The sequence below is a fragment of the Frigoribacterium sp. CFBP 13712 genome, assembly GCF_014842255.1.
GTDB lineage: Bacteria > Actinomycetota > Actinomycetes > Actinomycetales > Microbacteriaceae > Frigoribacterium.
The window spans coordinates 113,704-229,046 of the sequence record NZ_JACYVH010000003.1; the positions used below are offsets into that span (position 1 = coordinate 113,704).

Annotated in this window: 106 protein-coding genes and 2 tRNA genes (2 of these 108 only partly in view); 76 read left to right on the forward strand and 32 right to left on the reverse strand. The window is 69.6% G+C overall.

Going from position 1 to position 115,343, the window contains the following annotated elements; genetic code table 11:
* From nusB to IFT51_RS06860, 30 genes are all read left to right on the forward strand, one after another.
* Positions 1 to 103 carry the 3' end of a transcription antitermination factor NusB gene (nusB, locus tag IFT51_RS06720; protein ID WP_192060312.1) on the forward strand. The gene continues 308 nt to the left of window position 1, outside the view, so 103 of the gene's 411 nt are visible here — the last part of the coding sequence; its start codon lies beyond the left edge, outside the window; the stop codon is at positions 101 to 103.
* Positions 104 to 224: 121 nt separating this feature from the next.
* Positions 225 to 797, forward strand: coding sequence for a bifunctional pyr operon transcriptional regulator/uracil phosphoribosyltransferase PyrR (gene pyrR / locus IFT51_RS06725; RefSeq protein WP_192060313.1), 573 nt, complete (start codon positions 225 to 227; stop codon positions 795 to 797).
* On the forward strand, positions 794 to 1,750 hold the full coding sequence (locus IFT51_RS06730; RefSeq protein WP_192060314.1) for an aspartate carbamoyltransferase catalytic subunit: 957 nt from the start codon (positions 794 to 796) through the stop codon (positions 1,748 to 1,750). Before pyrR ends, IFT51_RS06730 begins: the two co-directional genes overlap by 4 nt.
* Positions 1,747 to 3,120, forward strand: a complete 1,374-nt coding sequence (locus tag IFT51_RS06735; protein WP_192060315.1) for a dihydroorotase — start codon at positions 1,747 to 1,749, stop codon at positions 3,118 to 3,120. The genes IFT51_RS06730 and IFT51_RS06735 overlap by 4 nt, the downstream gene beginning before the upstream one ends.
* Positions 3,117 to 3,635 carry a hypothetical protein gene (locus IFT51_RS06740; RefSeq protein ID WP_192060316.1) on the forward strand — a complete coding sequence of 173 codons (519 nt, stop codon included), beginning with the start codon at positions 3,117 to 3,119 and terminating at the stop codon, positions 3,633 to 3,635. Before IFT51_RS06735 ends, IFT51_RS06740 begins: the two co-directional genes overlap by 4 nt.
* Positions 3,632 to 4,801, forward strand: a complete 1,170-nt coding sequence (carA, locus tag IFT51_RS06745) for a glutamine-hydrolyzing carbamoyl-phosphate synthase small subunit (protein ID WP_192060317.1) — start codon at positions 3,632 to 3,634, stop codon at positions 4,799 to 4,801. Before IFT51_RS06740 ends, carA begins: the two co-directional genes overlap by 4 nt.
* Positions 4,801 to 8,076: a carbamoyl-phosphate synthase large subunit gene (carB, locus tag IFT51_RS06750; RefSeq protein WP_192060318.1), complete on the forward strand. Its 3,276-nt coding sequence runs from the start codon at positions 4,801 to 4,803 to the stop codon at positions 8,074 to 8,076. Before carA ends, carB begins: the two co-directional genes overlap by 1 nt.
* A complete protein-coding gene (gene pyrF, locus IFT51_RS06755) occupies positions 8,073 to 8,945 on the forward strand; it encodes an orotidine-5'-phosphate decarboxylase (RefSeq protein WP_192060319.1) in 873 nt (290 codons plus the stop codon). Before carB ends, pyrF begins: the two co-directional genes overlap by 4 nt.
* Positions 8,933 to 9,847 carry a guanylate kinase gene (gene gmk, locus IFT51_RS06760; protein ID WP_192060320.1) on the forward strand — a complete coding sequence of 305 codons (915 nt, stop codon included), beginning with the start codon at positions 8,933 to 8,935 and terminating at the stop codon, positions 9,845 to 9,847. The genes pyrF and gmk overlap by 13 nt, the downstream gene beginning before the upstream one ends.
* Positions 9,848 to 9,920: 73 nt before the next feature.
* A complete protein-coding gene (rpoZ, locus tag IFT51_RS06765) occupies positions 9,921 to 10,187 on the forward strand; it encodes a DNA-directed RNA polymerase subunit omega (RefSeq protein ID WP_192060321.1) in 267 nt (88 codons plus the stop codon).
* Positions 10,188 to 10,345: 158 nt separating this feature from the next.
* A complete protein-coding gene (gene metK, locus IFT51_RS06770; RefSeq protein ID WP_192060322.1) occupies positions 10,346 to 11,575 on the forward strand; it encodes a methionine adenosyltransferase in 1,230 nt (409 codons plus the stop codon).
* A 35-nt stretch (positions 11,576 to 11,610) separates the two neighbouring features.
* Entirely contained in the window at positions 11,611 to 13,626 is a 2,016-nt protein-coding gene (locus IFT51_RS06775; RefSeq protein WP_371740723.1) for a primosomal protein N', read from the forward strand.
* Between the two features lie 14 nt (positions 13,627 to 13,640).
* Positions 13,641 to 14,648: a methionyl-tRNA formyltransferase gene (gene fmt / locus IFT51_RS06780; protein WP_192060323.1), complete on the forward strand. Its 1,008-nt coding sequence runs from the start codon at positions 13,641 to 13,643 to the stop codon at positions 14,646 to 14,648.
* Positions 14,645 to 16,021, forward strand: coding sequence for an RsmB/NOP family class I SAM-dependent RNA methyltransferase (locus IFT51_RS06785; RefSeq protein WP_192060324.1), 1,377 nt, complete (start codon positions 14,645 to 14,647; stop codon positions 16,019 to 16,021). Before fmt ends, IFT51_RS06785 begins: the two co-directional genes overlap by 4 nt.
* A gap of 63 nt (positions 16,022 to 16,084) precedes the next feature.
* On the forward strand, positions 16,085 to 16,750 hold the full coding sequence (gene rpe / locus IFT51_RS06790; protein WP_192060325.1) for a ribulose-phosphate 3-epimerase: 666 nt from the start codon (positions 16,085 to 16,087) through the stop codon (positions 16,748 to 16,750).
* Positions 16,747 to 17,010 carry a phosphoribosyl-ATP diphosphatase gene (locus IFT51_RS06795; protein ID WP_192060326.1) on the forward strand — a complete coding sequence of 88 codons (264 nt, stop codon included), beginning with the start codon at positions 16,747 to 16,749 and terminating at the stop codon, positions 17,008 to 17,010. Before rpe ends, IFT51_RS06795 begins: the two co-directional genes overlap by 4 nt.
* Positions 17,011 to 17,101: 91 nt before the next feature.
* A complete protein-coding gene (hisG, locus tag IFT51_RS06800) occupies positions 17,102 to 17,941 on the forward strand; it encodes an ATP phosphoribosyltransferase (RefSeq protein WP_192060327.1) in 840 nt (279 codons plus the stop codon).
* Between the two features lies 1 nt (position 17,942).
* The gene (gene hisF, locus IFT51_RS06805; RefSeq protein WP_192060328.1) at positions 17,943 to 18,737 is read left to right on the forward strand and encodes an imidazole glycerol phosphate synthase subunit HisF; all 795 of its coding nucleotides are present in this window, start codon (positions 17,943 to 17,945) and stop codon (positions 18,735 to 18,737) included.
* Positions 18,734 to 19,126: a phosphoribosyl-AMP cyclohydrolase gene (gene hisI, locus IFT51_RS06810; protein ID WP_192060329.1), complete on the forward strand. Its 393-nt coding sequence runs from the start codon at positions 18,734 to 18,736 to the stop codon at positions 19,124 to 19,126. The genes hisF and hisI overlap by 4 nt, the downstream gene beginning before the upstream one ends.
* Positions 19,113 to 20,642 carry an anthranilate synthase component I gene (locus IFT51_RS06815; protein ID WP_192060586.1) on the forward strand — a complete coding sequence of 510 codons (1,530 nt, stop codon included), beginning with the start codon at positions 19,113 to 19,115 and terminating at the stop codon, positions 20,640 to 20,642. Before hisI ends, IFT51_RS06815 begins: the two co-directional genes overlap by 14 nt.
* Positions 20,642 to 21,256 (forward strand): Trp biosynthesis-associated membrane protein, encoded by a 615-nt coding sequence (locus IFT51_RS06820; RefSeq protein ID WP_192060330.1) that lies wholly within the window; start codon positions 20,642 to 20,644, stop codon positions 21,254 to 21,256. Before IFT51_RS06815 ends, IFT51_RS06820 begins: the two co-directional genes overlap by 1 nt.
* A 40-nt stretch (positions 21,257 to 21,296) precedes the next feature.
* The gene (locus tag IFT51_RS06825; RefSeq protein WP_192060587.1) at positions 21,297 to 21,551 is read left to right on the forward strand and encodes a DUF6704 family protein; all 255 of its coding nucleotides are present in this window, start codon (positions 21,297 to 21,299) and stop codon (positions 21,549 to 21,551) included.
* Positions 21,552 to 22,325: an indole-3-glycerol phosphate synthase TrpC gene (gene trpC, locus IFT51_RS06830; protein ID WP_192060331.1), complete on the forward strand. Its 774-nt coding sequence runs from the start codon at positions 21,552 to 21,554 to the stop codon at positions 22,323 to 22,325.
* Entirely contained in the window at positions 22,325 to 23,533 is a 1,209-nt protein-coding gene (trpB, locus tag IFT51_RS15075; protein ID WP_243213402.1) for a tryptophan synthase subunit beta, read from the forward strand. The genes trpC and trpB overlap by 1 nt, the downstream gene beginning before the upstream one ends.
* Positions 23,530 to 24,342 (forward strand): tryptophan synthase subunit alpha, encoded by an 813-nt coding sequence (trpA, locus tag IFT51_RS15080; protein WP_371740724.1) that lies wholly within the window; start codon positions 23,530 to 23,532, stop codon positions 24,340 to 24,342. Before trpB ends, trpA begins: the two co-directional genes overlap by 4 nt.
* 74 nt (positions 24,343 to 24,416) lie before the next feature.
* Entirely contained in the window at positions 24,417 to 25,418 is a 1,002-nt protein-coding gene (gene lgt / locus IFT51_RS06840) for a prolipoprotein diacylglyceryl transferase (protein ID WP_371740725.1), read from the forward strand.
* A gap of 272 nt (positions 25,419 to 25,690) precedes the next feature.
* Positions 25,691 to 30,268, forward strand: a complete 4,578-nt coding sequence (gene gltB / locus IFT51_RS06845) for a glutamate synthase large subunit (protein WP_192060332.1) — start codon at positions 25,691 to 25,693, stop codon at positions 30,266 to 30,268.
* On the forward strand, positions 30,261 to 31,718 hold the full coding sequence (locus IFT51_RS06850) for a glutamate synthase small subunit (protein ID WP_192060333.1): 1,458 nt from the start codon (positions 30,261 to 30,263) through the stop codon (positions 31,716 to 31,718). Before gltB ends, IFT51_RS06850 begins: the two co-directional genes overlap by 8 nt.
* 75 nt (positions 31,719 to 31,793) lie before the next feature.
* Entirely contained in the window at positions 31,794 to 33,242 is a 1,449-nt protein-coding gene (gene pyk, locus IFT51_RS06855) for a pyruvate kinase (protein ID WP_192060334.1), read from the forward strand.
* A gap of 83 nt (positions 33,243 to 33,325) precedes the next feature.
* A complete protein-coding gene (locus tag IFT51_RS06860) occupies positions 33,326 to 33,883 on the forward strand; it encodes a hypothetical protein (RefSeq protein WP_192060335.1) in 558 nt (185 codons plus the stop codon).
* A gap of 112 nt (positions 33,884 to 33,995) precedes the next feature.
* Here the strand turns inward: IFT51_RS06860 and IFT51_RS06865 are convergent, their stop codons facing one another.
* Together IFT51_RS06865 and IFT51_RS06870 are read right to left on the reverse strand one after the other, a co-directional pair.
* Positions 33,996 to 34,199: a cold-shock protein gene (locus IFT51_RS06865; RefSeq protein WP_055797427.1), complete on the reverse strand. Its 204-nt coding sequence runs from the start codon at positions 34,197 to 34,199 to the stop codon at positions 33,996 to 33,998.
* Between the two features lie 245 nt (positions 34,200 to 34,444).
* Positions 34,445 to 34,527: transfer RNA gene (locus IFT51_RS06870), tRNA-Leu, on the reverse strand.
* 39 nt (positions 34,528 to 34,566) lie between these two features.
* Between IFT51_RS06870 and IFT51_RS06875 the strand changes: the two genes are divergently transcribed.
* Positions 34,567 to 35,172, forward strand: a complete 606-nt coding sequence (locus IFT51_RS06875; RefSeq protein ID WP_192060336.1) for an ANTAR domain-containing response regulator — start codon at positions 34,567 to 34,569, stop codon at positions 35,170 to 35,172.
* Between the two features lie 81 nt (positions 35,173 to 35,253).
* Here IFT51_RS06875 and IFT51_RS06880 read toward each other — a convergent pair whose 3' ends face one another.
* Positions 35,254 to 35,742 (reverse strand): PaaI family thioesterase, encoded by a 489-nt coding sequence (locus IFT51_RS06880; protein WP_192060337.1) that lies wholly within the window; start codon positions 35,740 to 35,742, stop codon positions 35,254 to 35,256.
* 72 nt (positions 35,743 to 35,814) lie between these two features.
* Between IFT51_RS06880 and polA the strand changes: the two genes are divergently transcribed.
* The 20 genes from polA (at position 35,815) to IFT51_RS06980 (ending at position 60,141) form a co-directional block, all read left to right on the forward strand.
* On the forward strand, positions 35,815 to 38,481 hold the full coding sequence (polA, locus tag IFT51_RS06885) for a DNA polymerase I (protein ID WP_192060338.1): 2,667 nt from the start codon (positions 35,815 to 35,817) through the stop codon (positions 38,479 to 38,481).
* 300 nt (positions 38,482 to 38,781) lie between these two features.
* Positions 38,782 to 39,543, forward strand: a complete 762-nt coding sequence (locus IFT51_RS06890; protein WP_192060339.1) for a DeoR/GlpR family DNA-binding transcription regulator — start codon at positions 38,782 to 38,784, stop codon at positions 39,541 to 39,543.
* A gap of 89 nt (positions 39,544 to 39,632) precedes the next feature.
* Positions 39,633 to 40,832, forward strand: a complete 1,200-nt coding sequence (locus IFT51_RS06895; protein WP_192060340.1) for a PTS mannitol transporter subunit IICB — start codon at positions 39,633 to 39,635, stop codon at positions 40,830 to 40,832.
* A 61-nt stretch (positions 40,833 to 40,893) separates the two neighbouring features.
* Complete coding sequence (locus IFT51_RS06900; protein ID WP_192060341.1) at positions 40,894 to 41,202, forward strand: PTS lactose transporter subunit IIB; 309 nt, start codon at positions 40,894 to 40,896, stop codon at positions 41,200 to 41,202.
* Positions 41,203 to 41,204: 2 nt separating this feature from the next.
* Positions 41,205 to 41,666, forward strand: coding sequence for a PTS sugar transporter subunit IIA (locus IFT51_RS06905; RefSeq protein WP_192060342.1), 462 nt, complete (start codon positions 41,205 to 41,207; stop codon positions 41,664 to 41,666).
* A 100-nt stretch (positions 41,667 to 41,766) separates the two neighbouring features.
* Entirely contained in the window at positions 41,767 to 42,036 is a 270-nt protein-coding gene (locus tag IFT51_RS06910; RefSeq protein ID WP_192060343.1) for an HPr family phosphocarrier protein, read from the forward strand.
* Positions 42,037 to 42,154: 118 nt separating this feature from the next.
* The gene (locus tag IFT51_RS06915; protein ID WP_192060344.1) at positions 42,155 to 43,849 is read left to right on the forward strand and encodes a DUF885 domain-containing protein; all 1,695 of its coding nucleotides are present in this window, start codon (positions 42,155 to 42,157) and stop codon (positions 43,847 to 43,849) included.
* Positions 43,850 to 44,029: 180 nt separating this feature from the next.
* Positions 44,030 to 45,478, forward strand: a complete 1,449-nt coding sequence (gene rpsA, locus IFT51_RS06920; RefSeq protein WP_055797456.1) for a 30S ribosomal protein S1 — start codon at positions 44,030 to 44,032, stop codon at positions 45,476 to 45,478.
* Between the two features lie 146 nt (positions 45,479 to 45,624).
* Complete coding sequence (gene coaE, locus IFT51_RS06925; RefSeq protein ID WP_192060345.1) at positions 45,625 to 46,275, forward strand: dephospho-CoA kinase; 651 nt, start codon at positions 45,625 to 45,627, stop codon at positions 46,273 to 46,275.
* Positions 46,276 to 46,285: 10 nt separating this feature from the next.
* On the forward strand, positions 46,286 to 48,352 hold the full coding sequence (gene uvrB, locus IFT51_RS06930) for an excinuclease ABC subunit UvrB (protein WP_192060346.1): 2,067 nt from the start codon (positions 46,286 to 46,288) through the stop codon (positions 48,350 to 48,352).
* Positions 48,342 to 49,244: an SDR family NAD(P)-dependent oxidoreductase gene (locus tag IFT51_RS06935; protein WP_192060347.1), complete on the forward strand. Its 903-nt coding sequence runs from the start codon at positions 48,342 to 48,344 to the stop codon at positions 49,242 to 49,244. Before uvrB ends, IFT51_RS06935 begins: the two co-directional genes overlap by 11 nt.
* 39 nt (positions 49,245 to 49,283) lie before the next feature.
* Positions 49,284 to 52,238 carry an excinuclease ABC subunit UvrA gene (gene uvrA / locus IFT51_RS06940; RefSeq protein WP_192060348.1) on the forward strand — a complete coding sequence of 985 codons (2,955 nt, stop codon included), beginning with the start codon at positions 49,284 to 49,286 and terminating at the stop codon, positions 52,236 to 52,238.
* The gene (gene uvrC / locus IFT51_RS06945) at positions 52,235 to 54,187 is read left to right on the forward strand and encodes an excinuclease ABC subunit UvrC (protein WP_192060349.1); all 1,953 of its coding nucleotides are present in this window, start codon (positions 52,235 to 52,237) and stop codon (positions 54,185 to 54,187) included. Before uvrA ends, uvrC begins: the two co-directional genes overlap by 4 nt.
* Before the next feature lie 43 nt (positions 54,188 to 54,230).
* Entirely contained in the window at positions 54,231 to 55,112 is an 882-nt protein-coding gene (rapZ, locus tag IFT51_RS06950; RefSeq protein WP_192060350.1) for an RNase adapter RapZ, read from the forward strand.
* A gap of 58 nt (positions 55,113 to 55,170) precedes the next feature.
* A complete protein-coding gene (whiA, locus tag IFT51_RS06955) occupies positions 55,171 to 56,151 on the forward strand; it encodes a DNA-binding protein WhiA (RefSeq protein ID WP_192060351.1) in 981 nt (326 codons plus the stop codon).
* A 186-nt stretch (positions 56,152 to 56,337) separates the two neighbouring features.
* Positions 56,338 to 57,342: a type I glyceraldehyde-3-phosphate dehydrogenase gene (gene gap, locus IFT51_RS06960; RefSeq protein ID WP_055797479.1), complete on the forward strand. Its 1,005-nt coding sequence runs from the start codon at positions 56,338 to 56,340 to the stop codon at positions 57,340 to 57,342.
* An 82-nt stretch (positions 57,343 to 57,424) separates the two neighbouring features.
* Positions 57,425 to 58,636, forward strand: coding sequence for a phosphoglycerate kinase (pgk, locus tag IFT51_RS06965; protein ID WP_192060352.1), 1,212 nt, complete (start codon positions 57,425 to 57,427; stop codon positions 58,634 to 58,636).
* Entirely contained in the window at positions 58,630 to 59,418 is a 789-nt protein-coding gene (gene tpiA / locus IFT51_RS06970) for a triose-phosphate isomerase (protein WP_192060353.1), read from the forward strand. Before pgk ends, tpiA begins: the two co-directional genes overlap by 7 nt.
* A gap of 115 nt (positions 59,419 to 59,533) precedes the next feature.
* Complete coding sequence (gene secG / locus IFT51_RS06975) at positions 59,534 to 59,785, forward strand: preprotein translocase subunit SecG (protein ID WP_055797488.1); 252 nt, start codon at positions 59,534 to 59,536, stop codon at positions 59,783 to 59,785.
* A complete protein-coding gene (locus tag IFT51_RS06980; RefSeq protein WP_055797491.1) occupies positions 59,785 to 60,141 on the forward strand; it encodes an RNA polymerase-binding protein RbpA in 357 nt (118 codons plus the stop codon). Before secG ends, IFT51_RS06980 begins: the two co-directional genes overlap by 1 nt.
* Positions 60,142 to 60,233: 92 nt before the next feature.
* Here IFT51_RS06980 and pgl read toward each other — a convergent pair whose 3' ends face one another.
* The 6 genes from pgl to tkt all read right to left on the reverse strand — a co-directional run bounded on the left by pgl (position 60,234) and on the right by tkt (position 68,441).
* Positions 60,234 to 61,004 (reverse strand): 6-phosphogluconolactonase, encoded by a 771-nt coding sequence (pgl, locus tag IFT51_RS06985; RefSeq protein ID WP_192060354.1) that lies wholly within the window; start codon positions 61,002 to 61,004, stop codon positions 60,234 to 60,236.
* A 14-nt stretch (positions 61,005 to 61,018) separates the two neighbouring features.
* Positions 61,019 to 61,969 carry a glucose-6-phosphate dehydrogenase assembly protein OpcA gene (locus tag IFT51_RS06990; RefSeq protein ID WP_192060355.1) on the reverse strand — a complete coding sequence of 317 codons (951 nt, stop codon included), beginning with the start codon at positions 61,967 to 61,969 and terminating at the stop codon, positions 61,019 to 61,021.
* The gene (gene zwf, locus IFT51_RS06995) at positions 61,966 to 63,501 is read right to left on the reverse strand and encodes a glucose-6-phosphate dehydrogenase (protein WP_192060356.1); all 1,536 of its coding nucleotides are present in this window, start codon (positions 63,499 to 63,501) and stop codon (positions 61,966 to 61,968) included. The genes IFT51_RS06990 and zwf overlap by 4 nt, the downstream gene beginning before the upstream one ends.
* 97 nt (positions 63,502 to 63,598) lie before the next feature.
* On the reverse strand, positions 63,599 to 65,194 hold the full coding sequence (locus IFT51_RS07000; RefSeq protein ID WP_192060357.1) for a glucose-6-phosphate isomerase: 1,596 nt from the start codon (positions 65,192 to 65,194) through the stop codon (positions 63,599 to 63,601).
* Positions 65,191 to 66,318: a transaldolase gene (tal, locus tag IFT51_RS07005; protein WP_192060358.1), complete on the reverse strand. Its 1,128-nt coding sequence runs from the start codon at positions 66,316 to 66,318 to the stop codon at positions 65,191 to 65,193. The genes IFT51_RS07000 and tal overlap by 4 nt, the downstream gene beginning before the upstream one ends.
* A 29-nt stretch (positions 66,319 to 66,347) precedes the next feature.
* On the reverse strand, positions 66,348 to 68,441 hold the full coding sequence (tkt, locus tag IFT51_RS07010) for a transketolase (RefSeq protein WP_192060359.1): 2,094 nt from the start codon (positions 68,439 to 68,441) through the stop codon (positions 66,348 to 66,350).
* Positions 68,442 to 68,738: 297 nt separating this feature from the next.
* Between tkt and IFT51_RS07015 the strand changes: the two genes are divergently transcribed.
* The gene (locus IFT51_RS07015; protein WP_192060360.1) at positions 68,739 to 69,662 is read left to right on the forward strand and encodes a heme o synthase; all 924 of its coding nucleotides are present in this window, start codon (positions 68,739 to 68,741) and stop codon (positions 69,660 to 69,662) included.
* Positions 69,663 to 69,679: 17 nt separating this feature from the next.
* Here the strand turns inward: IFT51_RS07015 and IFT51_RS07020 are convergent, their stop codons facing one another.
* On the reverse strand, positions 69,680 to 70,648 hold the full coding sequence (locus tag IFT51_RS07020) for a heme A synthase (protein WP_243213428.1): 969 nt from the start codon (positions 70,646 to 70,648) through the stop codon (positions 69,680 to 69,682).
* Positions 70,649 to 70,993: 345 nt separating this feature from the next.
* On the opposite strand from IFT51_RS07020, the gene sufB reads away from it, so the two are divergent.
* From sufB to IFT51_RS07045, 5 genes are read left to right on the forward strand one after another with little or no spacing between them, the layout of a single operon-like run.
* Entirely contained in the window at positions 70,994 to 72,412 is a 1,419-nt protein-coding gene (gene sufB, locus IFT51_RS07025; protein ID WP_192060362.1) for a Fe-S cluster assembly protein SufB, read from the forward strand.
* Complete coding sequence (gene sufD / locus IFT51_RS07030) at positions 72,413 to 73,633, forward strand: Fe-S cluster assembly protein SufD (protein ID WP_192060363.1); 1,221 nt, start codon at positions 72,413 to 72,415, stop codon at positions 73,631 to 73,633.
* Entirely contained in the window at positions 73,630 to 73,968 is a 339-nt protein-coding gene (locus IFT51_RS07035) for a non-heme iron oxygenase ferredoxin subunit (protein ID WP_192060364.1), read from the forward strand. The genes sufD and IFT51_RS07035 overlap by 4 nt, the downstream gene beginning before the upstream one ends.
* Before the next feature lie 12 nt (positions 73,969 to 73,980).
* Positions 73,981 to 74,763, forward strand: a complete 783-nt coding sequence (sufC, locus tag IFT51_RS07040; RefSeq protein WP_192060365.1) for a Fe-S cluster assembly ATPase SufC — start codon at positions 73,981 to 73,983, stop codon at positions 74,761 to 74,763.
* 2 nt (positions 74,764 to 74,765) lie between these two features.
* A complete protein-coding gene (locus IFT51_RS07045; protein ID WP_192060366.1) occupies positions 74,766 to 75,098 on the forward strand; it encodes a metal-sulfur cluster assembly factor in 333 nt (110 codons plus the stop codon).
* 115 nt (positions 75,099 to 75,213) lie between these two features.
* Here IFT51_RS07045 and IFT51_RS07050 read toward each other — a convergent pair whose 3' ends face one another.
* Positions 75,214 to 75,819: a biotin transporter BioY gene (locus tag IFT51_RS07050; protein ID WP_192060367.1), complete on the reverse strand. Its 606-nt coding sequence runs from the start codon at positions 75,817 to 75,819 to the stop codon at positions 75,214 to 75,216.
* A gap of 148 nt (positions 75,820 to 75,967) precedes the next feature.
* On the opposite strand from IFT51_RS07050, the gene IFT51_RS07055 reads away from it, so the two are divergent.
* Entirely contained in the window at positions 75,968 to 77,566 is a 1,599-nt protein-coding gene (locus IFT51_RS07055; RefSeq protein ID WP_192060368.1) for an ABC-F family ATP-binding cassette domain-containing protein, read from the forward strand.
* A gap of 31 nt (positions 77,567 to 77,597) precedes the next feature.
* Here IFT51_RS07055 and IFT51_RS07060 read toward each other — a convergent pair whose 3' ends face one another.
* From IFT51_RS07060 to IFT51_RS07070, 3 genes are read right to left on the reverse strand one after another with little or no spacing between them, the layout of a single operon-like run.
* A complete protein-coding gene (locus IFT51_RS07060; protein ID WP_192060369.1) occupies positions 77,598 to 78,464 on the reverse strand; it encodes an SURF1 family protein in 867 nt (288 codons plus the stop codon).
* Positions 78,461 to 78,703, reverse strand: coding sequence for a hypothetical protein (locus tag IFT51_RS07065; protein WP_192060370.1), 243 nt, complete (start codon positions 78,701 to 78,703; stop codon positions 78,461 to 78,463). Before IFT51_RS07065 ends, IFT51_RS07060 begins: the two co-directional genes overlap by 4 nt.
* Positions 78,703 to 79,071: a DUF3099 domain-containing protein gene (locus IFT51_RS07070; RefSeq protein WP_308196137.1), complete on the reverse strand. Its 369-nt coding sequence runs from the start codon at positions 79,069 to 79,071 to the stop codon at positions 78,703 to 78,705. Before IFT51_RS07070 ends, IFT51_RS07065 begins: the two co-directional genes overlap by 1 nt.
* A 130-nt stretch (positions 79,072 to 79,201) precedes the next feature.
* Between IFT51_RS07070 and fabG the strand changes: the two genes are divergently transcribed.
* On the forward strand, positions 79,202 to 79,912 hold the full coding sequence (gene fabG, locus IFT51_RS07075; RefSeq protein WP_192060371.1) for a 3-oxoacyl-ACP reductase FabG: 711 nt from the start codon (positions 79,202 to 79,204) through the stop codon (positions 79,910 to 79,912).
* A 58-nt stretch (positions 79,913 to 79,970) separates the two neighbouring features.
* Here the strand turns inward: fabG and serB are convergent, their stop codons facing one another.
* On the reverse strand, positions 79,971 to 80,612 hold the full coding sequence (gene serB, locus IFT51_RS07080; RefSeq protein WP_192060372.1) for a phosphoserine phosphatase SerB: 642 nt from the start codon (positions 80,610 to 80,612) through the stop codon (positions 79,971 to 79,973).
* A gap of 37 nt (positions 80,613 to 80,649) precedes the next feature.
* Positions 80,650 to 81,891, reverse strand: coding sequence for a glucose-1-phosphate adenylyltransferase (locus IFT51_RS07085; protein WP_192060373.1), 1,242 nt, complete (start codon positions 81,889 to 81,891; stop codon positions 80,650 to 80,652).
* A 47-nt stretch (positions 81,892 to 81,938) separates the two neighbouring features.
* On the opposite strand from IFT51_RS07085, the gene glgA reads away from it, so the two are divergent.
* From glgA to IFT51_RS07100, 3 genes are all read left to right on the forward strand, one after another.
* Positions 81,939 to 83,123 (forward strand): glycogen synthase, encoded by a 1,185-nt coding sequence (gene glgA, locus IFT51_RS07090; RefSeq protein ID WP_192060374.1) that lies wholly within the window; start codon positions 81,939 to 81,941, stop codon positions 83,121 to 83,123.
* 9 nt (positions 83,124 to 83,132) lie between these two features.
* Positions 83,133 to 83,918 (forward strand): ABC transporter ATP-binding protein, encoded by a 786-nt coding sequence (locus IFT51_RS07095; RefSeq protein WP_192060375.1) that lies wholly within the window; start codon positions 83,133 to 83,135, stop codon positions 83,916 to 83,918.
* A 133-nt stretch (positions 83,919 to 84,051) separates the two neighbouring features.
* Positions 84,052 to 84,300: a type B 50S ribosomal protein L31 gene (locus IFT51_RS07100; protein ID WP_192060376.1), complete on the forward strand. Its 249-nt coding sequence runs from the start codon at positions 84,052 to 84,054 to the stop codon at positions 84,298 to 84,300.
* 135 nt (positions 84,301 to 84,435) lie between these two features.
* Here IFT51_RS07100 and IFT51_RS07105 read toward each other — a convergent pair whose 3' ends face one another.
* Positions 84,436 to 85,146: an exonuclease domain-containing protein gene (locus IFT51_RS07105; RefSeq protein ID WP_192060591.1), complete on the reverse strand. Its 711-nt coding sequence runs from the start codon at positions 85,144 to 85,146 to the stop codon at positions 84,436 to 84,438.
* A 99-nt stretch (positions 85,147 to 85,245) separates the two neighbouring features.
* On the reverse strand, positions 85,246 to 86,985 hold the full coding sequence (treS, locus tag IFT51_RS07110; RefSeq protein WP_192060377.1) for a maltose alpha-D-glucosyltransferase: 1,740 nt from the start codon (positions 86,983 to 86,985) through the stop codon (positions 85,246 to 85,248).
* 70 nt (positions 86,986 to 87,055) lie between these two features.
* Between treS and IFT51_RS07115 the strand changes: the two genes are divergently transcribed.
* The gene (locus IFT51_RS07115; RefSeq protein ID WP_243213447.1) at positions 87,056 to 87,961 is read left to right on the forward strand and encodes an alpha/beta fold hydrolase; all 906 of its coding nucleotides are present in this window, start codon (positions 87,056 to 87,058) and stop codon (positions 87,959 to 87,961) included.
* Positions 87,958 to 89,037: a glycosyltransferase family 1 protein gene (locus IFT51_RS07120; RefSeq protein WP_192060378.1), complete on the forward strand. Its 1,080-nt coding sequence runs from the start codon at positions 87,958 to 87,960 to the stop codon at positions 89,035 to 89,037. Before IFT51_RS07115 ends, IFT51_RS07120 begins: the two co-directional genes overlap by 4 nt.
* Before the next feature lie 21 nt (positions 89,038 to 89,058).
* Here IFT51_RS07120 and IFT51_RS07125 read toward each other — a convergent pair whose 3' ends face one another.
* Both IFT51_RS07125 and IFT51_RS07130 read right to left on the reverse strand, forming a co-directional pair.
* Positions 89,059 to 89,703 (reverse strand): histidine phosphatase family protein, encoded by a 645-nt coding sequence (locus IFT51_RS07125; protein WP_192060379.1) that lies wholly within the window; start codon positions 89,701 to 89,703, stop codon positions 89,059 to 89,061.
* Positions 89,704 to 89,733: 30 nt separating this feature from the next.
* Positions 89,734 to 90,600: an NAD-dependent protein deacetylase gene (locus IFT51_RS07130; protein WP_192060380.1), complete on the reverse strand. Its 867-nt coding sequence runs from the start codon at positions 90,598 to 90,600 to the stop codon at positions 89,734 to 89,736.
* A gap of 101 nt (positions 90,601 to 90,701) precedes the next feature.
* Between IFT51_RS07130 and IFT51_RS07135 the strand changes: the two genes are divergently transcribed.
* Complete coding sequence (locus tag IFT51_RS07135; RefSeq protein ID WP_192060381.1) at positions 90,702 to 91,526, forward strand: RNA methyltransferase; 825 nt, start codon at positions 90,702 to 90,704, stop codon at positions 91,524 to 91,526.
* Positions 91,523 to 92,761 carry a D-alanyl-D-alanine carboxypeptidase family protein gene (locus tag IFT51_RS07140; RefSeq protein WP_192060382.1) on the forward strand — a complete coding sequence of 413 codons (1,239 nt, stop codon included), beginning with the start codon at positions 91,523 to 91,525 and terminating at the stop codon, positions 92,759 to 92,761. The genes IFT51_RS07135 and IFT51_RS07140 overlap by 4 nt, the downstream gene beginning before the upstream one ends.
* A 51-nt stretch (positions 92,762 to 92,812) precedes the next feature.
* Here the strand turns inward: IFT51_RS07140 and IFT51_RS07145 are convergent, their stop codons facing one another.
* The gene (locus IFT51_RS07145; protein WP_192060383.1) at positions 92,813 to 93,601 is read right to left on the reverse strand and encodes an SGNH/GDSL hydrolase family protein; all 789 of its coding nucleotides are present in this window, start codon (positions 93,599 to 93,601) and stop codon (positions 92,813 to 92,815) included.
* Between the two features lie 39 nt (positions 93,602 to 93,640).
* Here IFT51_RS07145 and IFT51_RS07150 point away from each other — a divergent pair, with 39 nt between their 5' ends.
* The 4 genes from IFT51_RS07150 to IFT51_RS07165 all read left to right on the forward strand — a co-directional run bounded on the left by IFT51_RS07150 (position 93,641) and on the right by IFT51_RS07165 (position 98,394).
* On the forward strand, positions 93,641 to 94,834 hold the full coding sequence (locus IFT51_RS07150; RefSeq protein ID WP_320478906.1) for an acyl-CoA dehydrogenase family protein: 1,194 nt from the start codon (positions 93,641 to 93,643) through the stop codon (positions 94,832 to 94,834).
* Between the two features lie 36 nt (positions 94,835 to 94,870).
* Positions 94,871 to 96,199: a DNA polymerase IV gene (dinB, locus tag IFT51_RS07155; RefSeq protein ID WP_192060385.1), complete on the forward strand. Its 1,329-nt coding sequence runs from the start codon at positions 94,871 to 94,873 to the stop codon at positions 96,197 to 96,199.
* Between the two features lie 62 nt (positions 96,200 to 96,261).
* Positions 96,262 to 98,055, forward strand: coding sequence for a DEAD/DEAH box helicase (locus IFT51_RS07160; RefSeq protein ID WP_192060593.1), 1,794 nt, complete (start codon positions 96,262 to 96,264; stop codon positions 98,053 to 98,055).
* Positions 98,056 to 98,139: 84 nt separating this feature from the next.
* Positions 98,140 to 98,394, forward strand: coding sequence for a hypothetical protein (locus IFT51_RS07165; RefSeq protein ID WP_192060386.1), 255 nt, complete (start codon positions 98,140 to 98,142; stop codon positions 98,392 to 98,394).
* Here IFT51_RS07165 and IFT51_RS07170 read toward each other — a convergent pair.
* The 7 genes from IFT51_RS07170 to IFT51_RS07200 all read right to left on the reverse strand — a co-directional run bounded on the left by IFT51_RS07170 (position 98,343) and on the right by IFT51_RS07200 (position 104,955).
* Positions 98,343 to 98,873 (reverse strand): hypothetical protein, encoded by a 531-nt coding sequence (locus IFT51_RS07170; protein ID WP_192060387.1) that lies wholly within the window; start codon positions 98,871 to 98,873, stop codon positions 98,343 to 98,345. The genes IFT51_RS07165 and IFT51_RS07170 overlap by 52 nt on opposite strands.
* A gap of 92 nt (positions 98,874 to 98,965) precedes the next feature.
* Positions 98,966 to 100,015, reverse strand: a complete 1,050-nt coding sequence (locus IFT51_RS07175; protein ID WP_192060388.1) for a glycine betaine ABC transporter substrate-binding protein — start codon at positions 100,013 to 100,015, stop codon at positions 98,966 to 98,968.
* A 3-nt stretch (positions 100,016 to 100,018) separates the two neighbouring features.
* Complete coding sequence (locus IFT51_RS07180; protein ID WP_371740726.1) at positions 100,019 to 100,789, reverse strand: ABC transporter permease; 771 nt, start codon at positions 100,787 to 100,789, stop codon at positions 100,019 to 100,021.
* On the reverse strand, positions 100,786 to 102,096 hold the full coding sequence (locus IFT51_RS07185) for an ABC transporter ATP-binding protein (RefSeq protein ID WP_192060389.1): 1,311 nt from the start codon (positions 102,094 to 102,096) through the stop codon (positions 100,786 to 100,788). The genes IFT51_RS07180 and IFT51_RS07185 overlap by 4 nt, the downstream gene beginning before the upstream one ends.
* On the reverse strand, positions 102,083 to 102,733 hold the full coding sequence (locus IFT51_RS07190; RefSeq protein WP_197981868.1) for an ABC transporter permease: 651 nt from the start codon (positions 102,731 to 102,733) through the stop codon (positions 102,083 to 102,085). The genes IFT51_RS07185 and IFT51_RS07190 overlap by 14 nt, the downstream gene beginning before the upstream one ends.
* A gap of 121 nt (positions 102,734 to 102,854) precedes the next feature.
* The gene (locus IFT51_RS07195) at positions 102,855 to 104,243 is read right to left on the reverse strand and encodes an LLM class flavin-dependent oxidoreductase (protein ID WP_192060390.1); all 1,389 of its coding nucleotides are present in this window, start codon (positions 104,241 to 104,243) and stop codon (positions 102,855 to 102,857) included.
* A gap of 79 nt (positions 104,244 to 104,322) precedes the next feature.
* Positions 104,323 to 104,955 (reverse strand): helix-turn-helix domain-containing protein, encoded by a 633-nt coding sequence (locus IFT51_RS07200; RefSeq protein ID WP_371740727.1) that lies wholly within the window; start codon positions 104,953 to 104,955, stop codon positions 104,323 to 104,325.
* Between the two features lie 145 nt (positions 104,956 to 105,100).
* Here IFT51_RS07200 and IFT51_RS07205 point away from each other — a divergent pair, with 145 nt between their 5' ends.
* From IFT51_RS07205 to IFT51_RS07215, 3 genes are read left to right on the forward strand one after another with little or no spacing between them, the layout of a single operon-like run.
* Positions 105,101 to 106,681, forward strand: a complete 1,581-nt coding sequence (locus IFT51_RS07205; protein WP_371740728.1) for an NCS1 family nucleobase:cation symporter-1 — start codon at positions 105,101 to 105,103, stop codon at positions 106,679 to 106,681.
* Between the two features lie 13 nt (positions 106,682 to 106,694).
* A complete protein-coding gene (locus IFT51_RS07210; RefSeq protein WP_192060391.1) occupies positions 106,695 to 107,438 on the forward strand; it encodes an aspartate/glutamate racemase family protein in 744 nt (247 codons plus the stop codon).
* 27 nt (positions 107,439 to 107,465) lie between these two features.
* Positions 107,466 to 108,713, forward strand: a complete 1,248-nt coding sequence (locus IFT51_RS07215; protein ID WP_192060392.1) for an MFS transporter — start codon at positions 107,466 to 107,468, stop codon at positions 108,711 to 108,713.
* A 15-nt stretch (positions 108,714 to 108,728) separates the two neighbouring features.
* Here the strand turns inward: IFT51_RS07215 and IFT51_RS07220 are convergent, their stop codons facing one another.
* From IFT51_RS07220 to IFT51_RS07235, 4 genes are all read right to left on the reverse strand, one after another.
* Complete coding sequence (locus IFT51_RS07220) at positions 108,729 to 110,078, reverse strand: NAD(P)/FAD-dependent oxidoreductase (RefSeq protein WP_192060393.1); 1,350 nt, start codon at positions 110,076 to 110,078, stop codon at positions 108,729 to 108,731.
* 129 nt (positions 110,079 to 110,207) lie between these two features.
* Positions 110,208 to 110,438 carry a hypothetical protein gene (locus IFT51_RS07225; protein ID WP_192060394.1) on the reverse strand — a complete coding sequence of 77 codons (231 nt, stop codon included), beginning with the start codon at positions 110,436 to 110,438 and terminating at the stop codon, positions 110,208 to 110,210.
* Between the two features lie 79 nt (positions 110,439 to 110,517).
* Entirely contained in the window at positions 110,518 to 111,495 is a 978-nt protein-coding gene (locus tag IFT51_RS07230) for an aldo/keto reductase (RefSeq protein WP_192060395.1), read from the reverse strand.
* A gap of 151 nt (positions 111,496 to 111,646) precedes the next feature.
* Positions 111,647 to 111,731, reverse strand: a tRNA-Leu gene (locus IFT51_RS07235).
* A gap of 132 nt (positions 111,732 to 111,863) precedes the next feature.
* Here IFT51_RS07235 and IFT51_RS07240 point away from each other — a divergent pair.
* The 3 genes in view from IFT51_RS07240 to mshC are tightly spaced (at most 24 nt apart) and all read left to right on the forward strand, a layout consistent with a single transcriptional unit that may run on beyond the window.
* The gene (locus IFT51_RS07240; protein WP_192060396.1) at positions 111,864 to 113,213 is read left to right on the forward strand and encodes a M20/M25/M40 family metallo-hydrolase; all 1,350 of its coding nucleotides are present in this window, start codon (positions 111,864 to 111,866) and stop codon (positions 113,211 to 113,213) included.
* A 24-nt stretch (positions 113,214 to 113,237) separates the two neighbouring features.
* Entirely contained in the window at positions 113,238 to 114,080 is an 843-nt protein-coding gene (locus IFT51_RS07245) for an undecaprenyl-diphosphate phosphatase (RefSeq protein WP_192060397.1), read from the forward strand.
* Positions 114,077 to 115,343 carry the 5' portion of a cysteine--1-D-myo-inosityl 2-amino-2-deoxy-alpha-D-glucopyranoside ligase gene (gene mshC, locus IFT51_RS07250; protein WP_192060398.1) on the forward strand. It continues 74 nt past the right edge of the window, so only the first 1,267 of its 1,341 coding nucleotides appear in the window; the start codon lies at positions 114,077 to 114,079; its stop codon lies off the right edge, out of view. The genes IFT51_RS07245 and mshC overlap by 4 nt, the downstream gene beginning before the upstream one ends.

Below are 115,343 nucleotides of genomic sequence, written 5' to 3' on the forward strand. Positions count from 1 at the left end.
CGTCGCCATCAGCGAGGCCGTCGAGCTGGCTCAGTCGCTCAGCACCGACGACTCCGCCGTCTTCGTCAACGGTCTGCTCGGTCGCATCGCCGCCAGCAGCTAGGCTGGTCCGAACCGAGGGGCCGTAGGGCGACCGCACGGTTGCCGGGCCTCTCCGCAGCTCCACGATCCCGACATCCGACATCCTTTAAGTTCCGTCCAGAGAGGCGGGGAAGGGGGTCCGATTGAGCACCCGTACCGTGCTGAGTCAGGCTGACATCGCGCGCGCTCTGACGCGCATCTCCCACGAGATCCTCGAGTCGAACCGGGGCGCCTCCGGCCTCGTCGTCCTCGGCATCCCGACCCGCGGCGTCGTCCTCGCCGAACGCATCGCCGAGTCGCTGGCGACGATCTCGGGCGAGCCGATCCCGGTCGGGTCGGTCGACGTGACCATGTACCGCGATGACCTCCGCAGCCAGCCGACCCGCGCCTCCCGGCCCACGTCGCTGCCCGTCGGCGGCATCGACGGCAAGACCGTCGTCCTGGTCGACGACGTCCTGTACTCAGGGCGGACGATCCGGGCGGCGCTCGACGCCCTGAGCTCGCTCGGCCGGCCGCGTGCGGTCCGCCTCGCCGTCCTCGTCGACCGGGGCCACCGCGAGCTGCCGATCCGGGCCGACTTCGTGGGCAAGAACCTGCCGACCTCGACCGCGGAGCGGATCTACGTCCGGCTCGCCGGCGTCGATGCGGACGAGCTGGTCGCCATCGAAGGAGGCGCGGCGACAGAGGGTGCCGTCGGCGCGGGTGCTCACGCATGAGGCACCTGCTCAGCACCTCCGACCTCGGACTCGACGATGCGCTGCGCATCCTCGACATCTCGGAGGACATGGCCGACGTCAGCACCCGCGAGGTCCGCAAGCTGCCAACGCTGCGCGGGACGACCGTCGTCAACCTCTTCTACGAAGACAGCACACGCACGCGCATCTCCTTCGAGGCCGCGGCGAAGCGACTCAGCGCCGACGTCATCAACTTCGCGGCGAAGGGCTCGAGCGTGTCGAAGGGCGAATCCCTGAAGGACACGGCGCAGACGCTCGCCGCGATGGGCGCCGACGGCATCGTGATCCGGCACCCGTCCTCCGGGGCTCCCCGGGTGCTCGCCGACAGTGGCTGGGTGGACGCGGGCATCGTCAACGCCGGCGACGGCACGCACGAGCACCCGACCCAGGCGCTGCTCGACGCGTTCACCATGCGACGCCGGGTCCACGGCGCCGCGAGTCGGGGTCGCGACCTCGACGGTCTGCGGGTCGTCATCGTCGGCGACATCCTGCATTCGCGGGTGGCCCGGTCGAACGCCTGGCTGCTGCGGACGCTCGGCGCCCAGGTCACCGTGGTCGCGCCTCCCACGCTCCTGCCCGTCGACGTCAGCCGGTTCGGCGTCGACGTCCACTACGACCTCGACGAGGCCCTGTTCCAGGTGCGACCCGACGTGGTCATGATGCTGCGCATCCAGCAGGAGCGGATGAACGAGGCGTTCTTCCCGAACGCCCGCGAGTACGCCCGCGCCTGGGGGCTGAGCGCCGCACGGTTCCGTGCGCTGCCGCCGGAGACCGTCGTGATGCACCCCGGGCCGATGAACCGCGGTCTCGAGATCAGCGACGAGGCCGCCGACTCGCCGCGATCGACCGTCCGCGAGCAGGTCGCCAACGGCGTCGCCGTGCGCATGGCCGTGCTCTACCTCACACTCGCCGGCGACCGGGAGGACTCCCTGTGACCACCACCCAGATCATCCGCGCCGTCGAGACCGTCGACGGCGACCGCACCGACGTCCTCGTCCGAGACGGCGTGGTCGTCGAGCTCGGCACGCGTCTCAGCGCCGTCGGGGCCACCGTGGTCGACGCCGACGGGCTCCTCGTCCTGCCGGGTCTCGTCGACCTCCACACGCACCTCCGGGAGCCGGGCGGCGAGGGCAGCGAGACCGTTCTGACCGGCTCGCGTGCCGCCGCCGCGGGGGGCTTCACCGCGGTCAACGCGATGGCGAACTCGTCGCCGGTGGCCGACACCGCGGGGGTCGTCGAGCAGGTGCAGGCGCTCGGCGACCGGGCCGGGTACGTGACCGTCAGACCGATCGGCGCCGTGTCGCGGGGTCTCGAGGGGACGCACCTCTCCGAGATCGGCGCCATGGCCCGATCCCGCGCCGCCGTCCGGGTGTTCTCCGACGACGGCCACTGCGTGAGCGACCCCCTGCTGATGCGTCGCGCGCTCGAGTACGTCAAGGGCTTCGGGGGAGTCGTCGCGCAGCACGCCCAAGAACCACGACTGACCATCGGCGCCCAGATGAACGAGGGGGCGCTCTCGGCCGAGCTGGGTCTCGCCGGGTGGCCCGCTGTCGCGGAGGAGGCGATCATCGCGCGCGACGTGCTCCTCGCCGACCACGTCGGTGCCCGGCTGCACGTCTGCCACGTCTCGACGGCCGGCAGCGTCGAGGTGATCCGCTGGGCGAAGTCCCGGGGCATCGACGTCACGGCCGAGGTCACGCCGCACCACCTGCTGCTCACCGAAGACCTGGTGGCCGGGTACGACTCGCGGTACAAGGTCAACCCCCCGCTTCGCGGGAAGGACGACGTGCAGGCCCTCCGCTCGGCCCTCGCGGACGGCACCATCGACATCGTGGCCACGGATCACGCGCCGCACACCTCCGAGGCGAAGTGCTGCGAGTGGGACGCCGCGGCGAACGGCATGGTCGGCCTCGAGACGGCCCTGCCCGTCGTCCAGCACACGATGGTCGACACGGGGCTCATCGGCTGGGGCGACGTCGCGCGCATCATGTCGACGACCCCGGCCGTCATCGGTCGGGTCTCGGGGCAGGGGCGACCCCTCGCCGTCGGAGAGCCCGCCGAGCTGACCCTCTACGATCAGAGCGTGACGCGCACCTTCTCCGCCGAGCACCTCGCGGGCAAGAGCACCAACTCGCCGTTCATCGACCGCGTCCTGCCGGGCCGCGTCGAGGCCACCTTCCATCAGGGCTACGCCACCGTCGAAGGCGGCGCGGTGGTCGAGACCGAGACGATCGCGCGTGCCGCCGCGGCCGTGGCGGCGCACCGGGTGTCGGTCGAGGCCACAGCCGGGGCGGAGGCCCGATGACCTACTGGTGGATCGGCCTCGGAGTCCTCGTCCTCCTCGCGGCTCTGCTCTGGCAGATGGCGCGATCGTGGCGTGCCCGCGGCCGACGTCAATCCGACATCGCCCTCCCCGAGATCGCTCCCGACGGCCTCGGCACGCCGAGCATCGAGACCGACGGCTTCTACGTGGCCACGAGTCGAGCGGGCGATCCGCTCGACCGCATCGTCATCGGCGGGCTCGGCTTCCGCGGACGCGCAGGCGTCTCGGTCCATGTCGAGGGCGTCCGCCTCGAGATCGCGGGCGAACCGGCGAAGCTGATCCGCGCCTCCTCGATCCGCGACGTCGGCCGGGCCACATGGACGATCGACCGCGTCGTCGAAGAGGGCGGGCTCGTCCTCATCGCCTGGACCCTCGGCGAGACCGACGTCGACACCTACCTGCGCATCGTCGACGACCCCACCGCGGTCGTCGACGGCATCCGCGGAATCATCCCCACGGCCCCCCGGGCCGGAACCAGCACTGGAGAGAACCTGTGAGTGAAAAAGCCGTCCTCATCCTCGAAGACGGGTCGCGGTACGTCGGGCTCGCTTACGGCGCCGTCGGCCGCACCCTCGGCGAGGTGGTCTTCTCGACCGGCATGACCGGCTACCAGGAGACCCTGACCGACCCCTCGTACGCCGGGCAGATCGTCGTCATGACGGCCCCGCACATCGGCAACACCGGGGTTAACGACGAAGACCCCGAGTCGCGTCGCATCTGGGTGGCCGGCTACGTGGTCCGCGACGCCAGCCGCGTCGTGTCGAACCACCGGGCACAGGGCAGCCTCGACGACCAGCTCGTCGCCGACGGCGTCGTGGGCATCCGCGGCATCGACACCCGTGCCGTCACGCGGCGCCTCCGCGACGTCGGCTCGATGAAGGGCGGCGTCTTCAGCGGTGCCGACGCCGAGCTCGACCCGGCCGAGCAGCTCGCCCTCGTCGCTGCGGGCAGCGACATGCGCGGTCTCAACCTCTCGAGCCAGGTGTCCACGCTCGAGCCCTACGTCGTCCAGCCGGAGGGCGAGCGCATCGGCTCGGTCGCCGTCCTCGACCTGGGCGTCAAGACCTCGACCCTGCGCTACCTGGCCCAGCGCGGCTTCGAGGTGCACGTGCTGCCGCAGTCGACGACGCTCGACGAGCTGCGCGCACTCGCCCCCGACGCGCTCTTCTACTCGAACGGCCCGGGCGACCCGGCCGCGAGCGACACGCAGGTCGAGCTGCTGCAGGGCGCTCTCCGCGACGGTCTGCCCTACTTCGGCATCTGCTTCGGCAACCAGCTGTTCGGCCGGGCGCTCGGCTTCGGCACGTACAAGCTGCCGTTCGGCCACCGGGGCATCAACCAGCCCGTCCTCGACAAGACGACCAACCGCGTCGAGATCACCAGTCAGAACCACGGCTTCGCGGTCGACGCGCCCATCGACGGCGTGCTCGACTCGCCCGCGGGCTTCGGCCGCGTCGAGGTCAGCCACTACAGCCTCAACGACCAGGTCGTCGAGGGTCTGCGGGCCCTCGACATCCCCGCGTTCTCGGTCCAGTACCACCCCGAGGCGGCCGCCGGCCCGCACGACAGCAACCACCTCTTCGACCGCTTCCGCGAGGCGGTCGTCGCCCGCTCGCACGGCAAGTCCGTCGACTTCGGCTCCGACATCGAAAGCAGCATCTGATGCCCAAGCGCCCCGACATCAACTCCGTCCTCGTGATCGGCTCCGGGCCGATCGTCATCGGCCAGGCGGCCGAGTTCGACTACTCGGGAACGCAGGCCTGCCGCGTCCTCCGCGAAGAGGGGGTGCGCGTCATCCTGGTCAACCCGAACCCGGCCACGATCATGACCGACCCCGACTTCGCCGACGCCACGTACATCGAGCCGATCACCTCCGAGGTGCTCGAGGCGATCATCGTGAAGGAGCGCCCCGACGCGATCCTCCCGACCCTCGGCGGGCAGACCGCCCTGAACGCGGCCATCAAGCTCGACGAGGAGGGCATCCTCGCCAAGCACGGCGTCGAGCTGATCGGCGCGAAGGTTGAGGCGATCCAGAAGGGGGAGGATCGCCAGCTCTTCAAGGACCTCGTGCTCGAGTCGGGCGCCGACGTGGCCAAGTCGTACATCGCTCGCACCGTCGACCAGGCGGTCGAGTACGCCGAAGACCTCGGCTACCCTCTCGTGATCCGCCCCTCGTACACGATGGGCGGCCTCGGCTCCGGCTTCGCCTACACGCGCGACGAGCTCGTCCGCATGGTGACCGACGGTCTGCACCAGAGCCCCACCACCGAGGTCCTGCTCGAAGAGAGCATCCTCGGCTGGAAGGAGTACGAGCTCGAGATGATGCGCGACACGGCCGACAACACGGTCGTCGTCTGCTCCATCGAGAACGTCGACCCGGTCGGAGTCCACACCGGCGACTCGATCACCGTCGCACCGGCCCTCACCCTGACCGACCGCGAGTACCAGAACCTCCGCGACATCAGCATCGACATCATCCGTCGGGTGGGCGTCGACACCGGCGGCTGCAACATCCAGTTCGCCATCGACCCGTCGAACGGCCGCGTCATCGTCATCGAGATGAACCCCCGCGTCTCGCGCTCCAGCGCGCTGGCGTCGAAGGCCACCGGGTTCCCGATCGCCAAGATCGCCGCGAAGCTGGCCCTCGGGTACCGGCTCGACGAGATCCCGAACGACATCACCAAGGTGACCCCCGCCTCCTTCGAGCCCACGCTCGACTACGTCGTCGTCAAGGTGCCGCGGTTCGCGTTCGAGAAGTTCCCCGCGGCCGACACGACGCTCAGCACGACCATGAAGAGCGTCGGCGAGGCGATGGCCCTCGGCCGCAACTTCACGCAGGCGCTGCAGAAGGCGCTGCGCTCGCTCGAGAAGCGCGGATCGAGCTTCCACTGGCAGGGCGCCCCCGGAGACAAGGAGGCGCTGCTCGCGTTGGCCGCGACGCCGACCGACGGTCGCATCGTCACCGTGCAGCAGGCCCTCCGCGCCGGTGCGACGGCGGACGAGGTCTTCGAGTCCACGAAGATCGACCCCTGGTTCATCGACCAGATCGTGCTGATCAACGAGGTCGCCGAGACGGTGGCCGCGACCGAGTCCCTCGACGCCGAGATGATCGCCTTCGCGAAGGACCACGGCTTCAGCGACGCCCAGCTGGGGCAGCTGCGCGGTCTGCCCGAGCAGCAGGTCCGTGACGAGCGGCACGCCCTCGGCGTCCGGCCCGTGTTCAAGACCGTCGACACCTGCGCGGGGGAGTTCCCGGCCCTCACGCCGTACCACTACTCGAGCTACGACTTCGAGACGGAGGTGGTCGCGAGCGACCGCCGCAAGGTGATCATCCTCGGCTCGGGTCCGAACCGGATCGGGCAGGGCGTCGAGTTCGACTACTCGTGCGTGCACGCCAGCTTCGCGCTGAGCGACGCGGGCTTCGAGACGATCATGATCAACTGCAACCCCGAGACCGTGTCCACCGACTACGACACGAGCGACCGCCTGTACTTCGAACCGCTCACCCTGGAGGACGTCCTCGAGGTGGTCCACGCCGAGAGCGCCAGCGGCGAGCTCGTCGGCGTCGTCGTCCAGCTCGGCGGTCAGACCGCGCTCGGTCTCGCCAAGGGCCTCGAGGCCGCCGGCGTCCCGATCCTGGGGACGAGCCCCGACGCCATCGACTCCGCCGAGGAGCGCGGGCTCTTCCAGGGCATCCTCGACGCCGCCGGGCTGCACGCCCCGAAGAACGGCACGGCCACCGACTACGAGACCGCCGTCGCGGTCGCGGAGGAGATCGGCTACCCCGTCCTCGTCCGCCCGTCGTACGTCCTCGGCGGTCGCGGCATGGAGATCGTCTACGACAGCCCCTCGCTGGCCGACTACTTCGTCCGGGTCGAAGACCAGGCCATCATCGGCCCCGATGCGCCGCTGCTGGTCGATCGGTTCCTGGACGACGCGGTCGAGATCGACGTCGACGCCCTCTACGACGGCACCGAGCTCTACGTCGGCGGCATCATGGAGCACATCGAGGAGGCCGGCATCCACTCGGGCGACTCGAGTTGCACGCTCCCTCCCGTGACGCTCGGCAAGGGCGAGATCGACCGGGTCCGTGCCGCCACCCTCGAGATCGCGCGCGGCATCGGCGTCTCCGGTCTGCTGAACGTCCAGTTCGCCATCGCCGCCGGCGTGCTCTACGTCATCGAGGCGAACCCCCGTGCGAGCCGCACGGTGCCCTTCGTCTCGAAGGCGCTCGGGATCCCGCTGGCCAAGGCCGCGTCGCTGGTCATGGTCGGACGCAGCATCCGCGAGCTCGTCGAGGTCGGGCTGCTGCCGGCGAGAGACGGCTCGGACGTCCCGCTTGACTCGCCCATCTCCGTCAAGGAGGCCGTGCTGCCCTTCAAGCGCTTCCGCACGAAGGACGGCCAGATCGTCGACAGCGTGCTGAGTCCCGAGATGCGTTCGACGGGCGAGGTCATGGGGATCGACCGCGACTTCCCGCGGGCCTTCGCCAAGAGCCAGACCGCGGCCTACGGCGGCCTGCCCACCTCGGGCACCGTCTTCGTGAGCGTCGCCGATCGCGACAAGCGGGCGATCGTCCTGCCGGTGCTGCGCCTCCAGCAGCTCGGTTTCACGATCCTCGCCACCGAGGGCACCGCGACCGTGCTGGTGCGCAACGGCATCGAGGCGGACACCGTCGCGAAGTTCAGCGCGGGCGGCCACTCGGTCGTCGATCTGATCAACGCCGACGAGGTCGACATCGTGATCAACACGCCGAGCGGTTCGAGCGCCCGTGCCGACGGCTACGAGATCCGTGCGGCGACCGTCGCCGCCGACAAGGCGCTCTTCACGACCATCGCCCAGCTCGGTGCCGCGGTCGCGTCGATCGAGGCCGTCCAGACCGAGCTCGAGGTCACGAGCCTGCAAGACTACGGACTCGCGCGGGCGGCCCGACTGTGACGGCCGGGGCCTCGGCTCCGGCCTTCGGCGAGCGGCTCGGCGAGGTCTTCGACCGTCTCGGCCCGCTCTGCGTCGGCATCGATCCGCACCCGTACCTGCTCGACGCCTGGCGTCTGCCGGGCGGGGCGGCCGGGGCGCGCGACTTCGGTCTGCGGGTGGTCGACGCGGCGCACCGAGGAGGCGCGGGGATCGTGAAACCGCAGGTCGCCTTCTACGAGCGGTGGGGTTCGGCCGGCTTCGCCGCCCTCGAAGAGGTCCTGCACGCCGCGCGTCAGGCGGGGCTGCTGGTCATCGGCGATGCCAAACGCGGCGACATCGGCAGCACCATGGACGCCTACGGGGACGCCTGGTTCGATCCGGAATCGAGCCTCCGGGTCGACGCGCTGACGGTGTCTCCGTACCTCGGTCTCGGCTCCATGACCGGTCTGGTCGCACGAGCCCGTCGCGCGGGTGCGGGCGTGTTCGTGCTCGGCGCCACCTCCAATCCGGAGGCGCGGGTCACGCAGACGGCGCGGCGCACCGACGACGACGGCACGGTCTCGACCGTCGCGGGCGGTATCGTCGACGACGTGCTGCACGACAACCAGATCGCCGGAGAACCCCGGTTCGGCTCCGTGGGGCTGGTGCTCGGCGCGACGGTCGACCTCGTAGCCGCCGGCGTCGACCCCGACCGCTTGACCGCCACGCCCGTCCTCGCGCCCGGGTTCGGGCACCAGGGCGCGCTCTACCGCGACATCCCCGCCCTCTTCGGCGCTGCGGGCCGTTCGGTCGTCGTCTCGACCTCCCGGGCGCTGCTCGAGCACGGTCCGTCCGACCTCGCCGACGCGATCCGTCGCGACTCCGACGAGATCCGCCGATGCCTCGTCTGACGCCGCCGCCCGTCGACCGCGCGGCCGCGGCCCGCGCCGCCGTCGCCGCCCGTCGGGGCCGGGCCGCCGTGAAGTCCGCGATCGCCGAGAGACGACGTCAGGCGCTCGACGTCGCCGAGACGGCGTGGGCCGGTGAGGCCACGGCACCCGAGGCCACCCTCCGCGTCCGCGAGCTGCTCACGAGCATCCCGGGGATCGGCCCGACCCGGGCGGCGCGCATCATGACCGATCTGGGCATCGCCGAGTCCAAGCGGGTCGGCGGTCTCGGAGTCCGGCAGCGACGCACGCTCGGAGACTGGCTGGCACATCGCGAGGCGCGCGGGCGGCTCCGATCGCGTCTGGTCGTCCTGGCCGGTCCGACGGCCGTCGGCAAGGGCACGGTATCGGCTCACATCCGCGACAACTACCCCGACGTCCACCTGTCGATCTCGGCGACGACGCGGGCTCCGAGACCGGGGGAGGTCGACGGCGTGCACTACTACTTCGTCGACGACGCCGAGTTCGACCGGATGATCCGCGAGCGGGAGCTCCTCGAGTACGCGACCGTCCACAACTCGTACCGGTACGGCACGCCGCGCCCTCCGATCGACGCGGCGCTCCGCGACGGCCGCAGCGTGCTGCTCGAGATCGATCTGCAGGGGGCGCGTCTCGTCCGTGCGGCGATGCCCGAGGCCGTGCTCGTGTTCCTGCTCCCCCCCACCTGGGACGAACTGGTCCGTCGACTCATCGGCCGCGGCACGGAGGACGCCGCCGAGCAGCAGCGACGACTCGAGACCGCGAAGGTCGAGCTGGCCGCCCAAGACGAGTTCGACGTCAAGGTCGTCAACCACGACGTGGCCGAAGCGGCCCGAGAGGTCGTAGAATTGATGACTGCGTCCGACGACGCGCGACAGCGCGACTGATCGACGCCACGACTTCCCCCTCAGCCTGCCCGGTCGGCACGCCGAGACAACGCACCACGAACGAGGAGTAACCATGGCCGACAAGAACAAGGGCATCATCGATCCGCCCATCGACGAGCTGCTCTCGAAGGTCGAGTCGAAGTACGCGCTCGTCATCTTCGCGTCCAAGCGAGCCCGTCAGATCAACGACTACTACGCCGACCTCCACGAGGGCAGCCTGTTCGACAACGTCGGCCCGCTCGTCGACAGCACCATCGACGACAAGCCGCTCTCGGTCGCCATGCACGAGATCAACGAAGACCGGCTCGAGGTCAAGCCGCTCGCCGTCACAGCCGACTAGGCATCCGCCGCCCACAGGCGGCACGTCACGGGACGACCAGCTGTCAGGGGTCGGTCCTAGACTCTGACGAGGCCCCCGGGAGACCATCCCGCGGGGCCTCGTCACGTCCCACGGCACGATGCATCCGTCGAGCCGACCATGAGCCACGAGGGGTCCCCTTGACCACGACCGACACCACCAGCACGAGCCGTACGACTCCGACGGGCCTCCGTCTCTTCACCTCCGAGTCCGTGACCGAGGGCCACCCCGACAAGATCTGCGACCAGATCTCCGACGGCATCCTCGACGCTCTGCTGGCCGTCGACCCCGCCAGCCGGGTCGCCGTCGAGACCATGGTCACGACGGGTCTCGTGCACGTCGCCGGCGAGGTCACCACCAAGGGCTACGTCGACATCCCGACGATCGTCCGCGATCTCATCGTCGGCATCGGCTACGACTCGTCGGCGGTCAGCTTCGACGGCCGCACCTGCGGCGTCGAGGTCTCGATCGGCTCGCAGTCGCCCGACATCGCGCAGGGCGTCGACTCGGCGCTCGAGGCGCGGGGCGGCGACGACGACGTCCTCAACCGCCAGGGTGCGGGCGATCAGGGCATCATGTTCGGCTACGCCACGAACGAGACGCCCCAGTACATGCCGCTGCCCGTCTGGCTCGCCCACCGTCTCGCCGAGCGACTCGCCTCGGTCCGCAAGACGGGCGAGCTCGACTACCTCCGACCCGACGGCAAGACCCAGGTCACGGTCGGCTACGACGGCGTCGTGCCCGTCACGGTCGACACCGTCGTGCTCTCGACGCAGCACTCGCCGAGCGTCTCGAGTGCTCAGCTCGAGAGCGATGTGATCGAGCACGTCATCCGTCCCGTGCTCGCCGAGGCGGGGCTCGACTCGAGCGGCACGCGATTCATCATCAACCCCACCGGGCGCTTCGAGATCGGCGGGCCCCAGGGCGATGCAGGGCTCACCGGCCGCAAGATCATCGTCGACACCTACGGCGGCGCGAGCAGGCACGGCGGCGGGGCGTTCTCGGGCAAGGACCCGTCGAAGGTCGACCGGTCCGCCGCCTACGCCATGCGGTGGGTCGCGAAGAACGCCGTCGCAGCAGGTCTCGCCGACCGCCTCGAACTGCAGATCGCCTACGCCATCGGACGCGCGGCCCCGGTCGGTCTCTACGTCGAGACGTTCGGCACGGGTCACGTCTCCGACCAGGTGATCATCGACGCCATCGGCGAGGTCTTCGACCTCCGCCCGGCGGCCATCATCCGCGACCTCGACCTGCTGCGCCCGATCTACGCGGCGACGTCGACCTACGGCCACTTCGGCCGCGACCTGCCCGACTTCACGTGGGAGGCCCTCGACCGCGTCGACGCGCTGCGGGCCGCCGCCGGGCTCTGATCATCGGTGACCCCGCCACGCCGTCCGAGAACCCCGTGAGCGCGACGTCCGCCGGGACCCCCGGTCGGCCCGTCGCCCGTGTGCTCGTCGACTCGCCGCTGCCGCAGCTGGATCGTCTCTTCGACTACCGCGTCCCCGCGCGTCTGGTCGGACAGGTCGTCCCGGGCATCCGGGTCAAAGTACCGCTGCGATCCGCCGGCCGTATCGCCGACGGATTCGTGGTCGACGTCGTCGACGGATCCGACCATGCGGGCGAGCTCAGCGAAGTCGACGACATCGTGTCCGAGGTGCCCGTGCTGGCCCCCGAGGTCTGGCGGCTCGCCCGGGCGGTGGCCGACCGCGCCGGCGGCTCCGCGAGCGATGTCCTGCGCCTCGCCGTGCCTCCTCGGCAGGTGCGGGTCGAGAAGGCCTGGGCCGCCGCGCGCCTCGCGGCGGAGGGTGCCGACGAGCCGGTCACGGCGCCCGAGCCCGTCGTCGCCCAGGCCGTCACCGCGTACCGGGCCGACTCGCTCCACGATCTCGTCCCCGCGAGGGGCCGGGCCGCCGTCGACGCCGTCCCCCTGCTGGTCGAACTGGCCGACGACGGCGCGTGGGTCGGCCACTGGGCCGTCACCGCCGCTCAGCTGGCCACGGTGGCGCTGGCGGCGGGCGACAACGCGATCATCGCCGTCCCCGACTACCGAGACGAAGATCACGTCCTGCGGGCCCTCGCCGCGGTCGTCCCGTCCGAGGCGATCGTCCGTCTCGACTCCCGGCAGTCGAACGCCGACCGGTACCGGGCGCTCCTCCATGCCCGCGGCGACGACCCCGTCGTCATCGTCGGCAACCGCTCGGTCCTCCTCGCGCCGTCGGCTCGTCTCGGCGTCATCGTCGTCTTCGACGACGGCGACCCTCTCTTCTCCGAGCCGCTCAGCCCCTACGTGCACGCCCGCGACACCGCGCTCGTCCGCCAGGCGCAGCAGGACACGGCCCTGGTCTTCCTGGGCCACGCCCGGAGCACCGACGTCCAGCGCCTGGTCGAGCTGGGCTTCCTCGCCGAGGTCCGCCCCGATCCGCGGTACCAGCCCAAGGTGATCCCGACGTCTCAGCAGTCCGCGCACGACGGCTTCGCCGCGCGGGCACGGATCCCCTCCACGGCCTGGACGGAGGCCCGAGCCGCCGTCGAGCACGGACCGGTCCTCGTCCAGGTGGCTCACCCGGGTTACTCTCCACGGCTCGCCTGCACCGAATGCGGCGACACCGCGCGCTGCCTGCGCTGCAACGGTCCGGTCGTCCAGCGTGAGCAGGGCGCCCAGCCCGCCTGCTCCTGGTGCGGAGCACTCGCGGTCGGCTGGCACTGCAAGACCTGCGAGGGCACGGCGATGAAGGCCGTCGGCACCGGTGCGTCCCGCACCGCCGACGAGCTCGGCAAGGCCTTCCCGGGGGTCCGCGTCATCGTGGCCGACGGCACGCGACCGATCACCCACGTCGACGACGCCCCCGCGCTGGTCGTCGCCACGCGCGGTGCCGAGCCCGTCGCCCCCGGCGGCTACCGGGCGGTCCTCCTCCTGGACGGGGAGCGCATGCTGGCGAGAGAGAGTCTCCGAGTCGCCGAAGACTGTCTCCGCTGGTGGGCCAATGCGACGGCTCTCGCGTCTCGACGCGCACCCGTCGTGCTCGTCGGGGTCGGGGGAGCCCTGGCCTCCGCGCTGGCCACCTGGGAGCTCGCCCGCTTCGCCTCCTCCGAGCTCGCCGACCGTCGGCAGCTGCGCTTCCCGCCGGCCGTCCGCGTCGCGACGGTAACGGGCACCGTCGACACCGTCGCCCGAGCCCTCGGCGAGCTCCCCGACGAGGTGCGGGCCGAGACACTCGGCCCCGTCGACGTGCCCGAGGCCGGGGTGCGGGCCATCGTCCGCTTCGACGTGCGGCGCGGCGGCGAGGTGGCGCAGATCCTCAGGTCGCAGGTGATCCGGGCGGCCACCGAGCGTCGCAAGGCCATCGGTCAGAAGCGCGGTCGTGCCGTCCCTACACTCAGAGTGCGGTTCGACGACGTCGAGCCGTTCACCGATTGAGTTCAGGAACCCCCGTGCGTCTCGTCTTCGCCGGCAGCCCCGCCGCCGCCCTCCCGTCCCTCCGCGCCCTCGCCGAGAGCGAGCATGAGATCGTGGCGGTGCTGACCCGCAGCGACACCCCTCAGGGCCGCAAGCGCGTGCTGACGCAGACGCCGGTCGCCGTCGAGGCCGAGCGTCTCGGTCTGCCCGTGGTCAAGGCGCGTCGGATCACCGACGACGTGACCGAGCACCTCCGGGCACTCGACGCCGACCTCGGCGTCATCGTCGCCTTCGGGGCGCTGCTGCGCGAGCCCGTGCTCTCGCTGCCTCGACTCGGCTGGGTCAATCTCCACTTCTCGCTCCTCCCGCGGTGGCGCGGGGCGGCACCCGTCCAACGCGCCCTCATGGCCGGCGACGAGGTCACGGGGGCCGTCGTGTTCCAGCTCGTCCCCGAGCTCGACGCCGGCGACGTCTACGGCGTCGTCGAGCAGCGTCTCGGCGGCGCCGAGACCGCGGGCGGCCTGCTCGACGACCTCTCGGTCTCCGGTGCGGAGCTGCTCGAGCGCACGGTCGCCGACCTCGCCTCGGGCACGGCCGTGGGCGTCGCGCAGAACGGCACGGTGACGCTGGCCCCCAAACTGACCCTCGACGACGGGGCGCTCGATCTCGGGCGGCCCGCCAGCGAGGTCCTCGACCGGTGGCGGGGGGTCACGCCCGAGCCAGGGGCGCACGTCCCCTTCGAGGGCGCCCGCCTCAAGATCCTCGAGCTGCGCGCCGTCGAGTCGCCCGATCTCGCCGTCGACCCGGCACCCGGCGCCCTCTCGCTGTCCGGACGCCGCCTCCTCGTCGGCACGGCCACCGCGCCCCTCGAGCTGGTGCGGGTCCAGCCCGCCGGCAAGAAGGCCATGGCGGCGACCGACTGGTTCCGCGGGCTGTCCGGCGATGACGCCCCGCGCCTCCTCGTGACCGCGAGCGACTCGGCACCCGACCCGGGCGGACCCGGCCGCCCCTCCGACCCCCTCGACGAAGGAGACCGCTCATGAGCCGTGTCCAGCCCGCCCGTCGGGTCGCCCTCGACGTCCTCCGCGCCGTCTCCGACGACGACGCCTACTCGAACCTGCTTCTCCCGTCGCGCATTGCCCGTGCCCGTCTCGACGCCGCCGACGCGGGTCTCGCGACCGAGCTCACCTACGGCACGCTGCGCCTCCAGGGGTACTACGACCTCGTCATCGCGATCGCCGCCCGACGGCCCGTGTCGAAGATCGACCCGGCTCTCCTCGACGTCCTGCGGCTGGGCGTCCATCAGCTGCTCTCGACGAGGGTCGCCACGCACGCCGCGGTCGACGAGTCGGTCGAGCTCGCCCGCGAGGTCGGCAGTCGATCGGGCACCGGCTTCGTGAACGGGGTCCTCCGCACCGTCTCCCGCACCGACCCCGGGGTCTGGCGCGAACGCGTCCTCGAGGGCGCCCGGGGTGCCGACGAGGCGCTGGCCGCCGAGTGGTCGCACCCGGCGTGGGTCGTGCGGGCCTTCCGTCAGGCGCTCACCGCCGAGGGGCGGGGCGACGAGCTCGTCGAGCTGCTCGAGGCCGACAACAGGGCCCCGCGGGTGAGTCTCGTGGCGTTGCCGGGGCTGGCCGAGGTCTCCGAACTGGGAGGCGCGGGTGGCGTCCTCTCGCCCGTCGCGGCGACCAGCGGCGGCGGAGATCCGGCGAGCCACCCCGCCGTCCGCGACGGACGCGCCCGGGTTCAAGACGAGGGATCGCAGATGGCGGCTCTGCTGCTGAGCCGCCACCGCCCGATCGCGGACGGCGAGCGGTGGCTCGACATGTGCGCCGGGCCGGGCGGCAAGGCGGCGCTGCTCGGTGCGGAGGCGGCCGGAGGCGGCGCGCGGCTCCTGGCCAACGAGCTCGTCCCGGCGCGGGCGGGACTCGTCCGTCAGGCGCTCGAGCCCGTCCCCGGCGGCGTGCAGGTGGTCGAGGGCGACGCGACGCGCTTCGGCGCGGAGCAGCCCGAGTCGTTCGACCGCATCCTTCTCGACGCGCCCTGCACGGGGCTCGGCGCCCTCCGCCGCCGTCCCGAGGCCCGCTGGCGCAAGCAGCCCCGCGACGTCGGCGAGCTGACCGCCCTGCAGGCCCGCCTGTTCGCCGCCGCGATCGACGCCCTGGCACCCGGGGGAGTCCTCGCCTACGTGACGTGCTCACCTCACGTCGCCGAGACACGGGCCATCGTGGAGACCGGCGTGCGGGGTCGCGACGACGTCACCGTGGTCGACGCGACCGCCTCCGCGGAGACGATCGTGGGCGCCCCCGTCGACCTCGGCTCGGCGCCGTACGTCCAGCTCTGGCCGCATCGACACGGGACGGACGCGATGTTCGTCGCACTCGTCGAGAAGCGGCGCCAGCCCTCGGCCTCCTGACGCGGCGCCGATCGTCGCCGTCGCGACGCGGCGCCGGACGGGTGGCCCCGCTAGGCTCGTCGGGTGTCCGTCCGCATCAGCCCCAGCATCCTCTCGGCCGACTTCGCCAACCTCGAGCGCGACCTCCATCGCATCGGCGACGCCGATCTCGTCCACGTCGACGTCATGGACGGCCACTTCGTGCCGAACCTGACGCTCGGGCTCCCGGTGGTCGAGCGCCTCCAGCAGGTCAGTCCGCTGCCTCTCGACGTGCATCTGATGGTCGACGACGCCGACCGCTGGGCTCCTCGGTACGCCGAGCTCGGTGCGTTCTCCGTGACGTTCTCGGCCGAGGCCGCCGCCGATCCCGTCGCCACGGCGCGCGCGATCCGCAGCACGGGGGCTCGCGCCTCCGTCGCCGTGAAGCCCGGCACCGACATCGCGCCGTACCTCGAGACGCTCGACGAGTTCGACATGATCCTCGTCATGACGGTCGAGCCCGGTTTCGGCGGCCAGTCGTTCATGACCGAGACCATGCCCAAGCTGGCCCGCGCGCGTGAGGCGGTCGACCGGTCCGGGCTCGACGTCTGGCTCGAGGTCGACGGCGGCATCGACGTCACGACGATCGTCACGGCGGTCGCGAACGGGGCCGATACGGTCGTCGCCGGCTCGGCCGTCTACGGCGGCGAGCCGTCGGAGCGCATCGCGGCTCTCCGTGCCGCTGCCGCGACGGTAGCCTTGACCTCGTGAAGACCTTCGACGAACTGTTCGCAGAGCTCAGCGACAAGGTCCGCGACCGCCCCCAGGGGTCGGGAACGGTGGCTGAGTTCGATGCGGGCGTGCACCAGATCGGCAAGAAGATCGTGGAAGAGGCCGCCGAGGTGTGGATGGCCGCCGAGTACGAGGGCGACACGGCGACCGCCGAAGAGATCTCGCAGCTGCTGTACCACCTGCAGGTGCTGATGCTCGCCAAGGGGCTGACCCCCGCCGACGTGTACCGACATCTCTGATCCGTCTCCGCAGCCCCGCGAGACCGTCGTCCACCGGCGGTCCGACGTCATCCGGCCCCGACGGGCCGACCAGAGAGAACAGAGTCATCACATGCTCCGCGTAGCAGTGCCCAACAAGGGCTCCCTCAGCGAGACCGCGACAGCCATGCTCGGCGAGGCCGGGTACTCGGGTCGCCGCGACACCCGCACGCTCCACGTCGAGGACCCTCGTAACGGCGTCGAGTTCTTCTACCTCCGTCCGCGCGACATCGCGACCTACGTCGGCTCGGGTGCGCTCGACGTCGGCATCACGGGCCGCGACCTCCTCCTCGATTCGCACTCGCCCGCGCACGAGGTCGCCCCTCTCGACTTCGGCGGCTCGACCTTCCGCTTCGCCGGTCCTCCCGGGCGCTTCACCGACCTGCGTGAGCTGCAGGGCACCCGGGTCGCCACGAGCTACGCGGGTCTCGTCGGCTCGTTCCTGGCCTCGCACGGGGTGACCGCGAACCTCGTCGGTCTCGACGGTGCGGTCGAGAGCGCCGTCCGCCTCGGTGTCGCCGACGCCGTGGCCGACGTCGTGTCGACCGGCGGTACCCTCCGGGCGGCGGGCCTCGAGATCTTCGGCCCCGTCATCCTCGAGTCGACGGCCGTGCTCATCGCCTCCGACGAGAGCGTCGACGGGCTGGCCGTGCTGCACCGCCGTCTGCAGGGCGTGCTCGTGGCGAGGCAGTACGTGATGATGGATTACGACATCCCGGTCTCCAAGCTCGACGCCGCGACGGCGATCGCGCCGGGCATGGAGTCCCCGACGGTCGCGCCCCTCCATGACGCCGAGTGGGCGGCCGTACGGGTGATGGTGAAGCGGACCGACACGAACCAGGTGATGGACGCCCTCTACGACCTCGGCGCCCGAGCCATCCTCGTCAGCCCGATCCACGCCGCGAGGCTCTGAGATGACCGCCGCCGACCCGACGCTGGCCGTCCGGGTCATCCCGTGCCTCGACGTGGCGGCCGGTCGCGTCGTCAAGGGCGTCAACTTCCTCGACCTCCGAGACGCGGGCGACCCCGTCGAGCTCGCGCGCACCTACTACGAGCAGGGTGCCGACGAGATCACCTTCCTCGACGTCACCGCGACGGTCGACGAGCGCGCGACCATGTACGACGTGGTCCGCGCCACGGCCGAGCAGGTCTTCATCCCGCTCACGGTCGGGGGCGGGGTCCGCTCGACCGACGACGTCTCGCGTCTGCAGGCCGCGGGTGCCGACAAGATCGGCATCAACAGCGCGGCGATCGGCCGACCGTCCCTCGTCGGCGAGATCGCCGACCGCTTCGGCGCCCAGGCCGTGGTGCTCTCGCTCGACGTGAAGCGCTCCCCGCGAACCCCGTCCGGCTTCGTGGTGACGACCCACGGCGGCCGCACCGAGACCGATCTCGACGCGCTGGTCTGGGCACGAGAGGCGGTCGAGCGCGGTGCCGGCGAGCTCCTCGTCAACTCGATCGACGCCGACGGCACCCGTGAGGGCTTCGACCTCGAGCTGGTCGCATCGATGCGCGCCGTCAGCCGTGTCCCCGTCGTCGCTTCAGGAGGCGCGGGTGCGGTCGAGCACTTCGCCCCCGCCATCCAGGCGGGCGCCGACGCGGTGCTCGCCGCCTCCGTCTTCCACACCGGTCAGCTGACCGTCGACGACGTCAAGCGCGAGCTGGCGGCGTCCGGCATCCTGGTCCGTCGATCGCAGGAGCACTCATGACCGCCCCCCTCACCCGCGAGTCCGCCGCGCCCATCGTCGCTCGTGCGCGCTTCGACTCGGCCGGGCTGCTGCCCGCCATCATCCAGGAGGAGTCCTCCCGAGACGTCCTCATGATGGGCTGGATGGACGCCGAGGCGTTGATCCGCACGCTGACCGAGGGCCGGGTCACCTTCTGGTCGCGGTCCCGTCAGGAGTACTGGCGGAAGGGCGACACCTCGGGTCACGCGCAGTTCGTCCGCTCGGCGGCGCTCGACTGCGACGACGACGTCCTGCTCGTCACCGTCGAGCAGATCGGGGCTGCCTGTCACACCGGCGCGCACTCCTGCTTCGAGGTCGGCCCGTTGTCGCCGGTCACGGCCACGTCGATCGACGGAGATCCTCGTGTCTGACCGGGGCACCACCTCCCGGGCCGACTTCGACGCGGCCCTGTCCGGCCACCGCGTCGTCCCGGTCGTCCGCGACCTCTTCGGCGACGGCGAGACGCCGGTGGGCGTCTACCGGAAGCTCGCGGCGGGGCGACCCGGCACGTTCCTGCTGGAGTCCGCCGAGCAGGGCGGCATCTGGTCGCGCTGGTCGTTCGTCGGTGTGTCCTCCTTCGGAGTGCTCACCACCCGCGGAGACGACGTCGAATGGATCGACTACGGCATGAGCCGCGAGCGTGCGCTGGGCGATGCGACCGGGCGACCCCTCGAGGTGCTCTCCGCGCTCTTCGAACGCTGGCAGACGCCGCGCCTCCGCGAGCTGCCGCCCCTGACCGGTGGGCTCGTCGGCTTCATCGGCTGGGAGGCCGTCCGCGAGCTCGAGTCGCTGCCCGACGCGCCGCCCGCCGAGTTCGAGGTCCCGTCCCAGGCCCTCAGCTTCGTGAGCGAGCTGGTGGCGCTCGATCACCGCACCGGCGCCGTCATGCTGATCGCCACGGTGCTGAACGACGAGACCGACACCTCCGACGCCCTGTGGGCCGACGCGCAGTCGCGCCTCGACGGTCTGCAGAGTCGTCTGGCCGAGCCCAGCGAGGCGTTCCTCTCCGACGTCGATCTCACGATCGCCCCCGACCCGGTCCGACGCACGAGCGACGCCGAGTACGGGGCGGCCATCGAGCGGTCGAAGCAGTACATCCGCGACGGCGACGTCTTCCAGGTGGTCGTGTCGCAGCGGTTCGACCACGAGCTCACGGCCGATCCGCTCGACGTGTACCGCGTCCTCCGCACTCTCAACCCGAGCCCGTACATGTACCTCGTGAGCCTCGACGACGTCGACGGTCGGCCCTACTCGATCGTCGGATCGTCGCCCGAGGCCCTGGTCAAGGTCGACGGACGGCGCGCCTACACGCACCCCATCGCCGGTTCGAAGCCGCGTGGCGGCAACCCCGAGGAGGATCAGCTGCTCGCCGACCAGCTGGCCTCCGACCAGAAGGAGCGAGCCGAGCACCTGATGCTCGTCGATCTCGCCCGCAACGACCTGCTCAAGGTCTGCACCCCGGGTTCCGTCGAGGTGACCGAGTTCATGCAGGTCGAGCGCTTCAGCCACATCATGCACCTCGTGTCGAGCGTCGAGGGGGATCTCGCTCCGGGGCGCAACGCCATCGACGCCTTCCGGGCCACGTTCCCCGCAGGCACCCTGTCGGGCGCGCCCAAGCCCCGCGCCCTCGAGATCATCGACGAGCTCGAACCGGCGCAGCGGGGGGTCTACGGCGGGGTCGTGGGCTACTTCGACTTCGCCGGTTCGGCCGACGTCGCGATCGCCATCCGCACCGTGCTCCTGCAGGGCGGCACGGCGCGGGTCCAGGCCGGCGCCGGTCTCGTCGCCGACAGCGATCCCGTCGCGGAGAACGAGGAGGCGCGCAACAAGGCCGCGGCCCCCTTGCGTGCCGTGGCCGTGGCCAACGCCATGACGAGGCTCGTCTGATGAGCGCCCGCCGCATCAAGCTCACCACCATCCTGCTCGGGATCCTTCTGGCTGCCGTGGTGCTCCTCGCCTGGACGCAGCCGTGGTTCGAGCTCGCGATCAGCCTGCCCCAGGGCGGCTCCGACCGCGTGACGGCCAGCGGAGACGTCGCCGGCGGCGCCCTGTCGGCGCTCTCGCTCGCGAGCCTCGCCCTGTTCGCCGCGCTGACCATCGCGGGTCGCGTCTTCCGCATCGTGCTCGGCGTGCTGCAGACCCTGCTCGGCGTCTGCGTCGCCCTCGGGGCCGGAACATCCCTGGCCGACCCGATCGGCGCCTCCGGAACCCCCATCACCACGGCGACCGGCGTCGAGGGGGCCGAGTCGCTCGTGTCGCTCGTCGACTCCGTCTCGGCCACGCCCTGGCCGTGGGTGGCGCTGGTGACCGGCATCGTCTCGGCGCTGCTCGGCGTCGCCGTCGTCGTCCTCTCGGGGATGTGGCCCCAGGCCACCCGGAAGTACTCGGCGACCCGGCTCGTGGCCGCCGATCCCGCGACCGACCCGGCCGCCGCCTGGGACACCCTCTCGAGCGGGGACGACCCCACCGAGAGTCCCGACGAGACGGCCCGCAGCCGGTAGACTCGTCGCGTCCCATCTTGATCCAAGGAGCACCGTGAGCATTCAGACGAAGCCCGACGACCGCCACGAGGCCGCCGAAGACCTCGGTCACGGCAACTCGCCCGCCGCGTGGACGGCTGTGATCATCATGCTGGTCGCTTTCTCCATCGGCACCGTCGCCTTCTTCCTCGCCATCCCGTGGATCGTCTGGGCCTCCGCCGGGCTCGTGATCGTCGGGCTCGTCGTCGGGCTCGTGCTCAAGCGCGTCGGGTACGGCGTCGGCGGTCACCGCTATGTCCCGAAGGCGCACAACTAAGTGCTGGAAGACCTCTACGCCGGCTCCCTGGCCGATGCCGAGGCCCGGCGTGAGCTGGTGCCGTTCGCGTCGGTCGAGGCGGCCGCCCTCGAACGTCCTGCGGCACTCGACGCCCTGGCCGCGCTCCGACCCGACGAACGCGTCAAGATCATCGCCGAGGTGAAGCGGGCCAGCCCGTCCCGCGGCGATCTGTCCGACATCGCCGATCCCGCCTCCCTCGCCGTCTCGTACGCGACGGGTGGGGCCAGCGCGATCAGCGTCCTCACCGAGGGTCGCCGATTCAAGGGCACCCTCGCCGATCTCGAGGCCGTCCGACAGGTCGTCGACGTCCCCGTGCTCCGCAAGGACTTCATCGCCGACCCGTACCAGGTCTTCGAGGCGCGTGCCGCAGGCGCCGATCTGGTCCTCCTCATCGTCGCCGGCCTCTCGCAGCCCAGACTCGTCGAGCTGCACGAGCTCGTGCGGTCGCTCGGTATGACCGCGCTGATCGAGACCCACTCGGCCGACGAGGTCCGACGCGGTCTCGACGCCGGCGCCGAGCTGCTCGGCGTGAACGCCCGCGACCTCTCGACGTTCGAACTCGACCGCGATCTGTTCGGTCGACTCGCCGACGGCATCCCGTCCGGTGTCGTCCGCGTCGCCGAATCCGCCGTCGCGTCACCCGACGACGTCGCCCACTACCGTCGCGCCGGCGCCGATGTCGTGCTCGTGGGCGAGGCCCTCGTCACGCACGGCGACCCGGTCGACGCACTCACCCGCTTCCTGGAGGTCTGATGGCACTGCGCGACGAGACGGGGCCCTACTTCGGCTCCTTCGGGGGGCGCTTCGTCCCCGAATCCCTGGTGGCCGCACTCGACGAACTCGACTCGGCCTACAAGGCCGCGGCGGTCGATCCCGAGTTCCAGGCGGAGCTCCGTGCCCTGCACGCGACGTACACGGGTCGACCCTCGATCATCACCGAGGTCCCGCGCTTCGCCGAGCACGCCGGCGGGGCGCGCGTCATCCTGAAGCGCGAAGACCTGAACCACACGGGTTCGCACAAGATCAACAACGTGCTCGGACAGGCGCTGCTCGCCCGCAAGCTGGGCAAGACCCGGCTGATCGCCGAGACGGGCGCCGGGCAGCACGGTGTGGCGACCGCCACCGCGGCCGCCCTGTTCGGCATGTCCTGCGTCGTGTACATGGGCCAGGTCGACACCGAACGTCAGGCCCTCAACGTGGCCCGCATGCGCCTCCTCGGGGCCGAGGTCGTCTCGGTCACGACCGGGTCGCGCACGCTGAAGGACGCCATCAACGACGCGATGCGCGACTGGGTCGCCAGCGTCGACACCACGCACTACGTCCTCGGCACGGTCGCCGGTCCGCACCCCTTCCCGGCGATGGTGCGCGACTTCCACAAGATCATCGGCGAAGAGGCTCGCGAGCAGGTCCTGGCGCTCACCGGGTCGCTCCCGGACGCCGTCACGGCGTGCGTCGGCGGCGGGTCGAACGCCATGGGCATCTTCCACGCGTTCCTCGACGACCCCTCGGTCGAGCTCTGGGGCTACGAGGCCGGGGGAGACGGCGTGGAGACCGGTCGTCACGCTGCGTCGATCACCCTGGGTCGGATCGGCAACCTGCAGGGCACCAAGTCGTACCTCATGCAAGACGAAGACGGGCAGACGCTCGAGAGCCACTCGATCTCGGCCGGCCTCGACTACCCGAGCGTCGGGCCCGAGCACGCCTGGCTCGCCGAGAGCGGACGGGCCCACTACGAGCCCGTGACCGACGCCGAGGCGATGGCCGCGTTCAAGCTCCTCACTCAGACCGAGGGCATCCTGCCCGCGATCGAGACGGCGCACGCCCTCGCCGGCACGATCAAGCTCGGTCAGCGTCACCCCGACTGGACGATCCTGGTCTCGATGAGCGGGCGAGGCGACAAAGACGTGGCGACTGCCAGCCGCTACTTCGGCGTCCTCGACGAGCAGGCGCAGCAGCTGTGAGCGGCGCCGACGCCCCCACGGGCAGCAAGGTGGCGGCGGCCATCCGAGCTCGTCGCGAAGCCGGGTCCGGCGCCGTGATCGGATACCTCCCCGTGGGGTTCCCCGATCTGGCGACGAGCATCGAGGCCGCCGTGACGCTCGCCGAGAACGGCATCGACGTCATCGAGCTGGGCATGCCGTACTCCGATCCCGTCATGGACGGACCGGTCATCCAGGCCGCCACGCAGAAGGCACTCGCCGAGGGCTTCCGAGTCCGCGACGTCTTCACGGCCGTCCGCGAGATCACCTCCCGTGTCGACACCCCGGTCGTCGTCATGACGTACTGGAACCCGGTCGAGCAGTACGGCGTCCAGCGCTTCGCCGACGACCTCGCCGCTGCGGGCGGTGCCGGTCTCATCACCCCCGACCTCATCCCCGACGAGGGCTCCGCGTGGATCGCCGCCGCCGAGGCCGCCGACCTCGATCGGGTCTTCCTCGCCGCGCCGTCCTCCAGCGAGGCTCGACTCCGCCAGTCGGTGGAGGCCAGCCGCGGATTCGTCTACACCGTGTCGACGATGGGCATCACCGGCACCCGCACCGACGTCGATTCCGCGGCGCACACCCTCGTCGACCGCCTTCGTGAGGCAGGTGTCGAGTACGCGTGCGTCGGTCTGGGCATCTCGACCGCCACCCAGGTGCGTGAGGTCCTCGCCTACGCCGACGGGGCGATCATCGGCTCGGCCTTCGTGCGCGCCCTCGCCGAAGGCGGCCTCGACTCCCTGGCCGAGGTCGCAGCCGATCTGTCGTCGGGCGCCACCGTCTCACGCTGACTCCTGCTCGCGCTAGAGTCTTCCCGCGTCGGCCCGCCGACACCCCGTGTTCCCCGTGAAAGGCGTTTCCGCCCGTGTTCGTTCCCCTGAGCATCCCGAGTCCGTCCGCCGAATGGCAGTACTTCGACGTGACGGCCTGGATCAACGAGACCTTCGGTGCCTCGGTGCCGGGTTCGCTGCGCATCCACGCCTACGCCCTCTGCATCCTGGCCGGCATCGTCATCGCCGGCATCATCACGAACCAGCGTCTGAAGCGCCGCGGGGCCGAGAGCGGCGTCGTGATCGACGTCATGCTGTTCGCCGTTCCGCTCGGCATCATCGGCGGTCGCTTCTTCCACGTCATCACGCACCCGGGCGACTACTTCTCGTCGCCCGACCAGTTCGTCCACGTGTTCTTCATCTGGGAGGGCGGTCTCGCGATCTACGGCGCCCTCCTGTTCGGCGCCCTCGGCGTCTGGCTGGGCTGCCGGTACTCGGGTCTGCGCTTCTGGACCTTCGCCGACGCCCTGGCCCCCGGGCTTCTCGTGGCTCAGGCCTGCGGTCGACTGGGCAACTGGTTCAACAACGAGCTCTTCGGCATGCCGACCGACCTGCCCTGGGGTCTCGAGATCCAGTCGAGCAACCCGGCGTACCCCACCGGGCTCCCCGAGGGCACGCTGTTCCACCCGACGTTCCTCTACGAGATCGTGTGGATGCTCGCGGGTGTCGCGATCCTGCTGCTGATCGAGCGCAAGACCACTCTCGAATGGGGCAAGGCGCTGTCGTTCTACCTCGTCTGGTACGGCATCGGCCGGGCCTGGTTCGAGTCGATCCGCACCGACCCCAGCCTGCTCTTCTTCGGCATCCGCACCAACGTCTGGATGAGCTTCGCCGCCATCCTCCTGGGCATCGTCATCTACGTCGTCGCCACGCGACGGCACCCCGGTCGGGTGCCCAGCGCCTACGCCCCGGGGCGGTCCCCGATCGATCGCGACACTGAGCTAGACTCGCGACGCACGGAAGCGGACGACGACGACCCCGAACTCGTCGCCGTCGGAGCATCGGACGACACCGCCGATACGACACCGCGGTCCTAGGGCACACAGCCCCGGTACCACCGCACCAGGCCAGGGATCCCACGACTCGACCGAGTCACGGCCTCCCTCCAGCCGGAGCCGCTCCCGCATCGAGAACCACCTCACGACCGCCACAAGCTGTCAGGGCAACTCCGCTGAGCCGAAGCACCACCGGACAACCGATCCACCGTCCGGTCGGCGACCGACGTCAGCCGCACTTCCGCGGCGACGTCCAGTGACACGGGCCGACGACGTCCCGACTCCTACAGGATCTCTTCGTGAGGACGGATTCCATGGCCCCCACGCCAGCCCATCAGCAGTTCAGCACGGTCCCCTCCGCGGTCGGTCTCTACGACCCCCGCAATGAGAAGGACGCCTGCGGTCTCGCCATGGTCGCGACCCTCCGGGGCACCGCCGGGCACGACATCATCGACGCGGCCCTCGGCGCCCTGCGCAATCTCGAGCACCGCGGTGCCATCGGATCGGACGCCGGCACCGGCGACGGAGCCGGCATCCTCTGCCAGATCCCCGACGCGTTCTTCCGCGACGAGGTCGACTTCGAGCTGCCCGAGGCGGGGGAGTACGCGGTCGGCATCGCCTACCTGCCCCTCGACGAGCAGGAGCGCGCCGAGCTGAAGACCGGCATCGAGCGCATCGCCGATCTGGAGCACCTCGACGTGCTCGGGTGGCGCGACGTGCCCGTGCGCCCGGACGAACTCGGGACCTTGGCGCGCAACGCCATGCCCGCCTTCGAGCAGCTCTTCCTGGCGAGCCGTCAGAGAGGCGCCGACGGTCGGCGCCTGTCGGGCGTCGAGCTCGACCGCCGCGCCTTCCGTCTGCGGAAGCGCGCCGAGCGCAAGCTCTCCGCCTACTTCACCTCCCTCGGCAGTCGCACCATGGTCTACAAGGGCATGGTGACGACACTCCAGCTGGAGCCGTTCTACCCCGACCTCAGCGACGAGCGCTTCGCCTCGAAGCTGGCCATCGTCCACTCGCGGTACTCGACGAACACGTTCCCGTCGTGGCCTCTCGCCCAGCCGTTCCGCATGATCGCGCACAACGGCGAGATCAACACGGTCCGCGGCAACCGCAACTGGATGCGCGCGAGGCAGTCGCAGCTCGAGTCCGAGCTGATCGGCGACCTCAAGCCGCTCCTGCCGATCGTCAGCCCGGGTGCCAGCGACTCCGCCTCGTTCGACGAAGTGGTCGAGCTGCTCAGCCTGACCGGCCGGTCGCTCCCTCACGCGATCATGATGATGGTCCCCGAGGCGTGGGAGAACCAGGTCGACATCGACCCCGAGCTGCGCGACTTCTACGAGTACCACTCGATGCTCATGGAGGCGTGGGACGGCCCCGCCGCCATCACCTTCACCGACGGCTCCGTCGTCGGGGCGACGCTCGACCGCAACGGTCTCCGTCCGGGCCGCTACCTGGTCACCGACGACGGGCTCGTCGTGCTCGCCAGCGAGATCGGCGTCCTCGACATCGACCCCGCCAAGGTCGTCCGCAAGGGGCGCCTGCGCCCCGGCAAGATGTTCCTGGTCGACACCGAGGCCGGGCGACTCATCGAGGACGACGAGATCAAGCGCGACCTCGCGGCGGAGGCTCCGTACGGCGACTGGCTGGCCGAGGGGCGCATCCACCTCTCCGACCTCCCCGACCGCGAGCACATCGTCCACACCCCCGCGTCGGTGACGCGGCGCCAGCGGACCTTCGGATACACCGAAGAAGAGGTGCGCATCCTCCTCGCCCCGATGGCGAAGACCGGCGCCGAGCCCCTCGGGGCCATGGGCAGCGACACGCCCATCGCCGTCCTGTCCGAGCGCCCGCGCCTCCTGTTCGACTACTTCACGCAGCAGTTCGCCCAGGTGACGAACCCGCCGCTCGACTCGATCCGCGAGCAGGTCGTGACCTCGCTGAAGCTCGGCCTCGGCCCCGAGCGCAACCTTCTCGCGGCCACACCCGAGCATGCGCGCCAGGTCATCCTGGACTTCCCGGTCATCGACAACGACGAGCTGGCGAAGATCCAGCACATCGACCCGAGCCCCGGCTCGCGCGCCACGTCGACCATCCGGGGTCTCTACCGCTCCGACAAGGGACCTCGTGCGCTCGAGAAGCGCATCGCGGCGATGTGCAACGAGGTCGACGACGCGATCGAGGCCGGGGCGCGCTTCATCGTCCTCTCCGACCGCGACTCGAACCAGGACTTCGCGCCGGTGCCCTCGCTTCTGATGATCGCCGCCGTGCATCATCACCTGATCCGCACCGAGAACCGGATGAAGGTCGGGCTGATCGTCGAGGCCGGCGACGTGCGCGAGGTCCACCACGTCGCCACCCTGATCGGCTACGGCGCGTCGGCGGTGAACCCGTACCTCGCGATGGAGACCAGCGAGAACCTAGTCCGGTCGGGCATGATCACGGGTCTGTCGCCCGAAGACGCCGTGCACAACCTCATCAAGGCGCTCGGCAAGGGCGTGCTGAAGATCATGTCGAAGATGGGCATCTCGACCGTCTCGAGCTACGCGGCGGCGCAGGCCTTCGAGGCCGTGGGCCTCAGCCGCGAGTTCGTCGACACCTACTTCACGGGCACCTCGACGATGCTGGGCGGCATCGGCATCGACGTCATCGCGGCCGAGAACAAGGAGCGTCACCTCAGCGCCTACCCGGCCGACGGCTCCGTCGTCGCCCACGAGCGTCTGGCGACGGGCGGTGAGTACCAGTGGCGTCGCGAGGGGCCCAAGCACCTCTTCAACCCCGACACGGTCTTCCGTCTGCAGCACGCGACGCGCACCCGCCGCTACGACATCTTCCGCGAGTACACGAAGCTCGTCGACGACCAGGCCGAAGACCTCATGACCCTCCGCGGCATGTTCGCCTTCAAGCACGGCGTCCGTCCGTCGATCCCGCTCGACGAGGTCGAGCCGATCGAGGCCATCGTCAAGCGCTTCTCCACGGGTGCGATGAGCTACGGGTCGATCTCGAAGGAGGCGCACGAGACTCTCGCGATCGCCATGAACCGTCTGGGCGGCAAGTCCAACACGGGTGAGGGCGGAGAAGACGTCGAGCGTCTGCTCGACCCCGAACGCCGCAGCGCCGTGAAGCAGGTCGCATCCGGACGCTTCGGCGTCACGAGCATGTACCTGACCCATGCGACCGACATCCAGCTGAAGATGGCGCAGGGCGCCAAGCCCGGCGAGGGCGGCCAGCTGCCGCCGACCAAGGTCTACCCCTGGGTCGCCCGGACTCGTCACGCGACCCCCGGCGTCGGTCTCATCTCGCCGCCGCCGCACCACGACATCTACTCGATCGAAGACCTCAAGCAGCTGATCTTCGACGTCAAGCGGGCGAATCCGACCGCTCGGGTCCATGTGAAGCTCGTCAGCCAGTCGGGCATCGGCGCGGTCGCCGCGGGGGTCACCAAGGCCCTCGCCGACGTCGTCCTCGTCTCGGGGCACGACGGCGGAACGGGTGCCAGCCCGTTGAACTCGCTGAAGCACGCGGGCACCCCCTGGGAGATCGGCCTCGCCGAGACGCAGCAGACGCTCATGCTGAACGGCATGCGCGACCGAGTCGTCGTCCAGGTGGACGGCCAGATGAAGACGGGTCGCGACGTGATGATCGCGGCGCTGCTCGGCGGCGAGGAGTTCGGCTTCGCGACGGCCCCGCTGATCGTCGAGGGCTGCATCATGATGCGCGTCTGCCATCTCGACACCTGCCCGGTGGGCGTCGCGACGCAGAACCCCGAGCTCCGCGCCCGGTTCTCGGGCAAGCCCGAGTTCGTCGTCAACTTCTTCGAGTTCCTGGCCCAGGAGGTGCGCGAGTACCTGGCCGAGCTGGGATTCCGCTCCCTCGACGAGGCGATCGGCCGCACCGACGTGCTCGACGTCGACCGGGCCATCGACCACTGGAAGGCCTCCGGTCTCGACCTCGCGCCGGTGCTCGTCGGTCCGGCGTTCGCCGACGACGAGCCTCGACGCAACCACCGCCCGCAGGAGCACGAGCTCGAGAAGCACTTCGACGTCGGACTCATCGAGCAGAGCATGTCCGTGCTCGAGAACGGCGGGCGGGTCGAACTCCGACTCCCCATCCGCAACACCGAACGCGCGGTCGGCACGATGCTCGGTCACGAGGTCACCGTGCGGTACGGCGAGAACGGACTCCCCGAGGGCAGCATCGACGTCACCCTCACGGGCTCGGCGGGTCAGTCGCTGGGGGCGTTCCTCCCCGCGGGCATCACCCTCCGACTCGAGGGCGACAGCAACGACTACGTCGGGAAGGGTCTCTCCGGCGGCGACATCGTCGTCCGTCCCGACCGCTCGAGCACCTTCACGGCCGAGGCCAACGTGATCGCGGGCAACGTCATCGGCTACGGAGCCACCCGGGGGAGCATGTTCATCCGGGGCATCGTGGGCGAGCGCTTCCTGGTCCGCAACTCGGGTGCCAGCGCCGTCGTCGAGGGCGTCGGCGACCACGCGCTCGAGTACATGACGGGTGGTCTCGCGGTCATCCTCGGCGACACCGGCCGGAACCTCGGTGCGGGCATGTCCGGAGGCACGGCCTACGTGCACCGTCTGCGGACGGAGCGGGTCAACTCCGACGCGCTCGCCTCCGGCGAGCTGCAGCTCCACCCGCTCGGCAGCGCCGACGCCGAGATCCTGACCGATCTGCTCTCCCGGCACCTCGCCGAGACCGGGTCGCCCGTGGCCGAGAGACTCCTCGCCGACCTCGAGACGACCGTCTCGGAGTTCGTCAAGGTCCTCCCGCGGGACTACGCCGCCGTCCTCGCCACCCGGCAGACGGCCGTCGACGAGGGTCTCGACCCCGATGGCGACGAAGCTTGGAAGCGAATCCTGGAGGTGACCGGTGGCTGATCCCAAGGGATTCCTGAAGACGCAGAAGCGTGAGCTCCCGAAGCGGCGTCCCGTGTCGGTGCGGCTCATGGACTGGAAAGAGGTCTACGAGCAGCAGGAGTCGGGCGAGCTCCGCCGGCAGGCCGGCCGCTGCATGGACTGCGGCGTGCCCTTCTGCCATCAGGGCTGCCCGCTCGGCAACCTGATCCCCGAGTGGAACGACCTCATGTGGCGCGGCGAGGGCCGACAGGCCATCGAGCGCCTGCACGCGACCAACAACTTCCCCGAGTTCACCGGTCGCCTCTGCCCCGCCCCCTGCGAATCGTCGTGCGTGCTGGGCATCAACCAGCCGCCCGTGACCATCAAGCAGGTCGAGGTCTCGATCATCGACCAGGCGTTCCAGAACGGCTGGGTCACCCCCCACCCGCCCGAGCGTCTGACCGGCAAGACCGTCGCCGTCGTGGGGTCCGGCCCTGCCGGGCTCGCGGCTGCGCAGCAGCTGACCCGCGCCGGTCACACCGTCGCCGTCTACGAGCGCGACGACCGCATCGGCGGCCTGCTGCGCTACGGCATCCCGGACTTCAAGATGGAGAAGAAGCAGATCGAGCTCCGTCTCGCGCAGATGCAGGCCGAGGGCACCCGCTTCCGAGCGGGCGTCGAGATCGGTCGCGACATCGCCTGGGACGACCTCCGGGCGCGGTACGACGCCGTCGTGGTGGCCACCGGGGCCACGGTGCCCCGCGATCTGCCGATCCCGGGCCGTGATCTGTCGGGCATCCACTTCGCGATGGAGTACCTCGTCCAGCAGAACCGGGTCGGTGCAGGCGACACCGTCGTCGACCAGATCTCCGCTGAGGGCAAGCACGTCGTGGTCCTCGGGGGCGGCGACACCGGCGCGGACTGCATCGGCACGGCGCACCGTCAGGGCGCTCTCTCGGTCACGAACCTCGCCATCGGTCAACAGCCTCCGGAGGAGCGGCCCGAGACCCAGCCGTGGCCCATGTTCCCGACGGTGTTCGAGGTCTCGAGCGCCCACGAGGAGGGTGGCGAGCGGATGTTCCTCGCGTCGACGGTGGAGTTCCTCCGCAACGACGTCGGCGAGGTGCGGGCGATCCGCGTGGCCGAGACCGAGTACCTCGACGGCCGCCGGGTGCCCAAGGCCGGCACCGAGCGGGAGATCCCCGCCGACCTCGTCCTCCTGGCGCTCGGCTTCACGGGTCCCGAGCGGAACGAACTCGAACAGCAGCTGCGACTGCCCTTCGACGGGCGCGGCGCTCTGGTCCGCGACAAGACCTACGAGACGAGCGAGGCCGGCGTGTTCGTCACCGGCGACGCGGGTCGGGGTCAGTCGCTGATCGTGTGGGCGATCGCCGAGGGGCGGGCGGCCGCATCGTCGGTGGACGCCTATCTCGAGGGTCAGACGACTCTGCCGTTCCCGGTCGCACCCACCGATCGCTCCATTTCGGTCTGATCGTCCGCCCGGGCGGGAATAAGCTAATACGGCGGGCCTGAGTCGTCCGACACCATCCCAAGACGTTAGGAACACATGAGACGCGCAAAGATCGTCGCCACCCTCGGGCCGGCGACATCGAGCTACGACGACATCCGAGCGATCATCGACGCGGGTGTCGACGTGGCCCGGATGAACCTCAGCCACGGCAGCTACGACGTCCACGAGAGCGTGTACAAGAACGTCCGTCAGGCGGCGGACGACGCCGGGCGTCCCGTCGCGGTCCTCGTCGATCTCCAGGGGCCGAAGATCCGGCTCGGCAAGTTCTCCGACGGCCCGCACGATCTCGCCGTGGGCGACGTCTTCAAGATCACGACCGAGGACATCCTCGGCACGAGAGACATCTGCGGCACGACGTTCAAGGGCCTGCCCGCCGACGTCAGCGCCGGCGATCCTCTGCTCATCGACGACGGTCGCGTCAAGCTCCGCGTGCTCGAGTCCGACGGCACGACCGTCACGACCGAGGTCGTCGTCGCCGGCACCGTCTCGAACAACAAGGGGATCAACCTCCCCGGCGTCGCGGTGAACGTGCCCGCGCTGTCCGAGAAGGACGAAGCCGATCTGCGGTGGGGGCTGACCCTGGGTGCCGACCTCATCGCCCTGTCGTTCGTGCGGGATGCGGACGACGTCGACCGCGTGCACGAGATCATGGCGGAGGAGGGCCGGAAGGTCCCGGTCATCGCGAAGATCGAGAAGCCCCAGGCTGTCGACAACCTCGAGGCCATCATCGACGCGTTCGACGGCATCATGGTCGCCCGCGGCGACCTCGGGGTCGAGCTGCCCCTCGAGGCCGTGCCGATCGTGCAGAAGCACGCGGTCGAGCTGTCCCGTCGCATGGCGAAGCCCGTCATCGTCGCCACGCAGATGCTCGAGTCGATGATCTCGAGCCCCATCCCCACGCGAGCCGAGACGTCCGACGTCGCCAACGCCGTCCTCGATGGTACGGACGCCGTGATGCTGAGCGGCGAGACCAGCGTGGGGGAGTACCCCGTCATCACGGTCCAGACCATGGCCCGCATCGTGCAGTCCACCGAAGAGCACGGACTCGAGCGCATCCCGCCCCTCGGTACCAAGCCGCGCACGCAGGGTGGCGCGATCACCCTCGCCGCCGCCGACGTCGCCGACTTCGTCCAGGCTAAGTTCCTCTGCGTGTTCACGGAGTCCGGTGACTCCGTCCGTCGGATGTCGCGCCTCCGCCACTCCATCCCGATCCTCGCCTTCACCCCGAACGAGGCGACCCGTCGCCGGATGGCCCTCAGCTGGGGCGTCCAGTCGCACCTGGTCGAGAACGTCACCCACACCGACGCCATGTTCGCGCAGGTCGACGACATCCTGCTCGGCAAGAAGCTGGCCGACGTCGGCGACAAGGTGATCGTCATCGCCGGCACCCCTCCGGGAATCGCCGGGTCGACGAACGACCTCCGCGTGCACCGGGTCGGCGACGCGCACGGCGAGGCGGCTCCGGCCTACGCCGAGCTCGCCTAGCCGGACACACCAGCACCGCACCGGCGCCGCCGGGTCCTCGACGGACTCGGCGGCGTCGTGTGCTCGGGGCGTACCCTGTGGCCATGTCGGTCGGCCCCTCTCACCCAGCGTGCTTCGTCTTCGACGGACGCCTGTACGTCGTCCCGAGCGGATCCGATCTCAGCGTGTCCGAATCGGCGCGAGCCCTGCGTTCCCGATCCGCCATCGAGCTCTCCGGTCCGACGCCCCCGGGAGGCGCGGCTCACTGGATCGTGACAGGAGCCGTCGGCGGCGGGGTCGCCTTCGCCGTGATCGCCGCCGCGGGCGGCTGGCATGTCACCGCGCTCCTCTCGCTCCTGCTGTGCTTCACGATGGGCGCGCTCGTCGGGGCCCTCCTCGCAGCGGGGACGCATTCGCTCGTCGGGGCGGCGACCGGCGAAGGGCAGGCGGCTCCCCGGGCTTCGCACGCCATCGAGGTCCCGGAGGACGTCGCATCGTCGGCTCCTGACGACTCGACCGGTGACGAGCTCGTTCTCTGGTCGACGCTCGTGTCGCGGTACCGGCGAGCGGACGCGACGGCCTCGGGAGCAGAGCATCTCGAAGCGGCTCGGGACTACGAGACGGTCGCGCGCCTCCTCGGTCTCCCACCAGGCCGCGAATGAGGCGAGACGTCGGCGACACAGAAGAAAGCCCCGACCCACCGGAGTGGATCGGGGCTTTCTCGTCGATATCGGGCGGACCCGAGATCACCGGCGCCTCGAGGACGCCGCCGAGTCAGATGACGCGGATGTTCTCGGCCTGGAGGCCCTTGTTGCCCTGAGCGGTGTCGAATTCGACCTTCTGGTTCTCCTCCAGGTTGCGGTAGCCGTCGCCGGCGATCGCGGAGAAGTGCGCGAAGACGTCAGTGGATCCGTCGTCGGGGGTGATGAAGCCGAAGCCCTTTTCGGAGTTGAACCACTTAACGGTACCTGTAGCCATTTTTCTTGTTCCTTATATTTTCAGAGTTGTCATTCCCGATTTCGAGAACGCTCGTCGCGGTGCCTTTTTGTCCGCTCCCTCTGAGAACGACGCCACCTGACCCGACTTCCGGAGAAGTCCGACCTGGAACGTCGCGAGATACAAATGCGTAACACAACAACCAGTGATGCAACTGTAGTGCACAAGACCGGCCCGCACGCCACTTCATCGACGGAGATGTCGGAAAAAGTCGCTGGCCGCGTTCGTGCCGGATGTGGGACTCGAACCCACACGCCCTCTCGGACAGAGCATTTTGAGTGCTCCGCGTCTGCCATTCCGCCAATCCGGCTCACGACGACCGAGGCAAGAATACCGTAGGCTCTGCTTCGTGAGTGACCAGGAAGCAACCCCAGCAGCACCCCGTCGCGTCGTCGTGGCCGAAGATGAGTCCCTCATCCGGCTCGACATCGTCGAGATCCTCCGCGACAACGGCTACGAGGTCGTCGGCGAGGCCGGAGACGGCGAGACCGCCGTCGCCCTCGCCACCGAGCTCCGGCCCGATCTCGTGATCATGGACGTCAAGATGCCGAAGCTCGACGGCATCAGCGCGGCCGAGACGCTGAGCAAGAACCACATCGCGCCCGTCGTCCTCCTGACGGCCTTCAGCCAGAAGGAGCTCGTCGAACGGGCGAGCGAGGCCGGCGCCCTGGCCTACGTCGTCAAGCCGTTCACACCGAACGACCTCCTGCCGGCGATCGAGATCGCCTTGTCGCGCTACACGCAGATCATCACGCTCGAGGCCGAGGTCGCCGACCTCGTCGAGCGCTTCGAGACCCGCAAGCTCGTCGACCGGGCCAAGGGCCTGCTGAACGAGAAGATGGGGCTGACCGAGCCCGAGGCCTTCCGCTGGATCCAGAAGGCGTCGATGGACCGCCGACTCACGATGCACGACGTCGCACAGGCGATCATCGAGCAGCTCAGCGCCAAGAAGTAGACCCGAGTCGCGCGACGAGGCCGTCACCCCACGGGGTGGCGGCCTCGATCCGTCTGTCGCGTCGTCCGCTGCGGCTCCCGATCAGGAGCGCGCGTCCGTCAGGAAGTTCGTGATGCGGACGGTGGAGAGGAGCCGCCCTGCCTCGTCCGTCATCACGATCTGATGCGTCGCCAGCGTCCGGCCCAGGTGGATCGCGGTGCAGGTGCCGATGACCCAGCCGGTCGAGATCGAGCCACTGTGACTCGCGTTGAGCTCGATCCCCATGGCCAGCCGCCCCGGGCCAGCGTGGACCGTCGACGCGATGGAGCCGAGGGTCTCCGCGAGGACGACGTGCGCCCCGCCGTGCAGGATGCCGACCGGCTGCGTGTTGCCGGCGACGGGCATCCGCGCCACGGCGCGCTCGGCGCTCATCTCGAGGATCTCGATCCCCATCTTCTCGGCGAGGTCGCCGACTCCACGACGACCGAAGAGCTCGGACGCCGCGTCACTGAGCTCGGGGCGCACGGCACCGGATCCGCCGACCTGATGGGCGGCGCCCTCGGAGGAGGCGGCGGGGGAGTGGGAGGTCATTGCGCTCCGTGGGGCCGTGGTCCGGTGGATCTCCCCGACGGCCGTGTCGGAGGTGCCCGCTAGGCTGACGGGGTGTCGGACGAAGCAAAGCCTACCCTCCTGGTCATCGACGGTCATTCGCTGGCCTTCCGCGCGTTCTACGCCCTACCGGTCGACAGTTTCGTCAACCGCGAGGGCCAGCACACCAACGCGATCCACGGCTTCATCTCGATGCTGCTGAGTCTTCTCAAAGCCGAGAAGCCCACGCACCTGGCCGTCGCGTTCGACATCTCGCGATTCTCCTTCCGCACCCGCGAGTACCCCGAGTACAAGGGCACGCGCTCCGAGACCCCGCCCGAGTTCGTCGGTCAGATCCCCCTCTTGGAGGAGGCCCTTCACGCGATGGGCATCACGACCATCACCAAAGAGGACTTCGAGGCGGACGACATCCTCGCGACCCTCGCGACGCGCGGTCGAGACGAGGGCTTCCGAGTGCTCGTCGTCTCCGGCGACAGAGACGCCATCCAGATGGTGAACGACGACGTCACCCTCCTCTACCCCTCGGCTCGGGGCGTCAGCGAACTGACCCGCTACGACCGCGACAAGGTGTTCGAGCGCTACGGCATCGAGCCGCATCAGTATCCCGAGGTGGCCGCCCTGGTCGGCGAGACCAGCGACAATCTGATCGGCATCGACAAGGTCGGCGAGAAGACCGCGGTCAAGTGGATCAACCTCTACGGGGGGCTCGACCAGATCATCGAGCGCGCCGACGAGATCAAGGGCGTCGTCGGTCAGAAGCTGCGAGAGCAGAAAGAGAACGCGATCCGCAATCGTCGCCTGAACCGTCTGGTCACCGATGTCGAGCTGCCCGTGGGGCCGGCCGACCTCGAGCGCCGGGGCATCGACGAGGCTGCGGTCCGAGAGCTGTTCGACAAGCTGCAGTTCCGGACGCTGCTCGAGCGCGTCCTCCTCCTGTCCGAGTCCTCGTCGACCGGCGAGGCGTCCGAGCCCGCCGTGACGGCAGCACCGGTCGGCATGCCCGTCGTCCGTACCCTCGTCGACGAAGAGCTCGCCTTCTGGCTCAAGAAGCACGCCTCCGACCCGCAGAGCCCCGTGGGGCTCGTGGTCGAGTACGGCAACGATGGCGTCGTCGGGCTCGGCCTCTCGACGCAGGTCGAATCGGCGTACATCCCGTGGGCCGCCGGGCGCGGCGACTACGTGGCCCTCGAGGCCTGGCTCGACGGAGAGACCCCCAAGGTCGTCCACGACGCCAAGCGCGCCTACAAGGCACTGTCGCGAGTGGGTCTGCATCTCACGGGCGTCGTCGGCGATCCCCGTGTCGCCGCCTGGCTCCTCCGACCGGCCCGCACGTCGTTCGCCCTCTCGGACCTCGTCTACGAGCAGCTCGGCGAGTCGCTGCCCGTCGGCGACCCCAACCAGCTCGTCGCCAGCGAAGACGATTTCAGCGTGGCATCCGAGGCGTGGTTCGTCCTGCGCCTCTCGGACTCCCTGGTCGACGCACTCGATGAAGGGTCGCGACGCGTCCTGACGGAGATCGAGCTCCCGCTCGTCCCGGTGCTCGGCGACATGGAGCTCACCGGGGTGGCCGCTGATCGCCCGACGCTCCAGGCCCTGTCCGTGCGGTTGGGCGAGTCCGCAGCCGGACTCGCCACCGAGGCGTTCGCGGAGATCGGCCGCGAGGTCAACCTCGGCTCCCCGAAGCAGCTGCAGGAGGTGCTGTTCGAGCAGCTCGAGATGCCGAAGACCCGCGCGACGAAGACGGGCTTCTCCACCGACGCGGCCTCTCTCGCCGACCTGCAGGAGAAGCATCCCCACCCGTTCCTCGATCTCCTCCTCAAGCACCGCGATGCCACCAAGCTGCGGCAGATCATCGAGACGCTCGAGAAGTCGATCGCCGACGACGAACGCATCCACACGACGTACGACCAGACCGGCACGACCACCGGGCGGATCTCATCGGTCGACCCGAACCTCCAGAACATCCCGGTCAAGGCCGCCGTCGGTCGCGAGATCCGTGCCGCGTTCATCCACGGTCCGGAGTACGAGACCCTGCTGACGGCCGACTACTCGCAGATCGAGATGCGGATCATGGCGCATCTCTCGGGTGACGAGGGCCTGATCCAGGCGTTCAACGAGGGTGAGGACCTGCACCGCTTCGTGGGTGCCCGCATCTTCGGGGTCGAACCGGCCGACGTCTCACCCGCCATGCGGACGAAGGTCAAGGCCATGTCGTACGGTCTCGCCTACGGCTTGAGCGCATTCGGCCTGTCGAAGCAGCTCCGGATCGAGAGCTCCGAGGCCAAGCAGCTGATGACGGACTACTTCGCGCGTTTCGGGGCCGTCCGCGAGTACCTGCGGAACGTCGTCGAGCAGGCCCGCGAAGACGGCTACACCGAGACCATCTTCGGTCGCCGTCGACCCTTCGCCGACCTCAAGTCACCCAACCGGGTGCTGCGCGAGAACGCCGAACGTGCAGCGCTGAACGCCCCGATCCAGGGCTCGGCCGCCGACATCATGAAGATCGCCATGCTCGGAGTGCAGTCCGAGATCGGGTCTCGTGAACTCGCGTCGCGTGTCCTCCTGCAGGTGCACGACGAGATGATCGTCGAGGTCGCACCCGGCGAGGTCGACGCCATCCGCGACATCGTCCGTCGCCAGATGAGCGGTGCCGCCGATCTCAGAGTGCCTCTCGACGTCAGCGTGGGTCTCGGCGAGAGCTGGGACGCCGCGGCGCACTGACGGCCCGCCTGACGCGATCGTCGGCCAGCCGACCCGCCGCGTCGGTCCAGAACGGCTCGATCCGCTCGGAGTGGGCACACTCGGGCGCGACCGTGGCAGCCTGCGCGCGCCTCAAGCCCCGGCGACGACTCGAAGCGGGCGCAAACAAAGCAGAAACGCGGTCCCGACTTGACGAACAGACACAAACGGGCTTATATGAAATCTGCTCGGTGAACGTCGGGCACCAAACGGCTCTTAATTCACTGAACAGCTGATGACTTCCTTCCGGTGAGTCATCCCCGCACGACGACGAGGTCTCGCATGTACGCACCTGAGCGTCATCAGCAGATCCTCGATACGGCATTGAGCAGAGGTCGGGTCGAGGTGGCGGGTCTGGCCCGTGACCTCTCGGTCGCGCCCGAGACCGTGCGCCGGGATCTGACCGAGCTCGAACGGCGTGGCGTCCTCCGACGTGTCCACGGTGGCGCCATCGCCGTCGAGCGCCTCGGCATGGAGCCCCCCGTCGTCGATCGTGAGGGCACCGCGGCGGCCGAGAAGGACCGCATCGCCCGAGCTGCGCTCGATGAGCTGCCCGAAGAGGGTTCGATCATCATCGACGCCGGCACGACGGCCATCCGGTTCGCCGAGCTGCTGCCTGTGGATCGCGTGCTGACGGTCGTCACCCATTCGCTCGCCGTGGCGACCATCCTCATCAGCAGGCCCAACGTCACATTGCACCTCCTCGGTGGACTGATCCGCACCAGGACGTACTCCTCGGTCGGGGACTGGACGCGCAGCCAGCTCGCCGACGTCTTCGCCGACGTGGCCTTCGTCGGGACGAACGGCGTCTCCGTCGAGCGAGGGCTCAGCACGCCCGATCTCGCCGAGGCGCGGGTCAAGCGCGCCCTCCTCGCGTCGTCCAGGCGGACCGTCGTCCTCGCCGACCACACGAAGTTCGGCCGCGAGGACTTCGCGAAGGTCTCCCCGCTCTCCGACGTCGACACGATCGTCACCGACTCCGGGGTCGACGGCGAGCTCGCCGACGACGTCGAGCGCGCCGGCCCCAGGGTCGTGATCGTCTGATGACGACCTCCCCCCACAGCCCCACCCGAAGCACCATCCCCCTCCCGCACCCCCACGCTCGTCACTGAGTACGAAGGAGTACCGCCCTCATGTCCGAATTCACCCCCACGGTCACCGGGACCGGTGTGCGCGCTCGCGTACAGCGGTTCGGAGGCTTCCTCTCCGGCATGATCATGCCGAACATCGGCGCGTTCATCGCCTGGGGTCTCATCACGGCTCTGTTCATCGAGACCGGGTGGACGCCCGTCCCGCAGCTCGGCGGTTTCGGAACGGACTCCGCCGGCGAGCCCTACGGCGGCATCGTCGGTCCGATCATCACGTACCTGCTGCCGATCCTGATCGCCTACACCGGTGGTCGCATGATCCACGGTCAGCGCGGAGCGGTCATCGCCGCCGTCGCCGTCCTCGGTGTCATCTCGGCGACGGACGTCCCGCAGTTCCTCGGCGCCATGATCGTCGGCCCGCTGGCCGCCTGGGTGCTGAAGCAGTTCGACAAGCTCGTCGAGGGTCGCATCAAGTCCGGGTTCGAGATGCTGGTCAACAACTTCTCGCTCGGCATCATCGGTGCGGCCATGGCCATCGCGGCCTTCTTCGGCCTCGCCCCGATCACGACGTGGCTCACCGACCGGTTCGGTGAGGCCGTCGAGTTCCTGGTCAACCTCGGTCTCCTGCCGTTGGCCTCGATCATCATCGAGCCTGCGAAGGTGCTGTTCCTCAACAACGCCATCAACCAGGGCTTCCTGACCCCGCTCGGCGCCATCCAGTCCGCAGACGCCGGCAAGTCCATCCTGTTCATGCTCGAGTCGAACCCCGGTCCCGGGCTCGGCATCCTCCTCGCGTTCCTCTTCTTCGGCCCGCGTGCCATCCGCCCGTCGGCCCCCGCCGCCATCATCGTGCACTTCTTCGGCGGCATCCACGAGATCTACTTCCCCTACATCCTCATGAAGCCCATCCTGCTCATCGCCGCCGTCGCCGGTGGCGCCACGGGGATCGCCTGGTTCTCGGCCTTCGGGCTCGGGCTCGTCGGGCCGGCTTCGCCGGGCAGCATCATCGCCTACTTCGGCGTCGCCGCGCGGGGGGACTTCCCGCTCATCCTGGTCGGCATCCTGCTGTCCGCTCTCGTGTCGTTCGTCGTCTCATCGCTCCTGATGGGCTTCGGTCGCAAGGAGAACCGCGAGGCTGCGGCCGAGGACGCCGAGGCCCAGCAGCAGGCGCTGGCCGACGCGCAGGCGGCGACCGCCGCCAACAAGGCCACCAGCAAGGGAACCGCTGCTCCCACAGCGTCCTAGTGATTGAATCGGGGGGTGGCTCCGGCCGCCCCCCGATCCACCTCGAAACAAGGAGAACACCATGGCAACCCTCGACGGATCGTCCATCAAGAAGCTCATCGTCGCCTGCGACGCGGGCATGGGCAGCAGCGTCATGCTCGCCTCCACGCTCAAGAAGCAGCTCAAGAAGAGCGGGGTCACCGTCGAGCACTCGCCGGTGTCCGAGATCCCGGCCGACGCCGACGTCGTCGTCACCCAGAACAACCTCGCCGAGCGTGCGCGCGGGGTCGTCCCCGACATCCCCGTCGTGCCCTTCCAGCTGTTCATGGGCGACCCCAACGTGGCCAAGGTCGTCAAGGCCATCCAGGACGGCTCGACGGTCGAGGTCTGACGATGACCGACCAGGCTCCTGAACTGACGGCGCTGCTCGCCGAATCCTCCATCCGGCTCGACGAGTCCGCCGCCACGCGCGACGAGGCCATCCGGGCGACCGGTCGGGCCCTCGTCGAGGCCGGCGCAATCGATGAGGCGTACATCGACGCGATGTTCGAGCGTGAGAACTCCGTCTCGACGTACGTCGGCGAAGGTGTCGCCATCCCTCACGGCACCCTGGCGGGCAAGGACTCGGTGAAGAACGACGCCCTCGTCGTCCTCCGGTTCCCGCAGCCGATCGACTGGGACGGCAACGAGGTCTCGGTCACCGTGGGCATCGCCGCGAAGGGGAATGGGCACATCGCCATCCTCAGTCAGCTGGCGAGCATCCTGATGGACCCCGACAAGGCCGCAGCCCTCCGGGGTGCGACCACGACTTCGGAGGTCTACGACCTGCTGCAGTCCGACGAAGACGACGACTGACCTCGACGCCCCCTCCGTCCGGCCTCCCGGCCGATCGGATCCGCACCGCCGTCCGACGACGACGGCACCAGACCGCACCGGTCTCGACCAAGGAGTAGAAATGCCCGAACGCACCGTCACCATCGCCTCGAGCGTCGGTCTGCACGCCCGTCCCGCCTCGCTGTTCAGCCAGGCGGCCGGCAAGACCGGTGCAAAGGTGACGCTCACGACCTCGGCCGGCAAGAGCGTCAACGCTGCGAGCATCCTCGGCGTGCTGTCGCTCGGCATCAACCACGGCGACGAGGTCGTCATCGCCACCGACGGGGACAACGCCGAGGCCGCCCTCGACGAGCTCGCCGCCCTGCTCGAGACGGACCTCGACAAGGACTGAGCGCCTCCTGCGGTCCTCGAGGGCACCGGGTCGACGACACGTCGACCCGGTGCCCTTCTCTGTCAGCCACCGAGAATGACCAGCCCGCCGTGTCGGAGGTCGCGTCTAGGCTCGGGGCATGTCAGACGACTCGACCAGCACCTCCAGCCGCGTCCCCACAGCCATCGACGCGATCGCCGAACGCTGGGTCGACACGCTCGTCGATCTCGATCCCTCGGTCGCGACGTGGATCGGGCGTGAAGGGCGCACAGGCGAGTACGGCGACTACTCGCCCGAGGGGCACGACCGGCGCATCGGCGAAGCGCGGGCCGTCATCGCCGCTCTCGACGCGGCCCCCGTCGTCGATGACGTCGACCGCGTGACGCAGACGGATCTGCGCGGTGAGCTGGCGCTCGACGTCGAGTTCCACGAGGCGCGGCTGCATCTCCGCGACCTGAACGTCATCGCTTCGCCCGCGCAGGGGATCCGCGAGGTGTTCGATCTGATGCCGACGGGCTCGCTGTCGGACTGGTCCGACATCGCCTCCCGTCTGGCGGCCGTCCCGTCCGCTCTCGAGGGCTACGAGGCGTCCCTCCGCGCCGGTGCCGCCGAGGGCGTCGTCCCGGCTCGCCGGCAGATCGAGAAGGTCGCCGTCCAGTGCGCACGGATCGGACGACGAGACGGATTCTTCGCCGATCTCGTCGGCGGGGCCCGTCCTGAAGACGGCACCGCGCCTCCTGCCTCCCTCGATCGCGATCTCGCACGGGGAGCCGAGGCGGCCGCGTCGGCCTACCTCCGGTTCGAGAGGTTCCTGGTCGACGAGATGCTCCCGTCCGGGGGCGCCCACGACGGAGTGGGGCGCGAGGCGTACGCGCTGCACTCCCGTCGATTCCTCGGGGCGGCGATCGACCTCGACGAGACCTACGAGTGGGGCCTCGACGAGCTCGCGCGGATGACCGCCGAGCAGGAGGCGGTGGCCGGCCGGATCGAAGAGGGCGCGAGCGTGCAACGCGCGGTCGAGGTGCTCGACGCAGACCCCTCACGGCGTCTCGACGGGACGGAAGCCCTGCAGCACTGGATGCAGGAGCTGAGCGACCGGGCCGTCGACGAGCTCGGTCGGACCCACTTCGACATCCCCGACGAGCTGCGTCGCCTCGAATGCCGCATCGCCCCGACCCGTGACGGCGGCATCTACTACACGGGTCCGAGCGACGACTTCTCGCGGCCCGGCCGGATGTGGTGGTCGGTGCCCGAGGGGGTCACCCGCTTCGACACCTGGCGCGAGACGACGACCGTCTACCACGAAGGCGTCCCGGGTCACCACCTGCAGCTCGGCCAGGCCGTCCACAACCGCACGAATCTGAACACCTGGAGGCGGCAGCTGGCGGGTACCTCGGGTCACGCCGAGGGCTGGGCCCTGTACGCGGAGCGCCTGATGGACGAACTCGGCTACCTCGACGATCCAGGTGACCGGCTCGGCATGCTCGACGGCCAGCGGATGCGCGCGGCCCGTGTCGTCCTCGACATCGGAGTGCATCTCGGGAAGCCCTTCCCGGGCGACGGCGGACGACGCTGGGATGCCGAGAACGCCCTGGACTTCATGCGCCGGAACGTGAACATGGACGACGAGTTCGTCGTCTTCGAGGTCGACCGTTACCTCGGCTGGCCGGGTCAGGCCCCCTCGTACAAGGTGGGCCAGCGCATCTGGGAGGACCTTCGCGCGGAACGCACCCGACGAGACGGCGCGGCCTTCGACGTGCGCCGCTTCCATCGTGACGCGCTCCGACTCGGCGGGGTCGGCCTCGACACGCTGAGGCGCGAGCTCCTCCGCTGACGGGGCCCGATCGACGAGTGTCGACACGGAGTCGGGGTCCGTTGCCGCGGCCGGGACACGAGGCTATGATGTCCATGCGCTATCCGCGTCACTCTGCCCGCACGCTGCGGTCGATCACCCCGAGAACACGTTCACGGACGACCACGGCCCGATTCATGCTTTCACTGGAGCACTAACTACATGACAACCGTAACGACCAAGGCACCCAAGCAGGTCGCCATCAACGACATCGGATCCGCTGATGACTTCCTGGCCGCGGTCGAAAAGACTCTGAAGTTCTTCAACGACGGCGACCTCATCGAAGGCACCGTCGTGAAGATCGACCGCGACGAGGTCCTCCTCGACGTCGGCTACAAGACCGAGGGCGTCATCCCCTCGCGCGAACTCTCGATCAAGCACGACGTCGACCCCACCGAGGTCGTCGAGGTCGGCGACACGGTCGAGGCCCTGGTCCTCCAGAAGGAGGACAAGGAAGGCCGTCTGATCCTGTCCAAGAAGCGCGCTCAGTACGAGCGTGCCTGGGGCGACGTGGAGAAGATCAAGGACGCCGACGGCGTCGTCACCGGTACCGTCATCGAGGTCGTCAAGGGCGGCCTCATCGTCGACATCGGACTCCGTGGCTTCCTCCCGGCCTCGCTCATCGAGCTCCGCCGTGTGCGCGACCTCACGCCGTACCTCGGCCAGGAGATCGAGGCCAAGATCCTCGAGCTCGACAAGAACCGCAACAACGTGGTCCTGTCGCGTCGCGCGCTCCTCGAGCAGACTCAGTCCGAGAGCCGCACCACCTTCCTCAACAACCTCCACAAGGGCCAGGTCCGCAAGGGCATCGTGTCGTCGATCGTCAACTTCGGTGCGTTCGTCGACCTCGGCGGAGTCGACGGTCTCGTCCACGTCTCCGAACTGAGCTGGAAGCACATCGAGCACGCCAGCGAGGTCGTGGAGGTCGGCCAGGAGGTCACCGTCGAGATCCTCGAGGTCGACCTCGACCGTGAGCGCGTCTCGCTCTCGCTCAAGGCGACGCAGGAAGACCCGTGGCAGGTGTTCGCTCGGACGCACGCCATCGGTCAGGTCGCGCCCGGCAAGGTCACGAAGCTCGTCCCGTTCGGTGCGTTCGTGCGCGTCGCAGACGGCATCGAGGGCCTCGTTCACATCTCGGAGCTGTCGGCCAAGCACGTCGAGCTCGCCGAGCAGGTCGTCGCCGTCGGCGACGAGGTGTTCGTCAAGGTCATCGACATCGACCTCGACCGCCGTCGCATCTCGCTGAGCCTCAAGCAGGCCAACGAGGGCGTCGACCCCGAGGGCACCGAGTTCGACCCGGCGCTGTACGGCATGCTCACCGAGTACGACGACCAGGGCAACTACAAGTACCCCGAGGGCTTCGACCCGGAGACCAACGAGTGGCGCGAGGGCTTCGACTCGCAGCGCGAGAAGTGGGAGCAGGACTACGCTGCAGCCCAGTCGCGCTGGGAGGCCCACAAGAAGCAGGTCGCCGCTTCGCTGGCCGAAGAGACGACGTTCGACGTGCCCACCGGCTCCTCGTTCTCGAACGAGACCCCCTCGGGCGCCGGCACCCTCGCCGACGACGAGTCGCTCGCCGCACTGCGCGAGAAGCTCTCCAGCAGCAACTGATCACGGCGCCTCGGCGCTCACGATCGCACTGACAGGCGGTTCCCCCTCGGGGGAACCGCCTGTCGGCGTCTGCGGCCGGATGCGGGGGAGTCTGCGCTCAGCGGCCTGACCCGGCCCGGCCCGGCCCGGCCGAGTATCATCGCGGCATGTTCATCTGCGGCCTCACGGGCGGGATCGCCGCCGGCAAGAGCACCGTCTCACTGCGTCTGGCCGAGAGGGGTGCGGCCGTCATCGATGCGGATCAGCTCTCCCGCGAGGTCGTCGACGTCGGGACTCCGGGATTCGAGGCGGTCGTCGAGCGCTTCGGCACCGGTGTCGTCTCACCTTCCGGCGGGCTCGACCGCAAGGCACTGGGTGCCCTCGTCTTCGGTGACTCGGCCGCTCGGCTCGACCTCGAGTCGATCATCCATCCCGCGGTCAGAGCCCTCTCGGCGCAGCGCATGGCCGAGGCCGTCCGCGACGACCCCAGACGAGTCGTGGTCTACGACGTGCCCCTCCTGGTCGAGTCTCGCGGTGCGGGCGAGTTCGACGTCATCGTCGTCGTCCACGCTCCTCGCGAGCAGCGCCTCCGTCGTCTGATCGAGTTGCGGGGCATGTCGCGCACCGAGGCCGAACGGCGACTCGACGCCCAGGCGTCGGACGAGGAGCGTCTCGAGGCGGCGGACATCGTCGTCGACGCCACCGGCAGCCTGGAGGACACGAAGAGGCGCGCGGACGATCTCCACGAGCGGCTGCGTTCGCTGTCAGCACGGAAGGCGGACGCCCCCGAGGCGCCCAGTGTCGGTGGTCCCTCGTAAACTCGGAAGCATGGAACCAACCCGTAGCGTCCGCCCGTTCGAAGTCGTCAGCGAGTACGAACCGAGCGGCGACCAGCCGGCCGCCATCGCCGAGCTCGCGGGTCGGATCAACGCGGGCGAGACCGATGTCGTCCTCCTGGGTGCGACCGGAACAGGCAAGTCGGCGACGACCGCCTGGCTCGTCGAACAGGTGCAGCGCCCGACGCTCGTGCTGGCGCACAACAAGACCCTCGCCGCGCAGCTCGCGAACGAGTTCCGTGAGATGTTCCCGCACAACGCCGTCGAGTACTTCGTCTCGTACTACGACTACTACCAGCCCGAGGCGTACGTGCCCCAGACCGACACGTTCATCGAGAAGGACAGCTCGATCAACGCCGAGGTCGAGCGGCTGAGGCACTCGACCACGAACTCGCTGCTGAGTCGCCGCGACGTCATCGTCGTCTCGACGGTGTCGTGCATCTACGGGCTCGGCACGCCCGAGGGCTACCTCGAGGCCATGATCGCGCTGCAGGTGGGTCAGCGCATCGACCGCGAGACCCTGATCAGACGGTTCGTCTCGATGCAGTACCAGCGCAACGACATCGACTTCTCCCGCGGCAACTTCCGCGTGCGTGGCGACACCATCGAGATCATCCCCATGTACGAGGAGCTCGCCATCCGCATCGAGATGTTCGGCGACGAGGTCGAGGCTCTGTACGCCCTGCACCCCCTCACCGGCGACGTCGTCAAGACCCTCGACGCCGTGTCCGTGTTCCCCGGGTCCCACTACGTGGCCGGCACGGACGTCATGCATCGCGCCATCGGCACCATCAAAGACGAGCTGGCCGATCGACTCGGAGAGCTCGACAAGCAGGGCAAGCTGCTCGAGTCCCAGCGCCTCCGCATGCGCACGACCTTCGACCTCGAGATGATGGAGCAGATCGGGTTCTGCAACGGCATCGAGAACTACTCCTCCCACATCGACGGCCGTTCGCCGGGCGAAGCGCCTCACTGCCTCCTCGACTACTTCCCCGACGACCTGCTGGTCGTGATCGACGAGTCGCACGTGACGGTGCCGCAGATCGGCGCCATGTACGAGGGCGACGCCTCCCGCAAGCGCACCCTGGTCGATCACGGTTTCCGACTGCCCAGTGCGCTCGACAACCGACCCCTCAAATTCGAGGAGTTCCTGAACCGCGTCGGGCAGAAGGTGTACCTGTCGGCGACCCCGGGCAAGTACGAGCTCGGCATCACGGACAGCGTGGTCGAGCAGATCATCCGACCGACCGGACTCATCGACCCCGAGATCGTCGTCAAGCCGTCCGAGGGGCAGATCGACGACCTCCTCGAGGAGATCCGCCTCCGTACGGATCGCGACGAGCGGGTTCTGGTCACGACGCTGACGAAGAAGATGGCGGAGGAGCTCACCGACTTCCTCACCGAGGCCGGTGTCCGTGTCCGTTACCTCCACTCCGATGTCGACACCCTCCGACGTGTGGAGCTGTTGACCGAGCTGCGTCAAGGCGTCTACGACGTCCTGGTCGGCATCAACCTGCTCCGCGAGGGCCTCGACCTCCCCGAGGTGTCGCTCGTCGCCATCCTCGACGCCGACAAGGAGGGCTTCCTCCGGTCGTCGACGTCTCTGATCCAGACCATCGGTCGTGCGGCCCGCAACGTGTCCGGTCAGGTGCACATGTACGCCGACAAGATGACGGACTCCATGAAGCAGGCGCTGGAGGAGACCGACCGGCGTCGGGACAAGCAGATCGCGTACAACCTCGAACGGGGCATCGATCCGCAGCCGCTGCGGAAGAAGATCGCCGACATCACCGAGGCGCTCGCTCGTGAGGGGGCCGACACGGCCGAACTCCTCGCCGGCCGCGACGGCAAGAAACGCGCACCCACGCCGAATCTCAAACGGCAGGGTCTGGCGGCCGGTGCCGCCAACGGCCTCGAGTCGATCATCGCCGACCTCAACGAGCAGATGCTGCAGGCGGCGGCCGAGCTCAAGTTCGAGTTGGCCGGGCGCCTCCGCGACGAGGTCGCCGACCTCAAGAAGGATCTGCGACAGATGGAGGCGGCAGGGCATGTCCGCTGACCCGAAGAGGGTCGTCGTCACCGGGGCGACGGCGGGCCTCGGTTTCTTCGCGGCGGAGCGGTTGGCGGCGCAGGGCCACAAGGTGGTGCTGGCCGCTCGCGACGGCGAGCGGGCCAGCCGGGCAGTCGATGCCATCCGAGACCGCGTCGCGAGCGCCGACCTCGAGACGGTCGAGCTCGATCTCGCCGACCTGACGTCCGTACGGACGGGCGCCTCGGCGATCACCGCCGGAGGGGCGGTCGACGTGCTGCTCGCGAACGCCGGCGTGGTCGGCTCGCGTCGGCGACAGACGACCGCGAACGGCTTCGAGCTCCAGTTCGGGACGAACCATCTCGGCCATTTCGCCCTCGTCTCGCACCTCCTGCCCGGTCTTCAGGCGGCGCCGGCCGGTCGCATCATCCACCTCGGCAGCATCAGCCACCGGTGGGTCCGGCTCGACCTCGACGATCCGATGATGCTCTCCAGCTACTCGAGCTACGTCGCCTACGCCCGGTCCAAGCTCGCCGTCATGACGTTCGGGTTCGATCTCGACCGACGCCTCAGAGCGTCCGGCTCGTCGGTGTCGAGTGTCGTCGCGCATCCGGGCTTCTCGTGGGAGTCGCTGAGCGACCCTCGGCCTCCCGTCGTCGAGCCCCGGCGCCCGCCGGCCGTCCTGACCTCGATGATGCACACCTTCTCGCAGGGCAAGGAGATCGGTGCCGAACCGCTCGTCCACGCCGCCGTGGCAGAAGGCGTCGACGGCGGGGAATACTGGGGCCCGGCCGGCTGGTTCCAGCTCACCGGCGAACCAGCCCTCGTCAGAGCGTCCCGTCATGCGCACGACGCAGCCGCCGCCCAGCGACTCTGGTCCGAGTCGGCACGACTCACTTCAACCCAACCCACCCTCGATTGAGCGAGCGACCCCGGTCTCTTCCCCGGCGGTCTTCGTAGAATGGCAAGAGTGTCAATCTCTCCCGTAGACGGTGTCCCGAAACTCAGTGTTCGAGGCGCCCGAGTCCACAATCTCCACAACGTCGACCTCGAAATCCCTCGCGACTCCCTCGTGGTCTTCACGGGACTCTCCGGGTCCGGCAAGTCCTCCCTGGCCTTCGACACGATCTTCGCCGAAGGTCAGCGCCGCTACGTCGAGTCGCTCTCGGCGTATGCGCGTCAGTTCCTCGGTCAGGTCGATCGACCCGACGTCGACTTCATCGAAGGGCTCAGCCCTGCCGTGTCGATCGACCAGAAGTCGACCAACCGGAACCCCCGATCCACCGTCGGCACCATCACCGAGATCTACGACTACATGCGCCTGCTCTGGGCCCGCATCGGAATCGCGCACTGCGCGGTGTGCGGGGAGAAGATCAGCAGGCAGACCGTGCAGCAGATCGCCGATCAGCTGATGACGCTCGAGGAGGGCACGCGGTACCAGGTGCTCAGCCCGGTCGTGTCTCAGAAGAAGGGCGAGTTCGTCGATCTCTTCGCCGAGCTGGCGTCCTCCGGCTACTCGCGGGCCATCGTCGACGGGGAGCCCATCCAGCTGAGCGCGCCCCCCAAGCTCAAGAAGCAGATCAAGCACGACATCTCCGTCGTGGTCGACCGTCTCGTCGCGTCCCCGTCCGGCCTCACCCGCCTGACCGACTCGCTCGAGACCGCGCTCCGCCTGACCGACGGTCTCGTGACAGTCGACTTCGTCGACACGGACGCGGGCGCGGCCGGCAAGTACCGGACCTTCTCCGAGAAGCTCTCCTGCCCCAACGGCCACCCCGTCCAGCTGACCGAGATCGAACCGCGGACCTTCTCCTTCAACGCCCCGTTCGGTGCGTGCCCCGAGTGCTCCGGGCTCGGTACCCGCATGTCCGTCGACACCGACCTGGTCCTGGGCGACCCCGAGCTCAGTCTCGTCGAGGGCGTCATCCTCCCCTGGACGAACTCGGGCAAGGGCCTCTACAACTACTTCCAGAAGCTCCTCGAGGGTCTTGCCGTCGACCTCGACTTCAGCCTCAAGACCCCGTGGGGCCAGCTTCCCGAGCGCATCCAGCAGGCCGTTATGCACGGCAACGACTTCGAGGTCACCGTCAAGTGGAAGAACCGCTTCGGTCGCGAGATGAAGTACTCGACCGGGTTCGAGGGGGTCATGCCCTACATCGAGCGGAAGTACGCGGAGGCCGAGAGCGACAGCCAGCGTCAGCGCTACTCGGAGTACCTGCGCGAGATCCCCTGCTCCGTCTGCCGGGGCAAGCGGCTCAAGCCCGAGGTCCTGGCCGTGACGGTGGCCGACCGCAACATCGCCGACGTGGCTGAGCTCAGTCTCGCCGACGCCTTCCAGTTCATGAACGGTCTGACTCTCACCGCCCGCGAGGCACGGATCGCGGCGCAGGTCCTGCGCGAGATCCGAGTCCGACTCGAGTTCCTCCTCGAGGTCGGTCTGACCTACCTCTCGCTGGGTCGCTCGGCGGGCTCGTTGTCCGGTGGCGAGGCGCAGCGCATCCGACTCGCCACGCAGATCGGCTCCGGCCTGACCGGTGTCCTCTACGTGCTCGACGAACCGAGCATCGGCCTGCACCAGCGAGACAACCGTCGTCTCATCGACACGCTCGTGAAGCTCAAGAACCTCGGCAACACCCTCATCGTGGTCGAGCACGACGAGGACACCATCAAGACCGCGGACTGGATCGTCGACATCGGTCCGGGTGCGGGGGTGAACGGGGGCACCGTCGTCCACTCCGGCAACTACGAGGATCTGGTCGCCAACACCGAGTCGTACACGGGCGACTACCTGTCGGGTCGCCGATCGATCGAGACGCCGAAGAAGCGACGCCCCATCGACAAGAAGCGGATGCTGAGCGTCGTCGGCGCTAAAGCCAACAACCTCCGAGACGTGACGGTCGACTTCCCGCTCGGCGCGTTCGTCGCCGTCACGGGCGTCAGCGGCTCGGGCAAGTCCTCGTTGGTCAACGACATCCTCTACAAGGTGCTCGCGAACAAGCTCAACGGGGCGCGTCAGATCCCGGGCAAGCACCTCCGGGTGACGGGGTTGGACAACCTCGACAAGGTCGTCCACGTCGACCAGGCCCCCATCGGTCGGACGCCCCGATCGAACCCCGCCACGTACACGGGCGTGTTCGACAAGATCCGCAACCTCTTCGCCGAGACCACCGATGCGAAGGCGCGCGGCTACCTGCCTGGCCGATTCAGCTTCAACGTCAAGGGCGGTCGCTGCGAGAACTGCGCCGGCGACGGGACCATCAAGATCGAGATGAACTTCCTGCCCGACGTGTACGTCGCCTGCGAGGTCTGCGGCGGCGCGCGGTACAACCGCGAGACCCTCGCCGTGCTCTACAAGGGCAAGAACATCTCCGAGGTGCTCGACATGCCGATCAGCGAGGCGGCCGAGTTCTTCGAGGCCATCTCGTCGATCTCGCGATTCATGAAGACCCTGGTCGACGTCGGTCTCGGGTACGTCCGACTGGGTCAGAGCGCCACCACCCTCTCCGGCGGTGAGGCCCAGCGGGTCAAGCTGGCCACCGAGCTGCAGAAGCGCTCCAACGGGCGCAGCATCTACGTGCTCGACGAGCCGACGACGGGTCTGCACTTCGAAGACGTTCGGAAGCTGCTGATCGTCCTCAACGGTCTGGTCGACAAGGGCAACACGGTCATCACCATCGAGCACAACCTCGACGTCATCAAGTCGGCGGACTGGCTGATCGACATGGGCCCCGAAGGCGGCGCCGGCGGCGGTTCCGTGATCGCGGCCGGCACACCGGAGTTCCTCGCGAAGGTGCCCGACAGCCACACGGGGGTCTTCCTGGCCGAGATCCTCGAATCGGGGCACACCTCGACAGCCGGACGCACCTCCTCGAAGGCTCCTGCGCGACGCCGTCGGGAGGCGATGGAGGCGCGATGAGCAACACGGTCTCCTGGCGACCCAAGGCGGGTGAGATCCCGACGGACCCCGGTGTCTACCGGTGGCTCGACGAACGGGGTCGGGTCCTCTACGTCGGCAAGGCGAAGAACCTCCGGGCTCGACTGAGCAACTACTTCGCTCCTCTTCCGACGCTGCACGAGCGGACGAGGCGCATGGTGCTCAGTGCGAGCTCGGTGACGTGGACGGTCGTCGGCAGCGACATCGAGGCGCTGCAGCTCGAGTACACCTGGATCAAAGAGTTCGATCCGCCGTTCAACGTCAAGTTCCGTGACGACAAGACCTACCCGTTCATGGCTGTGACCCTCGGCGACGAGGCGCCCCGGGTGATGGTCACCCGGAACCCCAAGATCCGGGGGGCGAAGTACTTCGGTCCGTATCCGAAGATCTGGGCCGTCCACGACACCATCGACCTCATGATCAAGGTGTTCCCCATCCGCACCTGCTCGGACAGCAGCTACAAGAAGGCCATGCAGACCGGCAAGCCCTGCTTCCCCGGTCAGATCGGCCGGTGCGGCGGGCCGTGCTCGGGCAAGGTGACGATCGAGGAGCACAGACGGATCGTCGACGAGTTCGTGCGATTCATGAAGAGCTACGACAAGAAGGTCATCGCGGGTCTCCAGAAGGAGATGAAGACGGCTGCGATCGAGCAGCGTTACGAGGAGGCCGCCCGCTACCGCGATCAGGTGCAGGCCCTCGAGGCCGTGCTCGACAAGTCGGCCGTGGTGCTCCGGGACTCCGTGGATCTCGACCTCTTCGCACTGGCGGAAGACGAACTCGCCGCCGCGGTCCAGCTCTTCACGGTGCGTGGCGGACGCATCCGCGGATCCCGGGGATGGGTGGTCGACAAGGAGATCGACGTCAGCACCGGCGAGCTCGTGGAGCAGATCCTGCAAGACACCTACTCCGCCGGGGCGGAGCTGCCGCGGGAGATCGTGGTGACCGCCACACCGGACGACAACGACGCGCTCGAGAGCGTGCTGGGTGGCCTGCGGGGGAGGGGCAAGGTGCAGATCCACACCGCTCAACGGGGCGACAAGGCCGCGTTGATGCAGACGGCCACTCTGAACGCGCAGCAGGCCCTGATGCTCTACAAGACCCGTCGCAGTGCCGACTTCGCGACGCGCTCGACGGCTCTCGCGGACATCCAGGAGGCTCTCGGCATGTCCGATGCGCCCCTGCGGATGGAGTGCTACGACGTCTCGCACCTCTCGGGGACGAACATCGTGGCGTCCATGGTCGTCTTCGAAGACGGACTGCCCCGAAAAGACCAGTACCGCCGTTTCAGTATCCCGCAGTCGACCGACGACACCGAGTCGATCTATCAGACCCTGAGCCGGCGCCTCGCACGCCTGGACGACGAGCTGGCCCCCGTCGAGGAGGTCGGCGAGCAGCGGAAGCGCTTCGCGTATCGCCCCAACCTCCTGATCGTCGACGGAGGGCAGCCCCAGGTCGCGGCCGCCCGGCGCGCCCTGGACGACGCGGGCGTCACGGACATCGCTCTCTGCGGCATCGCGAAGCGGCTGGAGGAGATCTGGCTCCCGGACGACGATTTCCCGGTCATCCTGCCGCGCAACTCCGACGCGCTGTTCCTCATCCAGCGCATCCGCGACGAGGCGCACCGGTTCGCCATCACCTTCCAGCGGCAGCGCCGGCGCCGCGACATCGCGTCGCAACTCGCGGAGATCCCGGGGCTCGGCCCCTCGCGGGTGGCGCGCCTGCTCAAGCACTTCGGGTCGGTGAAGCGTCTGAAGGAGGCGGGGCTCGACGAGATCGCATCGATCAAGGGGATCGGTCCGACCCTGGCCGCGGCCGTGGCCGACCGGCTCGGCGGCGAACCGGAGGCGGCGGGCGGCGACGACGTCGACCAGCCCGACGACCGAGAGGGGGAGGGGGTCGACGTTCCGGGTGACGCCTCGGTACCCGCCTAGAATCGTCCCACCGCCTGACAGCCTCGACCGAAGGTCACCACACATGAGCGACGCAAGCGAACAGCAAGAGGTCCTGATCGTCACGGGGATGTCAGGCGCCGGGCGATCAACCGTCGGGAACGCCCTCGAAGACCTGGGCTGGTACGTCGTCGACAATCTGCCCGCGCAGATGCTCCGTCCTCTCCTCGACCTCGCCGAGCGGGCGGGTGACTCGCTGCCGAAGATCGCGGCGGTCATCGACGTCCGAGGCGGGCGGCTGTTCTCCGAGGCTCAGGAGGCGGTGCGCACGCTCCGGATGAGCATGCCCAGCAAGGTGCGGGTGCTGTTCCTGGACGCCACCGACGCCGTGCTCGTCCGTCGCTTCGAACAGGTGCGTCGGCCTCATCCGCTGCAGGGTGACGGCACGCTCCTGGACGGCATCCTCGCGGAGCGGGCCCGGATGGAGGAGCTCCGCGAGACGAGCGATGTGATCATCGACACGTCCGAGCTGAACATCCATCAGCTCGCCACGGCCATCACCGAGACCTTCGCGGAGTCGGAGGATCCCGGCGTCCAGGTGACCGTCCTCAGCTTCGGCTTCAAGTACGGACTTCCCACGGACGCCGACATGGTGGGCGATGCTCGGTTCCTGCCGAACCCGTTCTGGGTCCCCGAGCTGAGGGCTCAGAGCGGCCTCGACGAGCCCGTGACGTCGTACGTGATGGCGCAGCAGGGGGCTCGCCGCTTCATCGAGGCGTTCGGCGCCGCCATCGAGCCCGTGCTCGAGGGCTATCAGCGTGAGAACAAGAGACACGCTACGATCGCCATTGGCTGCACGGGCGGCAAGCATCGATCGGTCACCCTCGTCGGTGAACTGGCAGCGCATCTGCGCGAGCTCCGTGGTGTGGCCGTCAGCGTGAAGCATCGCGACCTCGGCAGGGAATGACCGTGCCGATCGGCCGACATTCGCGTGCGCCGATCGAACCGAGAGAAGGAACCCAGGTTTGGCTCAGACTGCCGACGTCAAAGAAGAACTCGCTCAGGTCGAGGTGAGCCGGACGACCGTCCGGGCCGCCGAGGTCGCGACGATCCTGCGCTTCGCAGGCGGGCTCCACGTGATCTCGGGGCGCATCGCCGTCGAGGCCGAGCTCGACAGTCCGGTCATCGCCCGCCGTGTCCGCAAAGACCTGGCCGAGCTCTACGGCGCCCGCAGCGACGTGTCGGTGATCGCCGCCTCGGGTGTCCGGCGGACCAACCACTACCTCGTGCGCGTCCACGAGGCGGGCGAGACGCTGGCACGGCAGACGGGTCTGATGGATCAACGTCGCCGACCCATCCGCGGCCTCCCCAACAGGTTGACGACCGGATCGCGCGACGACCTCGCAGCAATCTGGCGCGGCGCGTTCCTCGCGCAGGGGACGCTCACCGACCCGGGTCGTTCAGCGTCGCTCGAGGTCATCTGCCCCGGCAACGAGGCGGCCATGGCGCTCGTCGGCGCCGCGGGTCGGCTCGGCATCCCGGCGAAGGCCCGGGAGGTGCGAGGGGTTCACCGGGTCCTCATCCGAGACGGCGAGGCCATCAGCTCGATGCTGAAGACCATGGGCGCCCTCCGATCCGTCGACGAGTGGGAGGAGATGCGACAGCGTCGCGAGGTCCGTGCCACGGCGAACCGTCTGGTCAACTTCGACGATGCGAATCTCCGTCGATCCGCAGAGGCGGCGGTCGCGGCCTGCGCGCGGGTCGAGCGGGCGATGGAGCTGCTCGGCGACGACATCCCCGATCACCTGAAGTACGCCGGCGATCTCCGGCTCGCGCACCGGGACGCCAGCCTCGACGAACTCGGTCAGCATGCCGACCCGCCGATGACGAAGGACGCCGTCGCCGGGCGGATCCGTCGTCTGCTCGCCATGGCCGACAAGAAGGCCACCGACCTCGGTCTCCCGGGCACCGACTCGGGTCTCCCCGCCGACCTCGACCTCCGCTGACACCCGCCGCCCCGATGCTCACCGGGGTGTCCCGGGCATCGTCGGGGCTGGGGTAACACGGGGCCTCGCCTGGTAGTGTCGCGTACGGCTGCGCATCCTCTGCCCCTCCGGTGTCGGGTGCGCTCTCGGGTCTGGTCGCCCACCCCCTCCACGCGTCCCCACGACGCCTGAGCAACAGGAGTTTCATTGACCGTCAAGATCGGCATCAACGGCTTCGGTCGTATCGGCCGCAACTACTTCCGCGCCGCGCTGGCCAAGGGCACCGACATCGAGATCGTCGCCGTCAACGACCTCACGGACAACGCCGCGCTGGCGCACCTCCTCAAGTTCGACTCGATCACGGGTCGCCTCGACGCGACCGTCGAACTCGACGGCGACTCGATCGTCGTCGACGGCAAGCCCATCAAGGTCCTCGCCGAGCGCGACCCTGCCAACCTGCCCTGGGGCGAGTTGGGCGTCGACATCGTCATCGAGTCGACCGGCTTCTTCACCAAGGCGGAAGACGCCCGCAAGCACATCACGGCCGGTGCCAAGAAGGTCCTGATCTCGGCACCCGCGACCGGCGACGACGCCACTATCGTCCTGGGCGTCAACGAGGGCATCTACGACCCCGCCAAGCACGACATCATCTCGAACGCCTCGTGCACCACGAACAGCCTCGCCCCCCTCATGAAGGTGTTCCTCGACAACTTCGGCGTCGAGCGCGGCCTCATGACGACGGTGCACGCCTACACGGCCGACCAGAACCTCCAGGACGGCCCGCACAAGGACCCGCGCCGTGCCCGCGCCGCGGCCGTCAACATCGTGCCGACCTCGACGGGTGCAGCCAAGGCCATCGGTCTCGTCATCCCCGAGCTGGCCGGCAAGCTCGACGGCTACGCCCTGCGCGTCCCGGTCCCGACCGGCTCGATCACCGATGTGACGCTCGAGACGTCGACCCCGGTCACCGTCGAGCAGATCAACGCGGCCTACAAGGCCGCCGCCGAGGGTGAGCTCAAGGGCATCCTGGCCTACTCCGAAGACCCGCTGGTGTCGTCCGACATCACGACGGACCCGCACTCCTCGATCTACGACTCGGGCCTCACGAAGGTCATCGGCAACATGGTCAAGATCACCTCCTGGTACGACAACGAGTGGGGTTACTCCAACCGTCTCGTCGACCTGACCAAGTACGTGGCCGACCGCCTGTAACACCGGCGTCATCCATCGATCCGAACCACCGAAGGCGGCTGGGCCCCGTGCCCGGCCGCCTTCGTCGAATGAAGAGAAGGTCATGACCCTGCGAACCCTCGAGTCCTTGGGCTCCCTCTCCGGCCGGCGGGTAATCGTCCGCTGCGACCTCAACGTCCCCTTGAAAGACGGACGCATCACGGACGACGGTCGTGTCCGCGCCTCCGTGTCCACTCTCGACACGCTCATCAACCAGGGTGCTCGCGTCGTCGTCATCAGCCACCTCGGCCGGCCGGATGGCCAGATCGCTCCCGAGTACAGCCTCCGTCCCGTCGCCCAGCGACTCAGCGAACTGCTCGGGAAGAGCGTCGGTTTCGTGTCGGAGACCGTGGGCGACGAAGCCAGCGACGCGGTCGCCGCCCTCCAGGACGGACAGATCACCGTGCTGGAGAATCTCCGGTTCACGGCGGCCGAGACCTCCAAGGTCGCCGAAGAGCGCGAAGCCTTCGCGCGCAGTCTCGCCGAGCTCGGCGACGTGTTCGTCTCCGACGGCTTCGGTGTCGTCCACCGTGAGCAGGCGAGCGTCTACGAGCTGCCCAAGCTGCTGCCGAGCGCCGCCGGCTCGCTCATCGCCGCGGAGCTCGCCGTGCTCGAGAAGCTGACGGTCGAGCCCGAGCGCCCCTACACGGTCGTGCTCGGCGGGTCGAAGGTCTCGGACAAGCTCGGCGTCATCGAGCATCTCCTGCCCCGTGTCGACAACCTCCTCGTGGGCGGCGGCATGCTGTTCACGTTCCTCGCCGCGCAGGGTCACCCGGTCGGCAAGAGCCTGCTCGAGTCCGATCAGATCGAACGCGTCCAGGGGTATCTCGACGACGCCGAGAGGCGGGGCGTCCGCATCGTCCTGCCCGTCGACGTCGAGGTGGCCTCGGCGTTCTCGGCCGACGCGGACCACGAGACCGTCCAGATCGACGGCATCGAGTCGTCGGCGTTCGGCTCCGACGCCATCGGCCTGGACATCGGCCCGGAGACCGCGGCTCGCTTCGCCGAGATCGTCCTCGGATCGAAGACCGTGTTCTGGAACGGCCCCATGGGCGTCTTCGAGTTCGACGCCTTCGCCCACGGCACCAAGACCGTGGCCGAGGCTCTGACGAACGTCGACGGCCTCGCGGTCGTCGGCGGCGGCGACAGCGCCGCAGCCGTCCGAGCACTCGGATTCTCGGACGACCAGTTCGGCCACATCTCCACCGGTGGTGGAGCCAGCCTCGAGTTCCTCGAGGGCAAACGTCTTCCCGGACTGGAGGTCCTCGGATGGTGACCACACGCACGCCCCTCATCGCAGGCAACTGGAAGATGAACCTCGACCACCTGCAGTCCATCGCCTTCGTGCAGAAGCTCGCCTGGAGCCTGAAGGACGCGAAGCACGACTACTCGACCGTCGAGGCCGTCGTCTTCCCGCCGTTCACCGACCTCCGATCGGTCCAGACGCTCCTCGACGCAGACAAGCTGCACCTCGGCCTCGGGGCGCAAGATCTGTCAGCGCATGACTCCGGCGCACACACCGGTGAGATCTCCGGTGCCTTCCTGTCCAAGCTCGATATCCGCTACGTCATCGTGGGGCATTCGGAGCGGCGCACGATGCACGGGGAGACCGACGCGGTCGTCGCCGCCAAGGTCCTCGCCGCCCACCGGAACGGGCTCGTCCCGGTCCTGTGCGTGGGGGAGACCGCAGCCGATCTCGAAGAGCACGGTCCGAGTGCGGTCCCGGTGGCGCAACTCCGGGCGGCCGTCGCCGACCTCCCGGCCGACGCCGAGATAGTCGTCGCCTACGAGCCGGTCTGGGCGATCGGATCCGGCAAGGCCGCCACGGCCGAGCAGGCCGAACAGGTCTGCGCAGCCCTGCGTGAGGCCCTCGCCGACGTCCTCGGCTCCGACTCGGCTGCGGCGACGCGGATCCTCTACGGCGGGTCGGTGAAGTCCTCCAACATCGCGTCGTTCATGCGGGAACCCAACGTCGACGGCGCCCTCGTCGGCGGTGCCAGCCTCGACGTCGATGAGTTCGCCAGCATCGTCAGGTTCCCCTCGCACGTCGGCGTCTGAGGGTCCGGCGTCCTCGCAGACGGTGTCACCGCCGGGTGGTTCCGCGAGGGAGGACGCCGGAGACCAAGCCGCCGGTTATACTCGTTAGCGGTCTCACCGCATCGAAAGGTCCCACGTGGAAATTCTTCAGGTCATCCTGCAGGTGTTGCTCGGCATCACGAGCCTCCTGCTGACCTTGCTCATCCTGCTCCACCGAGGTCGGGGTGGCGGTCTCTCCGACATGTTCGGGGGCGGTGTCACGAGCAACCTCGGCGCGTCCGGCGTCGCCGAGCGGAACCTGAACCGCATCACTGTCTTCCTCGGCCTGGTTTGGATCACCTGCATCGTCGTGCTCGGCCTCATCACCAAGTTCTCGGCGGTGGCCTGATGGCATCGGGCGGTAGCGCCATCCGGGGTTCGCGTGTCGGTGCAGGTCCGATGGGCGAGCAGGATCGCGGCTACCACGCCGAGCGGATCACCATCTCCTACTGGGACGCCCTGGGCAACGAGGTCGTGCGGCACTTCGCCGCGAACGTCCCTGAAGACGAGATCCCCGAGACCGTCGACTCGCCGTCGAGCGGTCTCCCGGCCGGTCGTGACAAGGCGAACCCGCCGAGCGTCGCCAAGCTCGAGCCGTACAAGACGCATCTGGCCTACGTCAAAGAACGTCGGTCCGAAGAAGAAGCGGCGCAGTTGCTGGAAGAGGCTCTGCAGCAGCTGCGGGTCCGCCGCGGCAAGGCCTGACCCGGTCGTCCTGTCCGGCACCACCGGGGTCATGCACCGGTGACGACGACGAAGCCCCGCAGCGATGCTGCGGGGCTTCGTCGTGCGCGGACTCAGTAGGTGGAGGCGATGAGCTTCTCGGGAACCTCGGCGGCAGCGGCGTCGTCGACGAAGAAGACGGTTCGCTTGCGACCCTTGACCCCGGCGACGGGCACCTGGTCGGCACCCGCCCCGGCGAGAGCGAGACCCAGCGACGACGCCTTCTCGGCACCCGCGAGGATCATCCAGACGCGCTGCGAGTTGTTGATCGCCGGCAGGCTCAGAGTCAGGCGGACCGGCGGCGGCTTGGGGGAGTCGTCGATGGTCAGCACCGTCGAATCAGTCGCGCGGATCTGCTCCTTGTCGGGGAACAACGACGCGATGTGCCCGTCGGGACCGACCCCCAGGAGGGTGATGTCGAAGCGGGGCGAGGTGTCGTCGCCCTGGGCGTGCTCGAGGAGCTCGGCCCGATACGAGGCGGCCGCATCCTCGACGTCCTCGAAGTCTCCGACGGCACCGAAGCGGTGCACGTTCGCCGGATCGACGCCGATGTGGTCGAGCAGATCGATTCCGGCCTGGTGGTCGTTGCGGTCGGCGTGGCCGGCCTCCACCCAACGCTCGTCGGCCCACCAGAACGAGACCTTCGACCAGTCGACGCTGTCGCGTGCCGGCGAGGCGTTGATGGCCGCCAGCACGAGTGTGCTGACCGAGCCACCGCTCACGACGACCGAGGCGTAGTTCTGCTCCTCGATCACGTCGATGATCTTGGTGATGAACCGGGCGGCGACGGACGCCCCCAGCGATTCCTTGGTGGAGTGCACGAGCACCCGGCGTTCGTTTGTCACGGTTATCGTCTGCCCTAGCTGTCCTGGACGGGTTCGCTCAGTTGGCGAACCCCATGTTCGACGACATCACCGAAGAGGTCGTCGGGGTCGAGTCTACGGAGTTCCTCGGCGAGGCAGTCGCGGAGCGAACGGCGTGGCAACGCGAGGTCGTGCGTCGGCTGACCCGGCTGCCGCAGCGTCGCGACGTTGTCCTGCTCGCGCTCGAGCTCGATGGCTCCGGAGGCGCGCAGCAGTCGCACTCCCTGGATGCCGCTCGAGCCGGTGGCGCGTGTCGTCAGCTCGTTGTCCACCGTCACCTGGAGCTGCAACCGCAGCCACGCCGCGAGCAGGAGGGTGGAGGGGGAGTCCGGCGCGCCGCTGACCTCGACCGCGGTGACGGGCTCGTACGGAGGCTGATCGAGAACAGCCGCGAGCTGAGTCCGCCAGAGCGTCAGCCGGGTCCAGGCGAAGTCGGTGTCACCCGGGGCGTAGGTCTCGGCGAGGTCGACGATCGTCTGTCGCGGGTTGTCCTGGCTGGCAGCGTCGGTGATGCGGCGTTGGGCGATGCGTCCGAGTGGGGACTCCGACACGACGGCCGGCGCCTTGCCCGGCCACCAGGCGACGACCGGGGCGTCGGGGAGGAGCAGCCCGGTGACGAGACCCTCCTCGTCGCTGGCGGTGTCGCCGTAGGCACGGAGCACGATGACCTCGCTGGCTCCCGCGTCTCCGCCGACACGGATCTGCGCGTCCAGGCGGGCGTCCACGTCGGAGCCCTCGCCGCGTGACGTGGAGATCACGATGACCCGCATGGGGTGCTCGCGCGAGGCCTCGTTCGCCGCCTCGATGGCCTCCTCCTCCTCGCCGAGAGAGGTGGAGATGATCAGGGTGAGCACCCGACCGAGAGCGACCGCGCCTCCTTCCTCTCGGATGGAGACGAGCGACTTCTGAACTCGGGAGATGGTGCTGTCGGGCAGATCGACGATCATGGTCGCCTCCAGGTGCGGCCGTCGCGGGCCATGAGCTCGTCGGCGGACTTCGGACCCCAGGTGCCTGGGCGGTACTGCTCGGGCTGGCCTCGACCGGCCCAGAACTCCTCGATGGGGTCGAGGATCTTCCAGGACAGCTCGACCTCCTCGTGTCGGGGGAAGAGCGGCGGATCACCGAGGAGGACGTCGAGGATGAGCCTCTCGTAGGCCTCGGGGCTCGCTTCGGTGAACGCGTGTCCGTAGCCGAAGTCCATCGTGACGTCACGCACCTGGGTGCCGATGCCGGGAACCTTCGAACCGAAGCGGAGGGTCACGCCCTCGTCGGGCTGGACCCGGACGACCAGGGCGTTCTGCCCCAGTGATGTCTGAGAGCCGAAGATGTTCTCCGGGACCTGCTTGAAGACGATCGCGATCTCGGTGACCCGGCGCCCGAGGCGCTTGCCTGCCCGGAGATAGAACGGGACTCCGGCCCACCGGCGCGTCGCGATCTCGAGCTTGATCGCGGCGAAGGTCTCGGTGACGCTCTCGGGGTTCATGCCCTCCTCATCGAGGAACCCGAGGACCTTCTCACCGCCCTGCCAGCCGCCGGAGTACTGACCGCGTGCCGTGCCCGTCGCGAGGTCCTCCGGCAGACGGACTGCCGAGAGGACCTTCTCCTTCTCGGCGCGGAGGTCCTTCGCGGTGAACGACACCGGTTCTTCCATGGCGGTGAGGGCGAGGAGCTGGAGGAGGTGGTTCTGGATGACGTCCCGAGCGGCGCCGATCCCGTCGTAGTAGCCGGCGCGACCCCCGACGCCGATGTCCTCGGCCATGGTGATCTGGACGTGATCGACGTAGTTGGAGTTCCAGAGAGGCTCGTACATCTGGTTCGCGAACCGGAGCGTGAGGAGGTTCTGGACGGTCTCCTTGCCGAGGTAGTGGTCGATCCGGAAGACGGAGTCGGGTTCGAAGACGGTCTCGACCACCGCGTTCAGCTCACGTGCGGTCTTCAGGTCGCTGCCGAAGGGCTTCTCGATGACGACACGACGCCAGGCGCCGTCTCGTTCTTCGGCGAGTCCGGAGTTGCGGAGCTGCTCGGTGACGATCGGGAACGCCTTCGGCGGGATCGACAGGTAGAACGCGTGGTTGCCCATCGTCCCCCGCTCGCGGTCGAGCTCCTCGATGGTGTCTTTCAGACGGGTGAACGCGTCGGCGTCGTCGAAGACGCCCTGGACGAAGCGGAAGCCCTCTTTGAGCTGGCGCCAGACGTCCTCGTCGAAGGGCGTGCGGGCGTGCTCCTTCACCGCCTCGTAGACCACCTGCTCGAAGTCCTGCCCCTCCCATTCGCGTCGGGCGAAGCCCACGAGGGCGAAGCCGGGTGGCAGCAGGCCGCGGTTCGCGAGGTCGTACACCGCCGGCATGAGCTTCTTGCGCGACAGGTCACCGGTCACGCCGAAGATGATCAGACCGCTGGGCCCGGCGATGCGATTGAGACGACGGTCGGAGGGGAGTCGCAGGGGATTCGATTCGGGAGTGATCTCGACCGGTGACATGCGTGGTGGTTTCTTTCGGGTCGTGATTGTCCGGCGGGGTCTCGCACACCCAGACCGGGAGGCGGGCCGGCGTCGCGGACGACGCCGACCCGCTCGGTCAACGGAGCGAGGCGAGCAGCGCGGGGAGCGCCGCGGCCACGTCGGTGACCGTCAGGGTGAGCACCGGACGGCCGTGCTCGGCGAGCACCTTCGCGTCGCCGGCGGCCTGCGCCTGGACCAGCTGCCCGAAGGTGAACGGGCTCTCCGGGATCTCGAGGTCGCGCTCGGCGACCTGCGTGATCTGGAGGAACACGCCGTTGGCGGGACCGCCCTTGTGGTACTGACCCGTCGAGTGCAGGAACCGAGGTCCCCAGCCGAACGTCACGGGGCGCTTCGTGCGCGCCGCGAGAGCGTCGCGCAGCGTCTCGAGCTCCGGGTTCGCGACCCGATCGATGTACGCCTGGATCGACACGTAGCCGTCGTCGTCGAGATGCGACAGCAGCGCCGTCACAGCGCTGTCGAGCGAGTCCCCGACCTCGAGGCCTCCGACCTGTCGCACCTCGACGCCCTCGGCCGTGAAGGCCGGGGGAGTCGGAGCGGGTCGGTCGTCCAGGAGAGCCCGCGTCGCGATCTTCGCGGACTCGACGTCGGGCTGGTCGAACGGGTTGATGTCGAGCAGTCGACCGGCGACGGCGACCGCGTACTCCCAGACCATGATCTGACCGCCGAGCGAGCCGGAGATCTCCACCTCGCCGGGGGCGACCTCACGGGTCTCCGCTGCGTTGGCGACGAGGCGCACCACCTGCACGTCGTGCAGGTCGAGCGAGATCTCCGGTCCGTCGGTGCCGAGGACGACGGGCAGGAGCCCACGCCCCTGCTTGCCGGTGGACTCGGCGATCAGCTGCTCCGCCCAGTCGGGGAACCCGATGATGTGCGTGCCGTCGGCGACGATGGCGATCTTGTCGCGCAGCGGCTGAGTGCCGGCGATGACGGCGCCGAGCACGAGCCCCGGGTTGTCGACGGAGTCCTGCGCGAGCTCGACGGTGACGGCGTCGGCCTCACTGAGCAGCTCGCGGATGTCGGCACCGGCCAGACCGGACGGCACGAGACCGAACGCGGACAGCGCCGAGTAACGACCGCCGATGTTGGGGTCGGCGTTGAAGACGCGGTAACCGGCTTCACGGGCGGAGGCGTCCAGGGGCGAACCCGGATCGGTCACGACCACGATGCGGTCCACGGGATCGATGCCGGCGTCGCGGAAGGCCTTCTCGAAGGTCTTGCGCTGGCTGGCGGTCTCGACGGTCGAGCCCGACTTCGACGACACGACGAGCACGGTGCGCTCGAGGCGGTCGGCGAGGGCCGTCAGGACCTGACCGGGCTCCGTGGCGTCGAGCACCGTCAGCTCGACGCCGTAGGTGCGTGTGATGACCTCGGGAGCCAGCGACGAACCGCCCATGCCCGCGAGCACGACGTGGTCGACGCCCTTGCCCGCGAGCTCCTCGCGGAGCTCGGCGATCTGGTCGATCAGCGGGGTCGAGACGACGACCGCCTCCGTCCAGCCGAGTCGCTTGGCCGACTCGTCCTCCGCGTCAGGACCCCAGAGAGTGGGGTTCTGAGCGGTGATGCCGGAGGCGACCAGGTCGTCGACCAGCTGCGGGACGACCTTCTCGATGGCTTCCGCGGCGGCGCCGCTCGCTGCGATCGTGATGGTCACTTGGCGGCCTCGGCGGGCTTCGACGCCTCGAGCGCGGCGGTGACGGTGTCGAGCAGTTCGTTCCAGGAGACGATGAACTTCTCCACGCCCTCCTTCTCGAGCAGCTCGGTGACCTCGTCGTACGAGACGCCCTGGGCGGCGATGGCGTCCATGACCTCGTTGGCGGAGGCGTAGGAGGAGCTGATCGAGTCGCCGCGGATGTCACCGTGGTCGAAGGTCGCCTCGAGCGTCTTCTCGGGCATCGTGTTGACGACGTCGGCCGCGACGAGCTCGACGACGTACGTCGTGTCGAGCACGTTCGGGTCCTTCACACCGGTGGAGGCCCAGAGCGGACGCTGCTTGTTGGCACCGGCGGCCAGCAGGCCCTTGGCGCGCTCGGTGTCGAAGGCCTGCGTGTAGACCTCGTAGGCGAGCTGGGCGTTCGCGACGCCGGCCTTGCCCTTGAGGGCCTTCGCCTCGTCGGTTCCGACCGCGTCCAGGCGCTTGTCGATCTCGGTGTCGACGCGCGACACGAAGAACGAGGCGACCGAGTGGATCGTCGTGATGTCGATGCCGGCGGCCTTGGCCTGCTCGAGACCGGTCAGGTAGGCGTTGATGACGGCGCGGTAGCGCTCCAGGCTGAAGATCAACGTGACGTTGACGCTGATGCCCTGGGCGATCACCGCGGTGATGGCCTCGAGGCCCTCGACCGTCGCGGGGATCTTGATGAGCGCGTTGGGACGACCGACCTTGGCGGCCAGCTTGATCGCCTGGTCGATGGTGCCCTGGGCGTCGTGAGCCAGACCGGGCTCGACCTCGATCGACACACGGCCGTCGAATCCCTTCGAGCTGTCGTAGATCTCGCGGAAGATGTCGCTGGCACGCGTCACGTCGTCCGTCGTGATCTCGAAGACTGCGTCGGTGACGCTCACGCCGCTCTTCGCGAGGAGCGCGACCTGGTCGTCGTACGCCTCGCCCTTGGCCAGAGCCGAGGCGAAGATCGTGGGGTTCGTGGTGACCCCCACGACGTTGCGCTCGGCGATGAGCTTCTGGAGCCCGCCCGCGTTGATGCGCTCACGCGACAGGTCGTCGAGCCAGATGCTGACGCCGGCGGCGGACAGCTGTGCGGTGTTTGATTCGGTCATTTCTCTTCTTCTCTCTTCTTCGCAGGCGCTCAGAGAGCGGCCAGCGAGTCCTTGACGGCTGCGACGGCGGCTTCGGTCGTGATGCCGAACTCGCGGTAGAGCGTCTTGTAGTCGGCGGAGGCACCGAAGTGCTCGATCGAGATGCTGCGGCCGGCGTCGCCGACGATCGCACGCCACGGCATCGCGATGCCGGCCTCGATGGACACGCGCGCCTTGACGGCGGCGGGCAGGACGGATTCCTTGTACTCGGCGCTCTGCTCGTCGAACCACTCGAGGCTGGGAGCCGAGACGACCCGGGCGTTGATGCCCTCGCTCTTGAGCACCTCGCGGGCCTCGACGGCGATCTGCACTTCGGAGCCGGTGGCGATCAGGATGACGTCCGCCGTGCCTCCCGGAGCCTCGGCGAGGACGTAGGCGCCCTTCGCGACGTTCTTCGCCGAGGCGAAGGTGTCGCCGTCGGCGTCGCCCTCTCCGCGTTCGAAGACGGGGAGGTTCTGGCGGCTGAGCGCCAGACCGGCGGGGCCGCTGTGTCGCTCGAGGATGGTCTTCCAGGCCCAGGCGGTCTCGTTGGCGTCGGCCGGACGGACGACGTCGAAGTCGGGGATGGCGCGCAGCGCGGCCAGCTGCTCGACCGGCTGGTGGGTGGGGCCGTCCTCGCCGAGGGCGACGGAGTCGTGCGTCCACACGTAGGTGACGGGCGACTTCATGAGAGCCGCGAGACGCACTGCAGGACGCATGTAGTCGCTGAAGATCAGGAAGGTCCCGCCGAACACGCGCGTGTTGCCGTGCAATGCGATGCCGTTCATGATCGAGCCCATGGCGTGCTCGCGGATGCCGAAGTGGAGGACGCGCCCGTAGGGGTTGCCCTGCCATTCGTGCGTCGACCACTCGGTCGGGACGAACGAGCCACCGCCCGCGATCGTGGTCAGGTTCGACTCGGCCAGGTCGGCGGAGCCACCCCAGAACTCGGGGACGACCTCGGCGATGGCGTTGATGACCTTGCCCGAGGCGGCACGGGTGGACACCTCTTTGTCGGTCGGGAAGACGGGCAGAGCCGCGTCGAGGCCCTCGGGCAGCTCGCCCTTGAGGACGCGGTCGAGCAGCGTCTTCTTGTCGGGGTTGGCGGTGGCCCACTCGTCGAACGACGTGGTCCACTCGGCGTGCTGCGCCTGACCGCGCTCGACGGCCTTGCGGGTGTGCTCGAGCACCTCGGGGTCGACGTCGAAGGTCTTCTCCGGGTCGAAGCCGAGGACCTCCTTGAGGCCGGCGAGCTCTTCGGCGCCGAGTGCGGAGCCGTGGATCTTGCCGCTGTTCTGCTTCTTGGGCGAGGGCCAGCCGATGATCGTCTTGAGGATGATCAGCGACGGCTTGCCGGTCTCGGCCTTGGCGGCCTCGATGGCGTCGTTCAGGGCGCGGACGTCTTCGACGTACTCGCCCGTCTTCTTCCAGTCGACGACCTGGACGTGCCAGTCGTAGGACTCGTAGCGCTTGTGGACGTCTTCGGTGAAGGCGATGTTCGTGTCGTCTTCGATCGAGATCTGGTTGGAGTCGTAGATGACGACGAGGTTGCCGAGCTGCTGGTGGCCGGCGAGCGAGGAGGCCTCGCTGGTGACGCCCTCCTGCAGGTCGCCGTCGCCGGCGATCACGTAGACGTGGTGATCGAACGGCGAGGTGCCGACGGCCGCCTCGGGGTCGAAGAGCCCACGCTCGAAGCGGGCGGCGTAGGCCATGCCCACGGCGGAGGCCAGACCCTGACCCAGAGGTCCGGTCGTGATCTCGACGCCGTCGGTGTGTCCGTACTCGGGGTGACCCGGCGTCTTCGAACCCCAGGTGCGGAGGGCCTTGAGGTCGTCGAGCTCGAGGCCGTAGCCACCGAGATAGAACTGGACGTACTGCGTCAGCGAGCTGTGACCGACCGAGAGGATGAAGCGGTCGCGACCGATCCACTCGCTGTCGCTCGGGTCACGGCGCATGACCTTCTGGAAGAGGAGGTAGGCGGCGGGCGCCAGGCTCATCGCCGTGCCGGGGTGGCCGTTTCCGACCTTCTCGACCGAGTCGGCCGCGAGAACGCGGACGGTGTCGACTGCCTTGTTGTCAATGGATTCCCATTGCAGATCTGCCACTGGAAGTTGACCCTTCTTGATGCGGATTGCGCGGGGTCGATTCGCTCCCGCGCTGACATGCGCCTGCCGAGACGTCGTCGGCTTCGGTCGAACGCACACCGCAGGGTGGGATCAAGACGGGGAAATGGGTTCCGATGTCGGAGATTCCAGCGCCGAACGGGCGTGCGACTGGCAAGCACCTGTCAGTATAGGGACGAACATGCCGGTCCTGCCCGCATGTGACTCCCAGAGAACCGTCACCGCCGACGATCATCGCCTAGACTTTTCGAGCAATCCGCTCATCTCGTTAGAGGACTCATGACCGCAGCCGTAGACACCCGCCCCGACACCGAACCCCGGGGCATCCGTCGCAAGGCTCGGGCCTACGTCGCCCTCACGAAACCCCGCGTGATGGAGCTCCTGCTCGTCACCACGGCGCCGACCATGTTCCTGGCGCAGGGCGGGGTGCCGAATCTGTGGCTCGTCGCCGCCACGCTGATCGGTGGCGCCTTGAGCGCGGGCTCGGCCTCTGCCTTCAACTGCTACATCGATCGCGACATCGATCGGATCATGAAGCGGACGCAGGGTCGCCCGCTCGTGACCGGCGAGGTGTCCGATCGCGAGGCGCTCGTGTTCTCGTACGTGGTGGGTGTCGCGTCGATCGCGTGGCTCGCCCTGACGGTCAATCTGCTGTCCGCCGCTCTCTCGCTCGGCGCCATCCTCTTCTACGTCGTCGTCTACACGCTCTGGCTGAAGCGTCGCACGCCTCAGAACATCGTCTGGGGCGGCATCGCCGGGTGCATGCCCGTACTGATCGGCTGGGCGGCGGTGACGAACTCGCTCACCTGGGCGCCGGTCATCCTCTTCATGGTGATCTTCCTCTGGACGCCGCCCCACTACTGGCCGCTGTCGATGAAGTACCGCGACGACTACGCGGCAGCCGAGGTGCCCATGCTCTCCGTGGTGCGCGGTCGATCGATCGTCGGGCTTCAGGTCATCCTCTACGCCTGGGCCACGGTCGTCTGCTCGCTGCTGCTCATCCCCGTCGCCGGCATGGGCGTCCTCTACACGGTCGTGGCCGTCGCCAGCGGACTCTGGTTCATCTGGGAGTCCCACCGGCTGTACAGCCGCGCGATCCAGCAGGTGGCCGAGGTCCGACCCATGCGGGTCTTCCACAGCTCGATCACGTACCTCACGCTGCTCTTCCTGGCGGTCGGCATCGACCCGCTCCTGGCCTTCTGAGCCGGTCCGAGAGCAGATCAGATCCGCGCGACGTCCCGTTCCATCGGAGCGTCGATCTCGTCGGGCGCCTGGTCGTTCTTGAGAGACAGGACGACCGCGGTCATGGCGGCAACGAGCAGCGCCGACAGCACCATGTGGCTTCCGACCAGCACGGGCGGAAGACCGGTGCGGGCCTGGGTGATGCCGACGGCGATCTGGACGAGTTCGACGCCCAGCAGGAGGACGGGGAACCGCCGGGGGAGACCGGCCCTGATGGTCCACACGACGATCGCGATGGTCAGGGCGAGCGTGGCGTAGGCCGGCCAGCTGTGGACGTGATCCATGACGGCCGGGTCGAGTCCGTTGCGAGGTGTGGCGGCGTCGCCGGCATGCGGACCGGATCCCGTGGTGAGGATGCCGACGATCACCGTGACGCCGACGACGGCCGCCGCGACGTGCACGAGTCGGGCGTAGCCGCTCGACGTCGCCGCGTACGCCCCGCGTGGTCCCTTGAAGACGCGCCAGAGGAGCACGGTCGTCAGCGCGACGAGGAAGATCGACACGACGAAGTGCGCACCCACGATGTAGGGGTTGAGACCCGTCAGCACCGTGACGCCGCCCAGAGCCGCCTGGAACGGGATGCCGAGACCCTGGATGAGCGTCAGGACGAAGAGGTCGCGTCGGACGGCGCGCATCCGGATGACGGCCAGGAACGCGAGTATCACGACGATCGTGAGCACGAAGGTGAGCAGACGGTTGCCGAACTCGATGACGCCGTGGATCCCCATCTCGGGGGTGCTGACGAACGACTCGGGCGTGCACCGCGGCCACGTGGGGCAGCCGAGACCCGACCCGGTGAGCCGGACCGCGCCTCCTGTGCCGATCAGGAGGACCTGGCAGGCGAACGACGCCCAGGCGATGATGCGGACCCGTCGGTCGACCGTCGTCGGCAGCCACGACCTGACGCGCGACAGCACTCCGACCGGACCCACCTGTGTGTTGCTCACGAACTGCTGCCTTTCGTCGCTTTCGGCGCTTCGACCTGTAGAATCAACGGGTTCAGGAACACAACCCGGTATGGCGTCGACGTCGACGCACATGGTCTGCTCGGACCGATGTGAGTACGGCGGCTTGGCCGCCCTACGAAGAACGAGTCTAGGCAACGCGCACCTGTCATCCGACCGTGAATAAGGTCGTAGAGGTGCGGGTGACGGCCGCCGGTGTGGTCGCCTCGCGTCGCGAGTGGCTGAGCCACAACAAGAGCGGATCCCGACGGGGCCCGCTCGCAGGAAGGGCGTGGGAATGGTCATCCGTCTCCCCGTGTTCGCTCCGGCAGAAGGAAGAGGTTAGAGATGTCAGACGTGTTGATCGATCGACCAGAGCTCGCAGGCCTGGGCCAGTACGAGTTCGGCTGGGCCGACTCCGACGCGGCGGGCGCCTCGGCGCGGCGCGGCGTGTCACCCGAGGTCGTCTCGGACATCTCGGCGCTCAAGAACGAGCCCGAGTGGATGCTCAAGAACCGCCTCAAGGGGCTCGCCCTCTTCGAGAAGAAGCCGATGCCGACCTGGGGAGCAGACCTCTCCGGCATCGACTTCGACAACATCAAGTACTTCGTCCGCTCCACCGAGAAGCAGGCGACCACCTGGGACGACCTCCCGGACGACATCAAGAACACCTACGAGAAGCTCGGGATCCCCGAAGCGGAACGCAACCGTCTCGTGGCCGGTGTCGCCGCGCAGTACGAGTCCGAGGTGGTCTACCACCAGATCCGCGAGGACCTCGAGCAGCAGGGTGTCATCTTCATGGACACCGACACGGCCCTGCGCGAGCACCCCGAGCTCTTCCAGGAGTACTTCGGGACCGTGATCCCGGCCGGCGACAACAAGTTCGCGGCGCTCAACACCTCCGTCTGGTCGGGCGGGTCCTTCGTCTACGTCCCCAAGGGCGTCCACGTCGAGATCCCCCTGCAGGCCTACTTCCGTATCAACACGGAGAACATGGGTCAGTTCGAGCGCACGCTGATCATCGCCGACGAGGACAGCTACGTGCACTACATCGAGGGCTGCACGGCTCCGATCTACAAGTCCGACTCGCTGCACTCGGCGGTCGTCGAGATCGTCGTCAAGAAGAACGCCCGCGTCCGCTACACGACGATCCAGAACTGGTCGAACAACGTGTACAACCTGGTCACCAAGCGCGCCATCGCTCACGAGGGAGCGACGATGGAGTGGATCGACGGCAACATCGGGTCCAAGGTCACGATGAAGTACCCGTCCATCTACCTGGTGGGCGAGCACGCCAAGGGCGAGACCCTCTCCGTCGCCTTCGCGGGCCCCGGCCAGCACCAGGACGCCGGTGCGAAGATGGTCCACATGGCGCCGTACACGACGTCCTCCATCGTGTCGAAGTCCATCGCCCGTGGAGGCGGCCGCGCCGGCTACCGCGGCGAGATCCGCGTTGACCCGTCCGCGCACCACTCGGCGAACACCGTCCGCTGCGACGCTCTGCTTGTCGACACGATCTCCCGATCCGACACGTACCCTGCCATCGACATCCGCGTCGACGACGTCCAGCTCGGTCACGAGGCGACCGTGTCGCGGGTCAGCGAAGAGCAGCTCTTCTACCTGATGTCGCGCGGCATGGCCGAAGACGAGGCCATGGCGATGATCGTGCGCGGCTTCATCGAGCCCATCGCCCGAGAGCTGCCCATGGAGTACGCGCTCGAACTCAACAAGCTCATCGAGATGAGCATGGAAGGATCCGTCGGCTAGATGTCTGCCGCAGCACCCACCACCACAGACAGCAGCACCTCCGAACGCGTCCAGCACGGCGCCGGAGCCCACACCGACGGCGGATGGGGTCTCGTACCGGTCCAGACCCGGTCAGGTCGCTTCTCGTCGACCGATCCCGCGGCCTTCCCCGACGTGACCGGTCGCGAGGTCGACTGGAAGCTCAGTCCGGTCGCGCGCCTCCGTCCCCTCATCGACGGTCCTCTCGACGGTTCCCCCTACGCCTATCTCGCCCGCGAGACGGGCGGGGTGACGGTCGACTGGGTCGACGCGTCCCATGCACGGGTCGGCACCGCCGGAACCCCCGAAGACAAGGCCTCGGCGAACGCCTGGGCGAGCGTCGAGAAGGTCCTCTTGGTCGAACTGACCGGCGAGGAGCCCTCCACGGTGACCATCGGTCGCTCGGGGCTCGACCGTGAACCGCGCGCCGGTCACACCGTCATCCACGCCGCCGCCCACACGACCTCTCTCGTCGTTCTGCGGAACACGGGCTCGGCGCGACTCGTCGAGAACGTCGAGATCGTGGTCGACGACGGCGCCCACCTCACCGTGGTGACGCTCCAGGAGTGGGACGACGACGCGGAGCACCTCGCCAGTCACTTCGCCACGATCGGGCGCGACGCGCAGTTGAAGCACTTCGTCGTCAGCCTCGGCGGGTCCATCGTGCGGGTCAACCCGTCGGCGCATCTCGCCGGCCAGGGCGCCGACACCGAGCTCTACGGTGTCTACTTCGCCGACGCGGGCCAGCACCTCGAGCAGCAGGTGTACGTGAACCACGACGCGCCGAATTCGCGGAGCCGGGTCAACTACAAGGGCGCGCTCCAGGGCGAGGGCGCCCGGACGGTCTGGATCGGCGACGTCCTGATCGGGCGCACCGCACCGGGCACCGACAGCTACGAGCAGAACCGCAACCTCGTGCTCAGCGAGGGCACGCGGGCCGACTCGATCCCCAACCTCGAGATCGAGACGGGTGACATCCAGGGCGCGGGTCACGCCAGCGCCACGGGTCGCTTCGACGACGAGCACCTGTTCTACCTGCAGTCGCGCGGCATCTCCGAAGACGAGGCACGTCGCCTCGTGGTCCTCGGGTTCCTCAGCGAGGTCGTCCAGAAGATCGGCGAGCCCGAGCTCCAGGATCGTCTGATCGCGGCTCTCGAGGTCGAGCTCACCTCGGCTCCCGGAACCGGGGCGGTCACCCGATGAGCGTCAAGATCTGCGGAGTCGACGACGTCACGCCGTCACAGGCGCTGCGCGTCGTCGTCGACGGGGTCGCCATCGCCGTCGTGAAGGACAGCGCCGGCACGATCCACGCGATCGGCGACACCTGCACCCACGGAGACATCTCCCTGGCAGAGGGTTTCGTCGAGGACGACACCCTCGAGTGCTGGGCCCACGGCTCCAAGTTCGAGCTCACGACCGGCAAGCCGCTCACCCTCCCCGCCTACGAACCCGTCCCGGTCTTCGCCGTCTCCGTCGTCGACGGCGACGTCTACGTCGACACCAGTGCCACGCCTTCGCCGGCGGGCGTCGCACAGTAAGGAAAACGCATCATGTCCACACTCGAGATCCGAGACCTCAAGGTCAGCATCGACACCGATCAGGGTGTCAAGCCCATCCTCAAGGGCGTCGACCTGACGATCAACGAGGGCGAGATCCACGCCGTCATGGGGCCCAACGGCTCCGGCAAGTCCACCCTCGCCTACACGATCGCCGGCCACCCGCGCTACAACGTCGACGGCGGCTCCATCCTCCTCGACGGCCGCGAGGTGCTCGACATGACCGTCGACGAGCGCGCCAAGGCCGGTCTGTTCCTCGCGATGCAGTACCCCGTCGAGATCCCCGGCGTCACGGTCGCGAACTTCCTCCGCACGGCCAAGACCGCCCTGGACGGCGAAGCGCCTGCAATCCGGAGCTGGGTCAAGGACCTGCGGACGCACATGTCGGACCTCAAGATGGACCCGTCGTTCGCCGAGCGCAACGTCAACGAGGGGTTCTCCGGCGGCGAGAAGAAGCGTCACGAGATCATGCAGCTCGAGCTTCTCAAGCCCAAGTTCGCGGTACTCGACGAGACGGACTCCGGTCTCGACGTCGACGCTCTGAAGATCGTCTCCGAGGGTGTCAACCGGGCCAAGGCCAACACGGGTCTCGGGCTGCTGATGATCACGCACTACACGCGCATCCTCCGCTACATCAAGCCCGACTTCGTGCATGTCTTCGTCGACGGTCACGTCGCCGAGCAGGGCGGGCCCGAGCTCGCCGACCGCCTCGAGGACGAGGGCTACGACCGTTACGTCACCGCAGCCGCCGCCGCGGCCGCTGCGGCGGTGAACTGACCATGGCCGTCGCACTGGCACCCGAGAAGTTCGACGAGGTCGCCGAGGCCCTGAAAGAGGTCGTGGACCCCGAGCTGGGTGTCAACATCGTCGACCTCGGTCTGATCTACGACCTCGCCATGGACGAAGAGCACGAGAACGCGCTCATCATCAGCATGACGCTGACCTCCGCCGGATGCCCCCTCACCGACGTCATCGAGGGCGACACGGCGAACGCCCTCGACGGCGTCGTCGACGCGTTCCGCATCAACTGGGTGTGGATGCCGCCGTGGGGCCCCGACCGGATCACCGACGACGGTCGCGACATGATGCGCTCGATCGGCTTCTCGATCTGATCCACGACGACGACGAAGAACCCCTGACCACTGTGGTTGTCAGGGGTTCTTCGTCGTCCGGGGAGAACCCGACGTGCCTCCGGGGAGGCGCGGGTCGCGCCCCGCAGGACGCCTCCTAGCGGTCGCGTCGTCCGAGCACCCGCCACGCCACCGGCAGCGCTGCGGCGGCGATGAGCCACTTGGCCACGCCGCCGACGATGAACGGGTAGAGGCCCGCGGCCAGCACGCTCTGCAGGTCGGCGGGGAATCCGAGCTGACCGAGCACGACGGCCAGGTAGGGGAGTCCGACGACGAAGGGGACGAGGCTCGCGGCGAAGAACGCGGCCGCCGAACGGAACCACTTCTTGTCCCAGTCGCGCTCGGACAGCCAGCCGATGAGGCCGGCGGCGAGCACGAAGCCGATGATGAAGCCGAAGCTCGGCTTCAGGACGCTGAGCGGACCGCCGGAGAACTCGGCGAAGATCGGCAGCCCCGCCACACCCAGCACGAGGTAAGTGAGCAGCGAGAGCGCGCCGCGGCGGGCGCCGAGGCTCGCACCGACGAGCATGACCCCGAGCGTCTGACCGGTGACGGGCACGGGCCAGAGGGGGACCTGGACCTGAGCGAGCACCGAGACGACGGCGACGCCACCGAGCACGAGAGCCGCATCGGTCGCTCGGCTGGAGGTCACGAACCGGTCGGCGAGCACCGGTCGTGAGGTCGATGCGGTGGCGTTCGTCATGCAGTCTCCTAGAATGGGTAGGTTGATCGGCCTGAGGGCGGGTCGACGCCCATGCGCACGGCCCCTCACGACACGATGTGATCATTTTAGGGGCGACCCAACGGCGGGCGGCGTTGTGGACATCTCCCCAATCGATTGGACTTCTGCTGTGCTTTCCGTGCACGACCTCGAGATTCGCGTCGGCGCGCGCCTGCTGATGGAAGATGTGACGTTCCGCGTCGACAAGGGCGACAAGATCGGCCTGGTCGGTCGCAACGGCGCCGGCAAGACGACCATGACCAAGACGCTGGCCGGCGAGACCCTGCCGACCGGGGGCTCCATCGAGAAGACCGGCGAGATCGGCTACCTCCCTCAAGACCCTCGCAGCGGCAACCCGGAGGACCTCGCCCGCACGCGCATCCTCGACGCCCGCGGCCTCGGCCAGATCCTCCTGGGCATCCAGGAGGCCTCGATGGAGATGGGCAGCGACGACCCGGCGGTCGCGGCCCGGGCCATGAAGCGCTACGGCGATCTCGACGATCGCTTCAACGCGCTCGGCGGATACGCGGCCGAGGCGGAGGCCGCATCGATCGCCAGCAACCTCAGCCTGCCCGACCGCATCCTCGAGCAGCCGCTGTCGACCCTCTCGGGCGGTCAGCGTCGACGCATCGAGCTGGCGCGCATCCTCTTCTCCGCGGCCGACACGATGATCCTCGACGAGCCGACGAACCACCTCGACGCCGACTCCGTCGTCTGGCTCCGCGAGTACCTCAAGACGTACCAGGGCGGCGTGATCGTGATCAGTCACGACATCGAGCTCGTGGAGGAGGTCGTCAACCGCGTGTTCTACCTCGACGCCAACCGCCAGGCGATCGACATCTACAACATGGGTTGGCGCAACTACCAGCGCCAGCGCGCCGCCGACGAGGAGCGCCGCAAGAAGGAGCGCTCGAACGCCGAGAAGCAGGCGAGCGCGCTGCAGAAGCAGGCGGCTCGATTCGGCGCGAAGGCGTCGAAGGCCGCCGCGGCCCACCAGATGGTCGCCCGTGCCGAGAAGCTGCTCGCGGGCCTCGACGAGGTCCGCGCGGTCGACCGTGTGGCGAAGCTGCGGTTCCCGACACCGGTCGCCTGCGGCAAGACCCCGCTGATGGCCTCGAACCTCTCGAAGAGCTACGGCTCGCTCGAGATCTTCACCGCCGTCGATCTCGCGATCGACCGGGGCTCGAAGGTGGTCATCCTCGGGTTGAACGGTGCGGGCAAGACCACGCTGCTGCGCATCCTCGCGGGTGTCGACGAACCCGACACCGGGCAGCTGGAGCCGGGTCACGGTCTCCGTGTCGGCTATTACGCCCAGGAGCACGAGACGATCGACGTCAAGCGCAGCGTCCTCGAGAACATGGTCTCGTCCTCGCCGAACATCACCGAGATGGAGGCGCGGCGCGTGCTCGGTTCGTTCCTCTTCACGGGAGACGACTCGGCGAAACCGGCCGGGGTGCTCTCGGGCGGAGAGAAGACCCGACTCGCCCTCGCGATGATCGTCGTCTCCGGCGCCAACGTCCTGCTGCTCGACGAGCCCACGAACAACCTCGACCCCGCCAGCCGACTCGAGATCCTCGACGCCCTGGCCAACTACGAGGGCGCCGTGGTGCTGGTCAGTCACGACGAGGGCGCCGTCGAGGCGCTGAATCCCGAACGCGTGCTCATCATGCCCGAGGGCACCGAAGACCACTGGACGCCCGACTACAGCGAGCTCATCAACCTGGCCTGATCCGCAGCGTCGCGACGGGGGAGGGCGAGCGTCAGCGACCGACGGCGTCGAGGATCTCGTCTTCGACGTCGTCGTCGTGGCGCGGCCGGGCCGCGCGACGTCGGCGTCGTTCGTCGGCTCGCTCGTCGTCGCCGTCCTCCAGCGCCTCCTCGGCGTCGGCCCGGGTGTTCCGCTGCTCCTGGCGGATCACGTAGAAGAGGAACAGGAACGCCCCTGCGGCGAACATGATCCACTGCACGAAGTACGACAGGTTGAGACCGGTGTCGATCTCGGGTTCGGCGTACTTGACGGGAGCCGTCGCCGGCGTCGGGCTCTCAGCCATGAGCTGGCCGTACGCGGCCGAGTAGATGGCCCCGTCGACCTGCTTCTGCACCTCGCTGAGCTGGATGGTGGCGATCTGGTTCGTGCCTGCGACCGCGGTGCGATCGCCGACCGCCGGCTCGCCGGGCTTGAGCCGCGCCGTCACGGTCACCTCGCCCGACGGCGGCGCGGGGATCTCGTCGGGGGCGTCCTGGTCGTTGCCGGTGGGCACCCAGCCGCGGTCGACGACGAAGACGTCGCCGCCGTCGATGCGGAACGGCACGAGGACGGCGAACCCCGGCTGGCCGTTGTACGGCCGGTTGCGGACGAGCAGGGTCTCGTCGACCAGGTAGCGACCCGTCATCTCGACGGGCTGCCACTCGTCGGCCGCATCGTACGAGTCGAGCGACGGCAGAGCCTCCGCCACGGACACGGGCGCCGCGTCGTAGCGCTGCTCGAGCTGATGGACGACCGCCATCTTCTCCTCGTGCCGGTTCCACTGCCAGTTGGCGAGCATGGCGCAGATCAGGGCGAAGGCCACGACCACACCGAGGTATCCGAGCCACTTCTTCGAGAGGACCGCGCGCCAACCGGTCACGACGCGGCTCCGACAGAGTCGACGGTCACACCCGCTGCCGTGACGACGACGGGGAAGTCGCGCGCCAGGAGGAAGTCGCTGAGATAGTCGACGTGCTCGTCGCAGGCCGACCAGACCTTGACGCGTTCGAGACCGTGGATCTTGGGGTTCCGCCAGTTGACCGACCGGGTCGCCACCGCGGTGCAGCCGGCACGCGAGCACTGGACGCGATCGGGCCCGACATCACCGAGACCGAGCATCAGGCCGTGCCTCCGCGGCCCCGCCGCTCGGATCCGTCGTCGCTGCTCGGCTCGTGCCAGCTGGGTGTCGCGGTGGGAGGTGCCCACGGCTGCTCGGGCTGACGATACGTCTCGATTGCGCCGGGCCGCTCGACGTTCTGACCGGGGTCGTGGCCCACGTTCACGAGCACCACGGCGAAGTAGGGGATGAGCACGGCTCCCGCGACGGGGAGCAGCGTCCACCAGCTGAGGGGGATCACGAAGCACAGCGCGATGCAGACGATGCGGATGCCCATGGCCACCAGGTAGCGGATCATGCGGGCATGGCGATCGTCGGCCGGCGACGGCGGTAGCGAGGTGATCGGTTGCGATGTCTTCAATTCACTCACGGACTCTGTGTGCGTCTCGGGCGGGCGCCTCGAGCGATCTTAAGCCCTGTAGCCGACAGTAGGCTGGTGGGCGGTCCGGGCATCATCGGCCTGCGGACCACCCCCTTCAGCTCGCCCCGAGGAGACTCCCATGACCACGCCCCGTACCGTCCTCGTCACGGGAGGCAACCGCGGCATCGGCTACACGATCGCCGAGGAGTTCGTCGCCGCCGGGCACCGCGTGGCCGTCACCGCCCGCAGCGGGTCCGGCCCCGAGGGCTCCCTCACCGTCGTCGCCGACGTGACCGACCCCGAATCGGTCGACGCGGCGTTCACGACCGTCGAGGCCGCGCTCGGCCCGGTCGAGGTCGTCGTCGCGAACGCGGGAATCACGAGGGACGTCCTGTTGATGCGCATGACGGAAGAGGACTTCTCGTCGGTCGTCGACACGAACCTCGGCGGGGCCTTCCGCGTCGTCAAGCGCGCGTCGAAGAACATGCTCAAGGCGCGCTTCGGCCGCATCGTGCTCGTCTCGAGCGTCGTCGGTCTCTACGGCGGCGCCGGTCAAGCGAACTACGCCGCGTCGAAGAGCGCGCTCGTCGGCTTCGCGCGCTCGCTCACCCGCGAGGTCGGCGCCCGGGGCATCACGGCCAACGTCGTCGCCCCCGGCTTCGTCGAGACCGACATGACGGCCGTCCTGGCGCCCGAGAAGCAGGCCGAGTACAAGAAGTCGATCCCCGCCGGGCGTTACGGGACGGCGACCGAGGTCGCCCGCACGATCACCTGGCTGGCCGGCGACGACGCCGCGTACATCTCCGGTGCGGTCATCCCGGTCGACGGCGGTCTCGGCATGGGTCACTGACCGGAGCGCAGACCGAGGAGGCGCGGCTCGGATACCGGCACCGCGCCTCCTCGGCTGGTCAGCGGCCCGACAGGCCCATGACCGCGAGCACCTGCGAGAGCTCCGGGTCGGCCACCACGAGGTCGGCCTGCGCCCGCACCCGGGGCTTGGCGTTGAACGCGATCGAGAGCCCCGCGGCGCGCATCATCTCGAGGTCGTTGGCCCCGTCGCCGACGGCGATCGTCTGACCGAGGGGGATGCCGAACTCGGTCGCCCAGGCCGTCAGGCACTCCGCCTTGACCGCGGCGTCGACGATCGGCCCGGTCGTCTCGCCGGTGAGCCGCCCGGAGGCGACGTCGAGTCGGTTCGCGCGCCACCGGTCGAGACCGAGCGACTCGGCCAGCGGGTCGAGGGTCTCGTGGAACCCGCCGGACACCACGGCCACACGACTGCCGTGCCGGTGCAACCCGGCCACGAGCTCGGCCGCGCCCGGAGTCGGACGCACACGGGCGACGACGTCGTCGACGACCGAGACCGGCAGGCCCTCGAGCGTCTTGACGCGGGCGGCGAGGCTCTCGGCGAAGTCGAGCTCGCCCGCCATCGCGCTCTCGGTGATGCGGGCGACCTCGTCTCGCGAGCCCGCGGCCTCGGCGAGGAGGTCGATGACCTCGTCGCGGATCAGCGTGGAGTCGACGTCGAGGACGGTCAGGAAGCGCGGCACCCGCTCAGCCTAGGGGTGCCGCCAGCGTGCTCGTCGCCTACTGGTCGACCCGCACGCCCTTGCCGACGACGGTGATGCCGGACGGGGTCACCGTGAAGCCGCGGGCCCGGTCGGCCTCGTGGTCGACGCCGACCGACGCGCCCTCGGCGATGACGACGTCCTTGTCGAGGATCGCGCGGTTCACCGTCGCGTTCGGCCCGATGTGGGCCCTCTCGAACACGACCGAGTCGATGACCTTCGAGCCGGAGTCGAGCGTGCTCCACGGCCCGAGCACGCTGCGTTCGACGTGCGCGCCGGAGAGGAGCGAGCCGAGCGAGACGATGGAGTCGATGGTCGTGCCGAGGTTGCCGTGCCCGTCGCGCACGAACTTCGCCGGAGGCGAGTTCAGCTGCTGACTGAAGATGGGCCAGTCGGTGTTGTAGAGGTTGAAGATCGGCAACGCCGAGATCAGGTCGCGGTGCGCGTCGTAGAACGAGTCGATCGTGCCGACGTCGCGCCAGTAGTAGCGGTCGCGCTCCGTCGAGCCGGGGACCTCGTTGCGGTTCAGGTCGTAGACGGCCGCGTCGCCCCGCGAGACGAAGTCGGGGACGATGTCGCCGCCCATGTCGTGGTCGGAGTCGGCGTTCTCGCCGTCGCGCAGCACCGCGTCGATCAGGACGTCGGCGTCGAACACGTAGTTGCCCATCGACGCCAGGATCTCGTCGGGGGAGTCGGGCAGACCGACCGCGTCCCTCGGCTTCTCGAGGAAGCGCCCGATGCGCGTCGGGTCGTCGGAGTCGACCTCGATGACGCCGAACTGGTCGGCGAGGGAGATGGGCTGGCGGATCGCCGCCACCGTGACGCCGGCACCCGAGGCGATGTGCGCCTCGATCATCTGGGAGAAGTCCATGCGGTAGACGTGGTCGGCCCCGACGACGACGACGATGTCGGGCTTCTCGTCGCGGAGGAGGTTCAGGCTCTGCAGGATGGCGTCGGCGCTGCCGGCGAACCACCGCTTGCCGAGACGCTGCTGGGCGGGGACGGAGGCGACGTACGCCCCGAGGAGCCCCTCGATGGACCAGGTCTGCGAGACATGCCGGTCGAGGCTGTGCGATTTGTACTGCGTCAGCACGACGATCTGACGGAGACCCGAGTTGATCAGATTCGACAGGGCGAAGTCCACCAGACGGTAGTTGCCGCCGAAGGGCACGGCGGGCTTCGCCCGGTCGGCCGTCAGGGGCATGAGTCGCTTGCCTTCGCCGCCGGCGAGGACGATGCCGAAGATCTTCTTTGATGCCATGAGGTCAGAATGGCACGTTTCGTCGCGGCACGACTACGGTGACTCTCGTGCGAGTCGATGTCATCACCAAGGAATATCCGCCGAACGTCTACGGAGGCGCCGGCGTCCACGTCGTCGAACTCGTCAAGGCCCTGCGCGAGTCGATAGACGTGCGTGTGCGCGCCCTCGGCGACGTCGACGACGAGCCGGGCACGACGGGCTACCCCGAGATCCCCGCCCTCGCGTCGGCGAATCCCACTCTGCGGACCCTCGGCAGCGACCTCCTCGCCGCCCAGGACGTCGCCGGTGCCGACGTCGTGCACAGCCACACCTGGTACGCCAACGCGGCCGGCCAGCTGGCGCAGATGCTGCACGACGTGCCGCACGTGCTGACCGCTCACAGCCTCGAGCCCCTCCGCCCCTGGAAGGCCGAGCAGCTCGGCGGCGGCTACCGCGTGTCGAGCTGGATCGAGCGTCAGGCCTACGAGACCGCCGATGCGGTCATCGCGGTGAGCGAGGGCATGCGCCGCGACATCCTGCGGTCGTACCCCACCATCGACGAGGGCAAGGTCAGCGTCGTCTACAACGGGATCGACCTCGACGCCTGGCGCCCCGTCACCGACCACGACGTCGTCCGGTCGCTCGGCATCGACCCCGACCGCCCGTCCGTGGTCTTCGTCGGTCGCATCACGCGGCAGAAGGGTCTGCCGTATCTGCTCCGCGCCGCGCGCCTCCTGCCTCCCGAGGTCCAGCTCGTCCTCTGCGCCGGAGCCCCCGACACCCCCGAGATCATGGCCGAGGTCACGGCCCTCGTGCACGAGCTGCAGGAGGCGCGGACCGGCGTCGTCTGGATCGATCGCGTGCTCCCGCGGCACGAGCTCAGCGCCGTGCTCACCTCGGCGACGACCTTCGTCTGCCCCTCGATCTACGAGCCGCTCGGCATCGTGAACCTCGAGGCCATGGCCTGCGGCGTGCCCGTCGTCGGCTCGGGCACCGGCGGCATCCCCGAGGTCGTCGCCGACGGACTCACCGGGCGCGTCGTCCCCCTCGACCAGGCGCAGGACGGCACGGGGACGCCCACCGACCCCGATCGCTTCGTCCGGGACCTCGCCGGGATCCTCACCGACGTCGTGTCAGACCCGGGCCTCGCGAAGCTGATGGGTCGAGCCGGCCGGATGCGCGCCGAGGCGGAGTTCTCGTGGTCGCGGATCGCCGAGCGGACCCTCGGGGTCTACGCCGGACTCCGTCGATAGGCTGGGGTCATGCCTACCGTCCTGAAGCTGTCCGATGTCTCGATCGTCCGGGGCGGCAAAGCCGTCGTCGACACCGTCAGCTGGAGTGTCGAGTCCGACGAACGCTGGGTCGTGCTCGGCCCCAACGGCGCCGGCAAGAGCTCGCTGCTGCAGGTCGCCGCGGCGCAGTCGCACCCGTCCTCCGGCACCGCCGAGGTGCTCGGCGGAGACCTCGGCTCCGTCGACCTCTTCGACCTCCGCCCCCGCATCGGGTTCGCGTCGACGACGATCGCCCGTCGGATCCCGCCGAAGGAGAAGGTCGTCGACGTCGTCCTGACCGCCGCCTACTCGGTGACCGGCCGGTGGAACGAGGAGTACGAGAACGTCGACGTGCGCCGTGCCCATCGCGTCCTCGACGAATGGAACCTCGATCACCTGGCGGATCGCACCTTCGGCGAGCTGAGCGACGGCGAGCAGAAGCGGGTGCAGATCGCCCGGGCCGTGATGACCGACCCCGAGCTCCTCCTGCTCGACGAACCCGCCGCGAGCCTCGACCTCGGCGCCCGTGAGGAGCTTCTCCAGATGCTCTCCGGGTACGCGCAGTCGCACGACGCGCCTGCCATCGTCATGGTGACGCACCACGTCGAGGAGGTGCCCCGCGGTTTCACCCACGCGCTCCTCCTCGATCACGGCTCGGTCGTCGCGGCCGGGCCGCTCGCCGAGGTCCTCACGGCCGAGACGCTCGGTGCGACGTTCGGCGTCTCGCTCGAGGTCGAGGTGCGCGACGGGCGATACTCGGCGCGCGCGGCCGACTGACCCGCGCCTCCTGCGTTCCCGGCCTCTCGTCTGGTATCGTTCATAGCTGGTCCGAGACTCAGGTCTCGTGGCCGCCGACGGAAACGTCCCCAGACATCCACTCCATCACTCGTTCGCTAGACCTAGGACAATCATGAAGACCGACACCCACCCCGAGTACAAGCCGATCGTCTTCCGCGACCTCGCATCGGGCGCCACGTTCCTGACGCGCTCGACGACGACGAGCGACAAGACCATCGAGCTCGACGGTGAGACCTACCCGGTCATCGACGTCGAGATCTCGTCCGAGTCGCACCCGTTCTACACGGGCAAGCAGCGCATCCTCGACTCGGCCGGTCGCGTCGAGAAGTTCAACTCGCGCTACAAGAACTTCGGCAAGTAGACCTCGATCTCTTCCGCCTGACGGGGCGGTCCACTTCGGTGGGCCGCCCCGTTTCGCGCGCCTGGGGACGGCCTTCTGCGGATGCGGCCGCTCGTGCAGGTCGCGGCGCCCGCAGTCGGAGTGTCGGCGGCGGACTCAGCCGCTGATCGGCCGCTGCGGCCAGTCGCCCCAGGCGACGAACGTCGGGTCTTTGCTGCGACGCATGTACTGCTGGAAGCTCTCGGCCTGGGTCTGGCACCAGTCGATCTGGAGATCGTGCAGCCGGGTCGACGGGACCGCCAGCTGGTCGGGGAACTTCTCGGCCATGGCCTGGGCCACCCGGCCGGCCGCGATGGCATCCGCCCCGGCATCGTGGGCGTCGTCGAGGGTGACGCCGTACACGCCGGCGGCGGCCTCGAGCGTGCGCTTCCCCTTGCGGTACCGGTCGACGGCCTTGTCGATGACGAGCGGGTCGACGACGCACCCGATGGTGCTGACGTCGCCCAGCGGCTCGATGCCGTGCCGACGCGCCTCACGGTCGAGGAGGGTCAGGTCGTACGGCGCGTTGTAGACGACCAGCGGGACACCACGGGCGAACACCGCACGGACCGCGGCGACGACCTCGGCGACGACCTCGGCCGCGGGGCGCCCCTCGGCACGGGCCTGCTCGGTGGAGATGCCGTGCACCGCGCTCGCCTGCTCGGGGATCTCGACACCCGGGTCGGCGAGCCAGGCGCCGTGCGCGATGCTCGTGCCGTCGGCGTCGATCAGGCCGACGTGAGCCGTCACGATGCGAGCCGTCTCGACGTCGATTCCGGTCGTCTCGAGGTCGAAGACCCCGAGCGCCTTCCACCACTCGGACGGCACCGGCCCGGCCGCGAACCCGCCGCCAGCGGATCCGTCGCCGGAGACCGCCTCGTCAGACGGTGCGTTCGGGGAGAGGTCGGTGTCGGTCACGCCTCGAGTTTACGAGGCACCACCGACGACGCCCTGACCGGTGTTCGGCACGTCACCGACGTGGAGCCAGAAGAACGCCTGCGTGCCGAGGGTGAGCGTCACGCGACCCTCGTCGTCGAACGAGGGGAACTGGGCTCCGCCGAAGAGGTCGTAGAGCGTCCGACCCGCGAACTGCGGGGCGTGGATCGTGACCGACGTCGGGTTGTGAGCGAACGAGAAGACGCACAGGATGTCTTCGGCCGAGTCGCCGAACTGCGTCTCGGACCCCTCGTACGAGCGGACGAACGAGAGCACCGACTCGTGGTCGGTGTCGAGCACCGACAGGGTCCCCATGCCGAAGGTGGGGTGCGCCTTCCGCACGTGGATCACGTTGCGGATCCAGTGGAGCAGCGAGCGCGACTGCGCCAGCTGGCTCTCGACGTTGACCAGGTTGTAGTTGAAGACGAGCGACTGCACGACGGGCAGGAACAGCTTGCCCGGGTCGGCGGTCGAGAAGCCGGCGTTGCGGTCGGGCGTCCACTGCATGGGCGTGCGCGACGAGTCGCGGTCGGGCAGCCAGATGTTGTCGCCCATGCCGATCTCGTCGCCGTAGTACAGGAACGGGCTGCCCGGCAGCGCGAACAGGAGGGCGTGCACGAGCTCGAGCTCCGCGCGCGAGTTGTCGAGCAGCGGCGCGAGGCGACGACGGATGCCGATGTTCGAGCGCATGCGGGGGTCGTAGGCGTACCAGCCGTACATCGCCTGCCGGTACTCCTCGCTGACCATCTCGAGGGTGAGCTCGTCGTGGTTGCGGAGGAACACCGCCCAGGCGGCGCCCGGGGGCACCTCGGTGGTCTCGGCGAGGATCCGCTTCAGCTCGCCGCCGTGCTGGGCGCGCAGCGAGTAGAAGATGCGGGGCATGACGGGGAAGTCGAACGCCATGTGGCACTCGGGCTCGTCTTCGGTGCCGAAGAACGCGGCGGTCTCGGCGGGCCACTGGTTGGCCTCGGCGATGAGCACCCGCCCCGGGAACTCCTCGTCGACCATCGCACGCAGGCGCTTGATGAACTCGTGGGTCGCGGGCTCGCCCTCGCCGTTGCCCTCCTCGGTCTCGAAGAGGTACGGGATGGCGTCGAGTCGCAGACCGTCGACGCCCATCGACAGCCAGTGGCGCACGACGTCGAAGACGGCCTCCTGGACGGCGGGGTTCTCGAAGTTGAGGTCGGGCTGGTGCGAGAAGAAGCGGTGGAAGAAGAACTGGCGTCGCACCGGGTCGAAGGTCCAGTTCGACTCCTCCGTGTCGACGAAGATGACGCGGATGTTCTCGTACTCGTCGTCGGTGTCGCGCCAGACGTAGAAGTCGCCGTAGGGGCCCTCGGGGTCTTCGCGGCTCTGCTGGAACCACTCGTGCTGGTCGGAGGTGTGGTTCAGCACCATGTCGATGACGATGCGCATGTTGCGCTCGTGCGCCTTGGTGACGAGGTCGCGGAACTCGTCGAGCGTGCCGAACTCGGGCAGGATCGACTTGTAGTCGGCGATGTCGTACCCGCCGTCGCGGAGCGGCGACTGGAAGAACGGCGGCAGCCAGAGCGCGTCGACCCCGAGCCACTGGAGGTAGTCGAGGCGGGAGTGCAGACCCTGGAGGTCGCCCGCCCCATCCCCGTTGCTGTCGACGAACGAGCGGACCATCACCTCGTAGAAGACGGCACGACGGTGCCAGTTCGGGTCGAGGGTCAGTCCGGGCTGCTGAATCGGGGCAGTGAAGCTCACGCGTGCAACTCTACGGTGGCTCGCGTCCCTTCGCGCGCCGGGTTCAAGGTGCGGCTCGTAGACTCGCGGGGTGATCGTCCGAGAGCCCCGCGTCCCGTCGCCCTACCGTTCGCGCCTCGCGGCGTTCGATGTCGAGGAGCGGGTCGCCGAGGTCGCCGGCAGCTCGACCCGCTACTGGACGTACGAGCCCGTGGGCCCCGAGGAGGCGCGGGTCACCGTCGTCGCCGTCCACGGCTTCCGCGGCGATCACCACGGTCTCGAGCCCGTCGTGGCGCATCTCACCGGGGTCCGGGTGATCATGCCCGACCTTCCCGGCTTCGGCGAGTCGTCGCCGCTCGCGAGCGAGCACAGCGTCGAGGCCTACGCGGCCTGGCTGACCGCGTTCGTCGAGTCGATCGGTCTCGGCGACGACGTCGTCGTGCTGGGTCACTCCTTCGGGTCGATCGTGACGTCGGCCGCCGTCGCCTCCGGGCTCCGCGCCTCCCGGCTCGTCCTCGTCAATCCGATCGCGGCGCCGGCGCTGCAGGGCCCGAGGGGCGTGGTGACGCGCCTGGCCGTCTTCTACTACTGGGCGGGGGCCGCACTGCCCGAGCGCTCCGGGCTCGCCGCCCTGCAGAGCCCTCTCGTCACGCGGTTCACGAGTCTCGCCATGGTCAAGACGCACGACCGCGGTCTGCGGCGCTGGATCCACGACCAGCACGACTCGTACTTCTCGCGGTTCTCCGACCGCCGCGTCGTGCTCGACGCCTTCCGCGCCTCCGTCTCGAGCGATGTCAGCACGTACGCGGCTGGCGTCGACGTGCCCACGTTGCTCGTCGCGGCCGATCGCGACGACATCACGGCTCTGCCCGCGCAGCACGAGCTCCGGGCGCTCTTCCCCGACGCGACCCTCGCCGTCATCGACGGGGTCGGTCACCTCATCCACTACGAGAAGCCCCGCGAGGCCGCCGCCGCGGTCGAGGCGTTCGTGCGATGAGGGTCGTCGTCGACTGCCGTTACATCCGGGTCGGGCGCCATGACGGCATCAGCCGCTTCACCGCGGGGGTGGTCGGGGCCCTGGCGACGACCCACGACGTGACCCTGCTCGTGAGCGACCTCCGGCAGCTCGACAAGCTGCCCGATCGACCGCACGTGCTCGTCAGCGCGCCCACGAGTCCCCTCGAGCCCCTCGTGGCGCTGCAGGTGAACCGTCTGCGACCCGACGTCGTGTGGTCGCCCATGCAGACGATGGGTTCGTTCGGGCGCCGCTACCCGCTCGTGCTCACGCTGCACGACCTCATCTACTACACCAACCGCACGCCGCCCCCCGAGTTCGCCCTGCCGATCCGGCTGCTCTGGCGGCTGTACCACCTCGCCTGGTGGCCGCAGCGACTGCTGCTGAACCGTGCCGATGCCGTCGTGACCGTCAGCCGGACGACCCTCGACGAGATGCGCCTCCATCGACTCACCCGCCGACCCGTCACGGTCGTGACCAACGCGGCGGACCCGGTCGAGGCCGCGCCCCCACGCGCGGCGCCTCGTCACCGCGACCTCGTCTACATGGGCTCGTTCATGCCGTACAAGAACGTGTCGGCGCTGGCGAGGGCGCTTCCGCTGCTCGACGGGTACCGGCTGCATCTGATGAGCCGGGTGTCGGAACGCGAGCGCGCCTCCTTGTCGGCCCTGGCCCCCGCCGGGTCGCTGGTGTTCCACGACGGCGCGAGCGACGACGAGTACCGCGACGTCCTGCTCGGTGCGACGGCGGTCGTGACGGCCTCGCGTGCTGAGGGCTTCGGCATCCCCCTGGTCGAGGGGATGGCGCTCGGCACCCCGGCCGTGGTCAGCGACATCCCGATCTTCCGCGAGATCGGCGGCGAGGCCGCGGTCTACTTCGACCCCGAGTCGCCGGCCTCGATCGCCGCGGCGGTGCGTCGGCTCGAGCGCGAGTGGGCCGCCCGGTCGACCGCCTCGATCGCCCAGGCCGCGCGATTCTCCTGGGACGCTTCGGCGTCGGCCCTCGCCGACGTGCTCGAGTCGGTCTCGGCGGCGCGCGGCACCACGACCCGCAGCTGACCCCTCCGAGGAGGCGCCGGCTCAGTCGCGCCCGCCGGCCTCCGACTCGAGGGCGTTCTGATAGTCGAAGTCGAACGTGCCGGGTCGCTCGGACTCGACCTCGATCGGGTCGTCGAACTCGCGCAGCACCAGATCGCCCCCGTCGGAGGCGAACGAGTGGATCGATCCGTTGCGGATCGGGATGCCCGCATGCGCCTCCGTGTCGGGGGAGACGTGGTTGACCACGGCGCGGATGACCGCTCCGTGCGTGGCCACGACGACGAGCCCGCCGTCGTGCCTGCGGGCGATGTCGGCCAGGGCGGGCAGCACCCGGGCCACCAGGTCGGTGCGGCTCTCGCGTCCGGGCACGGGGGTGCCCGCCGGGAAACGGGCTTCGACCTCGGTTCCGGTCAGGCCCTCCGCCTCGCCGTAGCGGCGCTCGGCGATCGCGGGGACGTGCAGGGGAGCAGGGAGCCCCAGGACGTCGGCGATGATCGCGCCCGTCTCGGCGGCGCGCACGAGGGGGCTCGCCACGACCGCGGTCACCCGCCTCCGGGACAGGAGGTCGCCGGTCTCGCGGGCCTGCGACCGCCCCAGGTCGTTCAGGGGGATGTCGGTCGCGCCCTGGATGCGCCGCGCGCGGTTCCAGTCGGTCTCACCGTGTCGCACCAGGTACAAGAGGGTCACCGTCGTTCCTCCGATCGGCGGAACGACCCGTCAGGGGATCAGACGCTCCGCGAGGGCCGCCAGCGTCTCTGACGTGCCGGAGTTCAGCTTAACCGCGGCCCGACCGTCGCCCTTCGTGACGCCGCGGTTGACGACGACGACGGGCAGACGTCGACGCGTCGCCTGGTCGAGCAGGCGGATGCCCGAGTTGACGACCAGCGACGAGCCCGCCACGAGCAGCGCGTCGGCGGCGACGACGAGCGAGCGCGCCTCGGCGAAGCGCTCGACCGGGACGAACTCGCCGAAGAAGACGACGTCGGGTTTCAGCATGCCGCCGCACACCGTGCAGACCGGCACCTCGAACGAGTCGATGTCGTCGACCTCGACGTCGCCGTCGGGCGCGAGCCGGACGCTCTCGGGATGCTCGAGCCAGGGGTTCGCCGCCGCGAGTCGGGCGGCGACCATGTCGCGCGCGAACGACTGGCCGCAGGTCAGGCAGATCACCCGGTCGACCGTGCCGTGCAGATCGACGACCCGACGCGAACCGGCCCGCACGTGCAGGTTGTCGACGTTCTGCGTCACCACGCCGTTGATCACCCCGGCGCGCTCGAGGTCGGCCAGCGCGCGGTGGCCGGTGTTCGGCTCGGACGACCGGAAGGACTTCCAGCCGAGGTGGCTGCCGGCCCAGTAGCGCTTCCGATAGCGGTCGCTCGAGAGGAACTGCTGGAACGTCATCGGGTTGCGCGGGGGAGCACCCGCACCGCGGTAGTCGGGGATGCCCGAGTCCGTGCTGACACCGGCGCCCGTCAGCACGGCGACGCGGCGGCCTCGGAGGACCTCGACGGCGGCGTCGAGCGAGGCGGCATCGGCGGCGGGCTCGACGGCGCTGCTGCTCGAGGACGTGGCGTCCGGCACCATCGGGGCTCCTTCGGGTCGGTGGACGTTAGCCTAAACGTCGTCACCCCCCGTTTTCCTTCCGCCGGCCGGCCACGGCCCGGACCTCACCGCCCCGGAGCACCGTGCGCATCACCCGCATCACCGATCTCGACCACCCGGCTCTGGCCGACTACCGCCGACTCACCGACGTCGCGCTCCGCCGGGTGACCGAGCCCGAGGGCGGCCTCTACATCGCCGAGTCGTCGAAGGTGATCGAGCGGGCCCTCCGGGCGGGTCACGTGCCCCGGTCGGTGCTCATGACCGACCGCTGGCTGGCCGACATCGAACCGCTCGTGGCCGACCTCGAGGGCGAGATCTTCATCGGCGACGCCGCCCTGCTCGAGACGCTGACCGGCTACCACCTGCACCGCGGCGCCCTCGCGGCCATGCACCGCCCCGCGCTGCCCGAGATCGCCGACGTCCTCGCCGGCGCCCGCCGGGTCGTCGTGCTGGAGGACATCGTCGACCACACCAACGTCGGGGCGATCTTCCGGGCCGTGGCCGGGCTCGGCGCCGACGCCGTCCTCGTCACCCCCCGCTGCGCCGACCCGCTCTACCGCCGGAGCGTCCGCGTCAGCATGGGCACCGTGCTCCAGGTGCCGTGGACGCGCCTCCCCGACTGGCCGGAGGGCGGAGAGCTGCTGCGCGCCGCGGGGTTCGAGGTGGCCGCCCTCGCCCTGTCCGATGACGCGGTGCCGCTCGACGCCTACGCCGCCGATCCTCCTGAGCGGGTGGCGCTCCTCCTCGGCACCGAGGGCGACGGACTCAGCCGCGCGGCCCTCCGATCGTCCGACGTGGTCGTGACGATCCCCATGCTGCACGGCGTCGACAGCCTCAACGTCGCCGCGGCCTCGGCCGTGGCCCTCTGGGCCCTGCGCGTCCCGGCCGCCACGGTCGAGGGTCGATGAGCCGGCGCCCCGGGCGACCGCGCCGTCGTGTGGTCGCCGCGGCCGTCGCCGTGCTCGTCGTCCTGACGGGGTCGTACACGTCCCTCGCCCTCGCCGGCCCCACGTCGCCGCAGTCGGCCACCGCCTCCGTCTTCGAGGCCCCCCGTCAAGCCGCCCCGGCGCTGACGTTCCCCGATTACGGGGCCACGGCGGTCCAGGCGCTCGGCTACGACGACAGCCTGACGACGAGCGGCGACGACCGACCCCGACCGATCGCCAGCATCAGCAAGATCGTCAGCGCCCTCGTCGTGCTCGACGCGAGACCCCTCGACGGCGGCGACGGGCCGGTCATCACCTTCGACGCCGACGATGCCGCGCTCTACGACGCGTACCTCGCCCGGAACGGCAAGGTGGCGCCGATGCCAGCCGGTCTCCGTCTGACCCAGCGTCAGGCCCTCGAGGTGTCGCTGATCGAGTCGGCCAACAACTACGCCGACGCCCTGGCGCTGTGGGCCTTCGGCAGCACCGACGCGTTCGTCGCCGCGACCGACGCGTGGCTCGACGAGAACGGCCTGACCTCGACGACCATCGTCGAGCCGACGGGCATGTCGCCGGCGAACACGAGCACCGCGACCGACCTCGTCGCCCTCGGCCGACTCGCCCTCGCCGACCCCGTCGTCGCCGAGATCGTCCGCACCGACGCCGTGACCGTCCCCGGCGTCGGCGAGATCGAGAACTCGAACGAGCTGCTCGGACTCGACGGCGTCACCGGCATCAAGACCGGCACCCTCGACGAGGCCGGCGCCTGTCTGCTCTTCTCCGCCGACTACGCGATCGACGATCAGACGGTCACGGTGGTGGGCGTCATGCTCGGCGGCGTCGACCACGACGCCCTCGACGTCGACGTGCAGGCCCTGCTCGCCAGCTCGGTCGCGCGCTTCCAGACCATCGACCTCGCGCGGGCGGGCGACTCGTTCGGACGGTACGACATGCCGTGGGGTGCCGAGGGCGAGGCCGTCGCCGCCGACGACGCCTCGGTGCTCGTCTGGGGCGACGAGGCGGTCGACGCCGTCGTGACGACGGAGCCGATCGGGCCCGACGCGGCGGGGGCCGAGGTCGGGTCCGTGCGCTTCACGGTCGACGACCAGGTCGTCGACGTGCCCCTCGAGCTCGATCGCGACATCCCCGAGCCGGGGGCGTGGTGGCGGTTGACGCACCCGCGTGAGATCGCGGCCGGGCTGAGCCGCACCTCCTGAATCGCACCGCGCCTCCTCGACCTCTCGAGGCATGCCGGGGGAGGGCTGACCTCAGGGCTCGTCGCGGTGGACGACCATGACGGCGTCGGGCCGCTTCGCCTGCCGACCGTCACCCGACGACTGGTGCCGGATCCGACGGACCACCCAGGGCACGAAGTACTCGCGCGCCCAGCCCATGTCCTCCGAGCGCGCCTGCCGCCACGGGCGCCGCGCGAGCGGCTCGGGCCGGTAGGGCTCGAGATCGTTCTCGACGGCGAGGGAGGCCAGGACCATCCGCGCGATGGTGTGATGACCCAGCGGGCTGAAGTGCAGCCGGTCGGGCGCCCACATGCCCGGCCCGGAGAGCTCGCGGAGCGCCCACATGTCGGCCACCACGGCGTCGTGCCGCGCCGCGATCGAGTGCACGTGCTCGTTGTAGATCGCGACCTTGCCGCGCAGTCGGCCGAGCACGGGGGTGGACCCGATGTCGGGCCCGGTGAAGACGACGACCGTGGCCCCGTCGCTGCCGAGACGCTCGACGAGCCCCTCGAAGCCGGCGGCGACCCGGTCGGGGTCGGTGCCCGGGCGGATGATGTCATTGCCCCCGGCCGAGACCGTGACGAGGTCGGGGCGCAGCGCGAGCGCGGCGTCGGCCTGCTCGTCGATGATCTGCTGCAGCAGTCGGCCGCGGACGGCCAGGTTGGCGTACGCGAAGTCCTCCGTCGACGACCCGAGGACCTCGGCCACCCGGTCGGCCCAGCCCCGGTGCCCGCCCGGCGAGCGTTCTTCGGGATCGCCGATGCCCTCCGTGAACGAGTCGCCCAGGGCGACGTAACGAGACCACGGATGTTGCTGCGACATGCCCACCACGTTACCCGCCGGGCGGATTACTCTCGACCCGTGCACGAACCAGGCCCCGTCTCGCCCATCACCCGCGGCACCACGCCCGAGGAGGCGCTGCCCGACGAGCTCCTCGAGCGCTTCCGGCAGCGGGCGGCCGTGTCCGATCACGAGAACGCGTTCCCGGTCGACGACCTCGACGAGCTCAGGTCTCGCGGCTGGCTGCGACTGTTCGTCCCGGAGGACCGAGGAGGCGCGGGTCTCGGACTCGAGGCCGTCGCGGCCCTGCAGAGTCGCCTGGCCACGGCGGCCCCGGCGACCGCGCTGGCCGTCGGCATGCACCTGGTGTGGACGGGCTGCGCCGCACTGCTGCACGCCCGCGGCGACGACTCGCTCGGGTACGTGCTCGACGAGGCCGGCCGCGACGAGATCTTCGCCTTCGGCGTCAGCGAGCCGGGCAACGACCTGGTGCTCTTCGACTCGGTCACGAGGGCCGAGCCCGACGGCGAGGGCGGCTACCGGTTCACCGGCACCAAGATCTTCACCTCGCTCTCGCCGGTCTGGACCCGCCTCGGCGTGTTCGGCCGCGACGACGGCGACCCCGACGCCCCTGCGCTGGTGCACGGGTTCCTGCGACGCGAGGACGGCGGACACGAGTCGCTGGGGGACTGGGACACCATCGGCATGCGGGCCACCCAGAGTCACACCACGCGTCTCGAGCAGGCTCCCGTCGCGGCGTCGCGCATCGTCCGTCGTCTGCCGGTCGGACCGAGCGCCGACCCGTTCGTCTTCGCCGTGTTCGCGGTCTTCGAGACGCTGGTGTCGGCGGTGTACCGGGGGATCGCCCGGCGTGCCGTCGAACTGGCCGTCGAGTCGGCCACGACCCGGGGGTCGCGTCGAGCCGGCGGGGCGCCGCTCTCGGACGACGCGATCGTCCGCTGGCGGATCGCCGACGCGGCCATCGCGCTCGACGGCATCGAGCCGCAGGTCGACTCGATCGCCCGCGACGTCGACTCGATGGTCGACCACGGAGCGTCGTGGTTCCCCCGTGTCGTGGGGCTGAAGACCCGCACGACCGAGACCGCCCGCGCCGTCGTCGATCAGGCCGTCTCTGTCGCCGGCGGCGCCTCGTACCGCAGGTCGTCCGAGCTGGGACGCCTGCAGCGGGACGTGCTCGCCGGCAGGTTCCACCCCTCGAGCACCGACTCGGCGCACGCCACGACGGCGGCCTGGCTGCTCGGGCCCGTCTCCTGAGCAGCGGATGTCGGAGGCCCGTGTGAGGATGCACGGGTGAGCAAACAGGACGGCAGCGGGCGGCTGGTCACCACCGTGCCCACCGACGATGCGACCGCGCCGATCCTCCACGTCGACATGGACGCCTTCTTCGCGTCGGTCGAGCTGCTCGACCGCCCCGATCTGCGCGGACTCCCGGTCGTGATCGGTCACCGGTCGGACAGGTCCGTGGTCACGGCGGCGACCTACGAGGCCCGCAAGTACGGCGTCAACTCGGCCATGCCCATGGCGATCGCCCTGCGGCGCTGCCCGCAGGCGATCGTCCTCGAACCGCATGGCGAGAAGTACCGGCACTACTCGTCGATCGTCATGTCGATGTTCGACGACGTCACGCCGATGGTCGAACGGCTGGGCATCGACGAGGCCTTCCTCGACGTCTCGGGGTCGATCCGACTGCTCGGGTCCGTCTTCGACATCGCGACGGAGCTCCGTCGGCGCGTGCACGCCGAGACGGGTCTGCACTGCAGCATCGGCGCCGCGTCGACCAAGTTCGTCGCGAAGCTCGCCTCGAGCGTCGCCAAGCCCGACGGTCTGCTCATCGTGCCGCACGAGGCCACACTCGCGTTCCTGCACCCGCGTCCGATCAGCGGGCTCTGGGGGGTCGGCGGCAAGACGGAAGAGACCCTGCTCAATCTCGGCCTGCGGACGATCGGCGACGTCGCCAACGCACCCCTCGACACCCTCGTCCGAGCCGTCGGGCCGGCCGGCGGCGCCAAGCTGCACTCGCTGGCCTGGGGCCGCGACCCCCGCTCCGTGACGACCACGGCCGAGGAGAAGAGCGTCGGGCACGAGGTCACCTTCTCGACCGACGTCACCGACCCCGTCGAGATCCGGCGCGAGCTCCTCCGCCTCAGCGACAAGGTCGGCGTGCGACTGCGCGCGGCGGGGATGAGCGGCCGCACCGTCGTGCTCAAACTGCGCACCACAGACTTCGCCACGATCACCCGGTCGAAGACGCTGGCCGAGCCGACCGACCTCGGGCGCCGCATCTACGACGAGGTGCGCGCCGTCTACGAGGCGACGGGCAAGCAGCACGAGCGCATCAGACTGGTCGGGGTGCGCGTGGAGCAGCTCGTACCCGGCGGGGGCGGCGGGCTCTCGCTCGGCCTGTGGGACGACGACGCCGACTGGCGCGAGGCCGAGTCGACGATGGACGCCCTGCAGGCCCGATTCGGTGCGGCCATGCTGACGCCGGCGTCGCTGCTCCGCCAGGGCACCGGTCGACCGGGCTCGGGCCGACCCGGCTCGGGTCGTCCGCCGCGGGGCCGTCCGGGGCCTTCGCCGGTCGAGCCGTCCGTCGACCCCGGGTACAGTGGGGTCGAGTGAGCACAGCTAGCGTGGACGACCCTTCGGGGCCCGACGACATCCGCGACGACGGCACTCTCGATCTGACCGACGTCGGCGTCTCGGCCGGCAACTCGGCCGCCGAGCACCTCTCGCCCGCGTTCCCCGAGAGGGCGGCCTGGGGCACCGCCGCGAAGCTGCGCGCCTGGCAGGCCGAGGCCCTCGAGCAGTACTTCGCCACCGACCCGGTCGACTTCCTCGCCGCAGCCACCCCCGGTGCCGGCAAGACGACGTTCGCCCTGCGTCTCGCCACCGAGCTGCTCTCGCGCGGGGTCGTCGACCGGGTGGTCGTCGTCGCGCCGACGGAGCACCTCAAGCGCCAGTGGGCCGACGCGGCAGACCGGGTCAACCTCCGACTCGACCCCATGTTCAAGAACGCGGACGTCACCTTCGGTCGGCACTACCACGGTGTCGCGGTCACATACGCCCAGGTGGGCATGAACCCCGAGGTCCACCGTGCGCTCACCGAGGCGGGTCGCACTCTCGTGATCCTCGACGAGGTCCACCATGGCGGCGACGCCCTCAGCTGGGGCGACGGGATCCGCGAGGCCTACGGCAAGGCGACGCGGCGACTCTCCCTCACCGGAACCCCCTTCCGATCGGACACCGCGGCCATCCCCTTCGTCACGTACTCGGCCGACGAGCACGGCATCCGGACGTCGCGGTCCGACTACGCCTACGGCTACGGTCGCGCCCTCGCCGACGGGGTCGTCCGGCCGGTGCTGTTCATGGCCTACGCCGGGCAGATGCGGTGGCGGACGCGCATGGGCGACGAGATGAGCGCCTCCCTGGGCGAGGCCGTGACCAAGGACATCACCGCGCAGGCCTGGCGGACGGCCCTCTCGCCTCAGGGCGACTGGATCCCGGCCGTGCTCTCGGCCGCCGACAAGCGCCTCACCGAGGTGCGTCGCGGCGTCCCCGACGCCGGCGGGCTGGTCATCGCCACCGATCACACGGTCGCGCGTCAGTACGCCGCCGTGCTGCAGAAGATCACCGGCGAACGCCCGACCGTGGTCCTCTCCGACGAGAAGGCGGCCAGCGACCGGATCCAGGCGTTCTCCGAGAGCGAGAGCCGATGGATGGTCGCGGTCCGCATGGTCTCCGAGGGCGTCGACGTGCCGCGGCTGGCGGTGGGCGTCTACGCGACCTCCGCATCCACGCCGCTGTTCTTCGCCCAGGTCGTCGGTCGCTTCGTGCGTGCCCGTCGTCGGGGTGAGACCGCGTCGATCTTCCTGCCGAGCGTCCCGAGTCTGATGGCGCTGGCCGGGCAGCTCGAACTCGAACGCGACCACGCGCTCGACCGCCCGACGAACGCCGACGACGGCATCTTCGCCCCCGAAGAGGACATGATGGCGGCCGCCAACCGAGAGGAGAAGGCGTCGAGCCTGCTCGAGCAGCAGCCCTTCGAGGCCCTCGACTCGCAGGCCTCGTTCGACCGTGTCCTCTACGACGGCGGCGAGTTCGGCACCGGCGGCGAGATCGGGAGCCTCGAAGAGCTCGATTTCATCGGGATCCCCGGCCTGCTCGAACCCGACCAGGTGCGCGACCTGCTGCGGCAACGGCAGGCGACGCAGGCACGTCGTTCGTCGAAGACGGGCTTGCCGACGGTCGCCGCCCCCGTCGAGACGGCCCGTCCCCTCTATCAGACGATCAAAGAGCAGCGTCAGGAGCTCAGCCGGCTGGTCTCCATCTGGTCGCGTCACTCCAACGAACCGCATGGTCTCATCCACGCCGACCTGCGGCGCATCAGCGGCGGCCCCTCCGTGGCGCAGGCCAGCACCGAGCAGATCCAGAAACGCATCGACGTGCTGCGCGGCCGCATCGGCAACCGCAAGTGAGTCGGACCCGGCCGAGGGCGCAGCTCCCCGCCGGGTCCGAACGGCTACGCAGCCGCTGGCGCTCCCGCCGCGTACGATCGGGGGATGCTGGATGAGATCGGTCACGATCGGTGGTTCGTCCGCCGCGACGCCGACGCTGCACCTCAGGCCCTGATCGAGCGGTTCGGCGGCGGGTACCGCCTGACGCTGTGGTCGCTCGTCGAGACCGAGCAACGGCCGCTGGGTGTCTTCACCTCGGCCGAGCAGGCGCAGATCGCGTGGTGGCGTCATCTCGACCGGGAGCGGGGTCAGCGCAGGGGGAGCACCTCCGCGAGGGCCAGGCGCCTCGGCGAAGACTGACCACGGGTCTGTCGGGCCACCGCCCTGCTGATCACCCGGGCCCGTTCGTCGCTCTGGTCGGACGTCCGTGCTCCCTCGGCGGACCACGATGTCACGCCGTCGTCCGAACAGCCCAGCACGGACCGTACGACCAGACCGCCCGTGGCGCTCAAGGCGAGCAGGGCGTCGCGCCACGCGAGATCCGACTCGCTCGCCGTCGACGCGCCCGGTCGTTCGACCACGAAGGCGAGCCACGCCACGTGGAACTCGGCCACGACGGCCTCGAGGGCGACGCCCCAGTCGTCGACGGCGCGAGGTGACGGCCACTCCGAGATCCCCTCGAAGGGGACCATCATGGGCAGCTGCACATCGTCGGCGTCGAAGAAGAGCGTCCACAGCTGACGCCGGATGGCCACCGGCAGCAGCTCGGACGCCCGGGCGGCGAGGGCCGCCTCGTCCGGCACGGGGCGGTGAGGATCCGGGGGTGTTCGACAGGTCATGGCACCAGCGTGCCGAGGCGCGGACGTCGTCAGGACGCCGTCCACAGCCCGGACACGTGGGGGAGTCACCCGACCGAGGTGGGGAGGGAACGTCAGGGGCGGGTGACGAAGCCCTTGTCGACCATCCAGTCGAAGGCGACGTCCGCAGGCTCCTCGCCTTCGACGTCGACCCGCAGATTGAGCTGGCGGAGCTCCTCGTCGGTCAGCTCGGGCGAGATCTGGTCGAAGACGTCCGCGAGCCCGGGGTACGTCTCCAGCGTCGCGGCCGACAGCACCGGGGCCGCGTTGTAGGCGGGGAAGAACCCCTCGTCGTCCTCCAGCACGGTGAGGTCGAGCGCGTCGATGCGGCCGTCGGTCGTGAAGATCTCGCCGAAGTTGCAGTTGCCCCGGTCGGTCGCCTCGTAGACCGTCCCGGTGTCGAGGATGCTGACGTTGTCGGTCGGCACGCCGTCGGGGGCGCCCAGCTCGAGTCCGTAGCGCTCGAGCATGGGCTTGAACCCGTCGGCACGCGAGTTGAACTCCGCCTCGACGCAGAACGTCCGCTGCTCGACCGGGAGGGCCGCGATGTCCGAGAGCGTGGCGACGTCGCCCAGCTCGGCCACCGCCTCCGACCGGACCGCCATGGCGTACGTGTTGTTCAGCGGTGCCGGCTCGAGCCAGGTCAGGCCGTTGGCGACGTCGGCGTCGCGCACGGCCTCGTACTGCTCCTCCTGGTCGGGGATCCCCTCCGCCTCGCCGAGGTACGTGAGCCACGCGGTGCCGGTGTACTCGTACGTCATGTCGGCGTCGCCGTCGAGCATGAGCTGCCGCACGGCGACGCTGCCGGGCACGTTCGTGAGGTCGGTGACCTCGAAGCCCGCCGCCTGCGCCGCGAGGACGGCGATCTTGCCCAGCACGAGCTGCTCGGTGAAGTTCTTCGCCGTGACGGTGAGCGCGGCGTCGTCGGGCAGACCCTCGATCGCCTCGATCGAGCCGGGTGCCACGGCGGGGACGAAGGCCGTCGCCGGCTGCAGACCGCATCCGGTCAGTCCGGCCACGGTCGCGACCGCGACGAGGCCGGCGGCCGTTCCGCGGACGACCCCGAGGCGTCGCAGGCGGCGAGGTGTCACGAGGGCTGGGCGCCCGGTGGGGGTCGATGCCATGGGTCAGAGTCCCTTCGGACGGGCGACGTGCTCGACGAGTCGCCCCAGCCAGTCGATGAGCAGTGCGAGCAGTGCGATGAGGATCGCACCCGAGACGAGCACGCGCGGGAGGAAGAGGTTGACGCCCGTGGTGATCAGCAGCCCGAGCCCGCCCGCCCCGATGAACGTGGCCAAAGCGGCCGAGCCGACGAGCAGCACGAGAGCCGTCCGGATGCCCGACAGCATCACCGGCACGGCCAGGGGCAGCTCGACCTTCATCAGGACGGAGAACGCGCTCATGCCCATGCCCCGGCCCGCCTCGACGAGGCGGGCGTCCACGCTCTGCAGGCCGATCATCGTGTTGCGCAGCACGGGGAGGACCGCGTAGAGCACGAGGGCCACCACCGCCGCCCGGAACTCGAAGCCGAGCCAGAACGCCAGGAGGACGATGAGGCCGATGGCGGGGGCGGCCTGCCCGAAGTTCGCGACCGCGAGGATGCCGCCGCTGACCTTCACGAACGGCTTCCGTGTGAGGAGGATGCCGAGCGGGATGGCGATGACGAGCACGATGAGCGCCGAGACGAACGTCAGCGCGAGGTGCTCGCGCATCAGCGACAGGAGGGTGTCGGTGTTCAACGTGGTGCGTTCGCCGGCGGTGAGGTCGGCGACCGACAGCCAGACCGCGAAGGCGACGAATCCGAGGAGGACCGCGATCGGCTGGGGCAGGAGGGCCAGCCAGGCCCGGCGTGGTCGCCCGCGCGCGCCGGCGACGGGGGCGGCGGCCGCGGCGCTCACGGTCGGCCGCCGTCGGCAGGACGCGCGTCGCCGCCCGGCGCCGCCTCGGAGTCCGCCGTGGGGAGTGAGCCCGCCGTCGACGTCGGCAGGGCGTCGAGGGGGCCCGTGTTCGTGCCCACGGGCGTGTAGTCGGCTGCGACGGCGGCGGCCTTCCGCGCCCTCGTGATGGCCTCCATCACGACCTCGACCGTGATGACGCCGATGAAGGAGTCCCGGCGCCCGGTCACGAGGGCCGCGCCGGCGCTCGAGACGAGCATGGTGTCCAGGGCGTCGTTCAGGGTGGCGCCGCTGCCGATGACGGGCAGGTCGTCGTCGACGGTCGACGGCACCGTGGTGAGTCGCGAGAGCTGCCTCGTGGAGGGCCAGGCGATGGGCCGGTTGCGCTCGTCGACGACGACGGCGTGATTGTGACCGGCGGCCTTCGCACGGGCGAGCACCTCGGCGCCGGACTCGCCGGGGGAGGCGACCACCGCCTCCTCGAGATCCACGTCGCCGACGCGGCTGAGGGTCAGCTGCTTCAGCCCCGCACCGGAGCCGATGAAGTTCTCGACGAACTCGTTCGCCGGCTCGGCGAGGATGCGCTCGGGGGTGTCGTACTGGACGATGTGCGCGCCCTCCGAGAAGACCACGATCCAGTCGCCGAGCTTCACGGCCTCGTCGAAGTCGTGGGTGACGATGACGATCGTCTTCTGCAGCTCGTGCTGGATGTTGATCAGCTCGTCCTGGAGGCGCTGGCGGGTGATCGGGTCGACCGCGCCGAAGGGCTCGTCCATGAGGAGCACGGGCGGGTCGGCGGCCAGGGCGCGCGCCACGCCGACGCGCTGCTGCTGCCCGCCGGAGAGCTCGCGGGGGAACCGGTCGCGGTACGTCGCAGGATCGAGCGAGACCAGCTCGAGCAGCTCGTCGACGCGGGCCGCGATCCGCTCCTTCGACCAGCCGAGCATCTTGGGCACGATCCCGATGTTCGTCGCCACCGTCATGTGCGGGAAGAGCCCGCCGGCCTGGATCACGTAGCCGATGCGACGTCGGAGATCGTCGCCGTCGATGTCGGTGACGTCGTCGTCCCCGAGCACGATGCGGCCCTCGGTGGGCTCGATCAGGCGGTTGATCATCTTCAGCGTCGTGGTCTTGCCGCAGCCGGACGGGCCGACCAGCATGACGATCTTGCCCGCCGGGATCTCGAGGGTGATGCCGTCGACGGCCGGGGACGCCTGACCCGGGTACCGCTTGGTCACCTGCTCGAGTCGGATCGCCTTGCCGGACACGTCTCCGGTGGACGGGACGGCGGGGGAGTCAGTTCTGGACACGGATACCTCGCGAGATGGTCAGGCGGCCGAGGCCGACGAGCAGGAGATCGAGCACGGCGGCGAGGACGACGACGCCCACGACCCCGGTGACGACGGAGGCGAGCGCGTTCGCTCCGCCGGTTCGGGACAGACCCGAGAAGATGAAGCCGCCGAGACCCGGCCCGAGGCTGTAGGCCGCCACGGCGGCGATCCCCATCACCATCTGCGCGCTGACGCGGACGCCGGTGAGGATGATCGGCCAGGCCAGGGGGAGCTGCACCGTCAGCAGCGTGCGCATCGAGCCCATCCCCGCGCCGCGCGCCGACTCGAGCAGCGACGCGTCGACCTCGTTGAGCCCGACGACGGCGTTGCGCAGGATGGGCAGGGTCGCGAAGAAGGTGACGATGGCGACGGCCGGCGGCACGCCGAATCCGAGGAACGGGATCAGGAGGCCGACGAGCGCGAACGACGGGAGGGTGAGACCCACGGCGGACACGCCGTTGGCCACGGCGCTCAACCAGGCGCTGCGGTGCACCAGCACCGCGATGACGACGGCCAGCACGACGGCCAGGACGACGCACTGCACCACGAGGGAGAAGTGCTGCCACGAGGCGAACCAGATCTGGTCCCACCTCGCGGCCACGTAATCGAACACCATCGTCGCCCGCCCCTCGTCTCGACGGGGCCTCGTGGCCCGTCACCCCACGACCGACGAGGACGCGAAGGTGTTCCACCCTAACCAGGATGCGAGAGCCGTGTCATCGCGGGCTGGGCCCCCACTACGAGGCCGTCGCCGCGCCTCCTACGGTGAATCGGGCTCCGTGGTGCTCGGCGGGCAGCCGGTCGCCGCGTCCGAAGAGCTTCTGGCGGAGCGTGCCCGGCTCGTACCCGGTCGGGTAGACGCCGCGGGCCTGGAGCACCGGGATCACGTGCTCGACGATGTCCTCGAACGTGCCGGGCGTGATGGCGTAGGCGAGGTTGAAGCCGTCGACGTCCGTCTCGTCCACCCACTCCTGGAGCTGGTCGGCGATCTCCTCGCCCGAGCCCACGATGCGCGGTCCGAGGCCGCCGATGCCCGCCGCCTCGGCGATGTCGCGGATGGTCCACTCCCTGCCCGTGTCGCCCGCCTGCGCCTGGAAGTTGGCCAGCGCCGACTGGATCGCATTGCTCTCGACGTCGCCGACCGGGTCGTCGAGCGAGTAGGTCGAGAGGTCGACGCCCATCCAGCCCGACATGAGCGTGAGGGCGCCCTCGTGCGACGCGTACCGCTGGTACTCCTCGTGCTTCGCCGCCGCCGCCTCGGGCGTCGCGTCGGTGATGATCGTCAGCAGCGTGTAGATGCGCGCCGAGTAGCGGTCGCGCCCCGCCGCCTCGAGGGCGTCGCGCAGCTTCGCGACGGTCGCCGCGAGGCGCTCCTTCGTGGGCGCGGCGACGAAGATCGACTCGGCGTTCCCGGCGGCGAACCGGATGCCGCGGGGGGACGCCCCGGCCTGGTAGATGACCGGCGTCCGCTGCGGGCTGGGCTCGGCGATGTGGATGCCGGGCACCTTGTAGTACGTGCCGTCGTGATCGATCGAGTGCACCTTCGACGGGTCGGTGAAGACGCCGCTCTCGCGATCGCGGACGACGGCGTCGTCCTCCCACGACCCCTCCCAGAGCTTGTAGAGCACCTCGAGGTACTCGTCGGCCTGGTCGTAGCGCGTGTCGTGGTCGAGCTGGTCGTCGGCTCCCATGTTGCGGGCCGCGCTCGGCAGGTAGCCGGTGACGACGTTCCAGCCGACGCGCCCCTCCGTCAGGTGGTCGAGCGTCGACATGCGGCGGGCGAAGGGCACGGGGTGCTCGTAGGCCGTGCCGGCGGTGATCCCGAAGCCGAGGTGCTCGGTCGCGGCCGCCATGGCCGAGACGAGCAGGATGGGGTCGCCGACGGGGGTCTGGGTTCCGTTCCGCAGCGCGGCGTCGTGGTTCCCGCCGTAGACGTCGTAGGTGCCGAGCACGTCGGCGATGAAGAGCCCGTCGAAGACGCCCTTCTCGAGGAGGCGCGCGAGCGAGGTCCAGTAGCTCAGCTTCGTGTAGTCCGCCGAACGGTCGTCGGGGTGGCGCCACAGCCCGGGGGACTGGTGCCCCACGCAGTTCATGTCGAAGGCGTTGAACCGGATTCGTCGAGTCATGCGTCCATTGTTCGGGCACTCGCGCGACGTTTCCCGGGCGGCGACACACGGCGTCACACAGTGCTCGGCGCCGGGCGGCTCAGGCCCCCGGGTGGACGATGAGCCAGGTGGCCACGGCGTCGACCGCGCCGAGGTTGCCGAGCCGGTGGGGCAGATCGCACGGGAACGTCACGGAGTCGCCCGCCCCGACGACCACGCGCTCGTCGGGGAAGTCGATGGTGAGCTCGCCCGAGACGACGGTGCCGACCTCGTACCCCTCGTGCGTGACGAGGTCGTTGACCCCGGTCGCCGAGGCTCCGGGCGGGTAGGTCGACTCGAAGAAGTCGACTCCGCGGAGGTGGCCGGGCGACAACCGCCGGAAGACCACCCCGTCGCCGAGCACGACCGGCCGGGTCTCGTCGGCCCGGGCGACGACCGGGCCCCGAGGAGGCGCGGTGTCGGTCTCGTCGAGCGCCCCCGCCGTCTCGGCCTCGAACACGTCCGCCAGCGGGACGCCCAGCACCTGCACGATGGTGAGCAGCCGGCTCACCGACGGCCGTCGAGCACCGCGTTCGAGCTGCGACACGGCGCTCGGCGAGATCTCGAGCCTGGCGGCGAGCGATCGCAACGACATGCCGCGGGCGAGGCGGAGCTCTCGGAGGCGCGACCCGAGCACGGCCGCGTCGAGCTCGACGGGGTCGTGGGAGGGGCGGGGCAGGCGCGGAACGGTCACGGTTCGCCGATCGGTCGGGTGTGAAGCGACTGCTGTCACACGCTCGTTACAAGCCGGAAACCGACGACGCCGTGTGAAGCCATAGATTCACAGAACGACGAGGATCACCTCCCACTCACGCTACCTCGTCCCTCAGGAGGCAATCGTGGCATCGAACACCGCACCGCCCGTCGAGACGGCAGCGCAGCACCCGTCGGGTTCGGCCACCACCGCGAAGGCGGGCTACCACCCCGATCTGACGAACGACGACCTGGCGCCGCTCGCCCGGCAGACCTGGGGCGGCTACAACATCTTCGCCTTCTGGATGTCCGACGTGCACTCCGTCGGGGGCTACGTGACGGCGGGCAGCCTGTTCGCCCTCGGCATCGCCAGCTGGCAGGTGCTGGTCGCCCTCGTGGCCGGCATCCTCATCGTCAACGTCTTCACGAACCTCGTCGCCAAGCCCAGCCAGCGGACCGGCGTGCCCTACCCGGTCGTCAACCGAGCTGTCTTCGGGGTCCGCGGGGCGAACATCCCGGCGATCATCCGCGGACTCATCGCGACGGCCTGGTACGGCGTGCAGACCTATCTGGCGTCGCAGGCCCTGACCATCGTGTTCCTCAAGTTCCTCCCCGCCAGCGCCGCTCTGCTCGGGCCGTCGTTCCTGGGTCTCGACGCCCTCGGCTGGATCAGCTACGGCATCCTCTGGGTGGCTCAGGCCGCGCTGTTCTGGCGGGGGATGGAGTCCATCCGCCGGTTCATCGACTTCGCGGGCCCCGCGGTCTACGTCGTCATGATCGTCTTGGCCGTCTACCTCGTCTCGCAGGCCGGCTGGGGCGCCATCAGCCTGAACCTCTCCGCGGGGCCGCCCCTGGAGTTCGGAGCCTCGATCCCGCTCATGCTCTCGGCGGTGGCGATCGTGGTCAGCTACTTCTCCGGTCCGATGCTGAACTTCGGCGACTTCGCCCGGTACGGTCGCAGCTTCCGCGCGGTGAAGAGGGGCAACCTCCTCGGTCTGCCCGTCAACTTCCTCTTCTTCTCACTGCTCACGGTGATCTGCGCCTCCGCGACCGTCCCGGTGTTCGGCCGTCTGATCACCGACCCCATCGAGACCGTCGACGCCATCGGGACGCCCTTCGCGATCCTGCTCGGCGGGCTGACGTTCATCACGGCCACCGTCGGCATCAACATCGTCGCGAACTTCATCTCGCCGGCGTTCGACTTCACGAACGTCAGCCCGCGTCGGATCAGCTGGCGCGCCGGCGGCATGATCGCGGCCGTCGGCAGCGTCGCCCTCACCCCCTGGAACTGGTACGGCGACGCGCAGGCGATCCAGTACTCCCTCGGGGTGCTCGGCGCGCTGATCGGCCCGCTCTTCGGCATCCTCATCGCGGGCTACTACCTCGTCGGGCGGCAGCGCATCGCGGTCGACGACCTGTACACGATGGGCCCGGCCGGGCGGTACTGGTATCGCGGGGGAGTGAATCCGAACGCCGTCCGTGCGCTCGTCGGGTCGGGTCTCGTGTCCGTGGCGATCGCCGTCGTCCCGGCCCTGGTCGTCGACCTCGGCGGGCCGTCGGCGACCTGGATCAGCGACTACAGCTGGTTCGTCGGCTGCGGGCTCGGTCTCGTCTCCTTCCGGTTCCTCGAACGACGCCGGCCGCAGATGCCGTCGCTCGACGCCCACGACGAGACCGTCGACGACGGCACGACCGTCGACGACGGCACGATCGTCGCCACCGCCTGAGGAGCCCCGCACCATGCACGTCCGCGTCGTCAATCCGAACACCAGCGTCGGCATGACCCGATCGATCGGCATCGCGGCGCGGGCCGCGGCCTCGCCGTCGACCCGCGTCACGGCCGTCAACCCGACCATGGGGCCGGCCTCGATCGAGAGTCACTACGAGGAGGCGCTGGCCGTGCCGGGCCTCCTCGAGCAGATCGCACTGGGCGAGCGCGACGGGGTCGACGCGTACGTCGTCGCGTGCTTCGGCGACCCGGGTCTCGACGCCGCCCGCGAGCTCGCCCGGGGCCCGGTGATCGGCATCGCCGAGGCCGCGTTCCATGCCGCCTCGTTCGTCGCGCGTCGGTTCGGGGTCGTGACGACGCTCGGTCGCACGACCGGCCGCGCCCGCGAGCTGGTCGACCGGTACGGCTTCGGGCCGGCCTGCGTCGAGGTCAGGGCCTGCGAGATCGCCGTGCTCGAGCTCGACGACCCCGCCTCGGAGGCGCGGCGGGTCGTCGCCGACGAGTGCCGCGCCGTGTTCGCCGCAGGGGCCGACGCGGTCGTCCTCGGCTGCGCGGGGATGGCCGACCTGTGCCACGACCTGAGCGACGAGCTCGGTGCCCCGGTCGTCGACGGCGTCGGAGCCGCGACCGCCTTCGCGGAGTCGCTCGTCCGGCTGCGCCTGCGGACGAGCACCCGCGGCGAGTACGCCGCACCGCCGCGCAAGGACTTCGCGGGTCTGCTCGCGCCGTTCTCGCTCGCGGGCGCGCGCGTCTGACCGCGGCCGGGCACGTACCCTGAGGGGATGTCGACCCCGGTGCCCGACGCCCCCACCGCCTCCCCCCGTGTCCGTCTCGGACGCGACGTCGTCGTGCTCGGCGTCATCGCCTTCTTCGTGATGGTCGGCTTCGGCGTCGTCGTGCCCGTGCTGCCCGTCTACGCCCGGAGCTTCGGGGTCGACAACACCCTGGTCGGCGCCGTCCTCTCGGCGTTCGCCCTGATGCGCCTCGTGGCGAGCCCCTTCGTCGGCAAGCTGCTCGACCGGGCCGGCGAGAGGCTGGTGCTCTCGGTGGGGATCGGCATCGTGGCCGTCTCGAGCGGTCTGGCCGGGCTGGCCGAGACGTACCCGCAGCTGCTGCTGCTGCGCGGACTCGGCGGCATCGGATCGGCCATGTTCAGCATCGCGGCCATGACCCTCCTGCTCGCCACGACGGCGCCCTCGCACCGGGCGCGCGCCATCGGCTTCTACCAGGGCGGGTTCCTGGTCGGCGGCATGGCCGGGCCCGCTCTCGGCGGCGTGCTGGCGACGATCTCGCTGACGGCGCCGTTCTTCTTCTACGCCGCCACGCTGCTGATCGCCGGTCTCGTGGGCGCCGTCCTGCTGCGCCCGGCGAGAGGGCGCACGTCGACGACCTCGACCGAGCCGCCCGTGCCGTTCGCCGTGGTGCTCCGCGACATCCGGTTCCGCGCCGCCTGCGTCGCGAGCTTCAGCCAAGGGTGGTCGTCGCTCGGCGTGCGGAGCGCGCTGGTGCCCGTCCTCGTCGTCGAGGTGCTCAAGGGCACGACCGCCTGGACGGGCATCGTATTCGCCGTGGCCGCCGTCGCGCAGACGCTCGCCCTCGCACCGGCGGCGAAGCTGGTCGACACGGTCGGTCGCCGCCCGGCGATGATCGGGGCGTTCGCCGTCGCGGCCGTGACCCTCGCGGCGGTGGCGTTCTCGACCGACATCGTGATGCTCGGCGTGCTGCTCGCGGTCTACGGCGTCGCGACGGCCTTCATGGGCACGGCCCCGGCGGCTCTGGTGGGCGACGCGGCGGGCGGCCGCGGCGGGCGCCCGGTGGCCGTCTTCTCGATGTGCTCGGACCTGGGCGCCATCGCGGGCCCGCTGGTGGCGGGGCTGCTCGTCGACACGACGTCGTACGCGGTCGCCTTCGGGTCGGCCGGGGCCCTGCTGGCCGTGAGCGCGATCATCTCGCTGCGCCTGCCCCGGGGTGCGGCACCGTCCCCGCAGACCGAGGAGGCGCGCCCCGGTTCCCCGGGACGCGCCTCCTGATCGATCGCTCGAGCGTTACTTCTTCTTCTTGGCTCCGCCGTCGGCCGGGACCGACGGGGTTACCTTCAGGAAGCCCGCGCGCGGGTCGGCCATGCCGACCAGCGGCGTCTGATCGCGTCCGCCGAAGAAGTTGGTGATCCAGCCCGTGAGGATGCGCCACTTGCGATTGAGCGTCGGCATCGCGTACAGGTGGTAGCCCCGGTGGGCGAGCCAGGCCGGGACGTTCTTCATCTTGACGTCCTTGATGTTCGCCGCGCCCTTGCCGATGCCGAAGCTCGCGACCGTTCCGACGGACTCGTGACGGTACTCGGCGATCGGCTGACCCGAGAGCTGCGCGATGATGTTGTCGGCGACGGTCACCGCCTGTCGGACGGCGTTCTGCGCGTTCGGCGGGTAGTAGGCCGGCTGCTGCTCGCTGAGCAGATTCGGGACCTGGGCGCCGTCGCCGAGCGACCAGACGCCGTCGAGGACGTCGCCCTCGTCGGTCTGCACCTGCAGCGTGGCCGACACGTTGACGTGGCCGCGCGGCCCGAGGGGCAGACCGAGGTCGGCGAGCACGGGGTTCGGCTTGACGCCGGCCGTCCAGACGATGGTGCCCGCGGGGATGGTCTCGCCGTCGCTCAGGACGACGTCGCCGTCGATGCACGAGGGCATCGTCGTCTTGAGGCGGATGTCGATGCCGCGCGAGCGCAGGTGCCCGAGAGTCCACTTGGACAGCTCGGGGCCGACCTCGGGGGCGACGCGGTCGAGGGCCTCGACGAGGACGAAGCGGAGCTCGTCGCGCGACAGGTTCGGGAACGAGTCGACCGCGGCCTTCGCCGCGTCGTCGAGCTCGGCCATCGCCTCGACGCCGGTGTAGCCTCCGCCGACGAAGACGACGGTCAGGAGCTTGCGTCGCGTGGCCGGGTCGGACACGGAGGCCGCCTCGGCGATGTTCCCGAGGATGCGGTCGCGGACGTACTGGGCCTCCTCGACGCTCTTGAACCCGACGCCGTTCTCGGCGAGCCCGGGGGTGGGGAACGTGCGGGTGACGGCGCCGAGGGCCACGACCAGCTGGTCGTAGGCGATGGTGCTCGTGACGCCGTCGCCGGTCGTCACCGACACGGTCTTCGCCGCGCGGTCGTGACCCGAGACGGCCGCCTCGACGACCTTGGTCTTACGGAGCGCCTTGCGGAGCGGCACGGTGACGTCGCGAGGCGCGATGTGGCCGCCGGCGACCTCGGGCAGGAACGGCTGGTACGTGAAGTACGGGGCCTGATCGACGAGCGTGATGCTCGCGTTCTGCGGGGGTCGGCGTTTCTGGAGCTCGAGAGCTGTGGTGAGCCCGGCGGAACCGCCGCCGAGAATTACGATGCGCGTTGTCATAGATGTTTCCTCCCGCGTCGACCGTACCGTGCGTGATGCCCGGCGGTCCGACGCGCACGAAGTCCGTCGGGGATCGACGACCCGGCGACCGCCGCGCGAGGCGCAGCGGTCGCCGGGTCGTCGTGGTGGTCAGCGGTCGGCGGGGATGTCCGAGTCGGTGAACTCGCCGTCGGCCTCGTCGGACTTCGCGCCGTGCGCCTCGTGCCCCTCGTCCCCGTCGGCGGGGATGTCGCTGTCCACGTACGAGCCGCTCCGCTCGGTCGTGGTCTCTTCGGTGCGCGTCACGGTCGCGTCGCCCGCACCGCCCGTCTTCTCCGTCTTCTCGGTGTGCTCGACGTTCTCGTTCGACTCGCTGCCCATGGTTGCCTCCGTCGGATGGTTCGCACGACGTGGTCGCCGCGCGTGTCGCTCACAGTAGGCCCGACCACGGGCCCGCGGGTCAGAAGCCCTCGTTCTCGCGCGTGACGTAGGGGGATTCGAGCGCGTCGAGCTCGTCGTCCGTCAGCCACAGGTCGACGGACGCGACCGCGTCGTCCAGGTGCTGCATCTTCGTGGCTCCGACGATGGGGGAGGTGACGGCGTCCTGCTGCCGCACCCAGGCCAATGCGACCTGCGCGCGTGAGACGCCCCGCGCCTCCGCGACCTCCGCGACGGCGGCGGCCACCCGGCGGTCGCCCTCCTCGCGCTGACGGTAGAGGGTGCGGCCGAACTCGTCGGTCTCGCTGCGCGAGGTGGCGGCGTCCCAGTCGCGCGTGAGCCGACCGCGGGCGAGCGGCGACCAGGGCAGCACGCCCACGCCCTGGTCCACGCAGTAGGGGTGCATCTCGCGCTCCTCCTCCCGTTGGATGAGGCTGTATTGGTCCTGCATCGACACGAAGCGGGTCCACCCGCCGAGGTCGGCGGCGTGCTGCATCGACGCGAACTGCCAGGCCCACATGCTCGACGCGCCCAGGTACCGCACCTTGCCGGCGCGCACCAGGTCGTGGAGCGCCTCCATGGTCTCCTCCACCGGCACCTCGGGGTCGAAGCGGTGGATCTGATACAGGTCGATGTGATCGGTGCCCAGACGACGCAGGCTGTCGTCGACGGCGCTCATGATGTGACCGCGGCTGAGACCGGCGCCGTTCGGCCCGGGGCGCATCCGACCGTGCACCTTGGTCGCCAGGACCACCTCGTCACGCGTGGCGAAGTCGCGCAGGGCCCGGCCGACGATCTCCTCGCTGGTGCCGTCGGAGTACACGTCGGCGGTGTCGAAGGTCGTGACGCCGAGCTCGAGGGCGCGGCGGATGAACGGCCGGCTGTCGTCCTCGCCGAGCGTCCAGGCGTGCGAGCCCCGCTCGGGGACTCCGTAGCTCATGCAGCCGAGGGTGACGGCCGAGACCGTCAGGCCGCTGGTTCCGAGTCGTGCGTACTCCATGGGGGTCCTCTCGTCGTGTGCTGGCCCGAACCCTACGCCGGCGGCACCTGCGACCGCGGAAACCAGAAAGACCCGATCACCAGTGGTGATCGGGTCTTTCGTCTGTCTCAACACAGACCGTGTGAAGTCCGCCTGAAAGGCTTGTCTTCGGTGTCCGAGGGGGGACTTGAACCCCCACGCCCTATACGGGCACTAGCACCTCAAGCTAGCGCGTCTGCCATTTCCGCCACCCGGACTGGATGGTGCCGGCCGAAGCCGACCACGAAACATTAGCACGGCTCGAGAGGGCCTCTCGACCACAGGGCGGGTGGGCCGCTCGTCGCGGTCCGACGACAGGGCCGAGGAACCCTCCGGGTAGCGTGGTCGCCATGACGACGACACCTGCGCAGCCCCTCGACGGCGACACCGCCGGTTCCGCCCCCGAGCCCGAATTGGACGAGACGGCGACGATCGCCCGCGACCTCATCCGCTTCGACACCTCCAACTACGGCGGGGGCCGGTCGAACGGCGAGGCCGAGGCGGCCGACTACGTCGCCGACCGGCTGCGGGCGCTCGGCGTCGAGCCCCAGCTGTTCGAGTCCGAGCCCGGGCGCGTCAGCGTCGTGGCCCGGATCGAGGGTCGCGACCGGGCCAAGCCGGGCCTCGTCGTGCACGGTCACCTCGACGTGGTGCCCGCCGATCCGGCCAACTGGTCGGTCGATCCGTTCGCCGGCGTGGTGCGCGACGGCATGCTCTGGGGCCGTGGTGCCGTCGACATGAAGAACATGGACGCGATGATGCTCTCGTCCATCGGCGACATCCTCCGGTCGGGCGAACGACCGGCGCGCGATCTGGTCGTCGGATTCCTCGCCGACGAGGAGGCCGGGGGAGTACTCGGGTCGCACTTTCTCGTGAAGGAGCACCCCGAGCTCTTCGACGGGGCCACCGAGGCCATCAGCGAGGTGGGCGGCTACTCGACGTTCATCGACGGCCGACGGTCGTATCTGCTGCAGACGGGCGAGAAGGCCCTCATCTGGGTCAAGCTGATCGCCCGCGGAACGGCCGGCCACGGATCCCAGATGATCGAGGCGAACGCCGTCACCCGGCTCGCCGAGGCGGTCGCCGCGCTGGGGCGTCGACAGTGGCCGATCACGCTGACCGACACCACCTCCGCACTGCTGCGGCAGGTGGCGCGGATCCTCGACGTCGACGTCGAACAGGTGTCGCCCGACGAGCTCGTCCTCCAGACGGGCACGGCCAGGGGATTCATCCGGGGGTCGCTCCGCACGACCACGAACCCCACGATGCTGACGGCGGGTTACAAGCACAACGTCGTCCCGGACACCGCGGAGGCGCTGGTCGACATCCGCTGCATGCCCGGTCAGGAGGCGGCCGTCCTCGACGAGGTGCGCGACCTCGTCGGCGACGACATCGAGATCGTGACCATGCACACGGACATCGGGCTCGAGACGCCGTTCTCCGGGCCCCTCGTCGAGGCCATCGAGGCCACCCTGCACCGTCACGATCCGGGTGCCCCGGTGCTGCCCTACCTTCTCTCGGGCGGCACGGACAACAAGGCGCTGAGCCTCCTCGGGATCGCCGGCTACGGCTTCGCCCCCCTGCGTCTCGACGAGGGCATGGACTTCCCCGCGATGTTCCACGGGGTCGACGAGCGCGTCCCCCTCGACGCACTATCCTTTGGCAGTCGCGTCCTCCGGGACCTCCTCGCGACGTACTGAGCACCACGCACCAGAAGGATCCCCATGGAGCAACTCCTCCAGGCACTCCTCCTCGGCCTCGTCCAAGGCCTCACGGAGTTCCTGCCCATCTCGTCGAGCGCGCACCTCCGGATCGTCGGCCTCCTGTTCTCCGATCCGAACAGCACGGTCGAGTTCGACCCGGGGGCGACGTTCACGGCCATCACGCAGCTGGGCACGGAGCTGGCGGTGGTCATCTACTTCTGGCGCGACATCAAGCGCATCGTGGTCCGCTGGTTCCAGGGCGTCACGGGCCGGATCCCGCGCACGGACCCCGACGTGCGGATGGGCTGGCTCGTCATCATCGGCACCATCCCGATCGTGGTCGTCGGATACGTCGCGCAGGAGTACATCCGCTCGGTCTTCCGGTCGCTCTGGATCGTCGCCGTCGTCCTCATCGTCTTCGGCATCCTCCTGGGTCTCGCCGACCACCTCGGCAAGAAGGCGGCGCGTTTCGAAGACATGTCGTACGGTCACGGCATCGCCGTCGGCGTCGCGCAGGTGCTCGCGCTGATCCCCGGCGTCTCGCGCTCGGGTGCTACCACGACCACGGCTCTCGCCCTCGGCTACACGCGGCCCGCGGCAGCGCGGTTCTCGTTTTTGCTCGCCGTGCCCGCGGTCTTCGGCAGCGGTCTCTACGAGCTCGTCCAGAGCTTCAGTGACCCCGGCCCCTACTCGCTGGGGCTCACGCTGGCGGCCACCGTCGTCGCGTTCGTCGTCGGGTTCCTCGTCATCGCGTTCTTCATGAACTACATCTCCCGCCGCAGCTTCATGCCCTTCGTCGCCTACCGGCTCGTCCTCGGCGTCGTGCTCATCGTGCTGCTCTCGACGGGCGTGGTGACGGCGTGAGGTCGTGGGCCCGCCCCCGAGTCCCCACGCTCCCGGGCGCCGGGCGTCTGCCGATGCTGCACGACACCGCCACCGGCAGGCGCCGCGCCCCCGCGATCGTCGACGGCACGGCATCGTTGTACGTCTGCGGCATCACCCCCTACGACGCCACCCACCTCGGGCACGCGTCGACCTACCTCGCGTTCGACACGCTCGTCCGCGTCTGGACGGACGCGGGCGTCGACGTCACGTACGCACAGAACACGACGGACGTCGACGATCCGCTCCTCGAGCGGGCGACCGCGACGGGCGTCGACTGGCGCGAGCTGGCGGCCTCCCAGACCGACCTCTTCCGCTCCGACATGGAGCACCTCGCCGTCGTGCCGCCGACGCACTACGTCGCCGTGACGGACGTCGTGACGGACGTCGCCCGAGCCGTGGCGCGCCTCCTCGACTCCGGATCCGCGTACCGCGTGCCCACCGAGGGCTCCGCGGTCGACGACGTCTACTTCGACGTCCGGGCCGCCGAACGCGACACGTCGTGGCACCTCGGGCTCGAGAGCCGACTCGACCCCGAGACCATGGCGCGTTTCTCCGCCGAACGCGGCGGCGACCCCGGCCGCGCGGGCAAGCGCGACCCGCTCGACCCCCTCCTGTGGCGGGGCGCCCGGGAGGGCGAGCCCTCCTGGGAGTCCCCGGTCGGCGAGGGGAGGCCCGGCTGGCACATCGAGTGCACGGTGATCGCCGAGCAGACCCTCGCCTCGCCGATCACGGTCAACGGCGGTGGCAGCGACCTGGTGTTCCCGCATCACGAGATGAGCGCGGCGCACGGCCAGGCGCTGACGGGGGGGCGCTACGCCGACCTGTTCGCCCACACGGGCATGGTGGCGTATCAGGGCGAGAAGATGAGCAAGTCGCTCGGCAACCTCGTGAAGGTGAGCGAGCTCGTCGCCGGCGGGGCCGACGCCAGGGCCGTGCGCCTCGCCGTGGCCGCGCACCACTACCGGTCCGACTGGGAGTGGTTCGACAGCGACCTCGTCGACGCCGAGGCCCGCCTGCGCGTCTGGGAGACGTGGGCCGACACCGCGCCGCCGCGGCCCGACGCCGCTGCGGACCACGCGACGACGTCGCCCCTCGGCGCGACCCCGGTCGAGTCCGTCCCCACCGGTCTGCTGACGAGCCTCCGCGCCGCCCTCGCCGACGACCTCGACACGCCGTCCGCGCTCGAGGCCGTGGACCGCTGGATCGCCTCCGGCGCCGACGCGACGTCCGTCGACCTCGACG

Bases quoted from the DNA above. Each gene is read 5' to 3' on its own strand.
- hisI (WP_192060329.1), top strand. From the start codon at position 18,734: ATGACCGCCCCCCTCACCCGCGAGTCCGCCGCGCCCATCGTCGCTCGT.
- rpsA (WP_055797456.1), top strand. From the start codon at position 44,030: ATGACAACCGTAACGACCAAGGCACCCAAGCAGGTCGCCATCAACGAC.
- IFT51_RS07120 (WP_192060378.1), top strand. From the start codon at position 87,958: ATGAGGGTCGTCGTCGACTGCCGTTACATCCGGGTCGGGCGCCATGAC.
- IFT51_RS07230 (WP_192060395.1), bottom strand. From the start codon at position 111,495: ATGGAGTACGCACGACTCGGAACCAGCGGCCTGACGGTCTCGGCCGTC.
- carB (WP_192060318.1), top strand. From the start codon at position 4,801: ATGCCCAAGCGCCCCGACATCAACTCCGTCCTCGTGATCGGCTCCGGG.
- trpB (WP_243213402.1), top strand. From the start codon at position 22,325: ATGGCACTGCGCGACGAGACGGGGCCCTACTTCGGCTCCTTCGGGGGG.
- IFT51_RS07225 (WP_192060394.1), bottom strand. From the start codon at position 110,438: ATGGGCAGCGAGTCGAACGAGAACGTCGAGCACACCGAGAAGACGGAG.
- IFT51_RS06915 (WP_192060344.1), top strand. From the start codon at position 42,155: ATGTCAGACGACTCGACCAGCACCTCCAGCCGCGTCCCCACAGCCATC.
- tal (WP_192060358.1), bottom strand. From the start codon at position 66,318: ATGACCGAATCAAACACCGCACAGCTGTCCGCCGCCGGCGTCAGCATC.
- hisF (WP_192060328.1), top strand. From the start codon at position 17,943: ATGACCGCCGCCGACCCGACGCTGGCCGTCCGGGTCATCCCGTGCCTC.
- uvrA (WP_192060348.1), top strand. From the start codon at position 49,284: ATGGCAAGAGTGTCAATCTCTCCCGTAGACGGTGTCCCGAAACTCAGT.
- gltB (WP_192060332.1), top strand. From the start codon at position 25,691: ATGGCCCCCACGCCAGCCCATCAGCAGTTCAGCACGGTCCCCTCCGCG.
- uvrB (WP_192060346.1), top strand. From the start codon at position 46,286: ATGGAACCAACCCGTAGCGTCCGCCCGTTCGAAGTCGTCAGCGAGTAC.
- IFT51_RS07130 (WP_192060380.1), bottom strand. From the start codon at position 90,600: ATGGTGCCGGACGCCACGTCCTCGAGCAGCAGCGCCGTCGAGCCCGCC.
- IFT51_RS07215 (WP_192060392.1), top strand. From the start codon at position 107,466: ATGTCGACCCCGGTGCCCGACGCCCCCACCGCCTCCCCCCGTGTCCGT.
- IFT51_RS07195 (WP_192060390.1), bottom strand. From the start codon at position 104,243: ATGACTCGACGAATCCGGTTCAACGCCTTCGACATGAACTGCGTGGGG.
- IFT51_RS07220 (WP_192060393.1), bottom strand. From the start codon at position 110,078: ATGACAACGCGCATCGTAATTCTCGGCGGCGGTTCCGCCGGGCTCACC.
- fabG (WP_192060371.1), top strand. From the start codon at position 79,202: ATGACCACGCCCCGTACCGTCCTCGTCACGGGAGGCAACCGCGGCATC.
- pgk (WP_192060352.1), top strand. From the start codon at position 57,425: ATGACCCTGCGAACCCTCGAGTCCTTGGGCTCCCTCTCCGGCCGGCGG.
- IFT51_RS07245 (WP_192060397.1), top strand. From the start codon at position 113,238: ATGGAGCAACTCCTCCAGGCACTCCTCCTCGGCCTCGTCCAAGGCCTC.
- IFT51_RS07015 (WP_192060360.1), top strand. From the start codon at position 68,739: ATGACCGCAGCCGTAGACACCCGCCCCGACACCGAACCCCGGGGCATC.
- IFT51_RS06730 (WP_192060314.1), top strand. From the start codon at position 794: ATGAGGCACCTGCTCAGCACCTCCGACCTCGGACTCGACGATGCGCTG.
- IFT51_RS06935 (WP_192060347.1), top strand. From the start codon at position 48,342: ATGTCCGCTGACCCGAAGAGGGTCGTCGTCACCGGGGCGACGGCGGGC.
- IFT51_RS07065 (WP_192060370.1), bottom strand. From the start codon at position 78,703: ATGCTCGGTCTCGGTGATGTCGGGCCCGATCGCGTCCAGTGCTCGCGT.
- IFT51_RS07035 (WP_192060364.1), top strand. From the start codon at position 73,630: ATGAGCGTCAAGATCTGCGGAGTCGACGACGTCACGCCGTCACAGGCG.
- IFT51_RS07190 (WP_197981868.1), bottom strand. From the start codon at position 102,733: ATGGTGTTCGATTACGTGGCCGCGAGGTGGGACCAGATCTGGTTCGCC.
- sufC (WP_192060365.1), top strand. From the start codon at position 73,981: ATGTCCACACTCGAGATCCGAGACCTCAAGGTCAGCATCGACACCGAT.
- IFT51_RS07085 (WP_192060373.1), bottom strand. From the start codon at position 81,891: ATGGCATCAAAGAAGATCTTCGGCATCGTCCTCGCCGGCGGCGAAGGC.
- IFT51_RS06865 (WP_055797427.1), bottom strand. From the start codon at position 34,199: ATGGCTACAGGTACCGTTAAGTGGTTCAACTCCGAAAAGGGCTTCGGC.
- coaE (WP_192060345.1), top strand. From the start codon at position 45,625: ATGTTCATCTGCGGCCTCACGGGCGGGATCGCCGCCGGCAAGAGCACC.
- tpiA (WP_192060353.1), top strand. From the start codon at position 58,630: ATGGTGACCACACGCACGCCCCTCATCGCAGGCAACTGGAAGATGAAC.
- IFT51_RS07240 (WP_192060396.1), top strand. From the start codon at position 111,864: ATGACGACGACACCTGCGCAGCCCCTCGACGGCGACACCGCCGGTTCC.
- IFT51_RS07050 (WP_192060367.1), bottom strand. From the start codon at position 75,819: ATGACGAACGCCACCGCATCGACCTCACGACCGGTGCTCGCCGACCGG.
- IFT51_RS06895 (WP_192060340.1), top strand. From the start codon at position 39,633: ATGTCCGAATTCACCCCCACGGTCACCGGGACCGGTGTGCGCGCTCGC.
- uvrC (WP_192060349.1), top strand. From the start codon at position 52,235: ATGAGCAACACGGTCTCCTGGCGACCCAAGGCGGGTGAGATCCCGACG.
- IFT51_RS07145 (WP_192060383.1), bottom strand. From the start codon at position 93,601: ATGTCGCAGCAACATCCGTGGTCTCGTTACGTCGCCCTGGGCGACTCG.
- IFT51_RS06990 (WP_192060355.1), bottom strand. From the start codon at position 61,969: ATGATCGTCGATCTGCCCGACAGCACCATCTCCCGAGTTCAGAAGTCG.
- IFT51_RS06900 (WP_192060341.1), top strand. From the start codon at position 40,894: ATGGCAACCCTCGACGGATCGTCCATCAAGAAGCTCATCGTCGCCTGC.
- IFT51_RS07175 (WP_192060388.1), bottom strand. From the start codon at position 100,015: ATGGCATCGACCCCCACCGGGCGCCCAGCCCTCGTGACACCTCGCCGC.
- sufD (WP_192060363.1), top strand. From the start codon at position 72,413: ATGTCTGCCGCAGCACCCACCACCACAGACAGCAGCACCTCCGAACGC.
- IFT51_RS06820 (WP_192060330.1), top strand. From the start codon at position 20,642: ATGAGCGCCCGCCGCATCAAGCTCACCACCATCCTGCTCGGGATCCTT.
- IFT51_RS06880 (WP_192060337.1), bottom strand. From the start codon at position 35,742: ATGACCTCCCACTCCCCCGCCGCCTCCTCCGAGGGCGCCGCCCATCAG.
- IFT51_RS06980 (WP_055797491.1), top strand. From the start codon at position 59,785: ATGGCATCGGGCGGTAGCGCCATCCGGGGTTCGCGTGTCGGTGCAGGT.
- IFT51_RS07095 (WP_192060375.1), top strand. From the start codon at position 83,133: ATGCCTACCGTCCTGAAGCTGTCCGATGTCTCGATCGTCCGGGGCGGC.
- IFT51_RS06740 (WP_192060316.1), top strand. From the start codon at position 3,117: ATGACCTACTGGTGGATCGGCCTCGGAGTCCTCGTCCTCCTCGCGGCT.
- IFT51_RS06785 (WP_192060324.1), top strand. From the start codon at position 14,645: ATGAGCCGTGTCCAGCCCGCCCGTCGGGTCGCCCTCGACGTCCTCCGC.
- hisG (WP_192060327.1), top strand. From the start codon at position 17,102: ATGCTCCGCGTAGCAGTGCCCAACAAGGGCTCCCTCAGCGAGACCGCG.
- IFT51_RS07045 (WP_192060366.1), top strand. From the start codon at position 74,766: ATGGCCGTCGCACTGGCACCCGAGAAGTTCGACGAGGTCGCCGAGGCC.
- IFT51_RS07140 (WP_192060382.1), top strand. From the start codon at position 91,523: ATGAGCCGGCGCCCCGGGCGACCGCGCCGTCGTGTGGTCGCCGCGGCC.
- IFT51_RS06910 (WP_192060343.1), top strand. From the start codon at position 41,767: ATGCCCGAACGCACCGTCACCATCGCCTCGAGCGTCGGTCTGCACGCC.
- sufB (WP_192060362.1), top strand. From the start codon at position 70,994: ATGTCAGACGTGTTGATCGATCGACCAGAGCTCGCAGGCCTGGGCCAG.
- IFT51_RS07165 (WP_192060386.1), top strand. From the start codon at position 98,140: ATGCTGGATGAGATCGGTCACGATCGGTGGTTCGTCCGCCGCGACGCC.
- rapZ (WP_192060350.1), top strand. From the start codon at position 54,231: ATGAGCGACGCAAGCGAACAGCAAGAGGTCCTGATCGTCACGGGGATG.
- IFT51_RS07170 (WP_192060387.1), bottom strand. From the start codon at position 98,873: ATGACCTGTCGAACACCCCCGGATCCTCACCGCCCCGTGCCGGACGAG.
- IFT51_RS06860 (WP_192060335.1), top strand. From the start codon at position 33,326: ATGTCGGTCGGCCCCTCTCACCCAGCGTGCTTCGTCTTCGACGGACGC.
- gmk (WP_192060320.1), top strand. From the start codon at position 8,933: ATGCCTCGTCTGACGCCGCCGCCCGTCGACCGCGCGGCCGCGGCCCGC.
- IFT51_RS06890 (WP_192060339.1), top strand. From the start codon at position 38,782: ATGTACGCACCTGAGCGTCATCAGCAGATCCTCGATACGGCATTGAGC.
- zwf (WP_192060356.1), bottom strand. From the start codon at position 63,501: ATGTCACCGGTCGAGATCACTCCCGAATCGAATCCCCTGCGACTCCCC.
- IFT51_RS06905 (WP_192060342.1), top strand. From the start codon at position 41,205: ATGACCGACCAGGCTCCTGAACTGACGGCGCTGCTCGCCGAATCCTCC.
- pyk (WP_192060334.1), top strand. From the start codon at position 31,794: ATGAGACGCGCAAAGATCGTCGCCACCCTCGGGCCGGCGACATCGAGC.
- rpoZ (WP_192060321.1), top strand. From the start codon at position 9,921: ATGGCCGACAAGAACAAGGGCATCATCGATCCGCCCATCGACGAGCTG.
- IFT51_RS07210 (WP_192060391.1), top strand. From the start codon at position 106,695: ATGCACGTCCGCGTCGTCAATCCGAACACCAGCGTCGGCATGACCCGA.
- IFT51_RS07100 (WP_192060376.1), top strand. From the start codon at position 84,052: ATGAAGACCGACACCCACCCCGAGTACAAGCCGATCGTCTTCCGCGAC.